The 111,140-nt window shown below is 63.9% G+C and carries 111 protein-coding genes, 5 tRNA genes and 1 pseudogene (2 of these 117 running past the window's edge); 43 read left to right on the forward strand and 74 right to left on the reverse strand.

Annotated elements, in window-relative coordinates; all coding sequences use genetic code 11:
* From clsB to ASD94_RS08400, 7 genes are all read left to right on the forward strand, one after another.
* Positions 1–177: the end of a cardiolipin synthase ClsB gene (gene clsB / locus ASD94_RS08370; protein ID WP_056641215.1), read on the forward strand. Its footprint begins 1,068 nt before the window's first position; 177 of the gene's 1,245 nt are visible here — the last part of the coding sequence; the start codon falls outside the window, past its left edge; it ends in the stop codon at positions 175–177.
* Between the two features lie 117 nt (positions 178–294).
* Positions 295–1,020 (forward strand): GTP cyclohydrolase I, encoded by a 726-nt coding sequence (gene folE, locus ASD94_RS08375; protein ID WP_056641776.1) that lies wholly within the window; start codon positions 295–297, stop codon positions 1,018–1,020.
* Between the two features lie 2 nt (positions 1,021–1,022).
* The gene (locus tag ASD94_RS08380; protein WP_056641218.1) at positions 1,023–1,445 is read left to right on the forward strand and encodes a BLUF domain-containing protein; all 423 of its coding nucleotides are present in this window, start codon (positions 1,023–1,025) and stop codon (positions 1,443–1,445) included.
* Between the two features lie 206 nt (positions 1,446–1,651).
* On the forward strand, positions 1,652–2,533 hold the full coding sequence (locus tag ASD94_RS08385) for a DMT family transporter (RefSeq protein WP_056641221.1): 882 nt from the start codon (positions 1,652–1,654) through the stop codon (positions 2,531–2,533).
* Positions 2,530–3,378, forward strand: a complete 849-nt coding sequence (locus tag ASD94_RS08390) for a DUF429 domain-containing protein (protein ID WP_056641224.1) — start codon at positions 2,530–2,532, stop codon at positions 3,376–3,378. The genes ASD94_RS08385 and ASD94_RS08390 overlap by 4 nt, the downstream gene beginning before the upstream one ends.
* Before the next feature lie 84 nt (positions 3,379–3,462).
* Positions 3,463–3,693, forward strand: coding sequence for a hypothetical protein (locus tag ASD94_RS08395; RefSeq protein ID WP_056641227.1), 231 nt, complete (start codon positions 3,463–3,465; stop codon positions 3,691–3,693).
* 123 nt (positions 3,694–3,816) lie between these two features.
* Entirely contained in the window at positions 3,817–4,488 is a 672-nt protein-coding gene (locus ASD94_RS08400) for a histidine phosphatase family protein (protein ID WP_056641230.1), read from the forward strand.
* A 64-nt stretch (positions 4,489–4,552) separates the two neighbouring features.
* Here ASD94_RS08400 and ASD94_RS23500 read toward each other — a convergent pair whose 3' ends face one another.
* The 10 genes from ASD94_RS23500 to ASD94_RS08440 form a co-directional block, all read right to left on the reverse strand.
* Complete coding sequence (locus ASD94_RS23500) at positions 4,553–4,879, reverse strand: hypothetical protein (protein WP_156391372.1); 327 nt, start codon at positions 4,877–4,879, stop codon at positions 4,553–4,555.
* On the reverse strand, positions 4,876–5,253 hold the full coding sequence (locus ASD94_RS23505; RefSeq protein WP_156391373.1) for a hypothetical protein: 378 nt from the start codon (positions 5,251–5,253) through the stop codon (positions 4,876–4,878). The genes ASD94_RS23500 and ASD94_RS23505 overlap by 4 nt, the downstream gene beginning before the upstream one ends.
* Before the next feature lie 73 nt (positions 5,254–5,326).
* Complete coding sequence (locus tag ASD94_RS08405) at positions 5,327–6,667, reverse strand: tetratricopeptide repeat protein (protein ID WP_056641232.1); 1,341 nt, start codon at positions 6,665–6,667, stop codon at positions 5,327–5,329.
* Positions 6,668–6,690: 23 nt separating this feature from the next.
* Complete coding sequence (locus ASD94_RS08410; RefSeq protein WP_015012762.1) at positions 6,691–7,299, reverse strand: hypothetical protein; 609 nt, start codon at positions 7,297–7,299, stop codon at positions 6,691–6,693.
* A 373-nt stretch (positions 7,300–7,672) separates the two neighbouring features.
* Positions 7,673–9,076: an amidase gene (locus ASD94_RS08415; RefSeq protein ID WP_056641237.1), complete on the reverse strand. Its 1,404-nt coding sequence runs from the start codon at positions 9,074–9,076 to the stop codon at positions 7,673–7,675.
* A 130-nt stretch (positions 9,077–9,206) separates the two neighbouring features.
* On the reverse strand, positions 9,207–10,697 hold the full coding sequence (locus ASD94_RS08420) for an ABC transporter substrate-binding protein (protein WP_056641240.1): 1,491 nt from the start codon (positions 10,695–10,697) through the stop codon (positions 9,207–9,209).
* A 106-nt stretch (positions 10,698–10,803) separates the two neighbouring features.
* Complete coding sequence (locus ASD94_RS08425) at positions 10,804–11,700, reverse strand: ATP-binding cassette domain-containing protein (protein WP_056641243.1); 897 nt, start codon at positions 11,698–11,700, stop codon at positions 10,804–10,806.
* Complete coding sequence (locus tag ASD94_RS08430; protein WP_056641246.1) at positions 11,697–12,734, reverse strand: ABC transporter ATP-binding protein; 1,038 nt, start codon at positions 12,732–12,734, stop codon at positions 11,697–11,699. The genes ASD94_RS08425 and ASD94_RS08430 overlap by 4 nt, the downstream gene beginning before the upstream one ends.
* Positions 12,735–12,763: 29 nt before the next feature.
* Positions 12,764–13,642, reverse strand: a complete 879-nt coding sequence (locus ASD94_RS08435; RefSeq protein WP_056641249.1) for an ABC transporter permease — start codon at positions 13,640–13,642, stop codon at positions 12,764–12,766.
* A gap of 7 nt (positions 13,643–13,649) precedes the next feature.
* Complete coding sequence (locus ASD94_RS08440) at positions 13,650–14,612, reverse strand: ABC transporter permease (protein WP_056641252.1); 963 nt, start codon at positions 14,610–14,612, stop codon at positions 13,650–13,652.
* A gap of 208 nt (positions 14,613–14,820) precedes the next feature.
* Here ASD94_RS08440 and ASD94_RS08445 point away from each other — a divergent pair, with 208 nt between their 5' ends.
* The gene (locus tag ASD94_RS08445) at positions 14,821–15,078 is read left to right on the forward strand and encodes a YfhL family 4Fe-4S dicluster ferredoxin (RefSeq protein WP_056641255.1); all 258 of its coding nucleotides are present in this window, start codon (positions 14,821–14,823) and stop codon (positions 15,076–15,078) included.
* A gap of 101 nt (positions 15,079–15,179) precedes the next feature.
* Here ASD94_RS08445 and pth read toward each other — a convergent pair whose 3' ends face one another.
* The 7 genes from pth to ASD94_RS08480 all read right to left on the reverse strand — a co-directional run bounded on the left by pth (position 15,180) and on the right by ASD94_RS08480 (position 21,154).
* The gene (pth, locus tag ASD94_RS08450; RefSeq protein WP_056641258.1) at positions 15,180–15,788 is read right to left on the reverse strand and encodes an aminoacyl-tRNA hydrolase; all 609 of its coding nucleotides are present in this window, start codon (positions 15,786–15,788) and stop codon (positions 15,180–15,182) included.
* Positions 15,789–15,990: 202 nt separating this feature from the next.
* Positions 15,991–16,626 carry a 50S ribosomal protein L25/general stress protein Ctc gene (locus ASD94_RS08455; RefSeq protein WP_056641261.1) on the reverse strand — a complete coding sequence of 212 codons (636 nt, stop codon included), beginning with the start codon at positions 16,624–16,626 and terminating at the stop codon, positions 15,991–15,993.
* A gap of 160 nt (positions 16,627–16,786) precedes the next feature.
* Positions 16,787–17,761 (reverse strand): ribose-phosphate pyrophosphokinase, encoded by a 975-nt coding sequence (locus ASD94_RS08460; protein ID WP_015012772.1) that lies wholly within the window; start codon positions 17,759–17,761, stop codon positions 16,787–16,789.
* A 46-nt stretch (positions 17,762–17,807) separates the two neighbouring features.
* A tRNA-Gln gene (locus tag ASD94_RS08465) sits at positions 17,808–17,884 on the reverse strand.
* Positions 17,885–17,914: 30 nt separating this feature from the next.
* Positions 17,915–18,772, reverse strand: coding sequence for a 4-(cytidine 5'-diphospho)-2-C-methyl-D-erythritol kinase (ispE, locus tag ASD94_RS08470; protein WP_056641264.1), 858 nt, complete (start codon positions 18,770–18,772; stop codon positions 17,915–17,917).
* Between the two features lie 76 nt (positions 18,773–18,848).
* Positions 18,849–19,265, reverse strand: a complete 417-nt coding sequence (locus ASD94_RS08475; protein WP_233247271.1) for a lipoprotein insertase outer membrane protein LolB — start codon at positions 19,263–19,265, stop codon at positions 18,849–18,851.
* 110 nt (positions 19,266–19,375) lie between these two features.
* Entirely contained in the window at positions 19,376–21,154 is a 1,779-nt protein-coding gene (locus tag ASD94_RS08480; protein WP_056641268.1) for a tetratricopeptide repeat protein, read from the reverse strand.
* Positions 21,155–21,183: 29 nt separating this feature from the next.
* Between ASD94_RS08480 and mutM the strand changes: the two genes are divergently transcribed.
* The 3 genes from mutM (at position 21,184) to mutY (ending at position 25,134) form a co-directional block, all read left to right on the forward strand.
* A complete protein-coding gene (gene mutM, locus ASD94_RS08485) occupies positions 21,184–21,999 on the forward strand; it encodes a bifunctional DNA-formamidopyrimidine glycosylase/DNA-(apurinic or apyrimidinic site) lyase (RefSeq protein ID WP_056641271.1) in 816 nt (271 codons plus the stop codon).
* A gap of 100 nt (positions 22,000–22,099) precedes the next feature.
* A complete protein-coding gene (locus tag ASD94_RS08490) occupies positions 22,100–24,061 on the forward strand; it encodes a dynamin family protein (RefSeq protein WP_056641275.1) in 1,962 nt (653 codons plus the stop codon).
* Positions 24,058–25,134 carry an A/G-specific adenine glycosylase gene (gene mutY, locus ASD94_RS08495; RefSeq protein ID WP_056641279.1) on the forward strand — a complete coding sequence of 359 codons (1,077 nt, stop codon included), beginning with the start codon at positions 24,058–24,060 and terminating at the stop codon, positions 25,132–25,134. Before ASD94_RS08490 ends, mutY begins: the two co-directional genes overlap by 4 nt.
* Before the next feature lie 111 nt (positions 25,135–25,245).
* Here mutY and rapZ read toward each other — a convergent pair whose 3' ends face one another.
* Genes rapZ through ASD94_RS08510 form a run of 3 tightly spaced genes read right to left on the reverse strand, consistent with a single transcriptional unit; the run spans position 25,246 to position 28,717 of the window.
* A complete protein-coding gene (gene rapZ / locus ASD94_RS08500) occupies positions 25,246–26,109 on the reverse strand; it encodes an RNase adapter RapZ (RefSeq protein ID WP_056641283.1) in 864 nt (287 codons plus the stop codon).
* Positions 26,109–27,818: a DNA repair protein RecN gene (recN, locus tag ASD94_RS08505; protein ID WP_056641285.1), complete on the reverse strand. Its 1,710-nt coding sequence runs from the start codon at positions 27,816–27,818 to the stop codon at positions 26,109–26,111. The genes rapZ and recN overlap by 1 nt, the downstream gene beginning before the upstream one ends.
* 2 nt (positions 27,819–27,820) lie before the next feature.
* Positions 27,821–28,717: an NAD kinase gene (locus tag ASD94_RS08510; protein WP_056641289.1), complete on the reverse strand. Its 897-nt coding sequence runs from the start codon at positions 28,715–28,717 to the stop codon at positions 27,821–27,823.
* 28 nt (positions 28,718–28,745) lie between these two features.
* Here ASD94_RS08510 and hrcA point away from each other — a divergent pair, with 28 nt between their 5' ends.
* The 4 genes from hrcA (at position 28,746) to greB (ending at position 30,805) form a co-directional block, all read left to right on the forward strand.
* Positions 28,746–29,750, forward strand: a complete 1,005-nt coding sequence (gene hrcA / locus ASD94_RS08515) for a heat-inducible transcriptional repressor HrcA (protein ID WP_056641290.1) — start codon at positions 28,746–28,748, stop codon at positions 29,748–29,750.
* A 51-nt stretch (positions 29,751–29,801) separates the two neighbouring features.
* Positions 29,802–29,878 (forward strand) — tRNA-Ile (locus ASD94_RS08520).
* A 204-nt stretch (positions 29,879–30,082) separates the two neighbouring features.
* Positions 30,083–30,159 (forward strand) — tRNA-Arg (locus tag ASD94_RS08525).
* A 79-nt stretch (positions 30,160–30,238) separates the two neighbouring features.
* Positions 30,239–30,805, forward strand: a complete 567-nt coding sequence (gene greB, locus ASD94_RS08530; RefSeq protein WP_056641292.1) for a transcription elongation factor GreB — start codon at positions 30,239–30,241, stop codon at positions 30,803–30,805.
* A 73-nt stretch (positions 30,806–30,878) separates the two neighbouring features.
* Here the strand turns inward: greB and ASD94_RS08535 are convergent, their stop codons facing one another.
* From ASD94_RS08535 to ASD94_RS08550, 4 genes are all read right to left on the reverse strand, one after another.
* Positions 30,879–33,158 (reverse strand): bifunctional (p)ppGpp synthetase/guanosine-3',5'-bis(diphosphate) 3'-pyrophosphohydrolase, encoded by a 2,280-nt coding sequence (locus ASD94_RS08535; RefSeq protein ID WP_056641297.1) that lies wholly within the window; start codon positions 33,156–33,158, stop codon positions 30,879–30,881.
* 97 nt (positions 33,159–33,255) lie between these two features.
* Positions 33,256–33,459, reverse strand: a complete 204-nt coding sequence (gene rpoZ / locus ASD94_RS08540; RefSeq protein ID WP_005794722.1) for a DNA-directed RNA polymerase subunit omega — start codon at positions 33,457–33,459, stop codon at positions 33,256–33,258.
* 16 nt (positions 33,460–33,475) lie between these two features.
* Positions 33,476–34,096 carry a guanylate kinase gene (gene gmk / locus ASD94_RS08545; RefSeq protein ID WP_056641300.1) on the reverse strand — a complete coding sequence of 207 codons (621 nt, stop codon included), beginning with the start codon at positions 34,094–34,096 and terminating at the stop codon, positions 33,476–33,478.
* 36 nt (positions 34,097–34,132) lie between these two features.
* On the reverse strand, positions 34,133–35,035 hold the full coding sequence (locus tag ASD94_RS08550; RefSeq protein ID WP_056641301.1) for a YicC/YloC family endoribonuclease: 903 nt from the start codon (positions 35,033–35,035) through the stop codon (positions 34,133–34,135).
* Positions 35,036–35,125: 90 nt separating this feature from the next.
* On the opposite strand from ASD94_RS08550, the gene ASD94_RS08555 reads away from it, so the two are divergent.
* The 5 genes from ASD94_RS08555 to hemW all read left to right on the forward strand — a co-directional run bounded on the left by ASD94_RS08555 (position 35,126) and on the right by hemW (position 39,906).
* Entirely contained in the window at positions 35,126–36,142 is a 1,017-nt protein-coding gene (locus ASD94_RS08555; RefSeq protein WP_056641304.1) for a serine/threonine-protein kinase, read from the forward strand.
* An 82-nt stretch (positions 36,143–36,224) separates the two neighbouring features.
* Positions 36,225–37,127, forward strand: coding sequence for a PP2C family serine/threonine-protein phosphatase (locus ASD94_RS08560; protein ID WP_056641306.1), 903 nt, complete (start codon positions 36,225–36,227; stop codon positions 37,125–37,127).
* A 131-nt stretch (positions 37,128–37,258) separates the two neighbouring features.
* Positions 37,259–37,993, forward strand: coding sequence for a ribonuclease PH (gene rph, locus ASD94_RS08565; protein WP_056641309.1), 735 nt, complete (start codon positions 37,259–37,261; stop codon positions 37,991–37,993).
* A 49-nt stretch (positions 37,994–38,042) separates the two neighbouring features.
* Positions 38,043–38,642 (forward strand): RdgB/HAM1 family non-canonical purine NTP pyrophosphatase, encoded by a 600-nt coding sequence (rdgB, locus tag ASD94_RS08570; protein ID WP_056641312.1) that lies wholly within the window; start codon positions 38,043–38,045, stop codon positions 38,640–38,642.
* A 13-nt stretch (positions 38,643–38,655) separates the two neighbouring features.
* A complete protein-coding gene (hemW, locus tag ASD94_RS08575) occupies positions 38,656–39,906 on the forward strand; it encodes a radical SAM family heme chaperone HemW (RefSeq protein ID WP_200954210.1) in 1,251 nt (416 codons plus the stop codon).
* A gap of 37 nt (positions 39,907–39,943) precedes the next feature.
* Here the strand turns inward: hemW and ASD94_RS08580 are convergent, their stop codons facing one another.
* Positions 39,944–40,276 (reverse strand): I78 family peptidase inhibitor, encoded by a 333-nt coding sequence (locus ASD94_RS08580; protein WP_082576805.1) that lies wholly within the window; start codon positions 40,274–40,276, stop codon positions 39,944–39,946.
* Positions 40,277–40,608: 332 nt separating this feature from the next.
* Here ASD94_RS08580 and ASD94_RS08585 point away from each other — a divergent pair, with 332 nt between their 5' ends.
* Both ASD94_RS08585 and ASD94_RS23840 read left to right on the forward strand, forming a co-directional pair.
* A complete protein-coding gene (locus ASD94_RS08585) occupies positions 40,609–42,360 on the forward strand; it encodes a diguanylate cyclase domain-containing protein (protein WP_056641319.1) in 1,752 nt (583 codons plus the stop codon).
* A gap of 444 nt (positions 42,361–42,804) precedes the next feature.
* Positions 42,805–42,978, forward strand: a complete 174-nt coding sequence (locus ASD94_RS23840; RefSeq protein WP_199226465.1) for a hypothetical protein — start codon at positions 42,805–42,807, stop codon at positions 42,976–42,978.
* Positions 42,979–43,026: 48 nt separating this feature from the next.
* Here ASD94_RS23840 and ASD94_RS08590 read toward each other — a convergent pair whose 3' ends face one another.
* Positions 43,027–43,461, reverse strand: a complete 435-nt coding sequence (locus ASD94_RS08590) for a hypothetical protein (RefSeq protein ID WP_056641786.1) — start codon at positions 43,459–43,461, stop codon at positions 43,027–43,029.
* Positions 43,462–44,306: 845 nt separating this feature from the next.
* Here ASD94_RS08590 and ASD94_RS23510 point away from each other — a divergent pair.
* Entirely contained in the window at positions 44,307–44,783 is a 477-nt protein-coding gene (locus ASD94_RS23510) for a hypothetical protein (protein ID WP_156391374.1), read from the forward strand.
* Positions 44,784–44,870: 87 nt separating this feature from the next.
* Here the strand turns inward: ASD94_RS23510 and ASD94_RS23515 are convergent.
* The 3 genes from ASD94_RS23515 to ASD94_RS08600 all read right to left on the reverse strand — a co-directional run bounded on the left by ASD94_RS23515 (position 44,871) and on the right by ASD94_RS08600 (position 47,512).
* Positions 44,871–44,955 (reverse strand) — tRNA-Ser (locus tag ASD94_RS23515).
* A gap of 74 nt (positions 44,956–45,029) precedes the next feature.
* Positions 45,030–45,881 (reverse strand): hypothetical protein, encoded by an 852-nt coding sequence (locus tag ASD94_RS08595; protein ID WP_056641323.1) that lies wholly within the window; start codon positions 45,879–45,881, stop codon positions 45,030–45,032.
* A gap of 971 nt (positions 45,882–46,852) precedes the next feature.
* A complete protein-coding gene (locus ASD94_RS08600) occupies positions 46,853–47,512 on the reverse strand; it encodes a hypothetical protein (RefSeq protein WP_056641326.1) in 660 nt (219 codons plus the stop codon).
* Between the two features lie 82 nt (positions 47,513–47,594).
* Here ASD94_RS08600 and ASD94_RS08605 point away from each other — a divergent pair, with 82 nt between their 5' ends.
* Together ASD94_RS08605 and ASD94_RS08610 are read left to right on the forward strand one after the other, a co-directional pair.
* Positions 47,595–50,075: an N-6 DNA methylase gene (locus ASD94_RS08605; RefSeq protein ID WP_056641330.1), complete on the forward strand. Its 2,481-nt coding sequence runs from the start codon at positions 47,595–47,597 to the stop codon at positions 50,073–50,075.
* The gene (locus tag ASD94_RS08610; protein WP_156391375.1) at positions 50,072–51,421 is read left to right on the forward strand and encodes a hypothetical protein; all 1,350 of its coding nucleotides are present in this window, start codon (positions 50,072–50,074) and stop codon (positions 51,419–51,421) included. Before ASD94_RS08605 ends, ASD94_RS08610 begins: the two co-directional genes overlap by 4 nt.
* A 21-nt stretch (positions 51,422–51,442) precedes the next feature.
* Here the strand turns inward: ASD94_RS08610 and ASD94_RS08615 are convergent, their stop codons facing one another.
* The 15 genes from ASD94_RS08615 to ASD94_RS23845 form a co-directional block, all read right to left on the reverse strand.
* Positions 51,443–51,727, reverse strand: coding sequence for a hypothetical protein (locus ASD94_RS08615; protein ID WP_056641337.1), 285 nt, complete (start codon positions 51,725–51,727; stop codon positions 51,443–51,445).
* A gap of 570 nt (positions 51,728–52,297) precedes the next feature.
* Positions 52,298–54,040, reverse strand: coding sequence for a hypothetical protein (locus tag ASD94_RS08625; protein WP_156391376.1), 1,743 nt, complete (start codon positions 54,038–54,040; stop codon positions 52,298–52,300).
* Positions 54,041–54,192: 152 nt separating this feature from the next.
* Entirely contained in the window at positions 54,193–55,482 is a 1,290-nt protein-coding gene (locus tag ASD94_RS23115) for an ATP-binding protein (protein ID WP_162255819.1), read from the reverse strand.
* A 66-nt stretch (positions 55,483–55,548) separates the two neighbouring features.
* Positions 55,549–56,127 (reverse strand): recombinase family protein, encoded by a 579-nt coding sequence (locus ASD94_RS08635; RefSeq protein WP_056641348.1) that lies wholly within the window; start codon positions 56,125–56,127, stop codon positions 55,549–55,551.
* Positions 56,124–56,570 carry a hypothetical protein gene (locus ASD94_RS08640; RefSeq protein ID WP_056641351.1) on the reverse strand — a complete coding sequence of 149 codons (447 nt, stop codon included), beginning with the start codon at positions 56,568–56,570 and terminating at the stop codon, positions 56,124–56,126. The genes ASD94_RS08635 and ASD94_RS08640 overlap by 4 nt, the downstream gene beginning before the upstream one ends.
* Positions 56,571–56,730: 160 nt before the next feature.
* Positions 56,731–57,924, reverse strand: a complete 1,194-nt coding sequence (locus ASD94_RS08645; protein ID WP_056641354.1) for a zonular occludens toxin domain-containing protein — start codon at positions 57,922–57,924, stop codon at positions 56,731–56,733.
* Complete coding sequence (locus tag ASD94_RS08650; RefSeq protein ID WP_056641357.1) at positions 57,921–58,229, reverse strand: DUF2523 domain-containing protein; 309 nt, start codon at positions 58,227–58,229, stop codon at positions 57,921–57,923. Before ASD94_RS08650 ends, ASD94_RS08645 begins: the two co-directional genes overlap by 4 nt.
* Positions 58,230–58,232: 3 nt before the next feature.
* Complete coding sequence (locus ASD94_RS23520) at positions 58,233–59,654, reverse strand: hypothetical protein (protein WP_156391377.1); 1,422 nt, start codon at positions 59,652–59,654, stop codon at positions 58,233–58,235.
* A gap of 116 nt (positions 59,655–59,770) precedes the next feature.
* Positions 59,771–60,025, reverse strand: coding sequence for a major capsid protein (locus ASD94_RS08660; protein ID WP_056641362.1), 255 nt, complete (start codon positions 60,023–60,025; stop codon positions 59,771–59,773).
* A 3-nt stretch (positions 60,026–60,028) separates the two neighbouring features.
* Positions 60,029–60,235, reverse strand: a complete 207-nt coding sequence (locus ASD94_RS23525) for a hypothetical protein (RefSeq protein WP_156391378.1) — start codon at positions 60,233–60,235, stop codon at positions 60,029–60,031.
* Positions 60,228–60,458, reverse strand: a complete 231-nt coding sequence (locus ASD94_RS08665) for a hypothetical protein (RefSeq protein ID WP_056641365.1) — start codon at positions 60,456–60,458, stop codon at positions 60,228–60,230. Before ASD94_RS08665 ends, ASD94_RS23525 begins: the two co-directional genes overlap by 8 nt.
* A complete protein-coding gene (locus tag ASD94_RS08670; RefSeq protein ID WP_056641368.1) occupies positions 60,448–60,669 on the reverse strand; it encodes a hypothetical protein in 222 nt (73 codons plus the stop codon). The genes ASD94_RS08665 and ASD94_RS08670 overlap by 11 nt, the downstream gene beginning before the upstream one ends.
* A 16-nt stretch (positions 60,670–60,685) precedes the next feature.
* The gene (locus tag ASD94_RS08675) at positions 60,686–61,006 is read right to left on the reverse strand and encodes a hypothetical protein (RefSeq protein WP_056641371.1); all 321 of its coding nucleotides are present in this window, start codon (positions 61,004–61,006) and stop codon (positions 60,686–60,688) included.
* A 21-nt stretch (positions 61,007–61,027) separates the two neighbouring features.
* A complete protein-coding gene (locus ASD94_RS08680; RefSeq protein WP_056641373.1) occupies positions 61,028–62,242 on the reverse strand; it encodes a replication initiation factor domain-containing protein in 1,215 nt (404 codons plus the stop codon).
* Entirely contained in the window at positions 62,239–63,066 is an 828-nt protein-coding gene (locus tag ASD94_RS23845; RefSeq protein ID WP_200954211.1) for a hypothetical protein, read from the reverse strand. Before ASD94_RS23845 ends, ASD94_RS08680 begins: the two co-directional genes overlap by 4 nt.
* 243 nt (positions 63,067–63,309) lie before the next feature.
* Between ASD94_RS23845 and ASD94_RS23125 the strand changes: the two genes are divergently transcribed.
* Positions 63,310–63,561, forward strand: coding sequence for a hypothetical protein (locus ASD94_RS23125; RefSeq protein WP_192418328.1), 252 nt, complete (start codon positions 63,310–63,312; stop codon positions 63,559–63,561).
* Here ASD94_RS23125 and ASD94_RS08690 read toward each other — a convergent pair.
* The 9 genes from ASD94_RS08690 to ASD94_RS08730 form a co-directional block, all read right to left on the reverse strand.
* Positions 63,547–63,634: transfer RNA gene (locus ASD94_RS08690), tRNA-Ser, on the reverse strand. The two genes, ASD94_RS23125 and ASD94_RS08690, sit on opposite strands and share 15 nt — an antisense overlap.
* 19 nt (positions 63,635–63,653) lie before the next feature.
* Positions 63,654–64,337 carry an urease accessory protein UreG gene (ureG, locus tag ASD94_RS08695; RefSeq protein WP_056641379.1) on the reverse strand — a complete coding sequence of 228 codons (684 nt, stop codon included), beginning with the start codon at positions 64,335–64,337 and terminating at the stop codon, positions 63,654–63,656.
* A complete protein-coding gene (locus ASD94_RS08700; protein WP_056641381.1) occupies positions 64,334–65,044 on the reverse strand; it encodes an urease accessory protein UreF in 711 nt (236 codons plus the stop codon). The genes ureG and ASD94_RS08700 overlap by 4 nt, the downstream gene beginning before the upstream one ends.
* An 11-nt stretch (positions 65,045–65,055) precedes the next feature.
* Entirely contained in the window at positions 65,056–65,739 is a 684-nt protein-coding gene (gene ureE, locus ASD94_RS08705) for an urease accessory protein UreE (protein WP_056641383.1), read from the reverse strand.
* A 75-nt stretch (positions 65,740–65,814) separates the two neighbouring features.
* A complete protein-coding gene (locus ASD94_RS08710; protein ID WP_056641388.1) occupies positions 65,815–66,294 on the reverse strand; it encodes a GNAT family N-acetyltransferase in 480 nt (159 codons plus the stop codon).
* An 11-nt stretch (positions 66,295–66,305) separates the two neighbouring features.
* Positions 66,306–68,024: an urease subunit alpha gene (ureC, locus tag ASD94_RS08715; protein ID WP_056641391.1), complete on the reverse strand. Its 1,719-nt coding sequence runs from the start codon at positions 68,022–68,024 to the stop codon at positions 66,306–66,308.
* A gap of 93 nt (positions 68,025–68,117) precedes the next feature.
* Positions 68,118–68,423, reverse strand: coding sequence for an urease subunit beta (locus ASD94_RS08720; RefSeq protein ID WP_056641394.1), 306 nt, complete (start codon positions 68,421–68,423; stop codon positions 68,118–68,120).
* Between the two features lie 22 nt (positions 68,424–68,445).
* Positions 68,446–69,060, reverse strand: a complete 615-nt coding sequence (locus tag ASD94_RS08725; RefSeq protein WP_056641397.1) for a HupE/UreJ family protein — start codon at positions 69,058–69,060, stop codon at positions 68,446–68,448.
* A 36-nt stretch (positions 69,061–69,096) separates the two neighbouring features.
* A complete protein-coding gene (locus ASD94_RS08730) occupies positions 69,097–69,399 on the reverse strand; it encodes an urease subunit gamma (protein ID WP_015012806.1) in 303 nt (100 codons plus the stop codon).
* A gap of 195 nt (positions 69,400–69,594) precedes the next feature.
* Here ASD94_RS08730 and ASD94_RS08735 point away from each other — a divergent pair, with 195 nt between their 5' ends.
* The 4 genes from ASD94_RS08735 to mgtA all read left to right on the forward strand — a co-directional run bounded on the left by ASD94_RS08735 (position 69,595) and on the right by mgtA (position 77,991).
* Complete coding sequence (locus ASD94_RS08735; RefSeq protein WP_056641400.1) at positions 69,595–73,239, forward strand: ATP-binding protein; 3,645 nt, start codon at positions 69,595–69,597, stop codon at positions 73,237–73,239.
* A complete protein-coding gene (locus tag ASD94_RS08740) occupies positions 73,239–74,309 on the forward strand; it encodes a response regulator (RefSeq protein ID WP_056641403.1) in 1,071 nt (356 codons plus the stop codon). Before ASD94_RS08735 ends, ASD94_RS08740 begins: the two co-directional genes overlap by 1 nt.
* A gap of 421 nt (positions 74,310–74,730) precedes the next feature.
* Positions 74,731–74,976: a hypothetical protein gene (locus ASD94_RS08745; protein WP_056641404.1), complete on the forward strand. Its 246-nt coding sequence runs from the start codon at positions 74,731–74,733 to the stop codon at positions 74,974–74,976.
* A 288-nt stretch (positions 74,977–75,264) separates the two neighbouring features.
* Entirely contained in the window at positions 75,265–77,991 is a 2,727-nt protein-coding gene (gene mgtA / locus ASD94_RS08750) for a magnesium-translocating P-type ATPase (RefSeq protein WP_056641407.1), read from the forward strand.
* 24 nt (positions 77,992–78,015) lie between these two features.
* Here mgtA and ASD94_RS08755 read toward each other — a convergent pair whose 3' ends face one another.
* Positions 78,016–78,342, reverse strand: a complete 327-nt coding sequence (locus ASD94_RS08755) for a hypothetical protein (protein ID WP_056641411.1) — start codon at positions 78,340–78,342, stop codon at positions 78,016–78,018.
* A gap of 208 nt (positions 78,343–78,550) precedes the next feature.
* Complete coding sequence (locus ASD94_RS08760) at positions 78,551–79,237, reverse strand: DUF3334 family protein (RefSeq protein ID WP_056641414.1); 687 nt, start codon at positions 79,235–79,237, stop codon at positions 78,551–78,553.
* Between the two features lie 253 nt (positions 79,238–79,490).
* Here ASD94_RS08760 and ASD94_RS08765 point away from each other — a divergent pair, with 253 nt between their 5' ends.
* Positions 79,491–80,549, forward strand: a complete 1,059-nt coding sequence (locus ASD94_RS08765; protein WP_082576809.1) for a sensor domain-containing diguanylate cyclase — start codon at positions 79,491–79,493, stop codon at positions 80,547–80,549.
* Between the two features lie 120 nt (positions 80,550–80,669).
* Here ASD94_RS08765 and ASD94_RS08770 read toward each other — a convergent pair whose 3' ends face one another.
* Both ASD94_RS08770 and ASD94_RS08775 read right to left on the reverse strand, forming a co-directional pair.
* Positions 80,670–81,131: a (2Fe-2S)-binding protein gene (locus ASD94_RS08770; protein ID WP_056641418.1), complete on the reverse strand. Its 462-nt coding sequence runs from the start codon at positions 81,129–81,131 to the stop codon at positions 80,670–80,672.
* Between the two features lie 20 nt (positions 81,132–81,151).
* Positions 81,152–83,422: a xanthine dehydrogenase family protein molybdopterin-binding subunit gene (locus ASD94_RS08775; RefSeq protein WP_056641421.1), complete on the reverse strand. Its 2,271-nt coding sequence runs from the start codon at positions 83,420–83,422 to the stop codon at positions 81,152–81,154.
* 358 nt (positions 83,423–83,780) lie between these two features.
* Here ASD94_RS08775 and urtA point away from each other — a divergent pair, with 358 nt between their 5' ends.
* From urtA to urtE, 5 genes are all read left to right on the forward strand, one after another.
* Positions 83,781–85,043: an urea ABC transporter substrate-binding protein gene (gene urtA / locus ASD94_RS08780; RefSeq protein WP_056641426.1), complete on the forward strand. Its 1,263-nt coding sequence runs from the start codon at positions 83,781–83,783 to the stop codon at positions 85,041–85,043.
* Positions 85,044–85,196: 153 nt separating this feature from the next.
* Positions 85,197–86,777, forward strand: a complete 1,581-nt coding sequence (gene urtB / locus ASD94_RS08785; protein ID WP_056641428.1) for an urea ABC transporter permease subunit UrtB — start codon at positions 85,197–85,199, stop codon at positions 86,775–86,777.
* Between the two features lie 20 nt (positions 86,778–86,797).
* The gene (urtC, locus tag ASD94_RS08790; RefSeq protein WP_056641431.1) at positions 86,798–87,937 is read left to right on the forward strand and encodes an urea ABC transporter permease subunit UrtC; all 1,140 of its coding nucleotides are present in this window, start codon (positions 86,798–86,800) and stop codon (positions 87,935–87,937) included.
* Positions 87,934–88,809, forward strand: coding sequence for an urea ABC transporter ATP-binding protein UrtD (gene urtD / locus ASD94_RS08795; protein WP_056641435.1), 876 nt, complete (start codon positions 87,934–87,936; stop codon positions 88,807–88,809). Before urtC ends, urtD begins: the two co-directional genes overlap by 4 nt.
* Positions 88,810–88,885: 76 nt before the next feature.
* A complete protein-coding gene (gene urtE / locus ASD94_RS08800; protein WP_056641437.1) occupies positions 88,886–89,578 on the forward strand; it encodes an urea ABC transporter ATP-binding subunit UrtE in 693 nt (230 codons plus the stop codon).
* Positions 89,579–89,582: 4 nt separating this feature from the next.
* Here urtE and ASD94_RS08805 read toward each other — a convergent pair whose 3' ends face one another.
* Positions 89,583–90,440: a phosphatase PAP2 family protein gene (locus ASD94_RS08805; RefSeq protein ID WP_056641440.1), complete on the reverse strand. Its 858-nt coding sequence runs from the start codon at positions 90,438–90,440 to the stop codon at positions 89,583–89,585.
* 309 nt (positions 90,441–90,749) lie between these two features.
* Between ASD94_RS08805 and ASD94_RS24265 the strand changes: the two are divergent.
* Positions 90,750–91,121: pseudogene (locus ASD94_RS24265) on the forward strand (diacylglycerol kinase family protein); the annotation flags it as partial.
* Here the strand turns inward: ASD94_RS24265 and ASD94_RS24270 are convergent.
* On the reverse strand, positions 91,070–91,687 hold the full coding sequence (locus tag ASD94_RS24270) for a hypothetical protein (protein WP_369818051.1): 618 nt from the start codon (positions 91,685–91,687) through the stop codon (positions 91,070–91,072). The pseudogene ASD94_RS24265 and the gene ASD94_RS24270 sit on opposite strands and share 52 nt — an antisense overlap.
* Positions 91,688–91,878: 191 nt before the next feature.
* Here ASD94_RS24270 and ASD94_RS08815 point away from each other — a divergent pair, with 191 nt between their 5' ends.
* Complete coding sequence (locus tag ASD94_RS08815) at positions 91,879–92,721, forward strand: metallophosphoesterase (RefSeq protein WP_056641446.1); 843 nt, start codon at positions 91,879–91,881, stop codon at positions 92,719–92,721.
* 287 nt (positions 92,722–93,008) lie between these two features.
* Positions 93,009–94,091: an adenylate/guanylate cyclase domain-containing protein gene (locus tag ASD94_RS08820; protein WP_056641457.1), complete on the forward strand. Its 1,083-nt coding sequence runs from the start codon at positions 93,009–93,011 to the stop codon at positions 94,089–94,091.
* Between the two features lie 34 nt (positions 94,092–94,125).
* Here ASD94_RS08820 and ASD94_RS08825 read toward each other — a convergent pair whose 3' ends face one another.
* Complete coding sequence (locus tag ASD94_RS08825) at positions 94,126–94,854, reverse strand: haloacid dehalogenase type II (protein WP_056641459.1); 729 nt, start codon at positions 94,852–94,854, stop codon at positions 94,126–94,128.
* Positions 94,855–95,106: 252 nt separating this feature from the next.
* Here ASD94_RS08825 and ASD94_RS08830 point away from each other — a divergent pair, with 252 nt between their 5' ends.
* On the forward strand, positions 95,107–96,336 hold the full coding sequence (locus ASD94_RS08830) for an MFS transporter (RefSeq protein ID WP_056641791.1): 1,230 nt from the start codon (positions 95,107–95,109) through the stop codon (positions 96,334–96,336).
* 134 nt (positions 96,337–96,470) lie between these two features.
* Complete coding sequence (gene alaC, locus ASD94_RS08835) at positions 96,471–97,688, forward strand: alanine transaminase (protein ID WP_056641460.1); 1,218 nt, start codon at positions 96,471–96,473, stop codon at positions 97,686–97,688.
* An 80-nt stretch (positions 97,689–97,768) separates the two neighbouring features.
* Here the strand turns inward: alaC and ASD94_RS08840 are convergent, their stop codons facing one another.
* Both ASD94_RS08840 and ASD94_RS08845 read right to left on the reverse strand, forming a co-directional pair.
* Complete coding sequence (locus ASD94_RS08840; protein WP_056641462.1) at positions 97,769–98,293, reverse strand: OsmC family protein; 525 nt, start codon at positions 98,291–98,293, stop codon at positions 97,769–97,771.
* Between the two features lie 45 nt (positions 98,294–98,338).
* The gene (locus ASD94_RS08845) at positions 98,339–98,614 is read right to left on the reverse strand and encodes a DUF4242 domain-containing protein (protein WP_056641793.1); all 276 of its coding nucleotides are present in this window, start codon (positions 98,612–98,614) and stop codon (positions 98,339–98,341) included.
* Between the two features lie 120 nt (positions 98,615–98,734).
* Between ASD94_RS08845 and ASD94_RS08850 the strand changes: the two genes are divergently transcribed.
* Both ASD94_RS08850 and ASD94_RS08855 read left to right on the forward strand, forming a co-directional pair.
* Positions 98,735–100,270 carry a winged helix-turn-helix domain-containing protein gene (locus ASD94_RS08850; RefSeq protein ID WP_056641464.1) on the forward strand — a complete coding sequence of 512 codons (1,536 nt, stop codon included), beginning with the start codon at positions 98,735–98,737 and terminating at the stop codon, positions 100,268–100,270.
* Positions 100,271–100,435: 165 nt separating this feature from the next.
* Entirely contained in the window at positions 100,436–100,957 is a 522-nt protein-coding gene (locus ASD94_RS08855; RefSeq protein WP_056641468.1) for a GAF domain-containing protein, read from the forward strand.
* 131 nt (positions 100,958–101,088) lie between these two features.
* Here the strand turns inward: ASD94_RS08855 and ASD94_RS08860 are convergent, their stop codons facing one another.
* The 12 genes from ASD94_RS08860 to ASD94_RS08915 all read right to left on the reverse strand — a co-directional run.
* Positions 101,089–101,925, reverse strand: a complete 837-nt coding sequence (locus tag ASD94_RS08860) for an urease accessory protein UreD (protein WP_056641471.1) — start codon at positions 101,923–101,925, stop codon at positions 101,089–101,091.
* A 92-nt stretch (positions 101,926–102,017) separates the two neighbouring features.
* Positions 102,018–103,415, reverse strand: coding sequence for an FAD-binding oxidoreductase (locus ASD94_RS08865; protein WP_056641473.1), 1,398 nt, complete (start codon positions 103,413–103,415; stop codon positions 102,018–102,020).
* A gap of 101 nt (positions 103,416–103,516) precedes the next feature.
* Complete coding sequence (locus ASD94_RS08870) at positions 103,517–104,302, reverse strand: ABC transporter permease (RefSeq protein WP_043566071.1); 786 nt, start codon at positions 104,300–104,302, stop codon at positions 103,517–103,519.
* A gap of 131 nt (positions 104,303–104,433) precedes the next feature.
* Positions 104,434–105,276, reverse strand: coding sequence for an ABC transporter ATP-binding protein (locus ASD94_RS08875; protein ID WP_056641476.1), 843 nt, complete (start codon positions 105,274–105,276; stop codon positions 104,434–104,436).
* A gap of 71 nt (positions 105,277–105,347) precedes the next feature.
* Positions 105,348–106,352, reverse strand: coding sequence for an ABC transporter substrate-binding protein (locus tag ASD94_RS08880; RefSeq protein WP_056641483.1), 1,005 nt, complete (start codon positions 106,350–106,352; stop codon positions 105,348–105,350).
* 84 nt (positions 106,353–106,436) lie between these two features.
* Positions 106,437–107,300 (reverse strand): creatininase family protein, encoded by an 864-nt coding sequence (locus tag ASD94_RS08885; protein WP_055394830.1) that lies wholly within the window; start codon positions 107,298–107,300, stop codon positions 106,437–106,439.
* A gap of 31 nt (positions 107,301–107,331) precedes the next feature.
* Positions 107,332–107,808 (reverse strand): RidA family protein, encoded by a 477-nt coding sequence (locus ASD94_RS08890; protein ID WP_056641487.1) that lies wholly within the window; start codon positions 107,806–107,808, stop codon positions 107,332–107,334.
* Positions 107,805–109,133 (reverse strand): amidohydrolase family protein, encoded by a 1,329-nt coding sequence (locus tag ASD94_RS08895; RefSeq protein ID WP_056641490.1) that lies wholly within the window; start codon positions 109,131–109,133, stop codon positions 107,805–107,807. Before ASD94_RS08895 ends, ASD94_RS08890 begins: the two co-directional genes overlap by 4 nt.
* Before the next feature lie 23 nt (positions 109,134–109,156).
* Entirely contained in the window at positions 109,157–109,744 is a 588-nt protein-coding gene (locus tag ASD94_RS08900; RefSeq protein ID WP_056641493.1) for an NAD(P)H-dependent oxidoreductase, read from the reverse strand.
* Between the two features lie 31 nt (positions 109,745–109,775).
* Positions 109,776–110,078 carry a 2Fe-2S iron-sulfur cluster binding domain-containing protein gene (locus tag ASD94_RS08905; RefSeq protein ID WP_056641495.1) on the reverse strand — a complete coding sequence of 101 codons (303 nt, stop codon included), beginning with the start codon at positions 110,076–110,078 and terminating at the stop codon, positions 109,776–109,778.
* Between the two features lie 189 nt (positions 110,079–110,267).
* Complete coding sequence (locus ASD94_RS08910) at positions 110,268–110,924, reverse strand: TetR family transcriptional regulator C-terminal domain-containing protein (protein ID WP_056641797.1); 657 nt, start codon at positions 110,922–110,924, stop codon at positions 110,268–110,270.
* A 65-nt stretch (positions 110,925–110,989) separates the two neighbouring features.
* A protein-coding gene (locus tag ASD94_RS08915) for a nucleoside deaminase (protein WP_369750496.1) crosses the window boundary here: on the reverse strand, positions 110,990–111,140 show its 3' end. 365 nt of this gene lie beyond the right edge of the window; 151 of the gene's 516 nt are visible here — the last part of the coding sequence; its start codon lies off the right edge, out of view; its stop codon occupies positions 110,990–110,992.

The following is a 111,140-nucleotide window of genomic DNA, read 5'->3' on the forward strand; positions in this document are numbered from 1 at the left end:
GAAGACGCCGCCTTTGCCATCGACCTGCGCCAGCGCCTGGTGCATGCCATGCAACACGCGGGCCGCCGCATGGACCCTGCGCGCTATGCCGGCCGCCCGTTGCGCCAGCGGGTGCTAGACCGCGTGGCTTTTGGCCTCATGCGCCTGGCGCTGTGGGTGACGGGCAAGCGGTATTGACGGGCGCTTTGTCCAGATTGCTATTTAATTTATAGCTATCAAGGCATATTGCACTAGCGCTTGCTGCCTAAAACCCTTGCAATCGATCAACCCGCGTTCGCTGGTACGATGCCACCCATGTCCAGCCAACCTGCCGCCGATATGACGCCCACCTCACCGGACGAAGGCACGCCCGTTTCCGTCAAGATCCGAGAGCGCCTTGCCGCCGCGCGCAAGCGCTTTCACGCCAACGACAACATCGCCGAATTCATCGAGCCCGGCGAGCTGGAAAAGCTGCTCGACGAGGTCGAGATCAAGATGCAGGGCGTGCTCGACAGCATGGTGATCAACACCGAAGGCGACCACAACACCAACAACACCGCGCGCCGTGTGGCCAAGATGTACCTCAACGAGGTGTTCCGCGGCCGCTATGTGGCACAGCCACCCATCACCGAGTTTCCCAACGCCGAGCATCTCAACGAACTGATGATCGTGGGCCCGCTCACCGTGCGCAGTGCCTGCAGCCACCACTTCTGCCCCGTCATCGGCAAGATCTGGATCGGCGTGATGCCCAACGAGCACACCAACGTGATCGGCCTGTCCAAATACGCGCGCCTGGTGGACTGGATCATGGGCCGCCCCCAGATCCAGGAAGAAGCCGTGGTGCAACTGGCCGACCTCATCATGGAAAAGACCCAGCCCGACGGCCTTGCCATCGTGATGGAAGCCAGCCATTTCTGCATGTCCTGGCGCGGCGTGCGCGACAACGACAGCCGGATGATCAACTCGGTCATGCGCGGCGTGTTCCTCAAGGACAGCGCGCTGCGCCGTGAATTTTTGTCCCTCATTCCTGGAAAGAACTGACCATGCTGGTACGCCTGCTTTACGCCAGTCGCGCGGTCGATACCTCGCCCGCCGCCATCGAAGCCATCCTGACCCAGTCACGCCAGCACAACCCGGGCTGCGGCATCACCGGCGTGCTGTGCTACGGCGGCGGTGTGTTCCTGCAAGCCATCGAGGGCGGCCGCTCTGCGGTGAGCGAGCTGTACGGCCACATCCAGAAAGATCCGCGTCACCAAAACGTGGAACTGCTGCACTACGAAGAAATCGCCGAGCGCCGTTTTGGCGGCTGGACCATGGGCCAGGTCAACCTGTCCAAGATCAACCACTCTATCTTGCTCAAATACTCTGAAAAGCCCGAACTGGACCCGTATGCGGTGTCGGGCAAGGTGTCGTTTGCGCTGCTCGAAGAGTTGATGGCCACAGCCTCCATCATCGGAAGAGCCTGAAAAGCGGGGCGCTTGGCTACTGCGCGGCCTGATCCCGGGCCTGCGGTACTCGCCGCGCGCGAGTGCGGCTGCGTTCCTCCACCCAGGCTGAGGCCGCTCGCTACGCCAATCACCCCACTTTTCGTCATTGTCCTGACCTCGTTATTGCAGCCGCAGCCCACAGGGGCTGCGGCTTTTTGCATTCAAGCCCTCTCTCTTTCTGACCCGTGACCTTCACCGCCTTCGCCCTCATCATCCTCGCCGGCCTCATCCACGCGTGCTGGAACATTGTGGCCAAGAAGGCTGGGGGGGACTCGCGGTTTGCGTTCTTCACCTCGGTGATCATGATGGTCGTCTGGGCGCCGCTGGGCTGGTACCTGGGGCGCGACGCGGTGCCGCTGTGGGGTGCGGTGGAGTGGGGCTTTGTGGTCGCCAGCGGGCTGCTGCATGTGGCGTACTTCGTCATCCTGCTGCGCGGCTACCGTGTGGCAGACCTCACCGTGGTTTACCCGTTGGCGCGCGGCTCTGGGCCGCTCTTGTCGTCGCTGGTGGCCATCACGCTGCTGGGTGAGCAGATCTCGGCGCTGGGCGCCTTGGGCATCGTGGGCGTGGTGGGGGGCGTGTTCCTGATCGCGGGTGGCCCGGGCCTGCTGCGTGCCGCGCATGACCCTGCCGCGCGGGCGCGCGTGCACAAAGGCATGTTGTACGGCCTGCTCACGGGGGCCTTCATTGCCAGTTACACCGTGGTCGATGGCTATGCGGTCAAGTTTTTGCTCATGTCGCCCATCCTGGTGGACTACATGGGCAACTTTGTGCGCGTGGGGCTGCTGGCGCCTGTGGTGCTGCGCGACCTGCCCACCGCCCGCACGCTGTGGCTGGCGCAGTGGCGTTTTGCCCTGGCCGTGGCGGTGGTGAGCCCCGTGGCCTATGTGCTGGTGCTGTACGCCATGCAGCAGGCGCCCCTTTCGCACGTGGCCCCTGCGCGCGAGGTGTCCATGCTGTTTGCCGCACTCATCGGCGGGCACCTGCTGGGCGAGGGTGACCGCGTGGCGCGCATCTGTGGAGCGCTGTGCATTGCGGCGGGCGTCACGGCCCTGGCCTTGGGATGATGGCCGCCACACCACAAACCCTGCTGCTGGGCTGCGACTTCTCCAGCAGCCCCACGCGGCGCAAACCCATCGTGCTGGCGCTGGGCCAGAGCCAGGGCGCGCGCGTGGTGCTCACCGCGCTGCAACCGTTCGACACCCTGGCCGCTTTCGGCCAGTGGCTGGCGCAGCCCGGCGACTGGGTGGGTGGTTTTGACCTGCCCTTCGGCCTGCCGCGCGAGCTGGTGCAGGCGCTGGGCTGGCCCACCAGTTGGCAGGCCTGCATGCAGCACTACCGCAGCCTGAGCCGCGAGCAGATCCGCGCGCAGTTTGCGGCGTTCTGCGGTGCGCGTCCCGTGGGTGGCAAGTTTGCCCACCGCGCCACCGACGGGCCCGCAGGCTCCAGCCCCTCCATGAAATGGGTGAACCCGCCCGTGGCCTACATGCTGCACGCGGGCCTGCCGCTGTTGCTGGATGCGGGTGTGCACCTGCCCGGCCTGCACGCAGGCGACCCCCGCCGCGTCGCGCTGGAGGCCTACCCCGGCCTGCTCGCGCGCGAAGTGCTGCAGCGCCGCAGCTACAAAAGCGACGACCGCGCCAAGCAGACGCCCGACCGCCTCATCGCCCGCAAGGACCTGGTCAACGCGCTGGAGCTGGGCCAGACCCGCCTGGGCCTGCGCCTCAAGCTCAGCCACGCCCAGCGCGATGCGCTGGTGCAGGACGCCAGCGGCGACAGCCTGGACGCCGTGCTGTGCCTGCTGCAAGCCGCCTGGGCCGAGCAGCGCCATGACGAAGGCGATGCGCTCTATGGCTTGCCGCCAGGGCTCGACCCGCTGGAAGGCTGGATCGTCACGGCGGACAAGCCGTGACCAACGATCCCGCCGCTTTTCCGGGCATCAGCCCGCCGCAGGCTGCGTAGCATGGGTGGGACACGTTGGATGCTTCGTTTGCCCATGCCTTTCGCCCCCCGCCTTTGGTGCGCGCTGTTCGCACTGCTCGTCTTGCCGGCCCCGCTGCTGGTACAAGCCGCCCCTGCGCCCTGGTACTACTGGCGCAGCCTGGTCGATGGACAGCGCGTGTGCGCGCAAACCTCGCCCGGCCCGGGCTGGGAGCAGGACAGCGCCGCCTACGAAGGCCCCGGCTGCCAGCCTCGCCGCAAGGTACTGGTCGTGCCCATGCGGTGACAGGCCGCACGGTGGACGGTGGATTGCGGTTGTTATAAAAAACATAGCTACCAGCGCTTATTGCATAAGCGCTTGCGGGCAAAATAGCTTGCAATGCTGTGTGTACATTCGATAATGGCACGCATGACCGAACTCATCCTGATCCGCCACGGCGAGACCGACTGGAACCGCGAACTGCGCTTTCAGGGCCACGTGGATGTACCCCTTAATGCCACCGGCCACGAACAGGCGCGCCGCCTGGCCGATCGCTTGGCCGCAGAGCGCCCCGTGGTGCATCACCTCGTCTGCAGCGACCTCATCCGCACCCAGCAGACCGCCACGCCCAGCCTGCAGGTGCTGTTCCCCCAGGCCCGCATCGACACCCTCACCGACAGCGCCCTGCGCGAGCAAAACTTTGGTGTGGTGGACGGCAAACGCGTGGACGACGTCAAGCAGGAACACGCCGACGCATGGAACCAGTGGCTGCGCTTTGAAGCCGACTACGGCATGCCCGGCGGCGAGACCACCCGCCAGTTCCACGCCCGCGTGATGGACGCCGTCTACCGCATCGCCCAGCAGCACCGCGGCCAGACCGTGATGGTGGTCACCCATGGCGGCGTGCTGGACATGATCTGGCGCACTGCGCGTGGCACGGGGTTGGATGGCCCGCGCCAGAGCGATATCCCCAATGCAGGGCTTAACCGCGTGCGGGTGAGCGGTGAGGCCGTGGAGGTTCTGGACTGGGCCGATGTGCGGCACCTGGCGGATTTGCCGGAGCAGCCGGTGTATGACCAGACGAAGTTGGTGGTGCGGTGAAAGGGTAAATTCAACTATTTGCGTAGCTTTTTCGTGTTGGTGCGGTGGCACGATGGGACAGGTTTTACTCTTGCCCTTCGGGTAACGGATTTCGTTCTATTAGCCCCCATTTGAGTTCGCCATTTTCAGATGCGCGTGCACCAACCTCAAGCAGAAGTCTCTTCGTGGTTTCTGCGTCAGTACCAATTACATGCATGAGCGTTTCGAGCTTGCGCCATGTGTACTTTGGCGAACGCAGCATTTCAAGGAGAAGATCCTTTCTAGGCTTGTCGCGTTGTTTTGCTGCCCGTTCATCCAAATAACGTGAAAGCCACTGAACAGAAACAGTGGCGATTGACCCGACGACAGCACCGGATACACCAATTAGGGCGATGACAATGGATTCACTCATTGTTGTCCCCGCTGCTCTTGAAGTTCTGCCCATTCTTTCAATAGTCGAACTACAACAGGTTTGGCACTCTCGATCATTTCCTGGCGCCCAAACCTAGCTTCCAATGCAATAAGCCCTCTTTCGAGAGACGGTGCTAGTTCAATACTTGCGCGTTCCAATGAGCAGCCGGCTCCCTCAAGCATAGCAAGGACCTGCAAGGATGGGCCTGATACGCCGCTATCTATAACCGTATGAAAGAAGTTCTTATCCATACCAAGATGCTTCGCGATTTTGTTTCCAAATCTTCGCCCTTTGCCTAGACCCATACGGTTCCATACCAGCACCATCGTGAGCAACCAGACAACACCGACGACGACAGCGATATAGGTAAACATTTAAGAGCCCTGAAATGAACGAAGTAAGTGCAGGTGTACTAACTCTGAGATTGTGAATGGTGCCGACTCAAATCTAAGGCAACCCCAGCACCCCATTCACCACCCCCACCTGCCGCGCCAGCCTCACCGACTCCGGCTGCCCATTCACTATCGGCTGCAACACGTTCTGCGCCGCCGCCCACTTCCTATTGCGCTGCAGTGCGTTCAGCCAGATCTGGTGAAACAAATCCCGTTGCGCATGGCTGCCTCCAATCTCCACCAGCCGGGGCAGGGCCACGCCCAGCTTCTCCACGGCAGTAGCCCAGTCGCCCTGCGCATGCGCCAGCAGGCCGTGGGCGGCAGGCACGCACACCCGCTGCCACACGGTGCGTTCATTCGACTCGGTGCGGGTGGCGGCGTGGGCTGCGATGTTGTTGTGCAGCGTGCGCGCGGCCTCCATGCGCCCGGCGCGGGCCAGGCCGTAGAGGTATTGCAGGTCCAGAAAGGGCAGTACGTGGTCGGCCAGGCGCAGTGCGAGGTGGTCGGCCACGTCGGTCCAGCGGTCGCCCACGTCCACGCCCGCCAGCTCCAGCCGGGCGAGCAGGGACACGGCGTTGATCTGGTCTTGCGTGTATTCCTTGACCACGCCCCACACCTGCTGGTCGTAGAGCGCCAGCACTTCGGCATGCCGGTCTTGTTCCAGCAGGAACAGCGCCTGGTGCCACCAGTTGTGCGTGACCATGAAGGAGTTCAGGCCCGTCCAGGTGTTGCTCACGCTGGCCATGAAGTCGGTGCCTTCGCGGATTCGGCCCTGGGTCAGCATGACATGGGCCAGCGCGTGGTGGGCCCAGGGCTCCTTGCGGCACAGGCTGATGGCGTGGCGTGCGGCGCTTTCAGCCTCTTGCAGGCGGTGGCATTGCTCCCAGCCAAAGGCGAGCATGCCGTGCAGGTAGGGTACTTCGGCCGCTGCGGGCAGGGCCTGCAGTGCCAGGCGCAGCATGCCGGGCGAGTCGCCCCGGTTGAACAGATGGTATTGGCCGAGCTTGAGGGAGGCGAGGTCGCGCGGGTGCAGGCGGGCTTGCTCTTCGTGCAGCGCAACGGCGCGGGGCAGGTCGCCATCCACCCAGGCCGCGATGGCGGCCACAAAACGTTGTTCGCGCTCGCTGGCCTCTGTGGCACGGGCCAGGGCCTGGTCGATGAAGGGGCGGGCGTTGCGCGGGGCGTCGGCCGATTCGGCAAACATGTGCAGCGCCGCGCAGCTGGCCTGAACGATGGGGCTCGTGTCGGCCGCCGCGTTCAGCACGTTCACCGCGCGGGCTTCGCAGGCGATGAAGCCTTCTACAAAGTCATTCAGCGCCGTCGCGCTGGTGGCGTCTTGCAGCGTGATGGGGTTGCCCAGGCTGTCGGTCATGCGGGTGTGCGTGGAGGATGGCATGGGGCATTGTTGGGTCGCTGGGCTCAGCCGCCGTTGATCAAGGTCAGGTAGGCGTTGCGGGTTTCGGCAGACACCGATGCCACGAGTTGTTCGTGCGGCGTCTGGTGCCGCGCCAGCATGCGGGCGCTGGCCACGGTTTTGGACTTGCAGTACCAGTGGCAGGTGTGCTGCATCAGAAACAGCTCGGCCGTCATCATGTAAGCGCGGTCCTTGGGCGACAGGTGGCTGGTGTTCTGCACCACATGGGCAATGCCGCGCGCGTGGATGGCCAGGGCTCGGCGCACGTCAAAGGTCATGGCGGGCAGCAGCTTGTCGGCAAATGGGATCGGCACGGAGAGCCGGCTGACGCGGGCGTGGGCTTCGTCCACCTTGGCAAAGTCGGCGGCAAAGCGGCTGAACTGCTCGCTCAGCTGCGACTCGGTGGTGCTCAGCAGGCTCCAGATCTGGCTGCGGCGCTCGTCGGTGCTTTCGCCCAGGGCGCGCAGGTAGCCGTCGGTCAGCGCCTCCATCAGCTTTTCGATCTGGTAGTTGGCCAGGTGTTTGCCCAGCAGCGCGATGCGCTTGCGCTGCTCTTTGGCGTTGAGCATGAAGGTGCCGGTGGCGATGAGGATCGCCAGGATGATGATGTCCATGCGGTGTGGGGTGGTGGTTGGTAAGGCGGGGGGCTCCAGCGGTGGTGTCAGCGTCAGAGCATGCCCCTAAGAACGTGTTTACGATCTTTTCGGGGTCGCGTTGGAGTGCAATCGGGATGAGTGGATGCCTCGGATGCGCTGCATGGGCTCGTGCCCATGCAAGCAGCCGGGGCGTCCAATCGCCCGATTTCACTCCAACCCTTCGGGCAAGTGCCTTGCCGGGCGGTCTGCGGCGTTACGGCGCTTGTGGATAGCCGGGCTATCCACTGCGCACCGCGCCTGGCATCCTATCCCGGCAAGGTACTTGCGCGGCCCTGAAAAGATCGTAAACACGTTCTAAGGTTACCAACAACAGCGCACGACAGACGCAGGGTTATGCCGCAGGCGGCTGGGGCCATGCGCGCTGGGGTTCGCGGATCAGCTCGAAGGCGTGCGCCACCTGCAGCACGCCCAGGTCGTCAAAGCGCGCACCTGCAATCTGCAGGCCGATGGGCAAACCAGCACGGGTGTAGCCGCAGTTGACCGAGGCCGCAGGTTGCTCGGACATGTTGAACGGCACGGTAAAGCCGATGTGTTCCAGAGGGCGCAGCGGGTCGTTGGTGGGCGAGGGCAGCTCGGCCTGGAAGGCGACGTTGGGCGCCACGGGCGAGATCACGTAGTCGAATGCACTGCAGGCCTTGACCGTGTTCACCCGGGTCAGATGGAACTGGTGGCTGGCGTTGAAGACTTCGGTGCCGCTCATGCCGGCCGCGCTGTCGGCCCAGGTGCGGATGTAGGGCAGCACCTTGTCGCGCCGCGCGGCGGGCAGGGCCTGCAGGTCGATGTGGGAGCGCATGCGCCAGAAATGGTCCATGCCGTCGAGCATGGCCTGGGTCATGAAGGGCGCCATGGGCACGATGGTGGCGCCAGCGGCTTCCATGAGTTTCGCTGCGCGCTCCACGGCGGCCTTCACTTCGGGCTCCACGGGCAGGCCGCAGCCTGCATCCAGCAGCAGGCCGATGCGCAGGCCGCGCAGGCGTTCGGCGCCCTTGTTGAATAGGCTCCAGGCGATGTCCTGGTAGGGCAGGCTCATGCTGTCGCGTGCGTCGGGCTGGCTCAGCACCTGCATCATCAGCGCGGCGTCGGCCACGGTGCGGGTCATGGGGCCGGCGGCGCGGCCGGTGTAAGGCGGGTCAATCGGGATGCGACCCAGGCTGGGCTTGAGGCTGAAGATGCCGCACCAGCTGGCAGGAAGGCGCAGCGAGCCGCCGATGTCGGTGCCGATGTGCAGCGGACCGTAGCCCGCAGCAGCCGCAGCGCCACCACCGGCGCTGGAGCCGCCGGGGCCTTTGCTCACGTCCCAGGGGTTGCGCGACAGCGGGTGAAACGTGGACAGGCCCGAGGACAACATGCCGTAGTCGGGCATGGTGGTCTTGGCGACGATGACGGCACCGGCCTCGCGCATGCGGGCGGCAGGGGGGGCGTCGGCTGCGGCGGGTACCAGCTCGACGGCGGCCGTGCCCAGCGGGGTGGGGTCGCCTTCGGTGGCAATGTTTTCCTTGATGGTGCTGGGCACGCCGTCCAGCGCGCCTTTGGGCTCGCCGCGCAACCACCGGGCCTCGGAGGCACGCGCCTGGGCCAGGGCGGCCTCAGGGCGCAGCAGGTAGGTGGCCTGGATGTGAGGCTCCCACCGTTCGATGTGGGCCAGCACGGCCTGCGTGACCTCGACCGGTGACAGCTTGCGCTGGCGGTAGGCGGCAATCAGGTCGTGGGCGGGCAGGTCGTGCAGTTCGGTCATGGCGGGGTGGGTGGTCGCCGTAGCGACGTTTATCAATAAAAAAGGCTGCAAGCGCTAGTGGATCAAGCGCTGGCAGCTATTGTTTTAGGAGTCTTGGCTCCTGCACGCGCCGCATTGCGGCGCGTGACTGTCAGGACCAGGACAGCGTGGAGATGTCGTTCACGAACACGGGCATGTCTTTCCACAGGCCCTTGAGGTTCTTGTTGGCCACCGTGATCCACTGGTTGGAGTACAGGAACGCATGCACTGCGTCATCGGCCAGCAGGCGCTGCGCATCGCCCAGCAGCTTGGCGCGGTCGGCGGGGCGGGCGGCGTTCTTGATCTGGTTGAACAGGTCGTTGAACTTGGGCGAGTTGTAGGCCCAGTAGTAGTCAGGCTTGGCAAAGTTGCCCAGGTCAAAGGGCTCCACGTGGCTGATGATGGTCAGGTCGTAGTTCTTGCTGCCGTAAGTGCCGCTGAGCCACTGCGCCCATTCCACGTTCTGGATCTTGGCGACGATGCCGACCTTGGCCAGCTGGGCTGCAATCACCTCGCCACCCTGGCGCGCGTAGGGCGTGGGGGGGAGCGTCATGGTCAGCTCCAGCGGCGTCTTGATGCCGGCCTCGGCCAGCAGCTTCTTGGCCTTCTCGGGGTCGTAGGGGTTCACGCCCGTGGTGTCCACGTAGCCAAACGCGCCGGGCACGTAGTGGCTGCCGATGGGCGCGCCGTAGCCGTCGCCAGCGCCCTCAATCACGGCTTTGCGGTCCACCGCAGCGGCGATGGCGCGGCGCACGCGCACGTCGTCCAGCGGCTTCTTGCCGTTGTTGATGGCCAGAATGGTCTTGGCACGCGAGCCGCTGACCACCACCTGGAACTTGGGGTTGGCCTTGAACTGCGCCACGCTGCGCGGTGTGACACGCGGGAAGGCGTCCACGTCACCGGCGAGCAAAGCAGCCACTTGGGCAGCGGGGTCGGAGATGAAGCGGAAGGTGGCGCGCTTGATCTTGAGCGCCTTGGCATCGCGGTAGTCGGCCCAGGCGGTCAGCACCACTGATGAGCCCTTGTTCCAGGCCTGTAGCTGGTAGGGGCCGGTGCCCACGGGCTTGTTGGCGTTGGTGTCGGCGCTCTTGGGCTCCACGATGATGGAGGTGGCCTGGCCTAGCACGAACAGCAGGTCGGGGTCGATCTCCTTGTTGAGCAGCACCACGGTGTAGTCGTCCACCACCTGGGTTGTGATGCCTGCAAAGGTGCGCTTGTCCTTGTTGGTGCTCTTCTCGCCGCCTGCGCGGTCATAAGAGAACTTGACGGCCGCAGCGGTGAAGGGCTCGCCGTTCTGGAACTTCACGCCACGGCGCAGCTTGAAGGTGTAGGTCTTGAGGTCGGGCGAGACCTCCCAGCTTTCGGCCAGCAGGGGCGACACGCTGCCGTCGGGGTTGATCTTGGTGAGCGTCTCGAAGATGTTGTACTGAACGATCTCGGCGATGGCAGAGGCCGCACCAGCGGTTGGGTCCAGGCCTGGGGGCTCCAGCGTCATCGCCAGAGTCACCGCATCTTTGCGGCCTTGCGCCAGGGCGCCAAGCGAGGTGGTCAAGGGCACAGCGGCGATGGCGCCAGTGGCAAGGACGGTACGGCGGTTCAGCATGTTCGGACTCTCCAGACAAAAAACCAGACAACAACCATAAAGACCCCCGGTGCAATTTGTTACCGGGGAGGAAAGAAGCTTTTTACACCATCACACCTGCATGTGGTTATGCGGTTTTTGCCGTTGCGGCAGAAGCTGCAGCCGCAGCGGCTGCCGCACGGCGCGCCCGCGCGCGGCCGGGCAACACCTGGGGCACGGCGCCCACCAGCGACTGCGTGTAGGGGTGCTGTGCATTGCGGAACAGCTCGGCGGGTGAGCCGCGCTCCACGATGCGGCCCTGGTACAGCACCACCACCTCGTCGCACAGATGGTTGACCACCGCGAGGTCGTGGCTGATCAGCATGTAGGTGATGCCGAACTGCTGCTGCAGGTCCTGCATCAGGTTGAGCACCTGGGCCTGCACCGACACGTCGAGCGCGCTCACGGGTTCGTCGGCCACGATGAGGCGAGGCCGGGTGATGAGGGCGCGTGCAATCGCAATGCGCTGGCGCTGGCCGCCAGAAAATTCGTGCGGGTACTTGCCCAGGTCGTTGGTGCGCAGGCCCACCTGCGACAGCACCTGGGCGGCCTGCTCGCGCTGCTCGGCGCGTGTGGTCTGGCCCTGCGCCTGCAGCGGCTCGGTCACGATGCGTTCCACCGTCTGGCGCGGGTCCAGCGACCCGTAGGGGTCCTGGAACACCATCTGAAAGTCGCGCCGCGCCTGGCGCAGTTGCTCGGCGGGCAGCTGGTGCAGGTTGCGGCCCTGCAGCTCCACCGTGCCTGCGGTGGGCGCATCGAGCGCCATCACCAGCCGTGCCAGGGTGGACTTGCCCGAGCCCGATTCGCCGACGATGCCGAGGCTGCGGCCTGCGGCAATCGAGAAGTTCACGCCGTTGAGCGCATGCACCTTGCCCGGCGGGCGGAACAGGTGCTCGCGGGGCAGGGTGTATTCGCGCACTAGGTCCGTCACCTGGAGCAGCGGCGCGGTGGTCTGGACTGAAGTGAGGTGGGGTGCCTGGGTCATGCGGCCACCTCGATGGTGTTCACCACGTTCGCACTCTGCGCCTCGGCAATGGCCTCGCGCCGCAGGCAGCGCACCAGGTGGTCGCCGTCGGCATCGGTGGCCACCAGGGTGGCCTCGGGTTGTTTGTGGTGGCAGTCATCCACCGTGTAGCTGCAGCGCCCCGCAAAAGGGCAGCCTGCGGGCAGGTCCACCAGCTCGGGCACCGTGCCCGGAATGGTGGACAGGCGCGGGCGCTGGCCGGGCGCGTGCACGGCACCCAGGTGGGGCCGGGCGGCGAATAAGCCGCGTGTGTAGGGGTGCGCCATGGCCGAGAAGACCGAGGCGGTGGAGCCGCTTTCGACCACGCTGCCGCCGTACATGACCATCATGCGGTCCACGTTCTGCGAGATCACGCCCAGGTCGTGCGAGATGAGGATGAGCGCCATGTTGCGCTCGGCCACCAGGTCGCTGATGAGGTCCAGAATCTGCTGCTGGATGGTCACATCCAGCGCCGTGGTGGGCTCGTCGGCAATCAGCAGGTCGGGCCCGCACGCCAGCGCCATCGCAATGGTGATGCGCTGGCGCTGCCCGCCCGAGAACTGGTGCGGATAGGCATCAAAACGCTGTGCGGAGTTGGGGATGCCCACGCGGTCCAGCAGGCCAATCGCTTCGGTGCGTGCGGCTGCTGCACTCATGCCCCGGTGCAGGCGCAGAGGCTCTGCCACCTGGCGGCCGATGGTGTGCACGGGGTTCAGGGCCGTCATGGGCTCCTGGAACACCATGCCAATGCGGTTGCCGCGCATCTGGCACATCTGCGCATCGGTGCGGCCCACCAGCTCTTGCCCGTCGAAGCGGATGCTGCCGGTGACCTGTGCGCTGTCAGGCAGCAGGCCCATGAGCGACATGGCCGTGATGGACTTGCCACAGCCCGATTCACCGATCAGGCCCAGGGTTTCACCGCGCGCCAGCGAAAAGCTCACGCCGCGCACGGCGTCGGCGGGGCCCCGGTGCGTCTGCAGGCGGATGCGGAGGTTGGAGACTTCTAACAGAGACATCGTGGGGTCTGGAAGGCTTTTTGGCGGGGTCAACGCTTGCGCGAGAGGCGGGGATCTAGGAGGTCGCGCAGGCCATCGCCCAGCAGGTTCAGGCCCAGCACGGCCAGCGCAATCGCCACGCCGGGCCACACGGCCAGCAACGGGGCCTGGAACATCAGCGTCTGCGCTTCGCTGAGCATGCGGCCCCAGGAGGGCTGGGGCGGCTGGGTGCCCAGGCCCAGGTACGAAAGGGCCGCCTCGGCCAGGATGGCGATGGCGAACTGGATGGTGGCCTGCACGATGAGCACCGACAGGATGTTGGGCAGCACGTGCTCGATCGTGATGCGCCAGCTGCCCTTGCCGCAGGCGCGCGAGGCCAGGATGTATTCGCGCGACCACACAGCGTTGGCCGATGCACGGGTGACGCGTGCGAACGTCGGGATGTTGAAGATACCGATCGCAATGATCGAATTGACAATGCCCGCGCCGAACACGGCGGTCAGCATGATGGCGGAGAGGATGGCCGGGAAGGCGAAGGTGAAGTCCGCCAGTCGCATGATGAGCTCTTCCACCCAGCCGCGTTTGGCGGCGGCCAGCAGGCCCAGGGCCGTGCCGATGGTGAGGCCGATGCCCACGGCGATCACGCCCACCAGGATGGAGTTGCGGGCGCCCACCAGCAACAGGGAGGCCACGTCGCGGCCAAAGGCATCGGTGCCCAGCCAGTGCTTTGCAGACGGGCTCGCCAGCTTGTTCGCCAAGTCCATCTCGTAGGGCGACCAGGGCGTCCAGACGAAAGAGAGCAGGGCAGCCAGGATCAGCAGCGCCGACAACACGGCACCGATGACAAAACTGCGGTGGTGCAGAGCGCGGTGCAGCCAGCCGGGGGCGGAGGGCATGGAGGAGGAGGGGGTGGAAACGGCGGCGCTCATGGGGGGATCAGATGTCGGAGGCCTTCACGCGGGGGTCGATCACGGCGTAGAGGAGGTCCACGACGAAGTTCACGATGACCACCATGGCAGCGAGCAGCATCACGCAGTTGCGCACCACGATCAGGTCGCGGTTGGAGATGGACTGGAAGATGAGGCGCCCGAGGCCCGGCAGGTAGAACACGTTTTCCACCACGATGGTGCCCGCCAGCAGGTTGGCGAATTGCAGCCCCATCACCGTGACCACCGGGATCATCGCGTTGCGCAGCACATGGCCCCACAGCGCGGCGCGCTGCGTCAGGCCCTTGGCACGCGCGGTGCGCACAAAGTCTTCACGCAGCACCTCCAGCACGGCCGAGCGGGTAATGCGCGCCAGGATGGCCGCCTGCACCACGGCCAGCGCAATGGCGGGCAGCAGCAGGGCCTTGAGGGCTTCGAGCGGGCTGCCACCCGCGTCTTCGGTCCAGCCCGGAAAGCCACCGGCCGAGAACCACTGGAGCTTCACCGAGAACAGCAGGATCAGCAGGATGGCGAACCAGAAATTGGGGATGGCAATGCCGATCTGGGCCAGGCCCATCACGCCCACATCGCCCAGTTTGTTGTGGCGTGCCGCGGCGTACACACCAGCGGCCAGCGCCAGCACCGTGGTGATCACCATCGCCATCAGGGCCAACGGCACGGTGAGCGCCAGGCGCTCCAGCACCAGGTCGAGCACGGGGGAGCTGTAGGCGTAGCTCTCGCCCATGTTGCCCACCACCAGGCCGCTCACCCATTGCCAGTAGCGCAGGCTGGCGGGCTGGTCCAGCCCCAGCTTGGTGGCCAGAGCCGCAACCGCGTCGGGCGAGGCATCGGGGCCCATGAGAATCTGCGCGGCGTTGCCCGGCAGAATTTCCAGCACCAGAAACACGACGATGGAGGCGCCAATCAACGTGGCCAGGAGGGTGACAAACCGCTTGAGAAAAAACAGGCCCATGGGTGGGGTGCGTGGGGAAGTGGATCAGACGCGAGGGCGTCAAAATTAATGTGTATACACAGCATAGCGGGAAAAACGTCCCCGTCAGCAGTGGTGGGTTGCAGTGTGGCATGCAAGGCACATGCCACCGGCGCGGGATAATACGGAGCATGAACTGCGCCGTTTGCCCCTTTGCCACTGTTTTTGGCCCCGCGCCCTGGGAGGCCGTATGGCGCTGATGATCACGGACGAGTGCATCAACTGCGATGTGTGCGAGCCCGAATGCCCCAACCAGGCGATCTATCTGGGGCAGGAGATCTACGAAATCGACCCGAACAAGTGCACGGAATGTGTAGGGCATTTCGACGAGCCCCAGTGTGTGCAGGTGTGCCCTGTGGCCTGCATCCCCGTGAACCCGCAGCACGTGGAAAACCGCGAAACCCTCTGGCAGAAGTTTCAGCGGTTGCAGGCGTCTACGCCGATATAGTTTGAATCAAATCAGCCGCTTGTGCTGATGGATCATGCCTTGATTGCTATTGAATAAATAGCAAAATCCGCTGCGCAACGGCTGGACGGGTTGGTGGCCCGTCAATCCTCCATGGGCCGAGGAGGCTTGGGGCGGGGCGGTTTGGTGGTGTGGATGAGCAGCGTAGCTTTTTCCATGTCCCCCGCCAGCAGGGCCGGGTAGGCCTTGAGCGAGTGGGCGATGCTGTCCTCAATCAGCGTGCGCTGGTCTGGCGACGGTTTCTTGAGCACCCAGTTGGCCACTTCGCTTTTGACGCCCGGATGGCCGATGCCGATGCGCAAGCGCCAGTAGTCGGGCGAGCCCAATTGTCCGTGGATGTCGCGCAGGCCGTTGTGCCCGGCATGGCTGCCGCCGCGCTTGAGCTTGACCTGCCCGGGGGCAATGTCCAGTTCGTCGTGCACCACCAGGATTTCCTCGGGCAGGATCTTGAAAAAGCGCGCGAGCGATGCCACCGACTTGCCCGAGAGGTTCATGAAGGTCTGCGGCTCCAGCAGCCACACGTTCTGACCATGCACCGTGGTGCGTGCCATCAGGCCGTGATAACTGCGCTCGGGCACCAGCGTGGCCTTGAGTTCGCGCGCCAGGGCATCAATCCACCAGAAGCCGGCGTTGTGCCGCGTGTCCTCGTAGTCCGGCCCGGGGTTTCCCAGGCCTACAAACAGCTTGATCATGTGCGGGATTATCGGTGGCTGGGATGGGGTCAGGCCGTCGGGATGACTGCGCCGCTGCTGAAGACGTGTTCAGGAAGTGGGCTGTGCAGTTTGCGAGATGCGCCGCACCAATGAAAACGGCCCACGCAAGGTGGGCCGTTTCGTGGTCAACACCGCAAAGCGGGTTGACCGGGTGAAGTGATCGGGGTCTTTGACCGACGAATTACTTCTTGCCCTTGCCCTTGCCCTTGGCGTCGGCAGCAGGAGCGGCGTCAGCAGGGGTCTCAACGACCACGACTGGAGGCACAACAGACACCAGCACGGGGTTGTTGTTTTGGCCGCCACGGACCTTGGCCACCACGCCCTTGGGCAGCTTGATGTCCTTCAGGTGCAGGGAAGCGCCCTTTTCCAGCTTGGACAGGTCCACAGCGATGAATTCGGGCAGGTCCGAAGGCATGCAGGTCACGTCCAGTTCGTTCACGATCGGGTTGACCATGCACTTGTCCACCTTGACGGCGTTGGACTCTTCTGCACCGCTGTAGTGCAGCGGCACCTTCAGGTGCAGCTTGGTCTTGTCATCCACGCGTTGGAAGTCGATGTGCAGCACCAGTTGCTTGTAGGGGTGGTATTGCACGTCACGCAGCACGACCTTGGAGGTTGCGCCAGCCACTTCCATGTCCAGCACGCTGGAGTGGAAAGCTTCCTTCTTGAGGGCGTGCCACAGAGCGTTGTGGTCCACCTCGATCAGTTGGGGCTCGGCAGCACCACCGTACACGATGCCAGGCGTCTTGCCCGAATTACGCAGACGGCGGCTCGCACCCGTACCCTGCTTGGCGCGCTCAAAAGCGACGAAGTTCATAGTTAGCTCCTGAAAAGGACAGACCGCGACCAGTCATATCCCGATTAAAAAAGACCTGTGACGCCACTGTGGCGGCAGGCCTGCGCATTGCTCTCGAAGAGACAAGCCTCCCGAAGGAGGCCTGCGTGCAATCCGACTGCAACGCTCCCGGGGGAGCGCGTCAGAACAGGTTGTCCTGGTCCGAGAACAGACTCATGACCGACTCACCCTTGGCAATGCGCTGGATCGTTTCGGCGATCAGCGGGGCCACGGAGAGTTGGCGAATCTTGGAACATCCCTTGGCGTTGTCGCTCAGCGGGATGGTGTTGGTCACCACGACTTCATCGAGGGCTGTGCCCTTGGCGATGCGTTCGATGGCAGGACCCGAAAAAATGGGGTGCGTGCAATAGGCGTACACGCTCTTGGCGCCACGCTCCTTGAGCACTTCGGCAGCCTTCACCAGCGTGCCGGCGGTATCGATCATGTCGTCCATGATCACGCAGTTGCGGCCTTCGATTTCTCCGATCACGTGCATGACTTCCGACACGTTGGCCTTGGGGCGGCGTTTGTCGATGATCGCCAGGTCGCAGCCCAGTTGCTTGGCCAGTGCACGGGCACGCACCACGCCGCCCACGTCGGGGGAGACGACGATCAGGTCTTCGTAGTTCTTCTGGCGCAGGTCGCCCAGCAGCACCGGCGACGCGTAGATGTTGTCCACGGGGATGTCGAAGAACCCTTGGATCTGGTCGGCGTGCAGGTCCATGGTCAGCACGCGGGCCACGCCCACGGCTTGCAGCATGTTGGCCACCACCTTGGCCGTGATAGGCACACGGGTAGAACGGGGGCGGCGGTCCTGGCGGGCGTAACCGAAATAGGGGATCACGGCGCTGATGCGCTCAGCCGACGCGCGCTTGAGCGCATCGACCATGATCAGCAGTTCCATGAGGTTTTCGTTGGTGGGTGCGCAGGTGGACTGCACCACGAAAACGTCACGTGCACGCACGTTTTGCTTGATTTCGACGGTGACTTCACCGTCAGAGAAACGACCCACGTCAGCCGCACCGAGGGTGGTGCCGAGGTGTTGGGCAATTTCAGCCGCCATGCCAGGATTGGCATTGCCGGTGAAAACCATGAAGTCGGGGTGGTTGGCTTGCATGAGCGTCCCAGCAGTCTGAAAAAAAAGCCCGTACGCGGAAAGCGTTTGGCAGGGGAAGAAGGATTCGAACCTTCGCATGCCGGAATCAAAATCCGGTGCCTTAACCAGCTTGGCGACTCCCCTACACAGGTCAATTGCCGAAGGCAACCAACCTTAAATTCTTCCTGATGCCCAGCCTGCCAGAGGATGAACCATCAGATTCTCACACGTCTTCACTTGCCAGCCCTCAGGGACTTCGCTCAGATCGACTGCGTGTGATTCTTGTGCAAACACTGCACTGCCTGAGCCTGTCATCCTGCCTTTGAGGCCGCGCTTCTTGAACCATTCAATGGCTTGCGAAACATCGGGGCAAAGTGCCTGAGCAACGGGCTGCAAGTCGTTTCGACCGAAGTCAAAGTGTGCTGCAGCAAAGCCTAAGATTGTAGCACTATCTGAATCGCGTTTCAAACTTGGTGACGAAAAAATTTCTTTTGTCTCCAAACCTGCTGCGGGCTTCACGATCACGAAGCTCGCTTGCGGCAGCTGGTGCGCTTTCTCAAGCGGCGTGATTGTCTCACCAATTCCCTCCACCCAAGCGTTGTGACCGCATAAAAAAAACGGCACGTCTGCGCCGAGCTGCAAACCGATCTTTGCCAGTGCATGCCGGGACAGGCTCAGACCCCACAACCGGTTCAAAGCCAGGAGCGTGGTGGCCGCATCTGACGAGCCTCCCCCCATGCCTGCCTGCGCGGGCACGCGCTTCAGCAGTCCGATATGCGCGCCCTCACGGCAGCCCGTAGCGGCCTGCAGCGCACGGGCTGCGCGAATCGACAGGTCGACTTCTGGCAGCGCTGTGGAAAGGTCTTCCCGCGAAATCAGTCCATCTGCTCTGCGTTCGAAATGCAGGGTGTCGCACCAGTCCATGAGCATGAAAACGGACTGCAGCAGGTGGTAGCCATCGGAGCGCCGCCCGGTGATGTGCAGAAAGAGATTGAGTTTGGCCGGTGCCGGCACGTCATACAGAGCTTGCATGGAGGGCAAAAGAGTGAGCTGAAGCGCGGGATTTGCTGTGCGACCGGACCTGCCGGCTTCCGCAGTCTGTGGGCCTTCAGGGCGTCAAAGCAATGCGCAAGGTCGCTATAGGCTCTGGATCACTGCGGCGTGCCGTCAATCGTCCATCGGCAATGCCGGTGAGGTCCGCTTGCCACCCGGTGGCACTGGCCTGGATGCCCTTGAGCCAGCTGAACAGGGCAGTCACAGGAATGCGGGTGCCTGTCACGTCCTGGAGCAGTCCATCCAGCGAATCCGAGGTGCGGGTGTCTTGGCCGCTGAGCAGCTGCGCGTGGCCGTCTTTCCAGTCGAGTTGTGCAATGCGATTGCCGAAGGGACTGAGCAAAACCAGCCCACCCGTCTGGGGCGTGCCACGCAGTTCAAACAGGGCAGAAAAAGATTGTGACGCCTGCCCGTCGATCTGCAAGGCAATGCGCCCATTCCAGCTGTCTTCCCCGACGGAGACCTGGGTCACAGGCTGCGCGCAGCCTGCGAGCCACAGAGCACACACTACCAGCCACCAGGCCCATCCGCGAGAAAGAGTCTGCTGCGGAGCGCTTGGACTGGCGCTGAAAAAGCCTGGCATCAGAGGGCGGCTCCGAGGCGCTTCAACGTCTCTTTGAGGGTGTCGTTGTCGGGGCTGGCGCGCTGCCCTTCCTTCCACACCCGGGTCGCACCGTCCTTGTCGCCCATGCTCCACAACACCTCGCCCAGATGAGCCGCAATCTCTACATCGGGCCGGGCCTTGAATGCCGCTTCAAGGTGTTTACGAGCGTCTGCCTTGTTACCAAGGCGAAACTCCACCCAGCCGAGGCTGTCCATGATGAAGGGGTCATTGGGCGCAAATTCGAGCGCCTTCAGGATGAGCTGCTTTGCCTCATCCAGCTTCACACCGCGGTCCGCCAGCGAATAGCCAAGGGCGTTATAGGCGTGGTGATATTGCGGCTGACGCGCGATCACCTGCCGCAGCAGCTTTTCCATGGTGTCGGGCTGGCCCGCCTTTTCGGCCAGCATGGCCTGGTCGTAGACCAGCTCGGCATCGTCCGGCGCCAAGGCCACCAGTTCGACCTGCACTTTGTAGGCCTCTGGGTACAGGCGCTGGTCGCGCAGCAGTTGGACCTCCGCCATCAATTTCATCCGTTGGCTTTCCGCCGAGTTGCCGGGCAGGTTGCGCAAAAGAGCGCGGGCCTGCGCCAGCTTGCCCTGACGTGCCAGCAGGGACGCACGGCGCGTCTGAGCGCCAAACACTTCTTCGGCGTTATCGATGCGCGCGAGCCATGCTTCCGCACCGGCAAAGTCTTTCTTTTTCTCTGCAATCTGAGCGTGAAGCAGGTATGCCTGTGTGAGGCTCTTTTGCCGCAGGTCGGCATCCGCAGACGCCGATGCAAGTTCCATGAACCGCTGCAGCGACGCCTCTGCGGCAGGCAACCGGTTGTCTTGGTATTGCAAGGTGGCAACCACCAGCCAAGCTTCCACCAGATCAGGTTTTTCCTTGGTGACGGTTTCCAGCTGGCGACTGGCTTCGGGGTAGCGCTGCAAACCCAGCAACACCCTCGCATATGCCATGCGCAGGTCCGGGATGGGCTGTTTAGACAGCGTTTGTGTCACGATGGGTTCTGCGTCCATAAGACCTTCGTCCATCAGTTCCAGCGCCAGTCTGGCTGCGCTTTCGCTGGCATTGTCGAGGGCCTGTGCCCTGCGTGCTGCGTCCAGAGCGCCCGCCTTGTCTCCAGCCGCCAGTCTCAAACGGCCCAGCGACACCCAAGCCTCCGGGCCCGTGGCGGGGTTGGTAAGCTCGTTCACCAGGGCTTGTTCCACCACCTTGGCGGCCAGGGCCTTGTCGCTCGCCCGTCCGTACAGCTGGGGCAGGGCGGTCAGGGCCGAGGCCTTTGACCGGGGCGAAGCCTGCGCGAGTTCCTGGCGCAGCAGATCAGGTGTCTCGCCAATGCGGTTCAGGGCGATCAGAATTTGCAGCACATATTGGTTGGCCTCGCGCGATTGCGGCAAGGCTTCTTTCCAGGCCTGGGCTGCAGCAAGGGCATATTCGCCGGATCGTGACTGCAGCGCAATGTCTGCAGCCCTTTGGTAGAGCTGACCGTCAGCGCTGCGGCGAGCTGCCTCCAGCATGAACGCGTAACCCGCACCCGGATCACCGGTGCGCGCACTGATCTCGCCCAGAAAAATCTCGTAAAACAGCTCTGCGTCCAGCGCGGGGTTGGACGCCACGGGTGGCTCCTGGCTGGCGGGGCGGCTTTCACCGCTGGGCTTTTGTGCCCAGGTGGAATGGGCGGCGGCCGCAATCAGGGTGGCCAATGCGACGGTACGAAAGCGGGAAGGTAACACCATCGGGCCATAATAATCCATGCCTGTGAAGCTGTTGCCCGCTTGTTTGTATGCCTGAGTTGCCCGAAGTGGAAGTCACGCGGCGCAGCTTCGCCGACGCGATTGCTGGAGCCCGGATTGAGGCGGTGGTGATGGGCAAGCCCCTGCGTTGGCCCCTGGGTTGTGATCCGCAGATACTGGTGGGTCAACAGGTGGTCGGATTGCGCCGACGGGGGAAATATCTGTTGCTCGATATGACCCAAGGCCTGCTGCTCCTGCATCTGGGCATGTCGGGAAGTCTGCGCTTTGCGTCTGGGATGCCGCAAGCCGGCATTCACGACCATTTTGACCTCGTCACCAACCAGGGGACGCTGCGTCTGCATGACCCGCGCCGGTTTGGTGCGGTGGTTTATGCGCAGGCGGAGCATTCGCCGGTGGCTGCCAAGTTGCTGGGGGGGCTGGGCATGGAGCCTCTGTCGGAGGGGTTCTTGCTCTCCGATTTCCAGGCAGGACTCAAAAAGAGCCGGATGCCCATCAAGCAGTTGCTTTTGGGCGGACGTTTGGTCGTGGGGGTCGGTAACATTTACGCGTCCGAGGTGCTCTTCCTGGCTGGTATCCGCCCTACCACCGTCGCATCGCGCATCGGCGCCGCGCGAGTGCACAAGCTGCACCAGGCCATTCGCTCCGTGCTGGCCCAAGCGGTCAAGATGGGGGGCAGCACCTTGCGCGATTTTTCCAATGCAGAGGGAATGGCGGGTCACTTTCAGACGGCGGCAAATGTGTATGGCCGCGATGGCCTGCCGTGTAATGCGTGCGGAACGGCCATTGCGCTGTTACGCCAGGGGCAGAGAAGCACGTACTTCTGCCGCCGGTGCCAGCGGCCATAGGGCCCCATCCAACCCGCGATTCGTGACACCCGGTGTACGGTCGATGCTATATTTTGTATATACCTGCCTCGCGGGCCATCCATAGATCTCTGGGAGCAAAGTGGGACCTTCATTCAACGAACAGTTCGACCAGCATGGCGCTTGGCGGCGGGAGTTCGCCCAGCAGCTCAAGCGACTGGCCGATTGGATGGCCACGCACGACCTCATGGATGCCGCTGTGCAAGAGCGCCTGCAGCGCCTGGAGGAGCAGGTCCGCAGCGACAAGGTCATGGTGGCATTTGTGGCGGAGTTCTCACGCGGCAAGTCCGAATTGATCAACGCGATCTTTTTTGCCGACTATGGCCGCCGCATCATGCCTGCCAGCGCAGGCCGCACCACGATGTGCCCTACCGAGCTGGGGTACGACGCAAATGTCGCACCCAGCCTGCGGCTCTTGCCCATTGAAACCAGGCTTCAGATGCAGAGTCTGGCCGAGTGGCGGGTCAAGACCGACCGTTGGCAGGAAATCCCGCTGGATGTCGGCAATGCTGACCAGATATCCAAAGCCCTGGAGAAAGTAGCCGAGGTGCGCAAGGTCACCCTGGACAACGCTCGCGCGCTGGGTTTCTGGCACGACGATCTGACGGACGAGAACCCTGTGCCCGATGCACAGGGCTTGGTAGAGGTGCCCATGTGGCGCCATGCCATCATCAATATCCCGCACCCGCTGCTGAAGCAAGGGTTGGTGATTCTGGACACGCCTGGCCTGAACGCGGTGGGCGCGGAGCCGGAACTGACCGTCAATCTCATCCCCCAGGCGCATGCCGTGGTGTTCATCCTGAGCGCTGACACCGGCGTGACACGCTCGGACCTGTCAATTTGGCGTGAGCACCTCGCCATCTCGCCCGAGAGTATGGAAGCGCGTTTGGTGGTGTTGAACAAGATCGACACGCTCTGGGACACGCTCAACACTGCCGAGCAGGTCCAGGCTCAGATGGAGCGGCAGTGCGTGACTTCGGCCGAGATGCTTGGCGTTTCACTGGATCGCGTGGTGCCGGTATCCGCGCAAAAAGGCTTGGTGGCCAAGATCACTGCGGACGATGTCTTGCTGGAGACCAGTGGACTGCCTGCATTGGAAGAGGCCCTGGCCAAAGGCATCATGGGCAGGCGGCAAGCCATACTGCGCGCTGCAGTGGGTACTGGCGTGGCCAGCTTGCGCACAGAAACTTCGCGTGTCATCAATATCCGGCGGCGCGACCTCGATGACCAGATGGCAGAGCTGCGCAGCCTGCGCGGCAAGAATGCGTCGGTGATCGAATCCATGCGCCATCGCATTGAGCAGGAGCAGCGTGAATTCGACCTCAGCACTGCCAAGATCCAGGCGGTGCGGGCAGTGCACCTCAAGCTATTGCGCGATGTATTCCAGCAGCTGGGCGCCAAGGCATTGAAAGTGGAGCTGTCCGAACTGGCGCAGACACTGCAGCAAAAGGGGCTCAAGCTGGGAGTAAAGAAAGTTTACGTCCAGACCTTTGACAAGCTGCGTGGGACTCTGGACAAGGCGCAGGCCTCGGGCACAGAGATTCAGGCCATGCTGAGCGGAACCTTTCGTCAGCTCAATGCGGAGTTCGGGTTTTCGTTGCAGGTACCTTCGCCGCCGCAGTTGGAACATTTTTCGCAAGACCTGCACCAGATCGAGCAGAGCCATTTGCAGTACCTGGGAATGGGCAATGCGCTCAAACTGGCTCAACCCGAGTTTGCCGAGCGCCTGGTGCGCGCGCTGGCCATGCGGTTGCGCACGGTGTACGAGTCGGCGGCCAATGATCTGGAATTGTGGAGCAAGTCTGCAACCGCGCAATTGGACGCGCAGCTGCGGGAGCGGCGCCGCAGCTTTGCTCGCCGCATGGAAGCAGTGGACCGTATACAGCAGGCCGCCAGCGGATTAGTGGAGCGTATCTCTGAGATAGAGGCGGGGGAAGAGGAGCTGGGTCAATTGGAGCGAAAGTTGCACGAGCTGACTGCCAAACTGGTGGTTCTGCCGAGGGCCGCACCCGCATTGACTAACGTACATCCGGTCACCGCATGAGTGGTGTCTCCGGGGGGGCTGATGCTGTGGCCGAGCGCGTCGTGGCCTGGCAGGCGGTGCATGGACGCAACCATCTGCCTTGGCAGCAAACCCGCGATCCGTACCGGGTCTGGTTGTCGGAGATCATGCTGCAGCAGACCCAGGTGACCACCGTGCTGGACTACTACGCACGTTTTCTGGACAGATTTCCGGACGTGGGCGCACTGGCAGCTGCTCCGCAGGACGAGGTTTTGGGCTTGTGGAGCGGGTTGGGTTACTACAGCCGGGCGCGCAATTTGCACCGCTGTGCGCAGCAGATCATGGCGGAGCATGGGGGGGTATTTCCTCGAACTGTGGCGGTGTTGTCCTCTTTGCCGGGCATCGGGCGCTCGACGGCGGGCGCGATTGCCGCGTTCTGTTTTTCGGAGCGCGCACCCATTCTGGATGCCAACGTGCGCAGGGTGCTGACGCGCCTGCTGGGTTTTGATCGTGATCTTGCTTCTGCCAAGAACGAGCGCCTGCTGTGGGGCCACGCGGAGGCGCTATTGCCCGCGGGCGATCTTGCGTTAGCGATGCCTCGGTATACCCAGGGCCTGATGGACCTGGGGGCGTCTCTTTGTAATCCCCGCGCTCCACGATGTGTGGATTGCCCGTTGGCAGGCCATTGCGTGGCTTTTAAAGACGGTGATCCCGAACGTTATCCGGTCAGGACCCGCAAACTGGCACGTCGGGCTGAGTCCTGGCAATTGGTGATTCTGCGTGATGTCGGAGGCCGGATCTGGCTGCAACGCCGACCCTCGACCGGTATCTGGGCGGGAATGCACTGCGTGCCTGTGTTCACAGATGTGGAGTCTCGCGATGCGTTCGTGGGTGCTTTGGGTGGCCCCGCGCAGTGGGTGCAGCAAGAGTTGCCGCCCTTTGTGCATGTGCTGACGCACCGGGATCTGCACCTTCATCCGCTGTTGATACAGACCGATGAAGGCGGGTCTCCTGCGCAAGACGGGGAGTGGCTGAGTCCAGATCAGTGGTCTTCGGTGGGGTTGCCTGCGCCCATCCGCAAATTGCTGGACACCACGCAATCGACGCTCTGGTGAGCGCGTGTGGTTCGCTACCCCGCCTACAGCGGCGTTGTGTAGCCACCCCGTAAATGTGCCTCGAGCGTGCCAGAGCTGGTGCTCCCTCAAGTGGGCCGCTAAAAGAAATGGTCAGCGCCCATCGAGTTCGCGGTGCCGTTTCAACGCGGTCCATCGATTGCTGAATGCCTGTGCCAGTTTCTCCACCAGATAGACAGAGCGGTGCTGCCCGCCGGTGCAGCCGATGGCGACCGTGACGTAGCTGCGGTGATTGCGATCAAGCATGTCCAGCCAGTGCGCCAGAAATTGCTCGATATGGACCCGCATGAGGCCCACTTCGAGCTGCATGTCCAGAAAGTCGGCAACAGGCTGATCCAGCCCGGTGAGGTCCCGCAGTGCGGCTTCATAGTGCGGGTTCGGCAGCATGCGTACGTCGAAGACATAGTCGGCGTCCATGGGAATCCCGCGTTTGAAAGCAAATGACTGGAATACCAGTGTCAATTGCCCTTGTGCCGTGGACATCAGGCCTTTGACATAGCTTTGCAGCTGCGAGGCGCGGATAGTGCTGGTGTCGATCACATGCGACTGCTCGCGCAGTTCCGCGAGCAATTCACGCTCCAGCTCAATGATTTGTACCAGGGCCCTGCGTCCCTGCTGGAGATCATCGTGTGACAGTGGATGGCGGCGACGTGTTTCGGAGAAGCGACGCACCAGGGTGTCAATCGTGGCATCCAGAAAGAGTGATTTCACGGCCACGCCTTGGCTACGCAGGCGATTCAGTTCTTGCGGCACTTGGTGCAAAGAAGTGGCGCTGCGGACATCCACCGCAATGGCCACACGGTTGCCGTGATGCTTGTGTTCTAGCGCCACAAAGGCTGGCAGTAGCTCGGGCGGGAGGTTGTCCACGCAGTAGTAGCCTGCATCTTCCAGAGCGTGCAGGGCGACGGACTTTCCAGAGCCCGACATGCCCGTAATGAGGACGATTTCGAGAGCCATCAGCGTTTCCTGACGAAGGTCGCGGAATTGAGTGGTGCGGGCGGTGCCATGGCTGACATCGGAGCTGCACCGCCCAGCATTTCTCGGGCGTGCGCCAAGGTCGTCTCGGTGGCGCGCTCGCCGCCCAGCATGCGGGCGATCTCTGCAACGCGCTCGTCCTGCTGCACGATCAGTACCGTGCTGGTTGTGCCTCCGGCGCTTTTGTTTTTTACGACCTTCAGATGGTGATGCGCACACGCCGCTACTTGCGGCAGGTGGGTCACGGCCAGCACCTGGCGGTCGCGCCCCAACTGTTGCATCAATCGTCCTACGGTCTCTGCGACCGCTCCACCCACGCCGGAGTCCACCTCGTCAAAAATGAGGGTGGGAGCCGCACCCAGCTCACTGGTCGTGACGGCGATTGCCAGCGATATGCGCGACAGCTCACCGCCAGACGCCACTTTGCCGACGGGCCTGGGAGTTATACCGGGGTGCCCTGCCACCAAAAACACCACGTCGTCGATCCCGTCGGAGGAGGGCTCTGACGCTTTGGTCACCGATACCTCGAATTTGCCCCCTTCCATCCCAAGGCCCTGCATTGCCTGCGTGATGGACGCAGAGAGCTTGGGGGCTGCTTTGGCGCGGGCCAAAGACAGCGCGCGCGCTGCCGCCTGGTACGCTTTGGCACTTGCTGATTCGTTGGCTTGCAGTCGGTCCAGATCGGTAGCGGCATCCAACTGGCGCATGGCTGTTTTCCAGCCTTTAAGCAGAGCCGGTAGTTCTGCGGGTGGGCGTTTGTACCGGCGCGCCAATCCCATCCATTGCGACATGCGTTCATCCAGTTCTATCAGACGCTGCGGGTCGATGTCGGCATGGCGCAGATACGTGTGCAGTGAATGCACCACATCCGTCACCTGCGCCAGACTCGATGCCAGGATGTCGGCCAGATTGGCGAACTCTGGTTCGATGTGTTCCTGTGTGTGCAGCAACGCATGCGCGCGTGTGAGTGCAGAGACGGCGTCCGCCTCGTCTTCTTGCAGAGCTTGCAGCGCACCATGCGCCCCATCCAGCAAAGCCTGTGCGTGGGAGAGTCGCTTGTGCTGCGTATCGAGCTCCTCCCACTCCAGGTCGCCCGGCGCCAGTTTGTCAACTTCGCTGATCTGCCATTGCAGGCGTTCGCGCTCTTGCTGCAGGGTCGACTGGGCCACGCGCGCTTGTTGCAGTGCCTTGAGGTCAGCACGCCATTGCGCCCAGCGCGACGTTGTCTCGCGGGTGTTCACACCCGCAAAAGCGTCTAGCAGGCCACGTACTGACTCCGGGCGGGTCAGGCTCTGCCATGCGTGCTGACCGTGAATGTCAAGAAGCATCTCGCCCAATGCGCGCAACTGAGAGGCTGTCGCGGGTGTTCCGTTGATCCAGGCCCGGCTCTTGCCCTGCGTGTCTACTGTGCGCCGCAGCAGCAGGCCGTCATCTGTGTCAAACCCCGCTTCTTCCAGCCAAGACCGAGCGTGTGCAGGGCAGTCAAATTCTGCGCAAATGTCGGTCTTGCCGCACCCCTCACGCACCACCCCCGCATCCGCACGTGCACCCAACGCCAGCTGCAACGCGTCGATCAGGATCGACTTGCCCGCGCCGGTCTCGCCCGTCAGCACGGTGAAGCCGCTGCGCAGATCAAGCACCAGTTTTTGGACAATCACAAAATCCCGCAGGGTCATGCGTCGCAGTGCCATGCTCAGGATCCTCCTTCGTTCCAACGCAGCTTCTTGCGCAGTGTGGCGAAGTAGTTCCATCCCTGGGGGTGCAGAAACCGCACACGATGCTCTGACCGTTTGACGAGGATGCGGTCGCCATGCAGCAAGGATGCAAGCGACTGCATGTCAAAGTTTGCGCTGACATCGCGCCCGCTCACCACTTCCACAGCTACTTCCGTTGCGTCAGAGAGCACGATGGGACGGTTGGACAGCGTATGTGGTGCGATCGGAACCAGTACCCAGCCCGGGATGGAGGGGTGAAGCATGGGGCCGCCCGCCGACAGCGAATATGCCGTGGAGCCGGTGGGAGACGCAATGATGAGGCCATCGGCCCTCTGGTTAGCCACAAACTGCCCACCCACTTCAACGCGCAGCTCCACCATGCCCGATGTGGCCCCTCGGTTCACCACCACGTCGTTCATGGCCAAGGCTTCAAACACCACGCGCTCGTCACGTACAACGGTGGCATGCATCAGAGGTCGTTGGTCTTCTTCGTAGGCCCCTCGCAGCATGGGCGGCAACGTGGTCTGGTAGGTGTCGAAAGGGATGTCCGTAATGAACCCGAGCCGGCCCTGGTTGATGCCGATCAGGGGCGTCCCGAAACGTGCGAGGCGCCGGCCAATGCCCAGCATCGTCCCGTCTCCTCCCACCACCAGTCCCAGATCGCAACGTGCGCCTATCTGGTCTACATTCAGAGATGGGTAGTGTGTCAATCCGGTGTTGCTGGCGGTTTCCGCTTCCAGCACCACCTCACAGCCCTGCCGCTCCAAGAAATGTGCAATGTCTTCCAAAGCCCTGCGAGAGCCGTCACCGGGAGTGCCTGCTGCTGAAGTCTGATACTTGCCTATAAGTGCGACATGGCGGAAATTGGACGTCATCGCGAAATTACATCATTAAAATCATTCCATGCTCGATGACCGTGCCAAGTTGTTGCTCAAAGCCCTGGTCGAGCGTTACATCGCTGATGGGCAACCCGTGGGGTCTCGAACCCTTTCCCGTGCGTCGGGGTTGGATTTGTCGCCAGCCACGATCCGCAATGTCATGGCTGACCTCGAAGAACTGGGACTGATTGCAAGTCCGCACACTTCTGCAGGTCGCATCCCTACTGCGCGCGGGTACCGGTTGTTTGTGGACACCATGTTGACAGTGCAGCGAGAGTCTGTGATGCCACCACAACTGGCCGCAGAACAGCCACAAAAGGTCATTGCAAACGCTGCGCAGCTTCTATCCAGCCTCTCCCAGTTCGTCGGTGTGGTGATGGCACCTCGGCGTACCTCGGTATTTCGGCACATCGAGTTTCTGCGACTCTCTGAAAAGCGGTTTCTGGTCATCATCGTGTCCCCTGAGGGCGACGTCCAGAATCGCGTGATTTTTACCGAGGTGGACTATTCGCAGTCTCAACTGATAGAGGCTTCCAACTTTCTGAATGCACACTACGCGGGGCTTGCGATGGAGCAGGTGCGAGAGCGCTTGAAGTCCGAGGTCGATGTGTTGCGTGGGGAGATCGCATCGCTCATGCAGGCTGCGGTCAACGTGGGTTCTGAGGCGCTTTCAGAAGCGCAGGACGAGGTGGTGATCTCTGGCGAACGCAACCTTCTGTCAGTCAGCGACTTCTCCAGCGACATGGGTAATCTGCGCAGGGCTTTTGACCTGTTCGAGCAGAAGACACAGATTCTTCGCCTTCTGGACATTTCCAGCCAGGCGGAAGGTGTGCGCATCTACATCGGTGGAGAGAGCCAAGTGGTGCCATTTGAGGAGCTTTCGATCGTGAGCTCGCCCTACGAGGTCGATGGAAAGGTGGTGGGAACGCTGGGTGTAATAGGCCCCACGCGCATGCCCTACGACCGCATGATCCAGATTGTGGACATCACTTCCAAGCTGGTCTCCAACGCCCTCAGCCACCGCAAGTAAACGCCCTACAATACGGCGCTTGCCCCGTTGTATGGCGCTGGAGCATGGCTTGGGGCGTTAGCTCAGTTGGTTAGAGCAGAGGACTCATAATCCTTTGGTCGTTGGTTCAAGTCCAACACGCCCTACCACCCTCGTTTGCTGGACGAGGTATCAACAACAAACGCATTTTTTCAATCCGAATCGCGCAGTTTGTTTTTGGAGCCTTCAGCGTGCATTACAATTGTGGCTTGCGCTGAATGATGAGTTGTTCGAATGCCTTGCTAAGAGGCGGCAAACAACAAACAAGCAGATTTCGAGGGAGACCAAAAAATCATGCTATAATTCAAAGCTTAGCGGCTGTAGCTCAGCTGGATAGAGTACTTGGCTACGAACCAAGGGGTCGTGGGTTCGATTCCTGCCAGCCGCACCAATGTTTAAAGCCTGCAATCGCAAGATTGCAGGCTTTTTCATTTGTCCACGCGCAGTGCGCCGATTGGAGAGTTCTGGCGATGAGCAAGGCTTTTACCAAGGAAACCGACAGTGCCGACGATGACGAAGGATTGGCACTGCCTCCTTTGCCGCCTGGCGGCAAAAACTACATCACTCCGTCAGGCTATGCGCGCCTGAGGACAGAGCTGTTGGATCTCATCGACAACGAGCGGCCGAAGATCGTGGATGTGGTGCACTGGGCGGCCAGCAACGGAGACCGGTCTGAAAACGGCGACTACCTCTATGGCAAGAAGCGCCTGCGCGAAATTGATCGGCGCATCCGTTTTTTGACCAAGCGCCTGGAGATTGCTGAAGTGGTGGACCCCAGTTTGCATGCCGGCAGTGAACAGGTCTTCTTTGGAGCCACCGTCACCTACTCCGATGACGAGGACGGTGAACGCACAATCACCATCATGGGCATCGACGAGGCCGACAGCCGTATGGGTCAAGTCAGCTGGATTTCGCCTGTGGCGCGGGCTCTGTTGAAGGCTCGCGTTGGGGATGAGGTACAGCTGCCCACGCCGGGTGGAGTGCGCCATTTGGAGGTGGTAGGCGTGCAGTACCCACCTCGGAGTGCCGCTGCATAACCTGTTTGCGCACAAGCAGAGGCCTGCGTGCCAGTTGTAGAACCCTCAGAACTTGATGCGCCGTGCTGAGGTGTCAGGGCTGCGGCGTGATTCTCGCCGCGCGCAGCACCGCCTGCGTGCGGCGCAGGTTGCGCAATGCCAGCTCCAGGTGCGCCTGGTCGCGAACCGCCACGATGAATCGCAGGTCCGTGGTGTCCAAGGCCGCCTCATCGTCCATGTCCACATGGGTGATGTCGGCCTCAGAGTTGGCAAGCTCCGCTGCCACGCGTGCAAGCACCCCCTTGCCGTTGTTCACCGTGACGACCACACCCGTTTCGAACATGCGGGTGGGCTCGTCCGACCAGTCCACCGCAATGAACCGCTCACTATCTTTGTGTTGCAGGCGCTTGGCCACGCTGCAATGCGCGTTGTGCACCACCAGCCCTTCGCCACGACCCAGATAACCCACGATGCTGTCACCTGGCACTGGGCGGCAGCAGGTGGCGTATTGCACGGAGGCATTCTCGCTGCCATCCAGCGTGACGGCCCCTTGGGAGAGGGTTTCGTGCGACGTGTAGCGCTCACGGGTCATGAGCAATGCATCTGGGCGGTGCCCGTGCTCGGACATCAGCACCATGAGCCGCTTGGCGACGATGCTGGCAATGCGTTTGCCCAGGCCCAGATCAGTCATCAGCTCGCTGCGCGTACGGTTACCGGTGAACCGCAAGAGTTTGTCCCACAGAGGTTGGGTCTCTGCATTCACGGGGGGCAATTGCTCCAAACCTTCGGCGCGAATGGCCTGAGTCAACAGCTTTTCTCCCAGTCCCTCGGACTCGGTTTGTGCCAGGGTTTTGAGGTAATGGCGGATCTTGGACCGTGCACGGCCCGTTCGTACAAAACCCAGCCAGGCAGGGTTGGGGGTGGAGACCGGGGCGGTGATGATCTCGACCACGTCGCCGTTCTTGAGCTCAGTGCGCAGCGGTACCTGCTCGTTGTTGATTTTTGCAGCCGTGGTGCGGTCACCCACATTGCTGTGAATGGCGTAAGCGAAGTCCACCACCGTGGCGCCGCGCGGCAACGCCATGATCTGGCTTTTGGGCGTGAAAACGTAGACTGCGTCAGGGAAAAGGTCTACCTTGACGTGGTCCCAGAACTCCGCAGCATCCCGCGTTTCGTTCTGGATGTCCAGCAAGGACTGCAGCCACTTGGTTCCCAGGCGTTCTGCCGCCGTGCCTTCCCCGTCTTGGGCCTTGTACAGCCAGTGCGCTGCCACACCGGCTTCGGCAATTACGTGCATCTCGTCGGTGCGCATCTGGAACTCGATGTTCACCCCTGAAGGCCCCACCAAGGTGGTGTGCAGCGACTGGTAGCCATTGAGCTTGGCAATCGCGATGTGGTCCTTGAACTTGCCGGGCACCGGTTTGTACATTTGGTGCAAAACACCCAGAGCGGTGTAGCAATCAGTCACGGTGGGTACGATGACCCGAAAACCGTAGATATCCGTCACCTGGGCAAAGCTCAGGTGCTTGAGGTCCATCTTTTGATAGATGGCGTACAGCGTTTTCTCGCGCCCAGCCAGGCGCACCTTCATGCCGATCTTGGAGAAGGCAGCATCCACTTCCGCTTGCACTTTTTGAACCAGATCGCGCCGGCGGTTGCGGGATTTGTTGACCGCCTTGGCCAGTGTGGCGTAGCGCCAGGGGTGCAGATGCCGGAACGCCAGGTCCTGCAGTTCGCGGTAGGTTTGGTTCAGGCCCAGGCGGTGGGCGATGGGGGCATAGATTTCCAGCGTCTCGGACGAGATGCGGCCCCATTTGCTGCGCGGCATGTCCGACAGCGTGCGCATGTTGTGGGTGCGGTCGGCCAGCTTGATGAGGATGACGCGCACATCCCGCGCCATGGCCAGCAGCATTTTGCGAAACGACTCTGCCTGGTTCTCTTCGCGGGTGTTGAACTGCAGTTTGTCCAGCTTGGTCAGGCCGTCCACCAGCTCGGCCACGGGAGCGCCAAACCGGTCGATCAGGTCGGCCTTGGTCACACCGCAGTCTTCCATGGCGTCGTGCAGCAGCGCCGCCATCAGCGCCTGGGCATCGAGCTTCCAGGCTGCGCACTGTGCGGCGACCGCAATGGGGTGGGTGATGTAAGGTTCGCCACTGTTGCGCAATTGCCCCAAGTGGGCTTCGTCGGCAAAGCGGTACGCCTGGCGCACCTGTTCGATGCTGGTGGCGTCCAGGTAGTCCAGGCTGTCGGTCAGTGCGGCGAAGCTGGCCGCAGCCGCATTGGCGGCCGCAGCGGCTGCCGAAAGATTGCCTGTCGGGGCCGGTTCACCGGGCCGTGGCTGCGTTGCAGAAGGTGAGTTGAGCACCGCGTTCATGCCTTAAATGTAGCGCGGGACAGCGCCAGAGGACTTTTGGGCAAAAAAAAGCACCGCTGGCGCGGTGCTTTTGGATGGGCTTTGCCCAGCAGAACGTTCAACCCGGAACCTTCTTGAGCATCTCCAGGCCCACTTTGCCTTCAGCGATTTCACGCAGGGCGGTCACCGCTGGCTTGTTGCGGCTTTCGATGCGGGGGGCGTGGCCCTGGCTCAGCATGCGGGCGCGGTACGTGGCGGCCAACACAAGCTGGAAGCGGTTGGGGATCTTTTCCAGACAGTCTTCTACGGTGATGCGTGCCATCGTTTACTCCGGGGATTCAGGTGATATTGAGCGACTGGAAGGTGTCAGCACGGGCGCGGCGCTGGGCGGCGTACTTGAGTCGCTGGGCGTGAACTACGGCTTTCAGGTCGAAAAGCGCGCGCTCAAACAACTCATTGATTATAACGAAGTCGAATTTGCTGACTTGGGCCATCTCTTCGGCCGCATTCTTGAGGCGGATTTCGATCACCTCTGGCGTGTCTTCACCACGCCGCTCCAGGCGAGAGCGCAGCTCTTCCCAGCTGGGCGGCAGGATGAACACCAGCACGGCGTTGGCGAAGGCCTCCTTGATCTGCAGCGCACCTTGGAAGTCGATTTCCAGGATCACATCCGAGCCCTGGGCAATGCGCTCTTCGATGGCTTTCTTGGAGGTGCCGTAGCGGTTGCCGTGCACATGCGCCCATTCCACGAAGGCATTGCTCTGCACCATCGCGTCAAACTCGGATTGCGACGCGAAGTAGTAGTCGCGGCCGTGTTTCTCCTGGCCGCGGGGCGCGCGGGTGGTGTGTGATACCGAGAGGTGAACGTGCGAATCCAGCTCCAGCAGTGCCTTGACCAGGCTGGACTTGCCGGCACCACTGGGGGCTGCCACTACGATGAGATTTCCAGGATAGTCCATGGTTGATGTGCGCCAGGCGCTATCAAAAAATGAGTGTTATTCGATATTTTGCACTTGCTCGCGCATCTGCTCGATCAGCACCTTCATGTCCACGCTGATGCGGGTGAGGTCAAGAGCGGCAGATTTGGAGCCCAGCGTGTTGGCTTCGCGGTGCAGCTCCTGGATCAGGAAGTCGAGGCGTTTGCCCACCTCACCGCCCTTTTTCAGCAGGCGCTCAATTTCGTCCAGGTGCGAATCCAGCCGCGTGATCTCTTCGGCCACGTCGATGCGGATGGCAAACGCTGTGGCTTCGGTCAGAGCGCGGTCGCGGGCGGCCTCGGGCAGAGTGGCGCCGTCGGTGAGGGCCATGGCCTCTTTCCAGCGTTCCATGAACCGCAGGCGCTGCTGCTCCACCAGCAGGGGAACCATGGGCACGGCCTGTTCCGCCAGGGCCCGCAGTTGCTTGACGCGGTCGAGCAGCATGGTCGCGAGGCGTTTGCCTTCGCGCTCACGCGCGGCCAGCAAGGCGGTGAGGGCTTCTTCGGCCAGGGCCGGAACGGCCTCGGTCCAGTCTTCGGTGCCCGAATGCGCGTTGGCGCACAGGCGCAAGGCATCGGCCACGGTGAGGGGCGCCGCGCTGGGCAGCCAGGCCCGGACGGAATCCTGCAGTGAGTTGAGACGCTGCAATAGCCGTGCGGGCGGGTCTTGCAGGCTGTTGTTGTCGTCGGTGTCGAGGGCGGCGCGCACTTCGACCTTGCCGCGCTTCAGGCGCGCAGTGAGCAGGCTGCGCAGCGTGGGCTCCATGGCGCGCAGCTCGTCGGGCAGGCGGAACGACAGGTCCAGAAAGCGGCTGTTGACGGATCGGATTTCCAGTCCCAGCCTGCGCGTCTGGGGGGGGCGGGCGTCGGTTTCAGCGCCAGTGGCAGATGCGCCATGCTGTGCGCTGGCGTATCCGGTCATGCTGTAAACTGGCATTGGACTTTTTGATGGTTGCTTGCGATCCGGCGATTATCCGGGTTCCGCCTTACCCCCGAATCATCTTCGCAAAATATGTCAAAAATCAAACCGGCCCCCTTGCCGCCCGATACCGCAATTGGCGGCTACCGTGTGGTGCGCCGGTTGTCCTCCGGTGGTTTTGGTGTGGACTATCTGGCCCTCGACGCCGAAGGCCAGCAGGTGGCCATCAAGGAATACCTGCCTTCATCCCTCGCGACCCGCGCTCCGGGCGAGTTGCTGCCCAAAGTTCCGCCCGAAAAGCTTTCGCTGTACCGCTTGGGGCTCAAGAGCTTCTTTGAAGAGGGCCGCTCGCTGGCGCAGATCTCGCACGCCTCGGTGGTGAGCGTGCTGAACTTCTTCCGCGAGAACGAAACCGTCTACATGGTGATGAACTACCTGGAGGGCGCGACCCTGCAGGACTTCATCATCACCGCCCGCGACCTCAAGACTCAGAAGGTGTTCCGCGAGTCCACCATCCGCTCCCTGTTCGACGAGGTGCTGCGCGGCTTGCGCATCGTGCACCAGCACAAGATGCTGCACCTGGACATCAAGCCCGCCAACATCTTCATTACCGACGACAACAAGGCGGTGATGATCGACTTCGGCGCGGCGCGCGAAGTGCTGAGCAAGGAAGGCAATTTCATCCGCCCCATGTACACCCCTGGCTTTGCGGCGCCCGAGATGTACCGGCGCGATTCGCAGATGGGGCCGTGGACGGATATCTACGCCATCGGCGCCTGTATCTATGCCTGCATGCAAGGCTTCCCGCCCAACGAGGCGCCGCAGCGGGTGGACAAGGACCGCCTGTCGCTGGCGCTGACCAAGCTGCGCGGTGTGTACTCCGACAACCTGATCGAGGTGGTCGAGTGGTGCATGGCACTCGACCCGCTGTCCCGTCCCCAGTCGGTGTTCGCCTTGCAAAAGGAGCTCAGCCGCGAAGGGGAGCGCCGCTACACCAAGCTCACCGTGGCCGAGAAGATGCGGCTGCAGCTCGACACCCTGGTGTCCGACACCAAGAAGAATGTGCAGAAGGTGGGTGAAGCCACCGGAATCGGAGCCAAGCCCAAATGAACCAGGTGCACGCAATGCGGGTTCGGGCGAGGCATGTGTCCATGGATGGCGCCCCGGTGCATCCTTGTTTGCGTGAGTCCCTATGAAGTTCTCGGTATTCCAGATCAGCCGCCGCGGCGGCCGCGAGAAGAACGAAGACCGCATGGGCTATTGCTACACGCGCGAATCGGGCCTGTTTGTGTTGGCCGACGGCATGGGCGGCCACCCCGAGGGCGAAGTGGCCGCGCAGATCGCGCTGCAGACCATCTCGGCACTGTTCCAGCGCCAGGCCAAGCCCCAGCTCAAGGATGTGCAGGAGTTCCTGTCGGGCGCGCTGCTCGCGGCGCACCACCAGATCCTGCGCTACGCCACCGAAAAAGGCATGCTCGACACACCGCGCACCACCCTGGTCGCGGCGGTGTTGCAGGCCGGTACTGCTACCTGGATTCACTGTGGCGATTCGCGCCTGTACATGGTGCGCGATGGCGACCTGCTGACCCGCACGCGGGATCACTCGTACATGGAACTGCGCAACACGCCGCCGCCCGGGCTGGAGCGCATCAACCGCAACGTATTGTTCACCTGCCTGGGCTCGCCCACCAAGCCCATCTACGACATCACCGGCCCGGTGTACCTGGAGCAGGGCGACCGCATTCTGTTGTGCTCTGACGGCCTGTGGGGTACGCTGAGTGACGACGAAATCGCCAAGCAGCTGGGCCGCAACACCGTATCGCACGCTGTGCCCGAGCTGGTGGAAGACGCCTTGCGCAAAGCCGGAGACAGCAGCGACAACGTGACGGTGATCGCCCTGGAGTGGGAGACGCCAGACGCGTTCGAGTCCACCCAGGGGGTGTCCACCGACAGCATCAGCGATGACGTGTTTGCGTCCACCATCCAGGCCGGCCCGTTGGATGGGCTGGTGGATGACCTGGACGACGCCGCCATCGAGCGCTCGATTGCCGAAATCAACGAGGCGATTCGCCGCTCTGCGGCCCGCAAAGCCTGACGGATGTGATGGGCCCGGCCGAGGCTGCGCAGCCTCGTGCACTGGGCTGATGCCTCTCAGTTGAACCGTTCCGTTTTCTGGCGTGCGCTTTGGGCGACGCTTGGAAGGCATTTTCTGAACACCCAAGAACCATGACCACTTTCATTCGCACCGGCAACCGCGCCGCCAACCAACCGCGCCCTGTGCGCATCACCCGCCACTACACCATGCACGCCGAGGGCTCGGTGCTGATCGAGTTTGGCAACACCAAGGTGCTCTGCACCGCCTCGGTGGAAGAGCGCGTTCCTCCGCACAAACGCGGCAGTGGCGAAGGCTGGGTGACGGCGGAATACGGCATGCTGCCGCGTGCCACCCACACCCGCAGCGACCGCGAGGCCGCTCGCGGCAAGCAGACAGGCCGCACGCAAGAGATTCAGCGCCTGATTGGCCGCAGCCTGCGCGCCGTGTTTGACCTCCAGCTGCTGGGCGAGCGCACCATCCAGCTCGACTGCGACGTGATCCAGGCCGATGGCGGCACGCGCACCGCCGCCATCACCGGCGCGTGGGTCGCTGCGCAGGATGCGGTCAACCAGCTGCTGGCCAGCGGCAAGATCACCCGGTCGCCGCTGCTGCAACCCGTGGCGGCGATCTCGGTCGGCATCGTGCAGGGCACGCCGCTGCTGGACCTGGAATATGTGGAAGACGTGGATTGCGACACCGACATGAACGTGGTGATGACCGGCGCTGGCCACTATGTGGAAGTGCAGGGCACGGCCGAGGGCGTGGCCTTTACCCGCGCCGAGATGGACCAGCTGCTGGGCCTGGCCGAACAGGGCATCGCCCAACTGGTGCAGCTGCAGCAGCAGGCCCTGCAAAATACTCCTTAATTGATAGCTGCTTGCGTATATTTCACTGGCGCTTGCGGCCATTTTGACCATGAAAATTGTTCTAGCATCCAACAACCGCGGCAAGCTGGCCGAGTTGCAGGCCATGTTTGCGCCCCTGGGCGTGGAACTGGTGCGCCAGGCCGATCTGGGCGTGGGCGAGGCCGAGGAGCCCTTCCGCACCTTTGTCGAAAACGCCCTGGCCAAGGCACGGTTTGCCTCTGAACACACAGGCCTGCCCGCGCTGGCCGACGACGCTGGCATGTGCGTGGATGCCTTTGGCGGCCTGCCCGGCGTGGACACTGCGTATTACTGCACCCAGTTCGGCTACGAGAAAAGCGACGACAACAACGTACGTGCCCTGCTGGAGCAGCTGCAAGGCGTGACCAACCGCCGCGCCGCCATGGTCAGCACCCTGGTCGCCGTGCGCAGCCCGCAAGACCCCGAACCGCTGATCGCTGTGGGCCGCGTGGTGGGCGAGATCACCACCGAACCCCGGGGCAGCAACGGCTTTGGCTTCGACCCCGTGATGTTCATCCCCGAGTTCGGCAAGACCTTTGCCGAGCTGCCCGTGGAGGTGAAAAACGCCCACAGCCACCGGGGTCGCTCGGCCGCGCAGATGCTCGCGTTGATGCGCGAGCGCTGGCTGTAGAAAGGCGCTGACCGTGGTTCACATCCCGATCACGCCGCAGGGCGATACCGAGCCCGCCGTAGTGCGCGACATCCAGCACTACATGCGCCCGGGCCTGCTGCAGCTGCCCAGCCTGCCGCCGTTGTCGCTGTACGTGCACCTGCCCTGGTGCCTCAAGAAATGCCCGTACTGCGACTTCAACTCGCATGAATTCCGCGCGGGTTCCGGCACCGGGGGCGAGGTGCCCGAGCAGCGCTACATCGACGCCCTGATGGCCGACCTGGAGGCCGCGCTGCCCCTGGTCTGGGGGCGGTCCGTGCACAGCATCTTCATCGGCGGTGGAACGCCCAGCCTGTTCTCGCCCGCAGCCATCGACCGGCTGATCGGCGACATCCGCGCCCGCCTGCGGCTGGAGCCCGATTGCGAGATCACGATGGAGGCCAACCCCGGCACGTTCGAGACAGACCGGTTTCGCGCCTTCCGTGCGGCGGGCGTCACCCGCCTGTCGGTGGGGGTGCAGAGCTTTAACGACCAGCACCTCAAGGCCCTGGGCCGCATGCATGACCGCGCCCAGGCGATGGCGGCGGTAGAGGAGGCCGCCGCGTCCTTCGACACCTTCAACCTCGACATCATGTACGCGCTGCCGGGCCAGACGCTACCAGAGCTGGAGCAGGACCTGCAGACCGCGCTGGCCTTCAAGCCGCCGCACATCTCCATCTACCACCTCACCATCGAGCCCAACACCTACTTCGCCAAGTTCCCCCCGGCCATCCCCGAGGACGATCAGGCCTACGCCATGCTCGACCGCATCACCGAGATGACGGGCCAGGCGGGCATGGCACGGTACGAGATTTCTGCGTATGCCCAGCCGGGCCACCAGTGTTTTCACAACACCAACTACTGGCAGTTTGGCGACTACTTGGGGCTGGGCGCGGGTGCGCACAGTAAGCTCAGCTTTGCCCACCGCGTGGTGCGGCAGGTGCGCTTTCGGGACCCGGCGCGCTACATGGAAAACGCCCTGGCCGGACATGCCGTGGCGCAGGACGACGAGGTGCGCCGCGCCGATCTGCCGTTTGAGTACATGCTCAACGCCCTGCGTTTGCGCGAGGGCTTTGCGCTGCAGGACTTCATGGCACGAACGGGCCTGCCCGTCACTGCCATCGCCAAGGGTCTGGAGGCTGCCGAGCGCAAGGGCCTGATAGAACGCGACATGGCGCGCGTGCGGCCGACGGAGCGGGGCTTTGACTTTCTGAGCGATCTGCAGGAATTGTTTCTGGCGGACTGACCGGGTCTCTCAAGCCAATCTGCAGCGCGCGGCGGGCTTAACCGCACTTTGCCGCAAGGATGCGGCCGTTGCCATCCACTTCCAGGTTCAGCCGCTGGGTGTCGTACTCCTTGGTGATGATCTGCCCTGGGCGCAGGATGCGCGCGGTCTGGGCGCCCGAGCGTTGCCGTGCTGACTCCACCACCGACGCCGTGCCGTTTTGCCCCACCGCAAACTGTGCGGGCTGGGCGTTGCACATGCCTCCGGGTGTCGCGCCCGCAGGTGCCTGGCCGGCGGGTGATGCCGGTGTTTGTCCGTAGCCCGCGCAACCGGTGACGGCGGCTCCCAGGGCCAGGCAGCAGGCAAGGGCAAAAGGTGGGGATTTCTTCATGCGACAGGCTCCTGAATGCGAAACGCCCACCATAGCGGAACGCTGGCGTGTTGAGCGGTGGGTTGCGGTACGGACCGGTTTCCAGCCGTAACGGAGATGCCCCCGGTCGTACGGGTGCAGGCTTTTCTTGATGCGCATCAAGCACCTGTGGTGCTGATGCAACACAACTTACTGCCGTGGGCCGGAGCGGGGCGCTGAGATGGTTTCTGGCGGGGTCGGCTCCGCACAATCAAGCGGCCCGTGTAGCGCACCGGTTGTGGCAACCCCCTCGCCATCGGGGCCAGTGTGTTGCTCGGGTTTGTGTTGACCGTGACCTTTCGAACCTCCTGACCATGCCTGAAGATTCCCGCCTTCGCCTCATCCGTGCCTTGGGGGACACCCTAGACGGTCTGGACGTGGCCCTGTGTGCGTTCGATGAAGCTGACTGCACCATTGCCTGGAACAGCACCTTCTTCAAGTTCTTTCCGGAGCACGAGGGGCATGTGTATGTTGGCGAGCCCTACGAGGCCAATCTGCGCCGCTTCTACCACCAGCGGCTTGATGCGCAGGAGCTGCCCAACATCGAGCGCTACATCACGGCCGGCGTAGAGCGCCACCGGGCGCAGACGCGTCCCTACAAGTTCGAGCACCGGGGGCTGCGTGTTCATGTGTCGTCGTTGCCCATCGAAGGGGTGGGGCGGGTGCGCGTGTGGCGTGCCGAGGCACTTTCAGTCACCAACGCCCCCGTTGTCGATGCCGCGCCGGCGGGCGCCGACATCCATGAGCCGGGCTACCTGCGCAGTCAGGTGATCGAAAGCACCGAACTGTTCGACCGCATCCCTGATGGGCTGATGATCTGCGCCGAAGATCAGCGCATTCAATGGGTGAACCAGCCCTTCATGCTGATGTACGGACTGTCGGACCGTGCTGCTGCCGTGGGCCAGGCATTTGATGAGGTGTACCGCCACGCATGGTCCGTCGCGGGCGAGGGCGACATGGCGCCGTTCTACGACGGCCTGTCTACTCTGCAAGAGCACATGCGTTTTGCCGGGGCTCCGTTTGAGGTGCCTCTGCCCCGCAGCCGCTGGAGCCGCGTCATTGCCAAGCAGGGCGTCGACGGCACCGTGTTCTACGCCCATGTGGACATCACCGAACTCAAGCGCCAGCAGCGCTTGCTGGCACTGGCCGAACGCAGTGCCCGCGACAGCGAGGCGCAGCTGCGCGAGAAATCCATCTTGCTCGAAGCCACGCTGGAGCACATGGACCAGGGCGTTGCAAAGATCAGTGCCTCCGGCGTGGTCGAACTGTGCAACCGCCGCGCGCTGGAACTGCTGGAGCTGCCCGCCGAACTGATGGCATCCAAACCCACGCTGATGAACGTGCTGGCCTACCTGCGCGCGCGGGGCGAGTTCCACGGAGCCTCCCAGGATATCCAGGACATGCTGCTGCACAGCAATGGCGGGCTCGACCAACATCAGGTGTATGACCGCCCCCGGCCCGATGGCCGCATCCTGGAGGTCCAGACCGTGCCCATCAAGGGCGGCGGCGCGTTGCGTACCTTCACCGATGTCACCCAGCGCAAGCAGGCCGAGCTGCAGATCCGCCACGTCGCAGAGCACGACGGCCTGACGGGCTTGCTCAACCGCACCGCCTTCTTGCAGGCGCTGCAGGCAGCCGCCACCGATGTGCATCGCCTGGGCCGAGGTTTTGCCGTGTTGTATGTGGATCTGGACGGGTTCAAACCCGTCAACGATCGCTACGGGCACGCGGTGGGCGACCAGTTGCTGATGTGGGTGGCCCGGCAACTGACACAGGCCGCGCGCGAGGATGACGTGGTGGCGCGGCTGGGCGGTGACGAGTTTGCGCTGCTGCAACGGGGGGTATCCGACCGCGAAAGCGCCCACCGCCTGGCCGACCGCTTGGTGCAGGCCCTGGGCCAGCCCACCGAGATCGAAGCGCACGCCCTGCAGATCGGGGCGTCGGTCGGCATTGTTCTGTCTCCCAGCGACGGCACCGAGGCCGAAGAACTCCTGCGCAAGGCCGATTCCGCGATGTATCTGGCCAAAGCCACCGGAAGGGGCTGCGCGCGGATCTATGGCACCTGAGTTGAGAGCCGGGGCTCTATGGCGAATGCTGTGCGGCTGAGTAGGCAGGGTCCATACGCCGCAGCGCTGATCGTCTGCGTGGCTCATGCGTGCAGGGCGCTAGAGGAATCGGCCTCGTCCTACACGCCTATGCCGAGCCCCGTTCTAACATCCGCCTGTCGATACCCCTCGACATCCCTCCCGCTTGCATCGCGCAAGTGTTCAGCCCGCAAGTTGCGGGCTTTTTTTTGCCACACGCCGCGAGAAATCCTCTGCATGAATTGATCGGAGAGTGTGCGTCACGGAGCTGAGCGGAGCGGGTGCTTAGTGGGGATGGCCGAAAAGAGCGACCGCACTGTAAGCCCTTTGCTGCGGAGCAAGGCCCCGGAGCCCATCTGTTGGCACCATAGCGGGTATCGGTGATGCCGTCATCACCCAGCCATCGCAGCGCGCTACACAACAAGAATGATTCTGTACAAACCCGGCACGCAATTTCTCTACAAGGGTCGCACGGTCAGTGTGGACTACGTCATCATCAAACGCACTGGTCTGTGGATCCGGCTGGCACAGACCGAAGAAGTGTGCCGCCCCGAAGATTTGATCCCGATTGCGCCCCAGTCGATGGGCTTGGCCAGGTAAAGCGAGGCCGCTAGTGGCCCATCGCACCCAAGCAAACCGTCCAGGTCGTTACCTGAGCTGCTGGGATAGCCATAGCAGGCCCCAGACAATCGCCACCAATTGCACCAGATTGACCAACAACGCTGCCGAGTGCACGCGGCGAAAGTGCTGGATGGCACTGCTGCTGCTCGCTTCGATTTGGGCTCCCAGTTGCTGCATTGCCTGCAGCAAGTGCCTGCGCAACAGCGCGACGACACAGGCATTGATCGCCACGCCGATGGCGAAGGGGTACCTGCCCCAGAGCGCGTAGCTGACCAAAGCACCCAGTGACGTCCAAAACGCCGCACGGTAGTACACGCTGAAAAACCCCCGAACGAACCGCGCGTCCAGTGGAGTGTCATGTTTCAGTGTGAGAAGGGGCAGACCACCCATCAAGAAATAGGCGGTGGTGACCAACAGAGCCACCGTGAAAAAGAACGAGGCGTAGATGGCAGGCGACAACATCATTCTCCCTGCGGAAATGTGGGCCACTGGCGGCAGTGGACTGGCGCCGAATTTCTGCGTCCTGCCCATGGACGTGGCGAGGCTTGGTGAAACGACAGTCTACGGGGCCACTGCGTTCTTGTGAATCCGGCGGGAGTAAGGCAGGGATTTCAGCAACAAGCAGGTTGCCGTGCCGGCCTTTGTGCACATTTCGCTGTCGAAAATGTGTGGGGCAAAGAACTGGCGGAGACTGTGAGAAGCTAACTCACTGCCCTACAAACCCAAATAAATCAATGACTTAGGTGTGTGCTGAGACACTATTTTGGCATACCTGAATGCACCACTGCAAGTCTTGTCGGGTATCTGCCAGAGGCTTAGCGCTGGGGCGGTCCATCTGACACCACAGCGGCGCGCTCCAGATCGAATGGGCTGAACATGCCGCGAAGTCTCGGCAAGAAGGTGAAATGCCAACTCCGCTTCGTGGTCAAGGTGATGCAATGCGCGGCGTTCGAGCCAACAGCTCCCATTTCGTTGGGCTGAAGCAGGCGCGCAGCTTGTCGCGTTGCTAGCGGCATCTGTTGCCCCTGCAACTAATACCTGTCCGGCGTTGTTGACGAGAGGTAGATGTCCGTCACAAGAAACACCCGCCAGGGCATGGTTCGATGCGCGGGCCGGCTACTCGATATTGAAATACGAATATTTTGGTCGCGGAATATCAAAGAATGCGTTCTTTGGTTTGATTTATCAGAAAATTCAAGAAATTGTTGTATTTCGTATTTGCTTTGGATACAATTTGGCCATGACTGCACGATCCGCCATTCAACTAACCCATAACTGCCTGTTAATGGCCGGGCTACTGGAGTCATATGAGAAACTATTGCGACGAACTGAATAAACTTTCCCCCGCCGAACGAATTACCCGGAACTTGATATCTGAGTACGATTTCGAGTGCTTCAGCGCTTCCTCTTGGAATGCGATTCACGCAGAGTCGGTGCTAGCTGCCGTCCGTAAACTTCCTTTTGAGGGTTCCTGTCTTGACGACAAGTTGAGCGCCGCTAGCGTTACAACTTCTCAGTGTCTAGACGGCATTGCGATGTGGATTGGACAGCGGCGTAGAGCTGAAGTATGGGCTGGCCGCTTGTTTCAAAAATGCCTTGAAGAAGTTAACGGTGAAACTGATAACCTGTTAATGCTGCTTAACAGACTGGACTGGTGGGTAAATGGCGTCAGCGAAAACGATGATGGGTTGTGGGCTATCCAAGAAATGGACCCTATTTTCTACTTCGATATCTGTGTGGAGCTAGCGCGCATGCTGACTGCTACAACTTTGCAGCCAGACTGATTTCTAAATTGGATGTAACAGACGCTACTGCTGGAGGATAAAAAAAGGCCCCATGGGGATATACCACATGGGGCCTAATTAGATTTGCGGAGAGCCAAGGATTCAAACCCTAGAACCCTCGCGAGCGGCCAGTTTTCAAGACCGGTGGAGTCGACCACTCTGCCAGCTCTCCACAATGTAGTTTGTAACTGGCTTGATTTTTGGTGCCCAGTGCTCGGAAAGCGCTGATCCGGCGACAAACCGCCCTTAGCTCATGGCTGGCACGAGCACATCCCACCAGAGGTTACCGTCCACAGCGTCACCGGGGACCAGGCTCTCGCTTACGGGGAGCAGGCAGGCGTCCACCTCGGCGACCTGACTGTCGCGCAGCAGGCCAGTGCGGTGCGCGTCCAAGAACGACGCCGCCATCCACCGCAGGGCTTGTTCGTTCGTGGCGACCACCGCGAGCCTGGCTAACCACAGACCGGGCGCAATCTCGACCTGGCGTTCACTCCCTACGCATTCCTGCACCAGGGCCACGGTCTTGTGCCGCTCGGGCCGCGACTTTGCCGAGTTTTCGCACTCCAACCAAGTGCAGGCCCCATCGTCGCCGATGACTAGGCCGTCAGCTTGCTTTCCCTTCAGCACCCGGCAGGGCCCGCGCTCGCTGGCAATCTCGTGCTCGGTCACGACGGTAAGGCCTTGCTGCACGGCACGGATGAGGTACCAGTTACTGCAAGCCCGGTGCACCGGGTTGCCGAGCGCAAGGGTGTTGCCGCTTTCAGCGGCTTGGCCTGTCTGCTCTGTGAGTAGCCGCGCGCCCTTGGCCGACAGCAGATACGCCGCGCCGCCCTTGGGCAGAGGTCGGCTGATGATGAGCTTGTCGTCGGCCAGCGCCTTCAGCATGCGCCGAGCCATCGCCTGCGATTGGGCGGCGTCGGACCAGACCAATGCGGCGACCATACGACCGGTGAGCCAGCCGAAGCGAGCTAACCATGTCAGCACGTCGGTGCGGTTGCGCTCGCCAATGACGCGCTTGTCCTGCGTCACGGGAGCCGAGTCGTCGTCCGGTGTGCCTGTCGGCAGTACGGTCGTGGGGAAGGTGGTGGTGTCGTTCATGGGCTTGTCTCCAGGTTGATGAGCACCCTTGTGCTCTTTGACCTGTAGCGACTGCCCCGCATGCGCACTACGTCCAATCCGGCACATCGTGCCGGACTGGAGGCCGACCGGTCGTTTTCCCCGGCTGGACGCCGGGCCACTCCCTGGGGTGCTAGGGCACCCCTCCGGCCCGAATACCGCGCCCCTTCTGCCGCTGCGCGGCCGGGCAAGGGGTTACACACCTTCCGCTCGCATCACAAGCCCCTGCGGGTCATGTCATGCGGGGCCTACGTCCCCCGCTCACGGCCGGGCTGGACGCCCCGGTCTAGCGACTGTGAAACCCCTTGCCCGGCCGCTTTGCGCCGGGGGCGGGGCGATGCCCCCGGATGACCTAGCCCGCGTGGGCGCGGGCACGCCCTTGGGCCGGGCTTACGGCCACCGGCTCCCCCAGCCGCTCTCGTCCCGCTAGGGCGGGAGCATCGACCGGGACCACGCGGCGCGGGCCGCTTGTCCCACTGCTTCGCAGCGGCTCCCTGAGCGACGCCGTTGGCGTCGCATAAGCTGTCCCTGCGCAGGGCGTGGCCAGCATTTAAAACCGCTTCCCTACAGGAGACGTGGAGGAGAGGGCTCGATACCCCGCGGCCACGATTCAAGCGCACCAAGCGGGAGACACGGGTGCGGCGCTGGGTGGCACATCCGGAAGCGCGTCGGGGGTGGGTGCAGTCCGCCTCGCAAGTCCGGATGTGCTGCGGCGTACCCACGCGACCGCAGCGCCTGAAACGACGGGCTGGCTCCATACGTCCAGCGGCGCCAAGGCAACCACCTCCACCCCGCGAGATCCGCGCGGGGTTGGGGGGTGTTTTGCCTTCGCTCAGAGCTTCCACCACCATCCAGCGAAAAGACTTCTTCCCTTGGTAGGAAGTTCTATTACCCCTTATCGTGACGAATGAGAAAGGCCCGCGTCGCGGGCCTTGAGGGCGAGCCGGGAGGCTTCAGCGCACGTTGTAGGGAAAAGCGCGCTTCTTCAGCAGGACGATGCTTCGGCCTGCCGGGTCCGCCTTCGGCTCGTTCCCCTGCAGCACCGAGGCCATCAACGCCGCCGACATTTCTTTTGGTGAGTGCCAGTCGTGTGGTCGATATAGCACGCCACTGTGGTCCTGCATCAGTTGCAGTTGCGTCACATCGACCTCGGTAAGGCGCGCCAGGTTCGACACGAACCGAGTCGGCGACACGAACACGGATAACACTTCCTTCTTCACCGAGGCGTTGATACCGTCCTGCAGGCCGCGCGCGCTGGTGCAGAAAGAGTGCGTTGTGGTGCCCCAATACAGCATTTGTCGCCGCTTGAGCAGGTCAGTCGAGATATGGTCACCAAACGATATTTGGGCGTGAGCCAACTCGTCAATAACGTCGTCGTATTCGTTACCAAGCCAGTGCACCCACATTGGGGCTTGCCACAGGCCCTCGGGGACGAGCCAGGGGAACACGCAGCCTGGCACCTCAAAGACGGAAGGCGGCAGCTTGTGAGCGTTGGCAAGCTCGACGAATCGGGCAATCTCCGGGTCATGGTGTGCAATGTCAGCTGTGGACGCGCTAAATCGCAGGGATTCGAGGTCAGCTTCGATACCAATAGCGGCGAAAATGTTAGGCATATGGGGCTCCAGTGGTTTACGGCCGGTTGGCCGGGAACTCCGTAAAGTCCCCAGTTTTAGTCAAGCCTCAAAGAACCCAAACATGGCAACCAAGCCCAAAAAGCCCACAACCGCACCATCGACGCCGTTCCCGCCCGCCCACGATGCCTTGCACAGGGTCGAACAGTGGCTGTGGATTCCTCTGCGCAAGGAGTGGCGCGACGTGACTACCAAGCCCGAGGAGGTGGTCCGTCAGAAGTTCATCCGAGTCTTGGTCGAGCATTACGGTTACGACCTCGGTCAGATCGACCAGGAACGCAGAACGCAGCACGGTCACAAGAGCCCTCGTGCTGACATCGTGGTCTGGCAGTCCGCCGCCGACAAGAACGCCAAGCCCGTGAGGGCACCGGTTCTGGTGGTCGAGTGCAAGACCGACAGCATCGAAATTCAGGAACGTGACTATTACCAAGGCGAGTCCTACACGCGCGCGTCCGGATGCGAGTTCTTCGTCGCCACCAATGCCCGGCATACCTCTGTGTTCCGGCTGCTGCCCGGCCTGCCGGGCGGCCACGTCGCCATCAACGAGATACCCAGGGCCACCGATTGGGGTGACGCAAAGCGTCTGAAGGAAATCAAAGAATCCCTGCGCGCCTTCAACCGCAAAGAGTTTCAAGATTTGCTGCTGAGCTGCCACAACATCCTGCGCGACGTGCACAAGATGGACCCCGGCCGTGCCTTCGACACCATCAGCAAGGTGCTGTTCATCAAGATGTACATCGAGCGGTCGGGTCAGCACGGCACGTTCAGCGTGGACTATCTCGACCGGCGTGCAGCCGTCCGCCTGCCCACCGACCCGGCTGTGCACGATGGCCTGTTCGAGCAGACCAAAGCCTACTACCAGGCTGACGAGCTGTTCACCGCTGCCGACAAGCTGGACATTTCCGAAGCTACCTTCCGACGAATCGTCAAGGAACTGGAGCGCTTCGACCTCGCCAAGACTGGCGACGATATTAAGGGCCTGGCCTTCGAGCGTTTCTTGGGCACCACCTTCCGGGGCGAACTGGGCCAGTTCTTCACGCCGCGCCCCGTGGTTGAATTTATGGTCGATTTGCTGAATCCAGCCGAAGGCGAACTGGTGTGCGACCCGGCAGCCGGGTCGGGGGGCTTCCTCATCCGGGCCTTCGAGCATGTCCGTGCGCTGATCCAGCAGGACGTTCAGGCGAAGAAGGACCAAGAGCGGGCGCGCATCGAAGCCCTCAAGCTGTCCGAGGAAGAGGAGGAGCGGCAGATTGAAGCTGCCTTCGCGGCGCTGAACCATGAACTGTTGCCCAGCGGCCCGGATAACAAGCCTATCAACACCCGCGTGGGCCGCCTAGCCTGGCAGTGCATCTACGGCACCGATGCCGAGCCCCGTGCGGCGCGCACGGCCAAAATGAACATGGTCATGCACGGTGACGGGCATGGCGGCATCCATTACCACGATGGTTTGGTGGACATCAACGGCATCTTTGACGGCCGGTTCGACGTGGTGCTGACCAATCCGCCATTCGGCTCCAATGTTGGCAAGGACCAGGTGCTCGGCGGCAGCGAAGAGACGCGCATCCCCATCGACCCGGTGTACGTGGCCGCCTGCAAGAAGCGCTACGGCCCGGCTTGGGAGGAAAACCACAACCGGCTGTTGCAGTTGGAGACCGAGGAGACGCCCATCCTCGACCTGTTCGACATCGGCGCCGGCAAGCCCAACCGCCCGACGGAGCTGATATTTGTCGAGCGCTGCCTGAACCTGCTCAAGCCGGGTGGGCGCATGGGCATCGTACTGCCAGACGGCAACCTGAACAATCCGTCGCTGTCCTGGCTGCGTCGCTATGCGGAGGGGCGCGCCAAGTTGCTGGCCGTAGTCAGTCTGCCCGAGGAGACCTTCCGGTCCAGCGATGCCACCGTCAAGGCCTCGCTGGTTTTCATGACCAAATTCAACGATGCTGAAGCGACTGCCTGGCAGGCGGCGTGGGACCAAGCCCATACGGAGCTTGATCCCACGTTCGACGGGCAACGCGACGACCTGCACGCGGCCTATGCCCACCGCATTGTTTCGTGCGATGACCCGACATCGGCGGCGCTGCTTGCTCAGTTGGCCGGGCTGGGTGTCGTTCGTACCCTGCCCAAGTGGACACAGGGCGAGCCTCCTGCCTACCCTTTGGGTGTTGGGTCAACCCAGCAGGCCAAGCCCTCGTGGGCGGGCACACCCAGCGCGAAGGACAAGGCCGCCGCTGCCCAGCTCAAACGCGAAGCACAGGATGCGATGGCGGCCGTAGCCAAGGCTGGCGACTCGCTGTTGTCCGAGCTGAAAGCCAAGTACCGTGCGGTGGACGCCACCCACACAGCAGCCCTGTGGGCGCGGGTGCGGGAGCTGTTCGACTACCCGGTGTTCGTGGCCGCGCCCAAGGCGGTCGGTATCACGTCCACGGGCGACACTGGTGAGGGGGTGACTAACACACTGCCCTCCGTGCTTGAAGGCTACAGGCGGTTCAAGGAGTGGTTGGCGTCCGGTGCAGCCGTAGCGACACAGCCGGAGTTCAACCAATGATGGAGGTATACCGCTGGCGTCAGCTAGAGCGCTGGGACGCCTTCTCTATTCCCCACCTGCATGTTGCACCACACCTTCCGCAAGTGCGAATAGGCGATTTGTTGGAGCCGCGGACTGAGCGCGTTGACCGAGGCGAGTGGTCATTTGAGAAGCTGTGCCCCATTACCATCCATTTTGGTGGAGCTATTTCGCGTCGGAAGGTGAAAGCCGGTACTGACTACACGTTGCCACTCCTGTGGGTTCGACCTGGCGATGTAGTTCTGTCGAAGATTGACCTGAAGAACGGCGCCGTCGGCGTACTCGAAGACGGGTGGGACAACGTGGTTGTCACGACCCATTTCAAGGTCTATAGACCGGACCTTACGCGCCTTAACCCGCGCTACTTTCGCATGCTCTTGCAGACTGCGGACTTCAAGGACTGGCTGTGGGCCAGTCGGTCTGGGGCCGACGGTCGAACCGAGGTCAAGCTTGACATCTTTGAGGACTTGAACGTCCCGCTCCCGTCGCTGGCTGAGCAGGATGCCTTGGTCACGGCCTACGACGCTGCGCTAACCCAGGCAGGGAGTAAGGAGGCGGACGCGGCGCTGATCGCGCAAGCGGGCCAGCGCGCCTTCGAGGAGGCGCTTGGGGTGGCTCCGCCACCGCCGTTGCCCGACTGGCCGGTGTTCATCGCGCGCTTCAAGGATGTGGAACGATGGAGCCACGAAGGCGTGCTGCGGGACGTTACCCATACCGCCGCGACTTCGGCTAAGTGGCCCATAGTGTCGCTGTCGAGCGTTGGCAAGGTCAGCTACGGCTTGCAGAAGTCGCCAGCCAACCGGCCGGGCAAGCACTCCAGGCCATACCTGCGCGTAGCCAACGTTCAGCGGGGCGTGCTCGACCTGGCCGAGATTAAGTACATGGACGTGCCCGACGAGGACATGCCCAAGCTGCGCCTGATGGATGGGGACGTGCTGCTGTGCGAGGGCAACAGCCCGGACCTAGTGGGCCGTGGCGCCATCTGGCGCGGCGAGATTCCAGACTGCATTCACCAGAACCACGTGCTGCGGGTCCGCGTGGACCTGTCCAAATTGCTGCCCGACTTTCTGCTCGCGGTCATTAATTCCAACCACGGGCAGGCCTACTTTCGGTCGAAGGCTAAGCGGACGACGAACCTGGCGTCCATCAACAGCACCGAAGTGGCCGCGTTGCCGGTGCCGCTGCCACCGACCGACAGGCAAGAGGCCTTGGTCAAGGCGCTGGCCGACAACGAAAAGGCCTCCAAGGCGGTTGCCTTGGAGGCCAGTGAACTGCGCCGTGCGGCGTGGGCAGCGTTCGAGGCGGCCCTTTTCGAGCCGGGTGGCTGAATCCGCCGAGCGGCTGCGGCGTCACACGTCCAGGTGCGGCCAGTCCTCTTGCAGTTCGGTCAGGAACTGCTGGGCGCGGCGCCAGCCTCGTGTGTACTCGCACTCGCGCCGCACCTCGTCGGGGGTGCTGTATTCGTGAATGTGGTGCTCCAGGGCGCTGAACAGCAGGCCATTCACTAAGGCCAGTTCTCGGCCCAGCGCCGCTATGACCAGTTCGCAGCTGCGTGCGCTCTGCGGCGGAATGGTGGCGGTGCAGCCCTCGGGCGTGAAGCCCTCGCGCGGGGCGTTGGAGTCTTTCGGAATCATCTAGGTCCTCAATGTTTGGTTCGGATTTCGTGAAGGACCCTTTTTTATTTCCTCAGGGGCCAGCCCCTCGCGGCGGGCAATGGTTCAGTCCGCGCGAGATCGCGCGGACCCTTCAGCCAGTCCCTCCCCACCTTCCTGGCGTGCAGGCGGGGTAATGCCCCGGCCTGGCCTGCGGCCATTGCCCTTTTCTTCCCCCGGTTTCGCCAACGGGCAGAGGTGCCATCACGGACCCCCAGCCCTAAAGGAGAAGACTGATGGAAGCCAACAACCCGTGCGCCGCCGACTATTTGCACCAGTTTCAAAGGGGCCGCTAATGTCCAATGACACTCTCGCACTGCTGGGGTTCATGGCCCTTGTCGCCGGTATCGTCGGCTTGAACCTGTGGGACTACTGGCGAGCGTACGGCAGCTTGCCTACCTTTGACGAGTACAGCGAGCAGCACCCAGGGTTGGTCAAGGATGGCCTTTGCCGCTGTCACAAGTGCGGCGGCGGGCGCTTGTTTCTTCACTCGTTCGACTCCTACCGACGCCGGCATGTCTGCGCGACCTGCGGTACGGTACTCTTCCGCTCTTAGAGGCTGTCAGTGCGCGGTCCGCCCATCCATGCTGCGAATGTCGGCGGTAGAGTCACGCCGTCGAAGCTGAGGGTCTTGACGTATTCCAGCAGCAGGGCCGGGCCGTGGCCTTTGCCGTAGGCGGATTCGCTGCCCTCCGTCTCGATGAGGCCGACATCCTGGCCACGCAGGCGCTTGCGACCGGTGTAGGTCTGCGCCATGCCTGCCGGCCACTGTTGACCGGGCCGCTGCGCATCGCGGATGCGGTCCTCAAGCTGGTGGCGGAAGCTGTGGTTGCCGAAGCCGCGCCCGAACGCGAGTTCGTCGCGCACATACCGCAGGAAGGCTTGTTCGTAAGCGCGGCCGAGGATTGGGTTCTTGCCGCCTGGCGTTGGGAGACTTGACGGGAACAGCATCGCGTGCTCGCCAGCGGCCTGCCTGCGTTGCTGGACGAACTCAATAAAGCCCAAAGCGCACAGCGTGGGGTGTAAAGGGACCACTCGCTCGGTTGCCTCGTTTTTGACGCTGCGCGCAGCGCCTGCGGCCAGCAGGTCGGCCTGCTGGCCTTCTAGCTCCGCACGGAAGTGCACCACTGGCACGGCAGCAACGGTGCCGATGTCAGAGGCAACGAGCTGGAGCACTTCGCGCACGCGGTTGCCGTGGAACAAGCAGACCAGCGGTACCCAATACCGGGCTGCCAGGTCACGTCCCATTTTGCCGCGCCAACGGTTGGCGCCTGCCCGGTACCAATCCGAAGTGAACAGGGTAGTGAGCTGAGCGTCGGTGAAGGGGTGGCGCGGCTTCATGCGCGCCCGCTCCTCTTGCACGGTCAGCATAGGCATGACTTCCATGCTATCGACCGGGTTCGCTCCCTCAAGCAAGGCCCGCGTACGCGCCAGGCCGAATACCTCGCGCAGCGTGCGCTTGACCAGCCCATGCGCGTGCTTCATGGACCAGGGCTTGTCTTCCGCACGCATGCGAGCCTCAAGGAACTCGTACAGGTCGGCGCCCTTGACCGATGAGAGCGGCACATCGCCCATGTGGGCGATCAGGCGCGACCAGATGCCGACCGACGTGCCGAGGTGCTTGACTCCAGCGGTTTGCCGCTTGTACTCGCGATACGGCTCACTCATGGCGCTGAGTAGTGCCGCCCCCTTTGTGTCCGGCTTTGATGGCGTGGCGACAGCCTCGCCTTCAGTGCGACGGAGCAAGCGGCCTGCACCGTCGCGTTCGACCTCGGCAAATGCTCGGACGAGTTGCGGATATAGCGTGTCCGTCCGCTCGACCGGGCATTCAATCTGAGTGCACCAGTGGTCGATAGCTTCGAGCACATTGCTCCATTCGGGTGATGCCTTGCCACGCTGCACCACCGACCGCATCGACTGGTCAGTGACTTGGCAGAGATGTGTCAGTGCCGCACCCTCGGCCTCGTTGTAGCCCTCACCCTCAAAGCGGGCCTTGTCGTCAAGCCGCATCCAGTGGTAAAGGCGCCGCGCGCAGATGTGGTCGATGAGCTCTGACGTCAGGATGCGCGGGCCGATGGCTGGCCCTTTGGCCTTTGCAAGCAGTTGATCCCATTCGGCCCGCTTGTCGGCGATAAGCCGGGCGCCTACAACTTTGGCCCGCCGCAGGTCGGATGTTCTTGTGGACTTGCGGAACTCGCGGACCCCTGGCATGCCTTTTAGCGGGGTCGGAGGAACAAGCCGAACGTACCAGTTCAGTGTGCGGCCGTTGTCGGGCCGGTAAAAGTTTTCGGGCACTTCGCGTTGATTTCTTGTGGCACACATGCTTGGCACACCTTCCGATTACAAGTCCTTGATTTTCAAGGACTTATCGGTAAATCAACAACTTAATAAAGGCTGGCGGAGACTGTGGTTTTCGAACCAACGAAAATCAACGGTCCCGATAGGTATCATCCAACTTCACGAAGCCGGATGTACTGTCTAAGGACTGGATTGACAAACTCATAGACACCTTGATCAATACGCTCCAGCACAGGTCCATATCTGGCCTCGACCAGACGGGGCATCAGTTGATCGATAAACTGAACACCAAGCTCCTCTGCCACTGTTCTGGTGTTCTTGAGGACAACTCTACCGATCTCATCAGTGGTCGAAGACTCAGTGGACTGTTCAGCTAATAAATGCAAAAGGATGGCTCTGCCCTCAGAGCCACCGATAGCGCGCTGATAAGCCCCCTCCAAAGTGGGAAAAGCTTTACCAGCTTTGAGTCCATTTGTGACTGACTGGAGGATGCTGTCGTCAATGACGTTGCCGCCCTTGGCATTGAGTTCATGAATGCACTGTTTACCTATGAGCTGTACAAAATAAGGGTATCCCTGAGCAAGGGCGGCAATTGCACCTGCGGTCCCTGGAGCGAACCTAACCTCGCCCCGAAATAGCTCAGCAGCGCGATAAATGATTCCTTCGGACTCAGCTAACGACATAGGGCGTATAGGAAGCACGCCTTGCTCAATGAGTCGCTCAACCGACGCGTGATCTTCAATGAGATCTGCGAAATCGCGTCCTACGCCACAGATTGCGAACTTGACTTCTGGAGTACTAAGGCTTTTTATCAACGAACCAAGACCACTCTTGTCTGCGATGACGTCGAACTCATCGAGAATTATCAGGAGAGCATCACGTTTCATCCTTCTATGGACCTGATGTTCAACAATAGCGCTAACGAAGTTGCGAAAGGTCTGGATAACGTCATTGGGAACAACCTTGGCGTACTTGGATGTCTCGACACCCTTCGCACCCCAACTCACCACCTTTAAATCTGCACCGCCAGATACTTCTTTGCCGCGAGAGAATTCAACGATCTCTTTGCCATCATTTGGCACCAAGCGGAGCAATCCGTCTTCTGGATCCTGATCATTGATCAACCTCGAAATCAGTTCGCGGCCGTTTGTGATCAGCGAATCGCACGTGTAATAGACAGTTAGGTAGGTTCTTGGACGGGAAGGAATGTGGTTCTGTAGTCCAGCGCTTTTGACCAAAGAATACTGACCCAGCGCCATTTGCTGCAGTTGACGCAGCAAAGATGATTTACCGACGCCTCTTTTTCCAAAAACAGAAATAAGTCCTGTAGCCGCATTCAAAGCTGCAACGCAGTCTTTGATCAACTCAGTTCGGCCAACAAAACGGCCAGGGTCCCTAATCACGTCTGCAGTAAAGCCAACCTCTGGATCAATAGCCATGTTGTTTTCCAATGATGAGAAATGTAAGGATAGCCCTAAACCATCTGTCATCAAAGAAAATCGCCGTTACCTCAAGCTACTGTGCTGCGGCTTAGTTACCCTGTAGATCGCTCGCTTCACACTGGAGGTGTGCACATCGAAGTGGTCTGCTAGAGCCTGCATGGTGTAGTTGCCTGACAGGTACATTCGAACCAGCTTCGCTTCAGTTTTTTCGGGCATGGAGCGTGCCCTCCCGAACTTTTGACCTCTGGCCCTTGCGGCCTCAAATCCTGCGGCACAGCGCTCGCGGATCATGGCTCTTTCGAACTCTGCGAAGGCGCCCAGCATGTGGAAGAACATGCGGCCTGCGGGCGAGCTGGTGTCGATTGATTCCGTGAGGCTGCGGAACGAGACACCGGCCTGTTCCAAGGACTCGCATAGTCGCAGCAGATCGCGCAGGCTGCGGGATAGGCGGTCCAACTTGTAGACCACCAGCACATCACCTGGGCGGAGCTTTGCGAGGAGGGCTAGCAGTTCAGGGCGCCGCGCTACGCCGCTGCGCTTTTCCTGCACAACTTGTTTGATTCCTGCGCGTTTGAATGCCGCAAGCTGGACGGCGGTGTTCTGCTCGGTCGTGGAAACGCGCGCGTATCCGTAGACTGTCAACGGTCTACGTACTGACTCTCAAAGCGTTTGCGAGCGGCCATGTATTCATTGGCGCACGCGGCGGTGCCTGAGTCCAGTTTGCAGTTTGGAGAGGGCTGATGGAACTTGGCCCATGCGTCCTCTTTTCTCTGTCGCCGTTCGGACTCTAGACGGGCCTCCATGGCCTGAGCAGCGCGCAGCCGCTCGACGCGCTGGCGCTCTTCCTCTCTTGTCTGTCGATTTAGCTCGTTCTGCTTGGCGATCTCGGCGTTCGTGCGAGCGTTCTGGGCCTTTATCTCCTCCGAGGCTTTGCGGATTGCTTCCTCAGCGCGGTACGCCAGTATTGCTTCGTAGGTGAAGGCGGCAGCGAGCCCGCCAATAAATACGCCAAGGGCGATCTTGAATACATCAACCAAGAATGTTCCAGTGTCTTCGTCGTCTGGTTGAAACGGACGCCTGCTCATGTTCTCCCTCCTTGCGATGAGTGTATCTGTGCGAAGAAGCAAGGGGCATGAGTTGCATGATCGTCTGCCATGGTGCCCTGCGGCCCCATACCCCCGCCCCAAACCTGCGACACAGGGTCTACGGTTTGGGTCCCCGTTGTCTGTCAATGATGGAGCGACTTCACTGGATGAGGCTTGATCGCACCTGGGCATTCCGCGCAGCAAGCCCCTGCATGTATTGGCTTTGAGGCGGCTCAGGAGGCGCGGCAGGCATTGGGGCTGGCACGGTGCGCACCGGCTCTACCTGGGCGACCTGCTGGGCCATCTGTGGCGGGTTGCGAGGCTGCTGTGTGTCCGCAGGAGGGGCAGACTTCCAATCCATGAAGAAGCCACGCTTAACGACCTGGAGGCAGGTTTGCATGCTGACCTGCATCAGCGTGGCCTGCTGGGTGTAGCACTCGCAGCGCGGGCCCATGTGCACGCAGGCGGCAGGGTATGGCGCGACAGTAGGCGCGGTGACTTGATCGTAGGCCGGCGCAGTGTGGGGGAAGTCTTTCAGGCGCGGTGTGCGAGCCGCTAGATATTCGTCCACGCTTGCAGGCTCAGTGCTGGCACGACCACTAGGGCTACTTGTCGACTTTGCGGGCGTAGCGGTGGAAGGTACGGAAGGCAGCGATGACGCGACACCAGAGCCGCCGCCCTTGAACGTCATGTTGTAGAGCTGATGGCCGACGAATCCCACGCAACCGAGCGCCAGAACCAGCGCACCGACGCCCTTCCAGACCTTGAGCGGTATCCCAGTTTTGCGGGTGTCCATGCTGGTGGACGTGTACCAGTCGAAAGCCTCACGCGGCCATTTGCGACTGGTCACTTCGCCGTTCTTGCCGGAGCCATCTTTCTGCGGCTGATCGTTCACCGCCGACCACTTCAGTTCGTTGCTGGCATCGCCCAACATGGACGCCTTGAAGTGCCGATGCCAGGCAGGTGCAGAGATCAAGCGACGGACAAAGCTATCGATGTTGAGCGGGTGCTGTGTGATGAAGAAGAAGTCAAAGCCGCGTTTGCGGTTGTCCTCCGCGAGCGCTCCAATCCACGCGGGAGGCTGCCCAGTCGCCCGAGTGGGCATGACCTTTTGGCACTCATCGACGATGCAGATGGAGCCATCTGGCAGCGACTCCCAATCCTTCGGCTCGAATTCCTTCCAACCGAAATCGAGCAGGGGTTGCTTTGCAGCGAAGCCCCAGAAGAACACAGGCCGACCGGTCTTCACCTGGAGCTGGCGAACGTCCCAGATGGTCATGAGCGTTTTGCCCGCGCCGTTGCCGCCTGTGGTCAGGTACAGGTAGCCGAGCTGATAGCGAAGGGTGCGCATCATTTGACCACCAAGCGTTTGATACTGCCGCCCGCGCCACCGGTCAAACCTTGCAGCGCCATACGAGCAGTCAAGGCACTGAGAAGGATGGAGAGGAACTCACCAACGCCCATGGCCGAGAGCATGCCGACTACCTCAACGGGCAAAGCAGAGAGCGCTGAGACAGCATTGCTCTTAGCCCAAGTGAGGGTGGTGGACACACCGGTGAACGTTACAACGCTCATGCCAAGAGCGATCAGCACGCGTCCAACCAATGTCCCGGCTATGTTGATTAGCGCCCCCATGAGCGCCGCAATAAATGCTGGCATGGACTACCCCCTAAAGACGATGAGAACCCACAAGAGCGCACCGAAGGCAAGCAGCGCAAGACGGAGCGTTGCTAGGTGCGGGCAGATTTGGCTAATGGGCAGGGATACGGTTTGGCCGAGTACATCGACAGGCAGATCCGATATGCAAGTGCCGGGGCCGAGAGCGTTTGACGAGTCATACATGCTCTGACCAAAAGCGATGGTTTCATTGCCAGGAAGGTCGCCAGTGCGGCTGCCGGTTTTTCCCTTTTCCGCCTCATAGAGCTTGTATTCGGCTGAGTCCTTGTCATCAAACAATTTGCAGGCCCTGCGGTGCTGTTCCTGAGCCATGGCGCACTGGATAGCATCGCCCTCACAGGCGAAGCCACCACCACATGAGCCGCTGAACTTAGAGCCATCCTCACTGCCATCTTTACAGAGCTTGGAGGAGGGGTTTTGCTGGCAGAAGCCGGGCTTTGAGCTAGTCGAGGTCTCGGTACTGGTGCTGGTGGTGGTAGCACCAGTGCTGTTATTACGGCGCGTGGTAGTCGTAGTGGTGGTGGTGGTGCAGTTGTCGCCCTCACAGTTCGTAGAGCGATCAACACGGCGTGTGGTGGTCTCGGTGCCGTCGTTAGTCTCGGTCTCATTGGAGCCGCCATCGGCACCGCTGTTGGGAACCTTGTTTACGCAAACCTCTACACCGTTGACAGTGCCGGTATAGCCGCTGGGGCATTTCTCTTTTTCCGGAACTTTTGGCGGAGTGGTGTCGGGACCGGCGTTGCATGACTGGTCGACCGTGTTCGAATCAGAAGACATAGAGAAGGTGCCTTCAGAGACAACCTTACCGCCGCCATAGTCCATCCAAGGAATGTAAGGGTCCGAAGTGAATGTGACCTTGCAGCCCTTGTTAGGGTCAGTAAATGCACCGGGCATGCAGAACTGAGCGCCGCTAGAAACACGCCCCTGCAGCCTGTAATCCTGAACGAGCGCGCCACCGGGCAATGTCTGCTCGACACTAAAAGAAAAGCACCGGTCACGGTTTTCATTGCGCGCCTCACAGGCCCCATTGATCTCGGTATAGCCGGTATTGCAAGTGCATGAAGAACCGGACAGCGAGGAATTAGCCGGACAGCCTGTACCTGCAGCGGTCGGGCTTTGCGTCAAGGTGTTGTAAGTGCCCTGATTGTTGCAATACGTACCCACTTTGTAGAGATCAAACTTTTGCGGAGTGACGTTGCGCGCTTCCCACGTTGCGGGCTTATCCAAAGAACCGCCGCCGCATGGAAATTTGGGGTCATAGGCTTGCCACCAAGCAACTAGGCCGGACACGGTGTCCACCCTGTTGAGAACGTCACGGTACTGGACCACAGGAGTAATTGCAGCAGACGCATGCAGCGAGAAGCACGCAAGCAGTAAAGCAGCGATCAGGCGGTAAACATGAGCCATGCCGCCCCCAGTAATGCAACGATGACCCACAAGCCCATTTCAACCCCTTGACGATGCGCACACCACGTGCACATGGGCAAAGGCCCCGGGTCTGCAGCCCCGAGGACAAACACGCCTTAACGTGCAGCGCCGCGAATCCAGCGGAACACGCTGACGGTCACGGAGACCAGCAGACGGGCGTTGCCGATCAGCGCAATCGTGGCCATCGTGGCGAGGATGTAGGCGACGGCCTCGGTCACATCAGGCTGCGCAGGGGCAGCAGCGAACGCTGGAGAGGAGGCCAGAGCCATCACGGCGGCGCCAGCAGCTACGCGCTTGCTGTTCTTGACGTAGCGGGCACCGGCTTGTTTTGCGCGGAGGAACAGAGACATGGGTTACTCACTTTCTTTAGTTGAAGAACCATCGACAAAGATGACCCGGTGGAACTCGCGGAATGCGAGACCAACGGCCCATACCGCCACGATGGCAATGGCGATTGATGCCCCCTCTTCAAGCGTGAGATTGAAGGGGGGGACTGATAGCTGATGCACCACCGTGACAGTGCAGGCGGTGGTGCATTCGATGACTGTTGGATCAGCCACGTGGCAGGGCCTTGGATAGAGCCACAGCGCGAGCGCGGGCAGTGGCAATGCGCTCAGCGCGCTCTTCCCATGCCATGAAGCGAGCAAGGACCCACTCGCCAACGGTCAGGACCACATGCAAGGCGAAGGCGCCAGCAAGACCAGCAAGGAAGCCGAGGCAAATCACGCCAAAAGCAAAGTGTGAAAGTTGCTGCTCAGAGATGAGGGAAGGATCAAATTGCATGAGGTGGCTCCTGCTTTTTGTAGAGGTCGTCCAGGTCGATGACCTGTGGCCGGTGGAATGGCTCGGTGTGGTCCTCGATGAGCTGCACGCAGGTTTCGAGGTCTTCCACAATGGCGGCTTCGCAGAGCAACATGACCCACTCCGGCTGGCCGTCTTCGAAAGACGGCGCGAGGAAAGCGCCTGTTGTGCGGGACTGGATCACGTTGCGCATGGGGTGCCTTTGGGCCTTAAGCAGCCTTGGCCTGGGCGGCGGGTTTGATCGCCAGCAGCGTCAATTTCGTGGTGTTCTCAGCACCGGCCACGATGTCGAATTCGCACTCGCACATCACGCCGCCGAGGGGCCAAGAGTTCTTGAGGTGTGACCACTTCTGGAACTCGGTGGAGTCACCGAGCTTGAACGGGCGAGTGACAACGCCGATGGATTCGCCGCTGCTGGTTTGGGCAATGTCCACGGACAAGTGGAAGGTGGTGGAGTCGAAGGGACGGCCTTCGATATCGCCCTTGGATTGCTTGATACCGTGCAACACGGCTTTGCTGGTCATCTTCATTTTTTGATCCTTGGTTACGGCCTAAACAAGTTGCATCCCGGACCGGCCACGCCCAGGTGCGAGAACACGATGGAAGGCGCGATCAAAGGCACCTGCGATCTCGTTTTCGTTGAAGCGCTGGAGCCGTCCAGGCGCTTTTTTGTTGAACAGGATTTCTTCGATGAACTGCGTATTGCCGAGGTGCTTGAAGCACAGCGCGATGCTTGGCGCGGCGGTGTCCATGAGCCACTGCACGTTGCGCTTGACCTCGGCGCAGATGGTTTCAGCGGCGAGGCGCTGCGTGGTGCGCACAGGCTCAGGTGTGGCCTGTGAACCAGCTTCGCGCAGCATGGCGGCGTGCCAGTCACTGGCGCCTGCGAAGAAGTCGGCGGGACGGCGCAGCATGTCGGAGGACAACACGCGCAGCTTGTTGCCGTAGCGGAGCTCAACGCGCAGCCATGGGCTGTCGTCCTTGGGGCCAAAGAGCTGGTGGCCCTTCTCGTAAACGTTGGTTTGTTTGCCCGCTTCCTTGCTGCCGAAGTAGAAGGAGCGGGCGCGACCGTTGCACCAGTCGCCGACCTGATTGCAGCTAGGGGTGCGGCCATGATGGTCCATCAACCCGGCCTTGTAGTCGGCCTGCACGCGGTCCATGCCCCCGGCGAAGCCGTCGAAGAAATCGAGAGCGAGGTCTACTCGGGTGATCGTGGCGTCGGTGCGCTCCACGATGGCGGCGAGGCGCTGATTGAAACCATGGCTGGCGAAGGTGCAGGCGGTGCCGTAGAGGTTGCAGTGAATGGTGCGGGCCTGCGCGTGCTGGCGGGGGCTGTCGCCGCTGGAGAGGTAGCCGACCCAACCGCACTCGACCTCATTGCGGACGATGGACCAGCGAAAGCGGTAGAAGTCGTGGCCTTTGCGGATTTCGGGGAACACGCTGAACTCGGGGCCGAGGGCTTCGCATGCTTGCTCGGCAAGGGCCTTGGCCTGGACGCTGGCCGCAAAGTCTGCATCGGGCATGTCTCGCAGCAGTTCGGTGAGCCGTGCAGCGCGTTCAACGTGGGGCACATCGTCAGACCAGCGCGCACCATCGTGCAGGGGGAACAGGTCTTCAATCGTGGGGGTGGGCGCGTTGCGCAGGTTGCAGGTGAAGCGGACCCAATCGACGTGAACGGGTTGCTTCGTTTTGGTCCGCTCGGCAGTGAGGCGCAGCTTGACTTCGTTGCCGTCCAGAACGAGATCGGTTTTCTTTGCGCGGGTCATGCTTGTGACTCGTTCAGGTTCTCCCCGTGATTACCAACGGGGAGGGTTTGGACACCGCGCGCCGCAGCCGCGCCCGCGCTCCGCTTGCTGGGCGCGGCTGCGGCGCGCTGCTGCACTCCAACTTGTGCCCATGCCTTGAAAGCCGCACGCTTGGAAGCAGCGCGGGCAGGCGCAGCCAGGTCGCTGTTACTGCGGACCTGGGCGGCTGTAACAGTGGACGTCGCGCAGCTGGCTGTAACTGCTGCGGCCGGCGGCTGTAACAGTGAGCCGGCGCACTTGGCGGCTAAATCGACAAGGAAGCGGGCGAACGCTGGGGGTGTGCGCTCGCGATCTGCGGGGGAGAGGTGCAGCGTGCGGCCTTCAGCTCGGTGTAACTGGACGGGCAGCTCGCCCAACTCTTCGCGGCTGCAGCCGACGATGTAGAGATACGTGGGCTTCGGTGCCGCGTGACCCCACCAGCCTTGATCAACAAGCAAAGTCCATCCGCCCCAGGCATCGACCTTGCCAGGGTGTGGAAGCCCTGCAGCATGCCAAAGGGTGCTGCCCCATGGATGTTCGAGAACACCACCGCAGCGGCGCACCTGTTCAACTGCGAACAGGGCAAGGGCTTTTTCATCGGGGCGAGGTTTTGCCCAGTGACGCAAACGGCCCCAGCCACGGCAAGGGGGATGGCATACAACGGGATTGGCGCCTGTATAGCCGCGTGCATCGCGCTGGGCGTCCCACACGTCATCCACCAGGTCGAAGTAACAGGAATCGGAGCGGGCGAAGAGGACAGAGACACCAGGCCGCTGTAACACCGAGCTGGAGAACAGGTCCAGCATGCCCGCGCCTGATTGACCCTTGAGGGTGCACACCCCCAGCGCAGGCGCTGCAGGAGCCGCCACAGCGCGTGCAGCGCCTTGGGTGGCTGGGGGTGTGCGAAACAATGGTTTTGGGCTCATGGCGGCTCCGTGCGTATTGAAATGGTTTCAATAGCCCGGATGTTGAAAGCCTCTCAAACAATCGCAAAGCGCTTTGTGGTGAAATCCCCTCAATATTGAAGGGTTCTAAACATGCCTCAGACGATGGATTTGCTGCAGAAAGCGCTGGTCGTGAAGAACGCTGCCGCGTGGTCGCGAGAGTTCAATATCACTCCCGGAGCGCTGTCACATGCAATCAAGCAGGGACGGCTAAGCCCGGTGCTTGCTGGGAACTTTGCTATCGAATTGGGAGAAGAGCCCGAACCGTGGATGGCCATTGCGGCCATGGAGGCAGAGAAGGAAAGCGAGCTGCTTGCACGGTTGAAAAACCGCGTCAAGGCATGGCGGAGACTGTGAGATTCGAACTCACGGACGGTTGCCCGTCGGCAGTTTTCAAGACTGCTGGTTTAAACCACTCACCCAAGTCTCCGGGAGGGAAGGCGCGAATTCTAGCCGACTGCGGGTGCTGATTTCTTTTGCAGCATGCCCCGGGTCTCGATGAACTTCACCACGTCGGCCACGCCCGCCAGGGTCTTGAGGTTGGTCATTACAAACGGCTTGAGGCCGTGGGCGTTGGTGCGCATGCGGGTCGTGTCGGCGTGCATCACCTCCAGGTTGGCGCCGACATGGGGGGCCAGGTCGGTCTTGTTGATGATGAACAGGTCGCTCTTGGTGATGCCGGGGCCGCCCTTGCGTGGGATTTTTTCGCCCGCTGCCACGTCGATGACGTAGATGGTGAGGTCGCTCAGTTCGGGGCTGAAGGTAGCGGCCAGGTTGTCGCCGCCGCTTTCGACGAACACGATGTCGGCGTTGGGGAATTCGCCCAGCATGCGGTCGATGGCTTCGAGGTTGATGGAGCAGTCTTCGCGGATGGCGGTGTGGGGGCAGCCGCCGGTTTCCACGCCCAGGATGCGCTCAGCGGGGAGGGCGCCGCTGACTGTGAGCAGGCGCTGGTCTTCCTTGGTGTAGATGTCGTTGGTGATGGCGATGAGGTCGTAGTCATCGCGCATGGTCTTGCACAGCATTTCCAGCAGCGTGGTCTTGCCGGAGCCTACGGGGCCGCCGATGCCCACGCGCAGGGGGGGCAGGTTTTTGGTGCGGTTGGGGATGTGGTGCAGGTTGCTGGTGGTCATGATCGGAAGAGGCGGGAGTATTGGGTTTCGTGCTGGGCCGACAGGATGGCCAGCATGGGCGAGAAGGCCTGGCGTTCGCTGTCCATCAGGCCCACGGCGTGGTCGGCTGCGGCGGGGATCGCGTCGGCCAGCCGGGCCAGGATGCGCTGGCCTGCGCTTTGGCCCAGTTGCATGGATTTGAGGGCGGCCTGCACCATGTTCTCCGCCCAGCCGAAAGCGTAGGCCAGCAGGACGTCGCGAACGGGCGCCTGGGTGTTGGAGGCGGCCAGTGCGAATGCCACAGGGTAGGTGGGGGGCAATGCGGCCAGGTGGCGCACGGCGGGCATCAAGGTCTCGTCGCCCTGGTTCTGATTGCGCAGCCAGTCGGCCATCGATCGGCCCATTTGCTCGGTCTGCAGGCGCAGCTCGCTCGTTTCGCGGGTGTGCAGCACCCAGTCGTTCAGTTCGCGCACATGTGCCCAGTCGGCGCGCCGCCACGCAACCACGGCCTTGGCGATGAGGGCCATGTCGCCCCGGGCTTGGGTGATATGCAGTTGGTCCAGCAGCCAGTCGCCCACGGCGGCTTCGCTGGCCAGGCCCGCGTTTTCAATGGCGCTTTCCAGCCCCTCGGAGTACGAGAACCCGCCCACGGGCAGCGCGGGCGAGGCCAGCCACATCAGCTGCAAGAAGCTGGCGGCGGGCAGGGGCTTGGGGCGGTCCAGGCGCATGGAGCGGGGAGTCAGTGGTCGTGGTTGCAGTCAGGGCCGTGTACATGCCCCTGGGCCACCACGGGGATGGAAACGGTGCGCCCCCGCGCCGGGGCTGTGGCGGGCGCAGCTGCATGGCTGTGTTCGTGGGCATGCCCGTAATCGCGGGTATGGTCATGGTCGTGTGAGTGGCCATGGTCGTGACCGTGGTGATGATCGTCGCCATGTCCATGTCCCCCATGGCTGTGTCCACCACCATGCCCCGCTGCGTAGGCACCGCCTTCGGGTTCAAACGGCAGGTTCTGTTCGTTCACGATCAGGTGCATGGCGCGCAGCATGTCGGCCAGCACGTGGTCGGGTTCGATCTTGAGGTGGTCGGGTTGCAGCTCGATGGGCACATGGCGGTTGCCCAGGTGGTAGGCGGCGCGGGTCAGGTCAAACGCAGTGCCGTGGCTGCTGCAGTGCGTGATGACCAGCACGGGCTGCGGCGCCGCAACCACGCGCACCATGGAGCCGTCTTCGGCCACCAGCACATCGCCGCCGCGCACCACGGTGCCGCGCGGCAAGAAGATGCCCAGCTCGCGCCCAGCCGAGTCGGTGGCCGCAAAGCGGCTTTTCTGGCGCACGTCCCAGTCCAGCTCAATGGTGGTGGCGCGCTTGAGCAGTACGGGCGCGAGGCCTTGGCCTTGGGGGAGAAGTTTGGAGACCTGGATCATGGCAAGAGAGGATTACGGTGCCGGCAAGGCGAGGTCAACATTGTGGCCTTGGCTGCGGAGTGATACGCGCCGGCTCTACAGCGCGCGGCTCATGTACCGGCTGTGGGGGTCGAGCCGGTAGCTGCCGAACGGCGCGCAGTCGGTAAAGCCATAGCGCAGGTAGAGCTGGTGAGCGGGTTCAAAGAAGGGCTGGGTGCCCGTTTCCAGACTGATGCGCTGGTAGCCCAGGTCCACCGCCTGGCCCAGGATGTGTTCCAGCACTGCGCGGCCCACACCCTGGCCCCGCACGCTGGCTGCGGTGCGCATGGACTTGAGTTCGGCATGTTCGGCGTCCAGGTGCTTGAGCGCGCCGGTACCCACCAGCGCGCCATCGCCCCGCCAGGCCGTCCAGAAACGGATCTCGGGCTGGCGCAACTGCGCCATGTCGAGCGCGTGCACGCTCTCGGGTGGCGAAGTGGCATGCATGTCTTTCAGATGCTCCTGCATGAAGGCTTCGATGCGTGGATCGGTCAGATCGTCCAGGTGGATCCGCAGGTCTTGCAGCAAGGCGTTCATGGGCCGCGACCTCAGAACAGAAAGTAGCGCTGCGCCATGGGCAGCACGGTGGCGGCCTCACAGGTGAGCAGTTGGCCGTCTGCGCGCACGGTATAGGTCTGCGCATCCACTTCCATCTTGGGGGTGCAGCTGTTGTGCACCATGTGCTGCTTGCGCACGCCACGGACGTTGCGCACGGCGCTCAGCGTTTTGCGCAGGCCAAAGCGATCGCCGATGCCCGCCGCCAAACCGGCCTGCGAGACAAAGGTGAGCGAGGTCTTGGCAATGGCCCCGCCGAATGCGCCGAACATGGGTCGGTAGTGCACGGGCTGGGGCGTGGGGATGGAGGCATTCGGGTCGCCCATCGCGGCCATGGCAATCAGCCCGCCCTTCAGGATGAGCGCGGGCTTCACGCCGAAGAAGGCGGGCTTCCAGATCACGATGTCGGCCCACTTGCCGACTTCGAGTGACCCCACCTCGTGGCTGATGCCGTGGGCGATGGCGGGGTTGATGGTGTACTTGGCCACGTAGCGCTTGATGCGCTTGTTGTCGTTGCGGGCCGAGTCGCCGGCCAGGCTGCCGCGCTGCACCTTCATCTTGTGCGCGGTCTGCCAGGTGCGCAGGATGACCTCGCCCACACGGCCCATGGCCTGGCTGTCGCTCGACATCATGCTGATGGCGCCCAGGTCGTGCAGGATGTCTTCGGCGGCGATGGTTTCCTTGCGGATGCGGCTTTCGGCAAAGGCCAGGTCTTCGGCGATGCTGGCGTCGAGGTGGTGGCACACCATGAGCATGTCCACATGCTCGTCCAGCGTGTTGTGCGTGTAGGGCATGGTGGGGTTGGTGGACGATGGCAAGAAGTTGTCCTCGCCCACCACGCGCAGGATGTCGGGTGCGTGCCCGCCGCCCGCGCCTTCGGTGTGGAAGGCGCAGATGCCGCGCCCGCCCACGGCGGCGATGGTGTTCTCGACAAAGCCCGATTCGTTGAGCGTGTCGCTGTGGATGGCCACCTGCGTATCGGTGGCTTCGGCCACGTCCAGGCAGTTGCTGATGGCCGAGGGGGTGGTGCCCCAGTCTTCGTGCAGCTTGAGGCCAATGGCGCCCGCATTGATCTGCTCGTGCAGCGCATCGGGCAGGCTGGCGTTGCCCTTGCCGAGGAAGCCCAGGTTCATGGGGAAGGCATCGGCCGCCTGCAGCATGCGCTCCATGTTGAAGGGGCCAGAGGTGCAGGTGGTGGCCAGTGTGCCGGTGGCGGGGCCGGTGCCGCCGCCCAGCATGGTGGTCACGCCGCTGGCCAGGGCCTCTTCGATTTGCTGCGGGCAGATGAAGTGGATGTGGCTGTCGATGCCGCCCGCGGTGACGATGTTGCCTTCGCAGCTGATGACCTCGGTGCCGGGGCCGATGATGATGTCCACGCCGGGTTGCGTGTCGGGGTTGCCGGCCTTGCCGATGGCGGCGATGCGGCCCGCGCGCAGGCCGATGTCGGCCTTGAAGATGCCGGTGTGGTCCACCACGAGGGCGTTGGTCAACACCGTGTCTACAGCACCTTGGGCATTGCTGCGTTGCGACTGCGCCATGCCGTCGCGGATGGTTTTGCCGCCGCCAAACTTCACCTCTTCGCCGTAGCTGCCTGCGCTCAATGTGTGGTCGGCCTCGACTTCGAGGAGGAGTTCGGTGTCTGCCAGGCGCACGCGGTCGCCCACGGTGGGGCCGAACATCTCGGCGTAGGCGCGTCGTCCAATGGTTGCCATGGGTGGGGTGCTCCGTGAGAACGGTTTACTCTATTTTTGATAGCTGCTTGGGCAATAAATACCGGCGCTATCTGCCTATTTGGCTTGAAGTTTCTACAGCGCGCCCTGCGTCAGGCCCTGGAAGCCGAACACGCGGCGCTCGCCCGCGTAGTCCACCAGCTCCACGGTGCGCTCCTGGCCGGGCTCAAAGCGCACGGCGGTGCCCGACGCAATGTTCAGCCGCATGCCGCGTGCGGCGGTGCGGTCGAAGCCCAGGGCGTTGTTGGTCTCGGCAAAGTGGTAGTGCGAGCCGACCTGGATGGGCCGGTCGCCGGTGTTGCGCACCACCAGCGTCAGGGTGCGGCGGCCGGTGTTGAGCAGGTGTTCACCGGGTTCGGTGAAAAGTTCGCCGGGGATCATGATGGCTCCTTGGTGTGAATGCTCAGGCCATCTGCGCCAGCAGCGCGCCACCGAACGCAGCCACGCCAGCACCCGCTGCGCGGGCCAGCCACACATGGCGGTAGCGCAGCGCCCAGCCCGCCGCCAGGCCTGCGCTGTGCAGCAGCACGGTAGCGGTCAGCATGCCCGCCAGGGTCAACCAGGCGCTGTCGCTGCCCGCCAGTTCATAGCCGTGGGCCACACCGTGGAAGACGGCAAACACGCCCACACCCAGCGCCGCCACCAGCCCGGGCACGCGCAGGCGCGACACGACCAGCAGGCCGGTGACCAGCAGCGACGCGGCAATCATGGGCTCCACCGCTGGCAGCGCCACGCCCTGCAGGCCCAGCACGGCGCCCACCAGCAACATGGCGGCAAAACCCACGGGGCCCCACAGCATGTCGCGCCCGGCGTTGCGCGCGGCCAGGGCGCTCCACAGGCCCACGGCCACCATGGCGGCCAGGTGGTCCAGACCGAACAGGGGGTGGGCCAAGCCGCTCAGAAAGCGGTTGTGGATGTGCGATTCAGCGCCTGTATGGGCGCTAGCGCCGGTACTGATTGCGCTGGCAGCTATGAAAAGAAGAGCGACTGTGTGGCGGTGTGAGAGTGCGATGCGCATGGGGGCTCCACAGAGAGAAGAGGGGGATAGAAGGGGTCAGACGATCGGCTGGTGCACGGTGACGAGCTTGGTGCCGTCGGGGAAGGTGGCCTCGACCTGGATGTCCGGAATCATCTCGGGGATGCCTTCCATCACATCCGCGCGGGTCAGCACGGTGCGGCCTTCGCTCATGAGCTGCGCCACGGTCTTGCCGTCGCGGGCGCCTTCCATCACGGCGGCGCTGATCAGGGCCACGGCCTCGGGGTAGTTGAGCTTCAGTCCCCGGGCCTTGCGGCGCTCGGCCAGCAGGGCGGCGGTGAAGATCAGTAGCTTGTCTTTCTCACGAGGGGTCAGTTCCATGTCGTTGTGCTTTGTGTAGGGAGGGTTGGGCTCGTGCGGCAGGCTGTCCTGGTCGGGCGGTCAGGAGGACAGCGGATTCATCATAGGCAGCAAGCCCCGTGCCCGCCATACGCCAGAGGGCGAAGGTGCGCTGGACGTGCAGGCGACCCGTGGCATGGAAACTGCACTTGCAAGGGCTGCCGCCACCCTTTGCCCATGCCCCCCTCCATCGCCTCCCTTGCCCCGCCCGACGCCACTTCGGCCCCTGTGCCAGGGCCGGATGCCGACGCGCAGGCGCCGCAGCAGGTGGTCAAGGTTCGGCGCGACTACAACAGCTGGGTGGCCACCGAGACCATGGAGGACTACGCGCTGCGCTACACCCCCCAGCGCTTTCGCAAGTGGTCCGAGTGGCGCGTGGCCAACACGGCGTTCGGCGCGGCATCCTTCCTGATCCTCGAAGCTGTGGGCGCAACGCTGCTGGTGCAGTACGGCTTCATCAACGCCTTCTGGGCCATCGTGGCCACGGGGCTCATCATCTTCCTGGCGGGGCTGCCCATCAGCGTGTACGCCGCCCGCTACGGGGTGGACATGGACCTGCTCACGCGCGGCGCGGGCTTTGGCTACATCGGCTCCACGCTCACCTCGCTGATCTACGCGAGCTTCACCTTCATCTTCTTTGCGCTCGAAGCCGCCGTGATGGCCTATGCGCTGGAGTTGGCGCTCGACATTCCGCCCACCTGGGGGTACCTGATCTGCGCCATTGTGGTGATTCCGCTGGTCACCCACGGCGTGTCAGCCATCAGCCGCCTGCAGGTGTGGACGCAGCCGCTGTGGCTGGTGATGCTGGTGGTGCCGTTTGTGTACGTGCTGGTGCGCGATTCTGGTGCGTTTTCTGGGGTGGTGCACTACGGTGGTGAATTGGCGCGCGGCGCCACGTTCCAATTGCCCTTGTTTGGTGCAGCTCTCACGGTGGGCATTGCGCTCATCACCCAGATGGGGGAGCAGGCCGACTACCTGCGCTTCATGCCCGCCCGCACACCCGACACGCGCGGGCGCTGGTGGCTGGGCGTGCTGGTGGGCGGGCCGGGCTGGGTGGTGCTGGGCGTGCTCAAGATGCTGGGCGGTGCGCTGCTGGCCTATCTGGCGCTCACCCACATGGTGCCGGCCGACCGCGCGGTGGACCCGAACCAGATGTACCTGGCCGCGTATGAATACGTGTTCCCCAACTATGGCTGGGCGGTGGCGGCCACGGCGTTGTTTGTGGTGATCTCGCAGCTCAAGATCAACGTGACCAATGCCTATGCGGGCTCGCTCGCGTGGTCCAACTTCTTCTCGCGCCTCACGCACAGCCACCCGGGGCGGGTGGTGTGGGTGGTGTTCAACACGTTGATCGCCTTCATGCTGATGGAGATGAACGTGTTCCGCGCCATGGGCGAGGTGCTGGGGCTGTACTCCAACATCGCCATCGCCTGGATCATGTCGGTGGTGGCCGACCTCGTCATCAACAAGCCACTGGGCCTGTCGCCCAAGGGCATCGAGTTCAAGCGGGCGCACCTGTACGACATCAACCCCGTGGGCGTGGGTTCGATGGCACTCGCGTCCATTTTGTCCATCAGTGCGCACCTGGGGTTGTTCGGCCCGCTGCCGCAGGCATTCTCGGCCGTGATTGCGATGGCCGTGGCTTTTGTCACTGCCCCGCTGATCGCCTGGGCCACCGGGGGGCGCTATTACATCGCGCGCCAGTCTGAGCCCGCTGCGCTGGCCGACGTGGTGGCAGTGCCCCTGCATGGCCCGCTGCGCCGCAATGCCGAAGGGGGGCTGGGGACGGAAATAGGCAGCTACCGGCGCACCACCGTGCAGCGTTGCGTGATCTGCGAGCGCGAGTACGAAGCGCCCGACATGGCCCAGTGCCCCGCCTACCGGGGCGCCATCTGCTCGCTGTGCTGCACGCTGGATGCGCGTTGCGGCGACCTGTGCAAGCCGCACGCGAGCATGGCGGTGCAGTGGTCGGCCGCGCTGCGCTGGGTGCTGCCGCGCGCCACGTGGCGCTACTTGGACACGGGCCTGGGCCACTTCCTGCTGCTGATGCTGGTGATTGCACCGCTGCTGGCTTCGGTGATGGGGCTGCTGTACCACCAGGAGCTCAACACCATTGCCCAGGCCGCCACCGACACCGAGGTGATGGCTGCCCCTGAAGTGGCGCTGCGCTCGGGCCTGCTAAAGGCCTATCTCGCGCTGTTGGTCATCTCGGGCATCGTGGCCTGGTGGCTGGTGCTGGCGCACAAGAGCCGCCAGGTGGCGCAGGAAGAATCCAACCGCCAGACGGGCCTGCTGGTGCGCGAGATCGAGCTGCACCGCCAGACCGACGAAGCTCTGCAGACGGCGCGCAGCGTGGCCGAGGCCGCGCAGCAGCAGGCCGAGGAAGCCCGCTTGCGCGCCGACCAGGCCAACCAGGCCAAGAGCCGCTACATCAGCGCCATCAGCCACGAGATCCGCACCCCGCTCAACTCCATCCTGGGCTACGCACAACTGATGGGTGAGGACGCGGGCGTGCCACCGCACCGCAAGCAGGCGGTGCACGTGATCCGGCGCGGGGGCGAACATTTGTTGTCGCTGATTGAAGGCACGCTGGACATCGCGCGCATCGAGTCGGGCAAGCTCACGCTGGATGTAGCGCCCATGCGCTTTGCCGACGGCCTGCACGAGATGGCCAGCCTGTTCGAGCTGCAGGCCGCCGCCAAGGGCCTGGCGTTCGCCTTCGATGTGCAGGGGGTGATTCCGGAAGTGGTGCGTGCCGACGACAAGCGCCTGCGCCAGATCCTCATCAACCTGCTGGGCAATGCGGTCAAGTTCACGGCGCAGGGCACCGTCACCCTGCGCGTGCGCTATGCGCGCGAGATGGCCCGTATCGAGGTGCAGGACACGGGGCCGGGCCTCACGGCCGAGGAGATCGAGCGCATCTTCGAGCCCTTCGCGCGCGGCGGATCGGGCGGTGGCGGTACCGCTGCCGCACCGGGTGCGGGCCTGGGCCTGACCATTGCCAAGATGCTCACTGCGCTCATGGGCGGCGAGCTGACGGTGAGCAGCACCCCGGGCGTGGGTTCGGTGTTCCACGTCAAGCTGTTCCTGCCCGAAGTGCATGGCGATGCGTCGGGCAAGGTCGCAGCGCCGGCGGCGCGGGCCGCACACGGCCAACGCCAGCGCAAGGGGTACGCGGGCGAGCGCCGCCGCATTCTGGTGGTGGACAACGAGGAGCCCGACCGCGAGCTGCTGGTGCAACTGCTCGAACCCCTGGGCTTCGAGCTGCGCCAGGCCGCGAGCGGCCACGATGCGCTGGACTTGCTGTCTACCGGGTACCGGCCGCACGTGGTCTTCATGGACCTGGCCATGCCGGGCATCGATGGCTGGGAAACGCTGCGGCGCGTGCGGCAGATGCACCTCGAAGACCTCCACTGTGCCATCGTCTCCGCCAATGCTTTCGACAAAGCGCTCGACAACGACGTGGACATCCGCCCCGAAGACTTCATCGTCAAACCCGTGCGCCACAGCGAGCTGCTGGACTGGCTGGAGCGCCGCCTGGGCCTGCAGTGGCAATACGACGAGGCCTCCGGAGCGCTCGCCGGGACTGAACCCGCGCTGGGGTCTCATGCGTCCGTGCCCCTCACTTACCCCGATACCGCTGCGCTGGTGGCTTTGGCACAGGCGGTGTCCTTGGGCTACTACCGGGGCATTCTCAACACGCTGGACGACATTGAACGAAGCCAGCCTGCGCACAGCGCTTTTGTCAGCACCATGCGGCAGCTGGCCAAGCAATTCCAGTTCGATGCCATGGGCCAGATCCTGGAGCAGGCACCCTCGTGATGACCACTGCCAACCCCTTTCCCTCTCACCCCCCCACAGCACCTGCGAGCGCGCTGGACCGCAGCGACAGCGACGTGGTGCTGATCGTGGATGACGTGCCCGACAACCTGGCCGTACTGCACGACGCGCTGGATGAATCGGGCTACACCGTGCTGGTGGCCATGCACGGCGAGGCGGCGCTGCAGCGTGCGGCCCAGGCCCTGCCCGACATTGTGTTGCTCGACGCCATGATGCCGGGCATGGACGGCTTTGAAGTCGCCCGGCGCCTCAAGGCATCGCCCGCCACGGCGCACATCCCCATCATCTTCATGACCGGCCTCACCGAGACCGAGCACCTGGTAGCCGCGCTGGAGGCGGGCGGCGTAGACTACGTCACCAAGCCCATCAAGCCACGCGAGGTGATGGCCCGCATGAGCGTGCACCTGGGCGCAGCCCGCAAGGCCCGGCAGGACGCTCGCCAGGCGCGCGAGGCGCGCAACGCGCTCGATGCCTTTGGCTACGCCAGCATCACCGTGCGCGCAGTGGATGGCCGCATCGTGTGGCAGACCCCGCTGGCGCGCGAGCTGCTGCAAAGCTACTTCGGCGAAGTGGGCCCGGACGGCACGCCCACGGCCTTCGGCCACTGGGCACCCGAGCCGGTGCAGGCTTGGCTGCGCCGCCATGTACTGGCCGACAACGCGGCCGAACTGCTGGCCGCATCGCTGGCCGAGCCTCCGCGCCTGGCGGTGGAGCAGGGCGCGCGCCGCCTCACCTTCCGCCTGCACCAGCAGGCCGGTGACAGCGCGGGCGGTGGTGACTGGCTCATCGTGATGCGCGAGGTGTCCGACGCGAAGATCATCGAATCCATGGGCCTGGCCTTCCGGCTCACCGCGCGCGAGGCCGAAGTGCTGTACTGGGTGCTCAAGGGCAAGATCAACCGCGACATCGGCGACATCCTGGGGGCCAGCCCCGCCACGGTCAAAAAGCACCTGGAACGCGTGTTTACCAAGCTGGGCGTGGAAACCCGCACCGCAGCGGCGGCCATGGCCATGAACCGTATCCGGCAGCTGCATCCCCAGTTCGAGGGCTGACCACCGCCCGGGAGGCACAAAAAACACGTTGACCCAGCCATGTTGCAGCGCAATAATCGCGCACCTTCATTTCCGGAGCCCCAGCGTGGAAAGTGCCAGTTGTTGCAGTGAAACCCAGCAAGCCGTGACGGCTGCTGCCTGCCAGGCCTCCTGACGCCCGCTCCCGGGCCGTGGGTTGCCTTGTGCAAGCCCCGGCCCCGTCCCTCCCAGCCCCTGTTGTACCTGTGTGCCCATTGGGGCAGCTTTGGCCGTTTTGGCCATGGTGGTGTGGGTGGCTCTCCCGTCTTGCCGCTTCGTTGCATCTGTGCCGTCTGCACAGGCCATGCCCCCTTCGCTGGGGCGTTGCCCGCGTGCCGTGACGGCGCCTCCCGGCATATCTCTGCGTCTGTGTGCTCCGTCCTGCCTGCCAAGGACGACGGCCATGCGTTTTTTTGTTGTAGACCTGCCCAGCCTTTTCCAGCGTGCGGTGGCGCCTGGCGCTGCCAGCGCTGAGCCAGGGGCACAGCTGCCCCCTGGCGCGCAGGGCCCGGCCCGTGCGGCGGCTGACAGCCTGCAAGCCGTGGCCGACCTGGATGGCGCCACGCTGTGGCCCACGCACCGCATTCGCTGCTATCTGCACAGCCAGCCACCAGCACGCGCATCGCACCGCCGCGCGCGGCAGCCCTGAACCCGGCCACGACCGGCCCTGCATCGCATCCACCCCCCCAGGAGGCCCCATGGACCCAGACCCGCGCTGGCGCTCTGAAGCGCCACCCCACACCACCCCCCTTGAACTTTGCATACCGGGCCCTGGGCCGGAGGCGATGGCTTGCGTGACCGCGTGAGCCGCATCCTCTGGCCGTTGCGGGCCAGAAGGAGTGACTCACCATGTTCCGTTTCATCCACATTTCTGCGCACACGGCACCACAGCCCGTAACGCGCAACGCCGCCAGCGTTGGCTGCTAGGGAGACCGCCATGAGCTTCCTGCACCACCTGTTCGACCGCTTTCTGCACACCCGCCATGTCACCCGCCACTTTGCGCGGCGGCTGATTCTGGACACGCTCACGCTGGGCCGCGCGCCCACCCCCGCCACCTCGCCCGACCTGCTCAGCCGCGAACTGCAACGCGCCGCCAGTGATGAGCTGCCCGCACTGATCGAGCGCCTGCAGTCCGACCCTGCAGGCCTGAGCGACGCCCAGGCTGCGGCCGCCCTGGCCCAGCACGGCCCCAACGAGGTGGAGCACGAAAAGCCGCTGCCCGCCTGGCTGCACCTGTGGCACTGCTACAAGAATCCGTTCAACGTGCTGCTCACGGTGCTGGCACTGATCTCGTACCTCACCGAGGATCACGAGGCTACCATCGTGATCCTGGCGATGGTGGTGCTCTCCACGCTGCTGCGGTTTGTGCAGGAGGGCCGCTCCAACCGCGCGGCTGAGCGCCTCAAATCGCTGGTCAGCAACACCGCCACAGTGCTGCGCCGCAGCGACACGGGTGGCGCAGCCACGCCGCGCGAGCTGCCCATCCACCAGCTGGTGCCGGGCGACCACATCGTGCTGTCGGCGGGCGACATGATCCCGTCGGACTGCCGCGTGCTCACGGCCAAGGACCTGTTCGTGAGCCAGTCGGCCATGACGGGCGAATCGCTGCCGGTCGAAAAATTTGCCGAGCGCAGCCAGCCCGGCACCAGCGCGCTGGACGCGACCAACCTGCTGTTCATGGGCACCAATGTGGTCTCGGGCTCGGCCACGGCGCTGGTGGTGGCCACGGGCAACCACACCTACTTTGGCACGCTGGCCACGCGCGTCACGGCCACCGACCGCACGCCCACCGCGTTCCAGGCAGGTGTCAACAGCGTGAGCTGGCTGTTGATCCGCTTTGCACTCGTCATGGTGCCCATCGTGCTGGTGGTCAACGGCTTTACCAAGGGCGACTGGTTGCAGGCCTTTTTGTTTGCCCTGTCGGTGGCCGTGGGCCTCACGCCCGAGATGCTGCCCATGATCGTGACCAGCACGCTGGCCAAGGGGGCCGTGCTGCTGTCGCGCAAGAAGGTGGTGGTCAAGCGGCTGGATGCGATCCAGAACTTCGGCGCGATGGACGTGCTGTGCACCGACAAGACCGGCACGCTCACGCAGGACAAGATCTTTCTGGAGCGCCACACCGACGTGTTTGGCCACAACAGCGACGAGGTGCTGGCCTTTGCCTACCTCAACAGCCACTACCAGAGCGGCCTCAAGAACCTGCTGGACCACGCCGTGCTGGAGCATGTGGAGCTGCAGACCGACCTGCGCCTGGCGCAGGACTACCGCAAGGTCGATGAGGTGCCGTTCGACTTCGTGCGCCGGCGCATGTCGGTCATCGTCAGCGAGCGCAACGACCACCACGAGCTGATCTGCAAGGGCGCGGTGGAAGAGATGCTGGACGTGTGCACCCAGGTGCGCGTGGTGGAAGACACCGGCGTGCAAGACCTGCCGCTGGACGCCACCCTGCGCGCACGGGTGCTGGAGGTGACGCGCGGCCTGAACAACGAGGGCCTGCGCGTGGTGGCCGTGGCCATGAAGGAGACGCCGCCCCACCAGACCGTGTACGGCGTGGCCGATGAATCGGGCCTCACGCTGATCGGCTACGTGGCGTTTCTGGACCCACCGAAGGAATCCACCGCCCCCGCGCTCAGGGCGCTGGCCGCGCACGGCGTGGCGGTGAAGGTGCTGACCGGCGACAACGAGCTGGTGACGCTCAAGGTCTGCCGCGAGGTGGGCCTGGCCGTGCAGGGCGTGCTGCTGGGCAAGGACGTGGACGCCATGGACGACGCCGCGCTGGCGCACGCCGCCGACACCCACAACGTGTTTGCCAAGCTATCGCCGCTGCACAAGGAGCGGCTGGTGCGCGCGCTGCGCGCGGGCGGCCATGTGGTGGGCTTCATGGGCGACGGCATCAACGACGCCCCCGCGCTGCGCGCGGCCGATATCGGCATCAGCGTGGACAGCGCGGTGGACATTGCCAAGGAGGCGGCCGACATCATCCTGCTGGAGAAAAGCCTGATGGTGCTGGAAGAGGGCGTGATGGAAGGCCGCAAGACCTTCAGCAACATGCTCAAGTACATCCGCATGACGGCCAGCTCCAACTTCGGCAACGTGTTCTCGGTGCTGGTGGCCAGCGCGTTCTTGCCCTTCTTGCCCATGCTGCCGCTGCACCTGCTGGTGCAGAACCTGCTGTACGACCTGTCGCAGATCGCCATCCCGTTCGACAACGTGGACGAGGAGCTCATCCGCAACCCGCTGCAATGGAACCCCGGCGATATTGGTCGCTTCATGGTGTTCTTCGGGCCCATCAGCTCGGTGTTCGACATCACCACCTTTGCGGTCATGTGGCATGTGTTCGGCGCCAACAACGAGGGCGCGCAGACCCTGTTCCAGTCGGGCTGGTTTGTGGTGGGGCTGCTCACGCAGACGCTGATCGTGCACATGATCCGCACGCCCAAGCTGCCGTTTGTGCAGAGCGTGGCCTCGGTGCCGCTGCTCACGGCCACGGTGCTCATCATGGCGGTGGGCATCTTCATCCCGATGGGGCCGCTGGCCGGGCACTTCAAGCTGCAGGCGCTGCCACTGGCTTACTTTCCGTGGCTCGTGGGCATCCTAGCGGGCTATGTGGTGCTGACGACCGTGATGAAGCGCTGGTACGTGCGGCGCTACGGCTGGCAGTGAGGGGGCGCCAGGTGCGCGCCTGGGTCATCGCGCCAGGGCCTGCTCCAGCTCCTGCTTGTTCATCCGGGACCTGCCCCGGATGTTCACGCGCTTGGCGTCTTCGTACAGCTGCTCGCGCGTGCGGCCCTGCGGGCCGCGGTGCGAGTTTTTGCCGCCGCGCACCGGCGCTGGCGTGGCTTTCAGGGTCTTGGGGTTGGCCGTGCGGGCTTCGCCGTGTTGCGCCCGCTCCTTGTTCACGGTGCGCGCGGCAATCTCTTCAGCGGTGCTTTCGCTCTCTCCGCGTTCTAGCAGGCTGTCCTTGATGTGTTCGTACTGGCGCTCGCGTTTAGCGCTCCAGGCTGCGCGTGGCATGGGGGCTCCTTTCGGTTCGACGGGGGGCTTTTTAGCTTAGACCCGTGACCTGGCGAAGCGGTCAGTGCATTGTGACGGCGGGTGTAGGACAAGCCCGGTGAGCGGGCCACGCCCTGCGCCGCAGGAGCGTCTGGCTTGGGTTTTGATGTAAAAACGGCCGCAAGCGCCAGTGCATCATGCGCTGGCAGCTATCATTTTTGTAGTTTCTCTACATCCCCAGCGATTTGAGCAGTTCGTCCGTATCGTCCTGGCCGACAGGCGGCGGGGCGGGCACGGGCGGGGCAGCCTGCGACTGGGCCATGAGCGCATCGGGGTCGGGCGCCTCCTGCGCTTCGAAGTCGTAGAGCTTGATGAACTCGGTGCGGTCGATGGCGAGTTCCAGGTAGAAGATGTTGTTGTTGCTGGTGTAGAAGGTCACGCGCCGGGCCTCGGGCTTGTCGAGGTTGGCGTCCACCGACAGCTGCACCTGCTTGTTCAGCACCAGCATCTTGGGCTGGTTCTGCGTGATGTGGGTCTGCAGCTCGCGCCGCACCTTGCCGGTGAAGTCGCCCACTACCTGGTTCATGAGCTCGCCCATCACGTTGCTGACCTCGTCGGACGTGTACGAACTGACCAGGTCGTCCTTGGACATGCCCATGTTCAGCAGGTAGTTGGCATACAGCTCCATGGCCGCCTGGCCGCTGAAGTTGATGATCACCAGCCCCGAGAAGCCGCCGTCGAACAGCACAAAGCAGCCGATTTCGGGCCGCAGGCAGGTTTTGCTGATGCGCTGCACCATGCCGGAGTAGTGGATCTGGCTGTGCGTGGCCACGCCCAGCACGCGGGTGACGGAGTTGCACAGGCTGATCAAAAGGTCTTCGGTGCCGTAGACGGTGGATTTGTCGGGGGTGCTCATGGTGTCTTGGATAAGGTTGCTGGGGCCAGCATAACCGCTGCACACAGCATAGGCGAAGGCGCTGCGCTGTATCTGCGTGCTTTCCCCGGTAGTGGCAGGGTGGCCACGGGGCCGCCCAGAAGGTTGAGCGCGCCCGGTTGACAACCTGCGGGGGTGGGGTATCGTGCCTCCCACCACCAGCGCCTGCCCGGCACGCCTGGGGATGGCCCCACCAAGGGCCCGTTGACGTACACGGTTGTGAAGACACGGCACCATGGGTGACAAAGAAGACCTGAACCGCGAGCGGCTGGAACTGGTGCTGGAAGCCGCCGGGCTGGACCTGTGGGAAAACGACCTGGTCACCGGCCAGGTCACCCACAAGGCGACCAAGACCTTTCTGGAGCTGGGCTTTACCGAGGACGAAATCGTGTCGGGCGTGCAGGACATCTATGGCCTGTTCCACCCCGGCGACCTGGACATCGTGCGCCAGGCCGTGGCAGACCATGTGCAGGGCGTCACGCCGCAGTACCGCGCCGAGTTCCGGCTGCGCTCCAAAGCTGGCGAGTGGATCTGGTTTGCCAACTACGGCCGCATCATGGACCGCAGCAGCGCCACGCCCGGCAAGCGCCTGATCGGGGTCACCTTCAACATCCACGACCGCAAGCAGAAGGAAGACGAGATCGCCCAGATCAACCGCCAGCTGGTCGAGCAGAACCAGTTGCTGCAGACGTTGAACGCGGCCCTGGAGCGGCTGGCTGCCAACGATGCGCTGACGGGCCTGGCCAACCGCCGCACGCTGATGGAGCTGGGCGCCAACGAGTGCAAACGCTCCGAGCGGTTTGAACACCCGCTGTCGCTGCTGGTGGTGGACATCGACCTGTTCAAGGCCGTCAACGACGCCTGGGGGCACCTGGCTGGCGACCGCGTGATCTGCGCGGTGGCCCACGCCTGCGCCGCGCGCAAGCGCAGTGGCGTGGACATCGTGGCGCGCTTTGGCGGCGAAGAATTCGTCATCGTGCTGCCCGAGACCGACGGTGCCAGCGCCCTGCATGTGGCCGAATCGCTGCGGCGCGACGTGGCGGCGCTGCAGGTGCCCGTCAATGACGCGGGGGGCACGGTGTCGGTCACCGTGAGCATTGGCGTGACCACATGGCGCGAGGGCGCTTGCGCGGGTTTTGAAGCGCTGCTGAACCAGGCGGACCTGGCCTTGTACCGCGCCAAGCAGACCGGGCGCAACGCGGTGTACTGCGCCGAGGAGCCATGCGGCGATGCCATGCCCGCGCGGTGGGCCCGCGACCCGCAGGACGACACCGGTGGAGCGCGGTTGAACTGAAGACTGGGTGAATCGGCCGGTGGCGGGGTGGCGTTGCCTGGCCTGGTGTGCGTACTGGATGTTAAATACCCAGGAAGCGCCTATTCTGATTGGCGTTGTTGCTATGAAATGTGCAGTAATTCAGGCGGCCTTGTTCCCCGCCGCCTGGTGGATGGCCGCCCGGATGCGCGGGTAGGTGCCGCAGCGGCAGGTATTGCCAGACATGGCCGTATCGATGTCGGCATCAGTCGGCTGCGGGGTTTTCTTCAGCAGCGCGCAGGCTGACATCAGCTGCCCGCTCTGGCAGTACCCGCATTGCGCCACATCCACCGCCGTCCACGCCGTGCGCAGCGCGGTGGCTTCGGGGCCCTGCAGGCCCTCGATGGTGGTGACCTGGGCATTGCCCACGGCCGACAGGGGCGTGATGCATGCGCGCACCGGCTTGCCGTTCAGGTGCACGGTGCAGGCGCCACACAGCGCCATGCCGCAGCCAAACTTGGTGCCGTTCATCTGCAGCTCGCCGCGCAGCACCCACAGCAGGGGCGTGTCGGGTTCGGCATTGACAGCGACGGGTTGGCCGTTGAGGTTCAGGGTCGTGGTCATGGGGGCTCCGGTGCGTCGGGTCAGCTGAGCTTGAGCGGCAGCGCGCGCAGGCGCTGGCCGGTCAGGGCAAACAAGGCGTTGGCCACGGCGGGTGCGATGGGCGGCACGCCGGACTCGCCCACGCCCTCGGGGGGCTCGGCGCTGGTCATGATGTGGGTCTCCACGCGGGGGCAGTCGGCCATGCGCAGCAGGGGGTAGTCGTGCAGGTTGCTCTGCTGCACCTGGCCGTCTTTGATCGTCACTTCGCCCCACAGCGCCGCCGTGAGGCCGTAGACCACGGCGCTTTCCATCTGCTGGGCAATCAGGTTGGGGTTGATGGCCGCGCCGCAGTCGATCACGCACACCACGCGGTGCACGCGGATGGCCTTGTCGGCACCCACCGACACCTCGGCCACCTGCGCCACGATGGAGCCAAACGACTGGTGCAGCGCCACGCCGCGCGCCCGCTGCACGCCCGACGCATCCGGCGGCAAGGGCTGGCCCCAACCGGCCAGCTCGGCCGCCTTTTGCAGCACCTTCAGGTGGCGCGGGTGTTTTTGCAGCAGGGCTGCACGGAAGGCCACCGGGTCCTTCTTGACGGCGTGGGCCGCTTCGTCCACAAAACTCTCTTTGAAAAACGCCTGGTGCGAATGCCCCACCGAGCGCCAGAAGCCCACGGGCAGCGGCAGGTCGATGATCTCGTGGGCGATGCGTGCGTGGGGCCACTCGTAGGGCTGGTCGAACGCGCCTTCGGACGCGGTCTTGTCCGGCCCGGCGCCTGGCAGGCCAAAGGTGCGGGCCAGCACCTGCGGCACGATGGCCTGGCCGGCCGACACGTTGTGCCAGGCCACCAGCTGGCCCTGTGCGTCCAGCCCGGCCTTGAACCGCGCTACGCAGGCGGGGCGGTAGAAGTCGTGCTGCATGTCCTGCTCGCGGGACCACAGCGTCTGCACCGGTGCGCCCCCAGCAGCCTTGGCAATGGCGGCGGCCTGGGCTACGTAGTCCACCTCCAGCCGCCGGCCAAAGCCACCGCCCAGCAGCAGCTGGTGCACGGTCACCTTGTCTTCGTCGATGCCCAGGGCCTTGGCGGCCGCCATGCGCGCCAGGCCCGGCACCTGGGTGGATGTCCACACGCTGGCCGCGCCGTCCTTGAACTGCACCGTGCAGTTGATCGGCTCCATGGTGGCGTGGGCCAAATAGGGCGCGCGGTAGTCGGCCGTGAAGGTGGTCGCTGCGCCTTGCAGGGCCTGGTCCACATCGCCCACGCTGTGGTAGCCAAATCCCTGGGCCTGGTCCAGCGCCTGGGTCAGCTGCGTCATGACGGCGGCGCTCGACAGCGTCGCGGCGGGGCCGTGGTCCCACTGCACGGTGACCGCGGCGGCGGCCTTCTTGGCGTGCCAGGGCGTGTCGGCAATCACAGCCACGCCGCCGGTGCCGCCGTGGTACGGCGCGACGGCCAGCACCTGCTTCACCCCAAGCATCTTTTGCGCAGCTGCGCCATCGAACTGGGCCACCTTGCCGCCCCGCGTGGGGCACATCACCACGCTGGCGTGCAGCAGGCCGGGCGGGCGGGCGTCGATGCCAAACACTGCCGTACCGTCAAGCTTGGAGGGCGCCTCGATGCGGGTAAGGGGCTTGCCGATCAGCTTGAATTCAGCAGGCTCCTTGAGCGTGACCTTGCCCGGTGGCGGCTGCTGCGCCGCCAGTGCTGCCAGTTCGCCAAACGTGGCGCGCTGGCCTGCCGCGTGTTCCACCACGCCGGCGTTGGCCTTGCATTCGGCGGCCTGCACCTTCCATTGCACGGCGGCTGCATTGATGAGCATGGCGCGGGCGTGGGCACCGGCCTCGCGCATGGGGTGCCACAGGTCCTTGATGCTGCTGGAGCCGCCCGTCATCATCACACCCACCTCGCGCATGGTTTTGGCCGTCAGCCAGCCCGCCACGGCCTTGATGGAGCCGTCGTTGTCGGGGTGGAATGGCAGGCCGTCCACCACCGTGGCCAGGTTGTTGTAGATGTCGTCGATGGGCGCCATCTCCAGCCGCACCTGGGCCCAGTCGGCATCCAGCTCCTCGGCCAGGATGGCCGCCAGGCCGGTGTGCGCGCCCTGGCCCATTTCGGACTTGGCCATCATCACCGTCACCGTGTTGTCGGCCGCTACCTTGAGCCAGCCATTGAGTGCCACCTGGCCCGTGCCTTGGGGCAGGGGGTGCGCGGTGTGCAGCCGCTGGCGCGGGGGCACCACACCCCAGCCGATGACCAGCGCGCCGGCCGTTGCGGCGCCGCCAAGCAGCACTGTGCGTCGTTTCACCATGGGTCGGGTCCTTTGTGGCTGAGCGTGGGCTGTGGCCGCCATCGTAGAGGGGCAGGGCATTTCCCACAGAGCGCTGTGGGTGCGGAGATTGTGAGTGTTTTTGGCTGCTAGTGCTCATTGGGTATGCCCTAATAGCTATTAAATGAATAGCGTTTCGCCTACCCGACACAGGCGTTGCTTGCAGGCTGCATCCTTCAACGGCGGCGCTGGCGTGTACGCCACCCGGCGTATTTCGCCAACCGGCCCTGCTCTCCAGAATCCATTCCATCGCCCGATCCAATGCGGCTCCCCACCGGGGCCCGCCGGGCGAAGCGGTTTGATTGATTCCCAGACTGAAACCACCACCGGAGAAGCACACATGCAACGTCGTTATTCCCTCAAGGCCCTCGCGGCCGTCGCTACGCTCGCTGGCCTGTCTGCGCTGCCAGCCCACGCCCAGGACACGATCAAGGTCGGCATCCTGCACAGCCTGTCGGGCACCATGGCCATCTCTGAGACTGTGCTGAAAGACACCGTGCTCATGGCGATCGACGAGATCAATGCCAAGGGCGGCGTGCTGGGCAAGAAGCTCGAACCCGTGGTGGTGGACCCTGCCTCCAACTGGCCCCTGTTCGCTGAAAAGACCAAACAGCTGCTGGGCCAGGACAAGGTCTCGGTGATCTTCGGCTGCTGGACCAGCGTGTCGCGCAAGTCGGTGCTGCCCGTCGTGGAAGAAATGAACGGCCTGCTGTTCTACCCCGTGCAGTACGAGGGTGAAGAACTGTCCAAGAACGTGTTCTACACCGGTGCCGCGCCCAACCAGCAGGCCATCCCTGCAGTGGACTACCTGATGAGCAAGGACGGCGGCAGTGCCAAGCGCTGGGTGCTGCTGGGCACCGACTACGTCTACCCCCGCACCACCAACAAGATCCTGCGCGCCTACCTCAAGAGCAAGGGCGTGAAGGATTCGGACATCGATGAAAAGTACACCCCGTTCGGCCACAGCGATTACCAGACCATCGTGGCCGACATCAAGAAGTTCAGCCAGGGCGGCAAGACGGCTGTGGTCTCCACCATCAACGGTGACTCCAACGTGCCCTTCTACAAGGAACTGGGCAACGCAGGCCTGAAGGCCAAGGACGTGCCTGTGGTCGCCTTCTCGGTGGGCGAGGAAGAGCTGCGCGGCGTGGACACCAAGCCGCTGGTCGGCCACCTGGCCGCCTGGAACTACTTCCAGTCCATCAAGAGCCCGGCCAACACCGAGTTCATCAAGAAGTGGAGCGACTACGCCAAGGCCAAGGGCATCGCGGGTCACAAAGACAAGCCGCTCACCAACGACCCGATGGAAGCCACCTACATCGGCATCAACATGTGGAAGCAAGCGGTTGAAAAGGCCAAGAGCACGGACGTGGACAAGGTGATTGCCGCCATGGCCGGCCAGACCTTCAAGGCACCGTCGGGCATCGTGAGCAAGATGGACGAGAAGAACCACCACCTGCACAAGAGTGTGTTCATCGGCGAGATCAAGGCCGATGGTCAGTTCAACGTGGTGTGGAAGACCCCTGGCCCTGTGAAGGCCAAGCCATGGTCGCCCTACATCGAAGGCAACGACAAGAAGAAGGACGAGCCCGAGAAGAAGTGATCTCCCCCTGAGCGGCTGCGCCGCTTCCCCCTCTCTCACGCTGCGCGTGGGAGGGGGACGCCCCCAGCGCGGCGGGGCGGCCCTTGCGCGGGGGCCCTGGTCTAGGCCCTGCCCTCTGCATGGGCCTTTGCATATTGACCGACTGGCCCCTCCATGAATTTCTCTTTCATACCTCGCCTCATTGCCTGCCTCTTGCTTTACGCAACTGCGCAGGCACAAGCACTCACCACCGAACAGGCCTTGGCCATGGCCGCCGGCGAAACCGACGACCGCGTGGCCGCCGTGCAGCAGGCCGTGGTGGAGCCCAGCGAACGCACCGCTGCCTTCTTGCAGGCGCTGGCCGACGACGCGGTGAAGGTGGCCGGCGGAAAGGCGCTGATCGTGCGCGATGACAAGGGCATCGACCCTGTCACTGGCGCCGAGGTTCCTGTGCCCGCCGATGCTGAAGACATCATCAACAACAACCGCATGCGCGGCGAGATCGACACGGCCCTGGCGGGCCTGGCGCTGTTTGGCAAGGACGAAACCCAGCGCATGGCTGCCGCCAAGGCGCTGACTAAGGAGCCTGATGCGGGCCGACTGCCCCTGCTCGACAAGGCACTGGCGCAGGAGACCAACGACAAGATCAAGACCCAGCTGGAGCTGGCGCGCGCCGCCACGCTGCTGGGCAGCGACGACCCCGCACAACGCATTGCGGCAGCCCAGGCACTGTCGCTCAGCGCCACACCCGATACGCGGCTGCTGCTCAACGAACGCGTCACGGTCGAAGAAGACCCCAAGGTCAAGGCTGCGCTGCAGGCCGCCCTGCGCGCCATGGAAGGCCAGCTGGCCTGGGGCGAACGCCTAGGCGCTGCGTTCTCGGGCATCAGCCTGGGCTCCATCCTGCTGCTGGTCGCTTTGGGCCTGGCCATCACCTACGGCCTCATGGGCGTGATCAACATGGCCCATGGCGAGCTGATGATGATCGGCGCCTACGCCACCTATGTGGTGCAGGGCATCTTTCAAAAGTATTTTCCGGGCGCGTTCGACTGGTACCTGGTCGCAGCGCTGCCGCTGGCGTTTGGCGCCTCGGCCGCTGTGGGCGCGGTGCTGGAGCGCGGCGTGCTGCGTTTTCTGTACGGCCGCCCGCTGGAGACATTGCTCGCCACCTGGGGCATCAGTCTGGTGCTGATGCAGCTGGTGCGCACGATTTTTGGCGCGCAGAACGTGGGCGTGGAAAACCCCGCGTGGATGAGCGGCGGCGTGCAGGTGCTCTCGAACCTCACGCTGCCCTACAACCGCCTCGTCATCATCGGCTTTGCCATCGCCGTGCTGCTGGGCATGGGCTACCTGATTGGCCGCACGCGCCTGGGCCTGTTTGTGCGTGGCGTCACGCAAAACCGCCCCATTGCCTCGTGCATGGGCGTGAACACCGCGCGCATCGACACCATGGCCTTTGCGCTGGGCTCGGGCATTGCGGGCCTGGCCGGTTGCGCGCTGAGCCAGGTGGGCAATGTGGGGCCCGACCTGGGCCAGAGCTACATCGTCGATGCCTTCATGGTGGTGGTGCTGGGCGGCGTGGGTCAGCTGGCGGGCACGGTGTATGCCGCGCTGGGCCTGGGCATTTTGAACAAGTTCCTCGAAGGCTGGGCGGGCGCCGTGCTGGCCAAGATTGCGGTGCTGGTGTTCATCATCATCTTCATCCAGAAGCGGCCCCAAGGCATCTTCGCGGTCAAAGGGCGTACGGCCGACTGAAGCACCAGAGACGACAGATCATGACTACGCCAACCTCTCCCCACCTCCAACTGCCTGCACCGGCGCCGCTGCTCACGCGCGGCGGCTGGTCGGCCTTCATCGTGGCGCTCATCGTGGTGTGCGCTGTCGCCCCCGTGCTCAACCTGTGGGTGCCCGCAGGCAGTGTGTTCCACCTGTCGGACTACGCCGTGGCGCTGCTCGGCAAGATCATGTGCTACGCCATCTGCGCGCTGGCCATGGACCTGATCTGGGGCTACACCGGCATCCTGAGCCTGGGCCACGGCCTGTTCTTTGCCCTGGGTGGCTACGTGATGGGCATGTACCTCATGCGCCAGATCGGCCGCGACGGCAACTACAAGAGCGACCTGCCGGACTTCATGGTGTTCCTCGACTGGAAGGAACTGCCCTGGCACTGGGCGCTGTCTGATAGCTTCATCGCCACGCTGGTTCTCATCGTGGCCGTGCCGGGCGTGATTGCGTTTGTGTTCGGCTACTTCGCCTTCCGCTCCCGCATCAAGGGCGTGTACTTCTCCATCATCACGCAGGCCATGACGTACGCGGCCATGCTGCTGTTCTTCCGCAACGAAACCGGCTTTGGCGGCAACAACGGGTTTACCGACTTCAAGCGCATCCTGGGCACACCGATTGCCACGCAGAACATGCGCATGACGCTGTTTGTGCTGACAGGCATCACGTTGCTGGGCTTCTTCCTTTTGGCCCGCTGGATGGTGCGCAGCAAATTCGGCCGCGTGCTGCAGGCCGTGCGCGATGCAGAGAGTCGCGTGATGTTCTCGGGCTACTCGCCGCTGCCCTACAAGCTCACCATCTGGACCATCAGCGCCATGATGTGCGGCGTGGCGGGCGCGCTGTATGTGCCCCAGGTCGGCATCATCAACCCGGGTGAGATGAGTGCTGCCAACTCCATCGAGATCGCCGTGTGGGCGGCCGTGGGCGGCCGCGCCACGCTCCTCGGGCCCGTCGTGGGTGCGTTCATCGTCAACGGCGCCAAGAGCTGGCTCACGGTGACGGCGCCGGAGTTCTGGCTGTACTTTCTGGGCGCACTGTTCATTGCCGTGACGCTGTTCCTGCCCGATGGCGTGGTGGGCCTGGTCAAGAAGCTCAAAGCAAAAATGACAACCACGAAGGGAGCTGCGCAATGACGCCCGATCTGATGGAAGAAGGCGCGCGGCGGCTGCAAAAGACGCTGGCGCCCGCTGTGCTGGGCCAGACCGAGTCGGGCGGCCGCGCGGCAGGCTTCTCACGCGTGGCGGTGCCGGGCGAGGTGGATGTGACCCATGGCCGCATCCTGTACCTGGAGGATGTGCACGTAAGCTTTGACGGCTTCAAGGCCATCAACGGCCTGAGCCTGGACATCGCCCCGGGCGAGCTGCGTTGCATCATCGGCCCCAACGGCGCGGGCAAGACGACGATGATGGACATCATCACCGGCAAGACGCGGCCCGACAAAGGCACGGTGTTCTTCGGCTCCACGATTGACCTGCTGCGCCACAACGAGCCGGAGATCGCCAGCCTGGGCATTGGCCGCAAGTTTCAAAAGCCCACGGTGTTCGAGCAGCTCAGCGTGTTCGAGAACCTGGAGCTGGCGCTCAAGACCCACAAGGGCGTGAAGTCCAGCATGTTCTTCCGGCTCGACTCCGCGCAGTCGGATCGCCTGGCCGAAATCCTGCACACCATTCACTTGGCCGACAGCGTCACACGCCAGTCGGGCAACCTGAGCCACGGGCAAAAGCAGTGGCTGGAGATTGGCATGCTGCTGATGCAGGACCCCAAGCTGCTGCTGCTGGACGAACCGGTGGCGGGCATGACGGACGAAGAAACCGCGCGCACCGCCGAGCTGTTTCTCACGCTCAAGGGCAAACATTCGCTCATGGTGGTGGAGCACGACATGGGTTTCATCCACACCATCTCCGAAAAAGTGACGGTGCTGTGCGATGGCTCGGTGCTGGCCGAAGGCACGCTCGACCAGGTGCAGGCCGACGAGCGCGTGATCGAGGTGTACCTCGGCCGGTGAAGGTATTCACTATCAAAAATATAGCTGCCAGCGCATATTGAACTAGCGCTAGTGGCCCAAAACACTCCAAGTCACCATGCTCACCGTCCAGAACATCAACCAGTACTACGGCGGCTCCCACATCCTGCGCGACGTGAGCCTCACCGCCACCCCGGGCAAGGTCACCGTGCTGCTCGGCCGCAACGGCGTTGGCAAGACCACGCTGCTCAAAAGCCTGATGGGCCTGGTGCCCATCAAGAGCGGCTCCATCCAGTTCGACGGCAAAGCCATTGACAAAGCCACGCCCTACGACCGGGCGCGCGCCGGCATCGGCTTTGTGCCCCAAGGCCGCGAAATCTTCGGCCGCCTCACCGTGGAAGAAAACCTGCGCATGGGGCTGGCCTACAAAAGCGGCTCCACCCCCGTGCCGCCGCACCTGTACGAGCTGTTCCCCGTGCTCAAGCAAATGCTCAAGCGCCGGGGCGGTGACCTGTCGGGCGGGCAACAACAGCAGCTGGCCATTGCGCGTGCACTGGCGCCCGGCCCGCGATTGCTGATCCTGGACGAGCCCACCGAGGGCATCCAGCCCAGCATCATCAAGGACATCGGTCGCGTGATCCGCATGCTGGCCGACCAGGGTGAGATGGCCATCCTGCTGTGCGAGCAGTACTACGACTTTGCGCAGGAGCTGGCCGATGAGTACCTGGTGATGGAGCGCGGCGAGGTCATCGCACGCGGGCCGGGCTCGGAGATGGAAGCCAAGGGCATTCGCAACCTCGTCGCCATCTGACGGCTCATGGCTGTTGCGCCACAGCGCCGAGGGCTGGGCTGCGCCAGCGCGACACACTCTCCATGATCAGCACCGTGCACACCATCCACGTGCCGCCCAGCAGCCAGCCCGCCAGCACATCACTGGCGTAGTGCACGTGCAGCACCACGCGGCTCCAGCCGGTGGTGAAGATCAGCGCACCGGCCAGCACCGCTGCCGGCAGGTGCCAGGCGCGCGGCAACAGACGCGTGGCCAAGTAGGCCAGCATGGCATAGGCCACCATCGATGCGCTGCTGTGCCCGCTGGGAAAGCTGTAGCCGCTGGCCTCCGCAATGCCGTGCGTGTGCTCGGGCCGCACGCGCTCGAACAGGTTTTTCAGCACCTTGGTCAGCGCGCCGTTGCCAGCCATCGCCACCAGCCAGCCGGTGGCCAGCAGGCGGTGCCGACGCAGCCACAGCGCGGCGGCCACGCCCAGTGCCAGAGTGGTCTGCACCCACGTGTCGCCCAGGTGGGTAAGGGCGGCAAACCACCGCAGCACGGCGGCCGATGCCTGCGCTTGCAGGCCAGCGGCCAGGGCATCGTCCAGCGCACCCCACGTGCCCTGGGCGCGCCCGCTCTCCGCCAGCTCAGCCATGGCGGCACCGGCCATCACCAGAGCGCACGCCGAGACGGCCATGGCTGCCACCAGCACCCAGCGCGCTTGCGCTGGAAACACGCGACCCAGCGGTGCGCCCGCGTGTTGTCGCAGGCTGCGCAGACCGGTCAACGCCACGGCGCCCAGCAAAGCGAAAACCAGCACGCCTGCCATCCACCAGCCTACGGGGTGCTGTGCCAACAGGGCGCCAATGTCGGTGGCGGCCAGGGCGCCGGGGGTTGTGGTCATGGGGAGAGATCGTCCTTTTCTGTCTGCAGGGGTGGTCAGGGGCGCATGGAGAGAAGCCAGGGGTTGTACCGAAGTTCCCAGCATCCCATTGAATGGTGGGTGTATTGCGCCTTCAAGGCAGCTGTCGGCGCAGGCTGACAGACGGAAGGCATGGCTACCGGCTGCGCGGCGCACGATCGCTTGCCACCATGGAGTGCCCTGTAGTCCGTGTAGGCGCTGGTGGCGTGGTTCAGGCCTTCGGGCAGGACCGGCCGCTGCAATTGGGTCTGCACGCTGTGGGGTCGCTCTTGTTTGTTGCAGAGTTTTTGCATGACACCTTCGGAACACACCCTTCCTCCCCAGCCCCGTGGCCCCATCCACCTGGTGGTGCCTCGGCGGCCCGGTGCCGACCTGGACCTGCTGCGTGCCAAGCTGGAGGGCGTGCCCGCCTTGCAGGCGCACGACGTGGTCTGGCACGTGCCCGACCGGCGCGGCGACATCGTGCAGTTGGCCGAGCGTGCGGCACAGGCCGCACAGGACGACGGCGGGCTGGTGGTGGCCGCCGGGGGCGACGGCACCATCAACGCCGTGGCGTCGGCGGCGCTGCGTGCCGGGGTGCCGCTGGGTGTGGTGCCCATGGGCACGTTCAACTACTTCAGCCGCGAACACGGACTGGCACTCGACCCCGAGACCGCCGTGCAAGACCTGCTGCAGGCATTGCATGCAGGCGACCTGCGGGCCGTGCAGGTGGGGTTTGTGAACCGCCGCCTGTTTGTCGTCAACGCCAGCGTGGGGCTGTACCCCAAGATGCTGGCCGACCGTGAGATGGCATCGCGCCGCTTTGGCCGCAAGCGCTGGGTGGCTGTTGCCGCCGCGGTGTGGAGCCTGTTCCGCCCCGCGTCGGGCCGGCGCTGGCGTGTGGTGACGAAGACGCACCAGGGCGCCGCAGCGCAGCAGGAAGAGCATCTGGTCACCACCCTGTTTGTGGGCAACAACCCCCTGCAACTGGACCGCATGGGCCTGCCCCAGGCACAAAAGGTGGCCGATGGAGGGCACCTGGCCGTGGTCATGCTCAAGCCGCAAGGTCGTTGGGCCATCGCTCGCACCGTGTGGAACGCGGCCACCGGCCAGTTGGACAAGGACAACGCCGTGGTCAGCATGGCCTGCTCCGAGTTGACCGTGACCCCCGCCAGTTGGCGCCCGCCGCAGGTCAAGGTGGCGTTTGACGGCGAGCGCGAATGGATGACGCCGCCCCTGCATTTCCGCATCAGTGCGCGGCCGTTGTGGCTGGTAGCCCCGAGCCCCTTGCAGCGCGACGGTGCACCGCCCCCGCGGGCGGCCGAGCCATTGCCCGTCACGGTAGCGCCCGAGGCGCCTGCGCCGGGCGCCGCTGCACCCGGCCTGCTGCCTGCGTGATGCGCCAGCCCTACGGCCCGCCCGCTGTCTTCGGTCCTCTGCCATGACTGTTCTGATGCACCTGTCGGACCTGCACTTCGGCGCGCACGACGCAGCGGTGTGTGCGGCTGTCCAGCGGCTGGCGCAGCGCCTGGGGGTGGCGATGGTGGTGGTGTCGGGCGACCTCACCCAGCGCGCCACCGCCGGGCAGTTTGAACAGGCCGCGCGCTTTGTGCAGGGCCTGCATGCGCGCAGCAATCTGGTGCTGGCGGGCAACCACGACCTGCCCCTGTTTGCGTGGTGGATGCGCTGGGGCCGGTCGTATGAGCGGTTCTCCGAGCAGTTCGGCATGGACCAGGAACCCGTGCGGCAGATGGGCGCGTTCTACGTGGTGGGCGTGAACACCACGCGCGCCTGGCGGCACGAGCGCGGCAGCCTGTCGTCTGCGCAGATCGAGCATGTGGCGCTGTTGCTCGCACGCGCGCCCCCTGGCGCATGGCGCATCGTGGCCAGCCACCACCCCCTGGTGGCCCGCGACGCCGAGGACCGCGCTCACCGCCCCCATCGTGCGGACGAGGCGGTGGAGCGCTGGCGCATGGCCGGGGCGCAGATGCTGCTGTCGGGCCACGTGCACCAGCCGTGCCTTTTGCAGCCACTGCCCGGGCTGTGGGCCAGCAGCGCGGGCACGGCGGTGTCGCACCGCCTGCGCCATGGCAGCCCCAACAGCCTGGTGGTGCTCAGCATGGAAGCATCGGGTGCCGTGGCCGACATGCAGGCCCGGTACGCAGAGCGCTGGGACTACGACAGTGCGCAGGAGGAGTTTCGGTGTGTGGAGCGCCAGCGCATCGAGCATGAGGGCAATGGCCCCGGATCCCCCCGCGCCCGAGCGACGGAATGGGATGATTGATTGCTATCTATTTAATAGCTGTTGACGCAATTATTTCTAGCACTTGAGGCCAGAAAGGCTTGATTTTTGAATCTGGCCCCTTTGTCGCACGGCTCCCTCGCGGCGGCCCCTCGACCAGCCATCTCCCAGTGCGTGCAGGGGGTCACGGCGCCTGCGGCCGTGGTGGTGCCCGGAGTGTTTTCACCGGTTGACCAGCCGTGGGGCGGCGCCTATTCTGGGTGCGGCAGGGCAGGTGATGCCCTCGTTCCCCACACCGAACCACCGGCCGCCCCACGCCCCAGACAACCATGCACAAAGAATTCCACCACGATGCGGTGCGCCGCCTGCAGGCCCTGATCGAACGCGAGACCGGCAAGCCTCTGGGCGAGGCGGCGCAGGCCGAGATGGCGGGCATCCTGCACGGCATGGAGAACCCCGAAGGCGCAGCCGCCAACGGCCTGGAGGTGGCGCCGCGCGAGGTCACCATCCTGCTGGCCGACCTGCGCGGGTTCACCGCACTGTCGGGCTCGCAGCCAGCGTCGGTGGTGATCGCCGCGCTCAACCGCTGCCTGGCAAGGCTGTCCGAGGTGGTGTTCAAGTACCAGGGCACCATCGACAAGTTCATGGGCGATTCGATCATGGTGCTGTTTGGTGCACCGGTGGCCCGCGACGACGATGTGGACCGCGCGCTGCTGTGCGCGGTGGAGATGCAGATCGCCATGCGCGAGCTGAACCTGGCCCACCTGACCGAGCGCCTGCCCGAGGTGTTTTTGGGCATCGGTGTCAATACGGGCACCGTGATGGCCGGTCGCTTTGGCTCGGACGTGTATTCTGAATACACGGTGATCGGTGAGGCGGTGAACCTGGCTTCGCGCATCGAGGCACTGAGCCTGCGCGGCCAGGTGCTCATCAGCGACTCCACCTACCAACGCTGCTGGGGGCTGGTGTCGGCGTCCGCACCCATGCAGGTGTTCGTCAAGGGGCGCACGCAGCCGGTGAGCCTGCGCGAGCTGATCGCCATCCCGTCGCACAAGCTCAAGGTGCCCCGCCAGGAGTTCCGCCGCAGCCACCGCGTGGATGCGCGCCTGCCCTGCCTGTGCCAGCGCATGCAGGACAAGATCGTGATGCCGCACATCGTGCACGGTGCCATCCGCGACATCGGCTACCACGGCCTGCTGGTGGAGCTGATCGAGCCGCTGGAACCTCACAGCGAGATCAAGCTGGAGTTTGAACTGCCGCTGGTGGACTACCGCGTGGCCGATGTGTACGCGCGCGTCATCACCCTCAAGCAGGAGGGCGACGAATGGGTGGCCGGGCTGGAGTTCACCTCCATCAGCGCCGAATGCCGCGCCAAGGTGCAGATGTTTGTGCAGCTGCTGGTGGCGCACTGACCGCCGCCGAAAGCGCCGTCGCGGCGTCGTCAGCTCAGCAGCCCAGCATTCGCGCCAGGTCGACCAGGCTGGTGGCGTGCAGGTCGTTGCCGGGTTGCGGCGTTTCGTCCTTGGGGTGCGCCGCGCCCAGCTCGTGGGGACGCTCGACGTAGGCCGTGCGCAGGCCGCAGCCGCGCGCGGCGGCCAGGTCGTCATGGTGGGTGGCTACCAGCGCGACCTCGGCAGGGGCCAGGCCGAACACCTTCGCCACGCCCAGGTAGGTGGCCGGGTCTGGCTTGTAGGCCTTGAACACCTCGGCACTCAGCACGCAATCCCAGGGCAGGCCGGCGCGTTTGGCCATGTTGGTCAGCAGGCCGATGTTGCCGTTGGACAGCGAGGTGATGGTAAAGCGCGTCTTGAGCCGCGTGAGGCCTTCCACGCTGTCGGGCCAGGCATCGAGCCGGTGCCATACCCGGTTGAGGTGGCGCCGCTCGGGCTCGGAAAGATGCGCCAGGCCGAAGCGCGAAAGGATCTCGTCCAGGATGCCCCGGTGCAGGTCGTCGATCAGCGTCCAGCCCTGCTCGCCCCGCATCACACGCGCCATGGCCGGCTGGTAGCCCCCGCGCCAGGCGAGCGCGAAGGCATCTGCATCCACGGCGGGGTGCAGGGCCTGCATCTCGCGCACGATGCTGCCGTGCCAGTCCACCACGGTGCCAAAGATGTCGAACGCCAGCACCTTCACGGTGCCAGCCACGCTGTCTGCAGGGCTCTGGGTTGTCGTCATTCGCAGTCCTTGGGTGGGCGCAAAGGCCGGGCGGGGCGGGGTGGGGCGGGCTGCCAGCGTAGCAGCCCCGGCGGTTCTGTGTGCTCGCGCGGGTTACAGATGCCCTCCAACCTGCAAGGCAACGCATACAGTGCTATGGTTACGGAAATCGGGTTTACCCCTGTAACTCCGTTTCTTTTCCATCCCCCTGTATTGGTTATATCTCCTGCGCTGGCGCATCCCGTGCCGGTGCGGCGTTCGCCTGCTGCCGCCATGACCGCGCCCTTGTCTCCCACGTCCTCCGCGTCTTCCCCCATCGCCCACACGCCCACCAACGACCGCACCCTGGTGCGCGCCGTGCTGGCCCTGGGGGTGGGCGGATTTTCCATCGGCACGGGGGAGTTCGTCATCATGGGCCTGCTGCCCGAGGTGGCGCGGGACATCGGCGTGAGCATCCCGCAGGCCGGCCATGTCATCAGCGCCTATGCCCTGGGCGTGGTGGTGGGCGCGCCGGTGCTGGCCGTGCTGTGCGCCCACTGGGGGCGCCGCGCGCTGCTGATGGCGCTGATGGTGGTGTATGCGTTGGGCAATTTCGCATCAGCGCTGGCGCCGGGCTATCTGTCGCTGAGCGCCATGCGATTGTTCACCGGCCTGCCGCATGGCACCTACTTTGGTGTGGCGGCCCTTGTGGCTGCAGCCCTGGCCCCGCCCGGGCGTCGGGCGCGTGCTGTGGGCTGGGTCATGCTGGGGCTGACCACCGCGACCCTCGTGGGCGTGCCGATTGCTGCCGCATTGGGCGAACACTTCGGCTGGCGCGCGGCCTTCGTCTTCGTGGGGCTGATCGCCGTGGCGGCCGTCGTCATGGTGCGCCTGTGGGTGCCCGACATGCCTGCATCGCATGGCGCCAGCCCGCTGCGCGAGCTGGGCGCCCTGGCGCGCAAGCAGGTGTGGTTCACGCTGGGCATCGGCGCCATTGGTTTTGGTGGCATGTTTGCGGTGTTCAGCTACATCAAGCCCACCTTGCTGGAAGTGGCCGGCATGCCGCCTGCGCTCATGCCCTTCGTGCTGTCGCTGTTCGGCCTGGGCATGGTGGCGGGCAACCTGGTGGGCTCGCGCATGGCTGACAAGGCGCTGATGCCCGCCATCGGCAAGGTGCTGCTGTGGTCCATCGTGGTGATGGCGCTGTTTGTACCCGCCGCGCACCACCCCATCAGCGCGGCGCTGGCCACCTTCTTCCTCGGCACGGTGGTCGCCATCGGCCCCGCATTGCAGATCCGCCTGATGGACGTGGCGGGCGACGCCCAGACCCTGGCCGCCGCGCTCAACCACTCGGCCTTCAATGCGGCCAACGCACTGGGCGCATGGCTGGGCGGCGTGTCCATCGCGGCCGGACTGGGGTGGACGTCCACCGGCTGGGTGGGCGTGGTGCTGGGCCTCGGTGGTGTCGGGATCTTTGCGTGGTCCATGGCGAGCGAACGGAGCACGAAACCCGCCACAGTGTGACCGTAGCGGCGGCGCGACACCGCCGCAGCGGGGGAAACGAACACCGCGTTCTGCGATACATTGAACGCGGGCCGGCCTTTCTGCCAGCCACGTCGCTCGGACGGTTCCGGGCGCTTACGTGAAAGTCACACCGCATGTCTGCATCGCAGGGCAAGCGCCGTTTTGCGCGCATCGATCGCCTTCCTCCCTACGTCTTCAACATCACGGCCGAGCTGAAACTCGCCGCCCGCCGCCGGGGCGAAGACATCATCGACATGAGCATGGGCAACCCCGACGGGGCCACGCCACCGCACATCGTCGCCAAGCTCACCGAAGTGGCCCAGCGGCCCGACACCCACGGCTACAGCGCCAGCAAAGGCATCCCGCGCCTGCGCCGCGCCATCAGCCACTGGTACAAAGACCGCTACGCGGTGGACATCAACCCCGACACCGAGGCCATCGTCACCATCGGCTCCAAGGAGGGCCTGGCCCACTTGATGCTGGCCACGCTGGACCGGGGCGACACTGTTTTGGTGCCCGACCCGAGCTACCCCATCCACATCTATGGCGCGGTGATTGCCGGTGCCGACATCCGCAGCGTGCCCGTGGCGCCCGATGTGGACTTTTTTGCCGAGCTGGAAAAGGCCATCCGCGGCAGCTACCCCAAGCCCAAGATGATGATCTTCGGCTTTCCCAGCAACCCCACGGCGCAGTGCGTGGACCTGGGCTTTTTCGAGCGCGTGATCGCCCTGGCCAAGAAGCACGACATCCTGGTGGTGCACGACCTGGCTTACGCCGACATCGTGTACGACGGCTATCGCGCCCCCAGCATCATGGAAGTGCCCGGCGCCAAGGATGTGGCGGTGGAGTTCTTCACCCTGAGCAAAAGCTACAACATGGCCGGCTGGCGCGTGGGCTTCATGGTGGGCAACCCCGACCTGGTGGCCGCGCTCGCCCGGATCAAGAGCTATCACGACTACGGCACTTTCACGCCGCTGCAGGTCGCGGCGATTGCCGCGCTGGAGGGTGACCAGCAGTGTGTAAAGGACATCGCCGCCCAGTACCAGCGCCGCCGTGACGTGCTCTACAAGGGCCTCACCGAAGCCGGCTGGGCCGTGGACTGCCCCAAGGCCAGCATGTACATATGGGCCCGCATCCCCGAACCCTACCGCGCCCTGGGTTCCCTGGAATTTGCGCGGCAACTGCTCGACAAAGCCAAGGTGTGCGTGTCCCCAGGCATTGGGTTTGGCGACCAGGGGGACGAATATGTGCGCTTTGCGCTGATCGAGAACGAGGCGCGGATTCGGCAGGCGGTGCGAGGGATTCGTGCGATGTTCAAGGCGGACGGGTTGCTGAAGGTACCCGGCGGCTGATGCGCAGACCGCACCTCTGCGCTATCACGCGCAGAGGGCTCCTCGTGGCGTGGCTCCCGGCCACGCCCACCCCTGATAGCTCAGGTATGGAAGGTGGTTTGCAGCGGGGGCGGTGACAGCAGCGTCTGCCCCACCACGCAACACCGCTGGGCCGCCATGCGCAACTTGTCCAGCATGTCAGGCGGTGTGCTCGCGTGGGCCTGCAGATGCACATCGCAGGCGATGGACTGGAAGGCCACTGGCACATCGGGCTCGATGCCCAGGGCGCCGCGCAGATCGGCAGTGGCTTTGACGCGAACTTCCAGCCGGGTCAGCTCGATCCCCATGAGGTTTGCCACCATCCGGATCGATGACTCCTGGCAGGCGGCCAGCGCGGCGCACAGCAGGTCGCCAGGGCAAGGCGCGTCATACGGCCCCCCCACACCGCTGTGCACGCCAAAGGGTATGGCAGCGGAGCCGCCGTTCACGACGTGAACCTGCGAATGAAAGGGGTCTGCCAGGTTGCTACCGCGGGTCAACGCCTCGTCGGTGACCAGGGCCGACGCAGGTGTCTGCTTGTATTGGGCACGCAAGTTCTTCTGGGCTTCGTAAACGCTGCTTGTCATGTCAATTCTCCTGAACAGTGGGGGTGGGTGACCCAGGCCTGGGCATCAGGCCTGCGCCGTGGAGGGATCGATGGTGGCAACGACCCGCGACACGCTGTCGACCGGGAGGCCGCTGAGCCGGGCATGCTCGCGCACCTGTTGTTCGCTCGTGGCGTTGTAGATGCAATAGACCTTGTCGCCTGTCACATGGCTTTGGATCCACTGCAGGTCCGGGCCCATGCTGCTGAGCACGTCGCATGACGTGCGGGAGAGCGCTTGCAGGTCTGCGGCACTGGCTGCGCCAATACCAGCAACGATGCGCTCGATCACGAATGTGGGCATGATGCTTTCTCTGCGGGAGTGGTACATGCCTCAACGGTACCGAGCAGGGTCACACCCGTCCTTTAAAGTTCGCAAGAAACTGCTAAATCTTCCTAACGATGGCGCTGTCGCAGGTGGCTGATGCAAGACAACTATCACTTTGACCGCTTTGAAGTCCGGCCAGCCGAGCGAGTGCTTTTGGTGGATGGCGCAGCGGCAGCCATTGGTGCCCGCGCTTTTGATCTGCTTGTGTGCCTCCTGGCGCACCGGGACAGGGTGGTGCCCAAAGCCGAGATCCTGGACGCCGTGTGGCCGGGCATGGTGGTGGAAGAGAACAATCTGTCGGTACAGATATCGGCCTTGCGCAAGCTGCTGGGGCCCCGCGCCATCGCCACGATTCCCGGCAAGGGGTACCGCTTTGCGCTGGCCCCTAAGCCCGGCAACGCACTACAGCCCAGCGCAGCACGACCAGTCCAGGAGGCCGCTGCCAGCCGACCGACCATCGCCGTGCTGCCTTTCAGCGTGCTGTCCGACGACCCGCATGTGGGCTTTCTGGCCGACGGCCTGGCGGAAGACGTCATTGCATTGTTGGCCCGCGTTCCCGGGTTTGTGTTGATCTCCCGGGCGTCGTCCTTTGCATTTCGTGGCAACGCGGTTGCCCTCCCTGAGGTGGCTCGCCAGCTGGGGGTTCGGTTTGTGGTGGAGGGCAGTGTCCGCCCGCACCGGGATCTTTTGCGGGTCTCCACACAGCTGATTGATGCGGCGTCTGGGCATGTCTTGTGGAGTGGCCGCTTCGACCGCCACCGCGATCAGGCGGTCGATTTGCAGGAAGACATCGCCCGGGGCATCATGTCCGAGTTGGAGCCCGAGCTGACGCGGGCCGAAATCGCCCACATTCGCCGCCAGCGCCCCGAGAACCTGAACGTATGGGCCCACTACCACCAGGCGATCGGATCGATCGCGATGCAGGGTTGGAGCCGCGATGCGATGACCGAGGCTCGGTCCCAGCTGCGCCAGAGCATTGCGCTGGAACCGGCTTTCGGTTTGGGCCATGCGCACTACGCGTTGCTGACGGCCTTGTCCATGAACATCGGATATCTGGCTTCTGACGCTCCGGGTACTGCCGATGAAGTCTTGAAGGCCGCTCAACAAGCTATCGAACTGGATGACGGAAGCTCCGAGGTGTTGGGCTATGCGGGCTGTGCCCTCAGTGACCTGGGACACCACGACCGTGGCATTGAGGTGCTTCAGCGTGCGCTGGAAATCGATCCGAGCAATGCCCAGGCCCATGTGGCACTGGGAGCATCGCTGGTTTTGAAGGGGCAACTGGAGCGCGGCATCGACACCATGCGGCTGGGCATGCGCCTCAGCCCGCGGGACCGGCGCCTGGGGTTCTGGAAGTGGGCGCTGGGCCTGTTCTTGTTGCGTGCAGAGCGGCTGGACGAAGCGCTGGCCGAGGCGCGATCGTCCGCGCAGCATGACCCCAAGTTTCATCTGGCACGCATTCTGGAGGCGGCGGTTCTGGACCGTCAGGGGCACACGGAGGGCGCTGCTGCAGCGGTGGCAACAGCCCGCCGGTTGTGCCCTGTGCTGACACCCGACGAAGTGGCCTGGACTTTTGGCCGCCGTGTGCGGGATCGACTGGCGTTGTGGTGGGGGCCGCCACCAGCCGCGTAGCGGCGCTGGCGGTCCGGCGTGGATGGGCGACCACGAGCGCGTTTTCGCGTGGGCCCGCATTCGCGCAGCCACCCGTTGCGGTAGGTGCGTTCATGTGCGATGGGACTTTGCAACCAAACGTCTGCTTACGGCTGGGCTACGGGGTCACGGCTTAGACTGATTAGCATGCATCTACTGGACTACAACCCCGACGATCTTGACGTCACCATCACGGAGCTGCTCGTTGCCACCAGCGACTCTGCCGACCACGAGCTTCCCTCTGTGGTGTCAACCGTTCTGCAACTGTTGCGCAATCGCATGGGCATGGACGTCGCCTTCGTCTCTCAATTCGTGGATGGCCGTCGAACCATACAAGCGGTGGACAGCCTGTCAGATTTTTCTCCCCTGGAGCCCGGCATGTCCGATCCGGTCGAGGAGAGCTGGTGCCAACGCGTTGTGGAAGGCCGCCTGCCCGAGAAGATCGACAATGCCGCCCCCTACATCGCGTCCGGCAAAGCCCCTGATCCCGGGTTTCCGATTGGCACCCATCTAAGCGCACCTGTGCGCCTTGCTGGGGGTAAGGTCTACGGCACACTGTGCTGCTTCAGCCGCGGTGTGAAGGCGGATGGGGACATTGACCGCCTGCGGTATTCGGCAAATTTGCTGGCGCAGAAGCTGTCTCCGCAGGCTACGGAATCGACCTTTTGAAGCGTCGGTGTTGAATGCACACACCCTGTGTCAGTGAATTGACACAGATTGTTCAGCGAACTCCGAACATCAAATCCGAGGCTCTACGAGGGGCGCCGAGAGCAAGCGAAGCTCCTTGGCGCATCCGGCTCTCACATCGCCCAGATCCGAGGCGCCTCTCCATTCAGCCCCCACAAGACCCCCCGCCAAGCCACCCGCACGGCCTTGAGCAGCTTCATCGCGGGCTCTACCTGCGGTGCCAGCACGCGCACCACCACCATGCGGTCGTTGGGGCTGGTGGCCCCTGCAGTGGCCTTGACCTGGGGGTGTTGATCCATCACTGCACGGGCAGCGTCTAGCGCTGCGTCGCGGCGGGCGCGGTCCAGTGAGGAGCCCGTGGCAAAGAACATGCTGGCCATGCAACGATGGCCCGCTAAACCCAGCGGGCTGCTCAGCAGCCGGTCATCGGCGGCATCGATGACGCCGCGCTCCAGCCACAGGCCGGGCACTTCCAGGTGCTGGGTGAAGCGGCCTTGTTCAAACGGCTGACCCGCATGCGGCAGGCCCAGTGCGGTCACGTCCCAGGCCATGCACTCGGCGCCGGGGGCAAGGTTCAGCGTGAGGTGGTTTTCGGCATGGCAGGCGCTGTAGCACAGGGCTTCGAGCGGCAGCCACTCCAGGCGTGCGCCTTCGGCCAGGGTGAGGTGGCTGCGCTGCAGCGCCAGCGGGCCGGTGGAGCGGTAAAAGCGCGTAGCGCCGGGCGTGGTGACCAGGCCGTGGGCGCCGGGGCCCACGGTGGTGGTGATGTCCAGGGTGTCGCCGCCCACCAGACCGCCGGGCGGGTGCACCAGCACGTTGTGGCAGATGGCGTCGCCCTCGGGGTACAGGCTTTGCAGGATGCGCAGCGGCCCGTTGTGCTCGTAGCGGGCGACGGTGCGGGCGTTGTGCTCTGCCGTGTAGTCGAGCTGAAGGCGGGCGTGCCAAGACATGGGGTGATGGTCTGCTACGAAATGAGTAGCTGATTATGCCCTGCAGGTAAGCGGTAGAGGCCTGTATGGGTGAAACGTGCCACCCGTTTTACCTACGCTGTTTGGCGTACGGGTGTCTGCACAGGCGCCTCCACGGGGGCTGTCGGTTCGGCCGTGTACCAGCTGCGCAGCTTGCCGGGGTTGAGCAGGCCCTGCGGGTCAAAGCGGTGCTTCATGCCCACCACGGCCGGGTCCAGGTTGTTCTGCTTGCCGTCTTCTACGATGTACACGTGCGGGTTGTTGATCTGCACGCCATGGTCGCGGTAGATCTGCATGATCTGGTTCAGGCGTTCTTCGGTGGTGTAGCGGATGATCTGCAGCCCACTGCAGTTGAAGGCGCCTTCCTTGGTACGCAAGAACTCCAGGTGCATCATCACCTCGCCCTTCAGCGCTGCCTCCAGCGCCTTCACCTGCTTGAGGCGGTGCATGGGGTTGAAGCCGCTCTGGATGTAGGTCAGGCCCTTGTCCACCTTGAGGGCGTGCAGGGTGGTGTGGTTCCAGGTGTATTCGAGCAGCGTCTTGTGGCTGCTGGCCACTTCGTCGGCCGTCTTGCGGTAGGTGACCTGGCCGCCGTGCTGGGCCACCATGTCGCGCATGCCGGCTTCGGAGTGCGGGGCCACCAGCAGCAGCACCGCGTGCTGGTTGACGGGCAGGTGCTCGGCCAGGCTGGTGAAGTACTGCGGGATGGGGGCTGCCACAAAGCACACTTCTTTTTTCTCCAGCCCGGGAGCGCTTCCAAAGCGGTCGGCAAACTCCAGCGCAGCGTCAAACTGCTCGAAGGTGGCGATGCACTCGGTCCACTCAACGGCAGGAGTCAGGGCCACTTCCAGCTCCAGCACGATGCCGTTGGTGCCGTAGGTGTGGTGCAGCAGCATGGCCTCGGGGCCGCGCAGTTCGATGACCTGGGGCTCGGGCTCCACCGTCATCGCACGCACGGCCAGCACGTTGCCGGGCGCGGCCAGCGGGCCGTGGTTGATGGAGCCCGCACCGCCAAAGCCGCCGCCAAACAGCCCGCCCAGCGTGGCGCTGCGGTAGGTGCTGGGCAGCCAGCGCAGTTCTTGCCCGTGGGGCTTGGCCTGCGCATCAAAGTCTGCCAGCCGGATGCCTGACTGCGCGCGGCCCACCCCGCCGCGCACCCAGCCAAAGGCGTTGTAGCCCGACAGGTCCAGGATCACGCCGCCGTGCAACGGCGTGCTCTGGCCGTAGTTGCCGGTGCCGCTGCCGCGCACGGTGAGGGGGATGCCCGCGCTGGCGCAGGCGGCCACCACCTGGCGGATTTCTGTTTCTGTGCGCGGGCGCACCGCGATGTCGCCGCGCTTGCCTGCCAGGTCTCGCTTGAGCACGGGGCTGAACCAGGCAAAGTCCTGCGAGAGGCGGCCCACGCGCAGCGGGTCGGCAATCCAGTCCAGGTCGGGCAGCAGGTCGGGCAGTTGTTGGGCGGTGGTGGTCATGTCGGTATCTCCTTGGCCGCTGGTGGCCGTTTTGGGCAAAAGGAAGCCCGTGCCGCGCGCCAGTGGCTGCGCGCGGTGTGTTGGCGATGGGGGTGAAAGGGCTAGTCGTGCGACGTTTCGCTGGCGTGCCAGCCGCCCAGGGCGACGCGCGTGAGCCATGCCATCAGCACGAAGAGCGCGACGCCGGTGAGCGAGATCAGCAGCAGCGCAGCAAACATGCGCGGGATGTTGAGCTGAAAGCCCGCTTGCAGGATCTGGTACGCCAGCCCTGCACCCTGGCCCCCGGTGCCCGCCACAAACTCCGCCACCACAGCGCCGATGAGCGCCAGGCCGCTGGAGATGCGCAGCCCGCCAAAGAAGTAGGGCAGCGCGCTGGGGATGCGCAGGCGCAGCAGGGTCTGCAGCCGCGTGGCGCGGTTGAGCTGGAAGTAGCTCTGCAGATCCGGCTCCACACTGCGCAAGCCCAGCGTCGTGTTGCTGATGATGGGGAACAGAGCGACGAGTGCGGCGCAGATCACCATCGACGCCGTCGGGTCCTTCACCCAGATGATGATGAGCGGAGCCACGGCCACGATGGGCGTGACCTGCAGCAGCACGGCGTAGGGGAAGAGCGCAGTCTCGATGCGCTTGCTCTGCACAAACAAGAACGAGATCAGCACACCCGCCACCGTGGCCACCACAAAGGCCAGCACCGTGATCTTGACGGTGACCCACAGCGAGCCGCCCAGCGCGGCCCAGTCGGTGAACAGCGTCTTCATCATCAGGATGGGCGAAGGCACCAGGTAGGGCGGCAGCTCCATGGCCGTGACCAGGCCCTGCCAGAGCGCGATCAGCACCAGGCCAACCAGCACGGGGTAAACCACGCGCTGCACGCGGGGCTGGGCCATGAGCGGCGGGCGTTTGTGTGTTGCCTTGGTGGCAGGTTTGGTAGCGACCGGTGCAGGCGTCGAGCGCTGGGCGGCTGCGGGGTGGCCGGTGACCACGGGCGACGCCATCGGTGCGGAAGGGAAAGGGGTGCTCATGCCACGGTCTCCTCGGTGTCCACGCTGGCGCGCAGCAGGCTGTCCTGCAGCAGCTTGGCGTATCGGCTGAATTCGGGCGACACCATGAAGTCGGCCGTGCGGGGGTAAGGCGCGTCGATGCGGAACTCTTCGACCACGCGGCCGGGGCGCGCGGCCATCATGACCACGCGGCTGGAGAGGAACACCGCCTCGTGGATCGAGTGCGTCACAAAGATCACGGTCAGCTTCTTCTTGCGCCACAAGTCGAGCAGGTCGGCGTCGAGCTTGTGGCGCGTGATTTCATCCAGCGCGCCAAAGGGCTCGTCCATCAACAGCAGGTCGGGCTGGGTGACCAGGCCGCGCGCAATCGATACGCGCATCTGCATGCCGCCCGACAGCGCGCGGGGCAGGGCGTTGGCAAACTTGGACAAGCCCACCAGCGCCAGCGCTTCGGTCACGCGCGCATCGGCCTCGGCACGCGGCACACCCACCAAGTCCAGCGGCAGGCGCACATTGGTCTGCACACTGGCCCAAGGCATGAGCGTGGGTGACTGAAAGACAAACGCCATCTTCTTGCCGCTTTCGTCCAGCTGCGCCACGGGCTTGCGCCACAGGTGCAGGCGGCCGTCGGTGGGCTCCAGCAGCCCCGCCACCATTTTCAGCAGCGTGCTCTTGCCGCAGCCCGAGGGGCCGAGCAGGGTGACGAATTCGCCTTCCTCGATGGTCAGGTCCACCGGCAGCAGGGCCTGCGTGCCATTGGGGTAGGTTTTTTCAGCGGAAAGCACCTCCACGGCGGGCGTGGAATGGGGCAGCGGTGCCTGGGCGTGTGCCAGCGGCGGAGATTCAGCGGGGGATGTCATGGTCGCCTTTCGATGGATGCGGCCGGCCGTGCAAGGGAACGCACCGGCCACTGTTTCAGGGCTGTCAGGGCTCAGGGCAGAACCTTGAGGTCTTTGACGAACGACGTGGTGTAGGTCTCTGTGAGCTTGACCTTGGCAGGGTCGATGAGCTTGGCCTCCACCAGGAAGTCGTAGCTGGCCTTGGCGCGCGCGTCGGTCATGATGCCGATGCCCATGATGGCTGCGTCGCCGCCCGTGGCCATGCCCATTTCCTTGAGCTTGGCCACGCTGTAGGCGAGCTGCTCGTCAGTCATGTTGGGGTTGTCTTTCTTGATGAGCGCGTTGGCGGGGGCTGGGTCGGCCAGGTAGCTCTTCCAGCCTTCCATCGATGCTTTCACGAACGAGGCCACGGCGGCGCTGCGGTCCTTCACCGTCTTTTCCATGCACGAGATGGTGGTGGCGTAGGCGGGGTAGCCATGGTCGCTGAACATCAGCGTGTTGGCCTTGACGCCCGCTTTGGCAATCGCAAACGGCTCGGAGGTCAGGTAGCCCTGCTGGGCGCTGTTCTTGTCAGCCACAAAGGGCTGGATGTTGAAGGTGTAGGGGCGGGTCTGCGAATCGGTGAAGCCGTACTTGGCCTTGAGCCAGGGCCAGTAGCCACGCTGGGCCGACGAAGCGATCAGGATGGTCTTGCCCTTGAGTTCTTCGAACTTCTTCACGTCCTCGTGCGCGATGAGCACCTGCGGGTCCTTCTGGAACACGGCCGCCACGTTGACCACCGGCACGCCGCCTTCACGCATCTGGATCATCTGCAGGTCGCTCGATCCCATCACGCATTCGGCCTGGCCAGCGGCCATCATCTGCACGATGTTGACCTGCGGTCCGCCCATCTTGATGGTCACATCCAGCCCGTACTTTTTGTACAGGCCCGTGGCCACCGCCTGGTAGAAGCCGCCATGCTCGGCCTGCGCGTACCAGTTGGTCATGTAGGTGAACTTCTCTTGCGCTTGGGCAGTACTCGACATGGTGCCGACGGCACCAACAGCGAGCAGCGCGGCTGCACCAATTTTGGAAAGGCGGGAGGCGGTCTTCATCATGGTGGTACTCCGGTAGGGGGTGGAGGTGGAACGAAGGGACAACGAAGGGAAAGCGAAAAGGATTGGTGGTGGCGTTCGCAGGTTTCAGGCCAGCGCGGACGGGTGCTCGATGTGGCCGGTGTGATGGGCACGGCCCCAGGTGGGCTCAGCGCGCGGCGCCCACTGCAGCTTGTGCAGCTCGGTGATGGCGGCGGCCCAGCTCACGGCCAGCGAGTCGAGGATGGCGTGGCCCTGTTCGGCCGTGGCGGGCAGCGGGTCGCCAATGATTCCGCTGGGGCCGAAGTCGCGGGCGCTCCACGCGCAGGCGGGGCGACCGTCGGGCGAGAGCAGAGGCGAGTCAAAAACGGGCGGGTAGTTGACCACCGCACGCTCCATGTGCACGGTGTCGGGGGCCAGGGCCAGCATCAGTGCGGTTTCGCCGTGGCCCGCGTGCATGGCCAGGCGCTTTTCCTTGTCTGAGAGGAACTTGCCCGCCACATGCGGCACCCGCCAGGTGAAGCTGGGCACCACGATGAAATCGCCATGGCGCAGGCGCAGCTCGCGTGCACACATCTCCATCACCTGCGGCTGGCCGCCGTGGCCGTTGACGAACAGCAGCTTGCGAAATCCCGCGCGGTACACCGACTCGCCCACCTCGTTCATGGTGGCCAGCAGGGTCTCGCCGCTGAGCGTGACCGTGCCGGGAAAGTGCAGGTGCTCTTCGGACTTGCCGTAGGTGATGGGGGCCATCGCAAACGCGGGCACATCGGCCGGCAGGCGCGCTAGCGCATGGCCCACCACGCCGGCGCTGATGACGGTGTCCACCGCACACGGCAGGTGCGGGCCGTGCTGCTCGGTCGCGCCGGTGGGCAGCACGATGACGGTGTTCTCCTTGTCGGGCAGGTCGGCGATCTCGGTCCAGCTCAGGTAGGGCAGGTAACGGTGGGGCGGGTTGTAGCCGTGCAGCATGAAAGACTTTCGTGAGGGTGTTGGGGGTGGATCAGCGCTGTGGCAGATAGGCCGTGGCTTCGACCTCAATCAGGATGTCGGGCGTGGGCAACATGCCGCTCACTTCCACCACGGTGGATGCCGGTGGCTCGCCGGGGAAGAACAGCTTGCGCACGCGGCTGTACTGCGGGAAGTGGTCCAGGTTCTTGAAGTACTGCACCAGCTTGAACACGTCGGACATCTGGCCGCCTGCGGCCTCGATGGTCTGGCGGATGCGGTCGAGCACATACCAGCTCTGCGCGAGGATGGGACCTTCCTTGATATCGCTGCTGAACTCGCCCGTGCGGCCAATCAGCGTGGCGGCCTCGTCAGGGATGTCTGCATAGCCGCGCACGATGCGGCTGGCGGCGGGGTCCACGGCGATGATCCCGCTGAGGTAGATGAAGTCGCCTGCGCGGCGCCAGGCGGCGTAGCGGGCCAGGGGCTGGGCGATGCCGGGCGCAGGTACGGTTACAGATGCGGGGCTCATGCGAGGCTCCTTGCGGATTGGGTGGTGGGCATATGCCAGGCGGCTGGTGCGTGGCCGCTAGCGACGCGGCCCTGGCGCAGCACCACGCGGCCCTGCGCGCCTTGTGTGCGGGATGGAAAGCCCCAGTGGTCGGCCTGCGTGAAGACCAGCAGGTCGGCCACCGTGCCAGGCTGCAGCGGCAGCGCTGTGGTGCCGCTGCGGCCGGTGCGCAGCCAGTCGGTGCGGCACAGCGATTCGCTCCATTGGTCGAACGGTGCCTCCAGCTGCGCCGCCAGCACGCCCGTGGCCAGGGCCTCCAGTGGGTCAAAGCTGCCCACAGGGCAGAACGGGTCTTGCACGTTGTCGCTGGCCACCAGCACCGGGATGCCGCGTGCACGGGCTTCCTTCACCAGCGTCAGGCCACGCTGGCGCGGTGTGCGGCCGGTGGTGGCGTCCTGCAGCAGCAGGTTGGTGATGGGCAGCGTGACCAGCGTGATCGGGCTTTGCGCTACGGCGTCGAGCGTGGCGAGGGCGGTGGCTTCGTCCTGTGCAGCCAGCGCGCAGGTGTGGCCGCAGACCACATGGCCTTCAAAGCGCAGCTCCTTGAGCAGTGCTGCCGCGGTCGCCAAGCCCTGGGCGCCGGGGTGCAGTTCTTCGTCCACATGCAGGTCCACGTTCAGCCCGTGGTGTTGTGCGGCTTCCAACAGGTGGCGCAGCGCTTGTGGGTCCCAGTTGGTGGAGTGCACAAAGCCGCCCAGCAGTGCACCGGGGCCGCTCGCAGCCACGGTGGCCGCCAGCCGCATGGCGGCGCTACGGTCTGCGTACAGGTGCAGCGGGATCAGACTCACGCGCTCCAGCGTGATGCGGTCGGCCCAGTCGTGGGCCAGTGCTCGCTGTACGTCCCACGCCAGTGGCTGCGCGTCGGGCTCCCACCAATCGCAGTGGGTGCGCAGGTGCACGGTGCCGGCGTCGTAGGCCCATTGCAGAGCACGGCTGGCGCGAGCGTGGATGTCGGCTTCGGTCCAGCCCTGGCGGTCCACCATCATGGCCTCGATGGCGCCCAGCAGGCCGGGCTTGACCACGCCCATGCGGGGCAGGGTGAAGGCCTTGTCCAGGTGGGTGTGCGCATCCACCAGGCCGGGCAGCACCAGCGCGCCTGCTACGTCCCACACCGTGCCGTGGGGCGCTGGCTGGGAGCCATAGGGCAGCACCTGCACGATGCGGCCCTGGGCCAGGTGCAGGTCGGCCAGTGCGGGCTGGTGGCCCTGCTGCGGCCATGTGGCGGGCAGCAGCCAGCGCGGCAACCTTGCGCGCAGGATGTGGTCGGGAGTGCTGGATGCGTGCATGCCGTGGCCCTTAGAAATTGGTCTTATGCAAAGCGCGCCATGGCCTGGCCCACACGGGCCTTGAAGGCCGCCAGCCGGGGTGGGGTGGCCACGTTCATGTGGTAGTAAGCGTGGTAGTCCACCCGCGCCTTGCCGCCGGTGAGCAGGCGCATGTAGCGGGTGATGGACTTGCGCGGCGGGTCGCCCATGAACAGGGCCGTCCAGCGGGGGCGGCCATAGGTGACCACGGCCGAGATGCGCTGAATGTGCGTGAGCGACGGCTTGACGTTGTGCGGGTCGCTGATGTCAAAGGCCACGCCGGGCATGAGCACGCGGTCGAAAAATCCTTTGAGCATCGCCGGCATGCCAAAGCACCAGGTGGGAAAGCAGAACACCACCGCCTCTGCCCAGAGCAAGCGGTCCACATAGCCCTGCACGGGCAACTGGTTGCTGGGTACCTCGTGGTAGCCCAGGCGCTCCTCGCGCGTCATCACGGGGTTGAAGCCCTCGGCGTACAGGTCGCAGTCGTCCACCTCATGGCCCGCGCCGCGCAGCTGCTGCACCACCTCGGTGTGCAGTGCGGCGTTGTAGCTGGTTTCTACCGGGTGGCAATAGATCACGAGGATGCGCATGGCGGGTGTCCTTCGGGTGCGTGGGATGGGCCTAGATGTCCAGGGTGAGCGTGGCGCTGTGGCTGCGTGCGCAGCACACGGCGACGTGGGTGGCTTGCTCTGCGGCGCTCAGGCAGCTGTCGCGGTGGTCAGGTTCGCCTTCCAGCCAGCGGGTCACGCAGGTGCCGCACACGCCCTGCGCGCACAGGGTTTCCAGCGGCACGCCAGCGAGCTGCAGCACGTCGGCCATGCTCTCGCCGGGGCCAACAGGCAAGCGCATCTGGCTGCGCTGCAGGATCAGCTCGAACGTGTGTTCTGTGCGGGTGGCGCTGGCGGTGTCAGGGACTGTCTGCATTGTTTGACCATGTGATTTGATCGATTGGTCAAACTATTGCAAAGGCTGTGCCAGCCACAAAAAGCGGTCAAACGTCTTTGTGGTGGATCAACGCGGCCTGAAAGGGGCTTTTGACGCCGCGTGCTGGTGCAAATTGCCTGGGATTCGCCCCTCGGGCCCCCGAGGCATGCCCAGAATGGGGCGGGGGCCTTAGTCTGGTGCGAGGCCGCAGCCCAGCAGCACAAAGCTGGTGAGTTCGCGCATGATGGGCTCGCGGTCGATGGGCTCGTCGGGCGCCAGGCCCAGCATGATGTGCACCTGCACGCCGTAGTCGGCGTAGTGCTGCGTCATGCCCCAGATCTGCATGAGCAGCAGCGTGGGGTTGACGGCGCGCATGCGGCCTTCGGCAATCCAGCGGTTGATGAGGTCCGCCTTCTGCTGGGTGGACTTGACGGCCACGGGCCAGTATTTGCCCAGGTTACGCCCACCGCCCAGCACCTCGGTGGTGAAGATGCGCGACAGGCCCGGGTTGTCCAACGCGTAGTCGAGCTTCTTGCGCACGTAGCTGCTCAACACCCTCTTGGGATCGTCGCTGTTGCTGTCAAAAATGAAGGCGCCCGACCACCCGTTAAGCACCGAGTACAGCAGCTCTTCATACAGCTCTTCCTTGCTGCTGATGTAGTAGTGCAGCTGGGGCTTGGTCAGGCCCGCGCGCTCGGCAATGGCCTTGGTGGATGCCCCTTTGAACCCATGGCGGCTGAATTCGGCAATGGCCGCTTCGCGGATGGCGCCCAAGATGCGTTCACGGCCCTGTTTGGCGCGGCTGAGCAGCGCGCCGGAGGCGGCTTCGGCTTCGGATTCGGTCATGGCTTTGGTGCGAGGCATGGGGAGTGCAGAGTGTGCGCTGCAGATTCTGCCCGCGCGGGAATGGGTCAGACTTTCCAGAACCCGATGTGGGGTGCGCTGGCTTCTTCGACCAGCGCCGGGCCGATGCATTCGATGGCGTGGGGGGAGGCGGCAAACACGTCGCGGCACGACAGCTCGGCGTCGCGCTGCTCGGCCCGCTCGCCCCGGAACACGCGC

Origin of the sequence: Acidovorax sp. Root70, from assembly GCF_001428225.1 — a bacterium.
Lineage (GTDB): Bacteria > Pseudomonadota > Gammaproteobacteria > Burkholderiales > Burkholderiaceae_C > Acidovorax.

Bases quoted from the DNA above. Each gene is read 5' to 3' on its own strand.
- ASD94_RS08720 (WP_056641394.1), bottom strand. From the start codon at position 68,423: ATGATCCCCGGCGAACTTTTCACCGAACCCGGTGAACACCTGCTCAAC.
- ASD94_RS08560 (WP_056641306.1), top strand. From the start codon at position 36,225: ATGAAGTTCTCGGTATTCCAGATCAGCCGCCGCGGCGGCCGCGAGAAG.
- mgtA (WP_056641407.1), top strand. From the start codon at position 75,265: ATGAGCTTCCTGCACCACCTGTTCGACCGCTTTCTGCACACCCGCCAT.
- ASD94_RS08875 (WP_056641476.1), bottom strand. From the start codon at position 105,276: ATGACATCCCCCGCTGAATCTCCGCCGCTGGCACACGCCCAGGCACCG.
- ASD94_RS08850 (WP_056641464.1), top strand. From the start codon at position 98,735: ATGCAAGACAACTATCACTTTGACCGCTTTGAAGTCCGGCCAGCCGAG.
- ASD94_RS08890 (WP_056641487.1), bottom strand. From the start codon at position 107,808: ATGAGCCCCGCATCTGTAACCGTACCTGCGCCCGGCATCGCCCAGCCC.
- ASD94_RS08395 (WP_056641227.1), top strand. From the start codon at position 3,463: ATGCCTTTCGCCCCCCGCCTTTGGTGCGCGCTGTTCGCACTGCTCGTC.
- ASD94_RS08820 (WP_056641457.1), top strand. From the start codon at position 93,009: ATGCACAAAGAATTCCACCACGATGCGGTGCGCCGCCTGCAGGCCCTG.
- ASD94_RS08440 (WP_056641252.1), bottom strand. From the start codon at position 14,612: ATGGGCCTGTTTTTTCTCAAGCGGTTTGTCACCCTCCTGGCCACGTTG.
- mutY (WP_056641279.1), top strand. From the start codon at position 24,058: ATGAGTGGTGTCTCCGGGGGGGCTGATGCTGTGGCCGAGCGCGTCGTG.
- folE (WP_056641776.1), top strand. From the start codon at position 295: ATGTCCAGCCAACCTGCCGCCGATATGACGCCCACCTCACCGGACGAA.
- urtA (WP_056641426.1), top strand. From the start codon at position 83,781: ATGCAACGTCGTTATTCCCTCAAGGCCCTCGCGGCCGTCGCTACGCTC.
- urtE (WP_056641437.1), top strand. From the start codon at position 88,886: ATGCTCACCGTCCAGAACATCAACCAGTACTACGGCGGCTCCCACATC.
- greB (WP_056641292.1), top strand. From the start codon at position 30,239: ATGAGCAAGGCTTTTACCAAGGAAACCGACAGTGCCGACGATGACGAA.
- ASD94_RS08845 (WP_056641793.1), bottom strand. From the start codon at position 98,614: ATGCCCACATTCGTGATCGAGCGCATCGTTGCTGGTATTGGCGCAGCC.
- ASD94_RS23115 (WP_162255819.1), bottom strand. From the start codon at position 55,482: ATGGCTATTGATCCAGAGGTTGGCTTTACTGCAGACGTGATTAGGGAC.
- urtD (WP_056641435.1), top strand. From the start codon at position 87,934: ATGACGCCCGATCTGATGGAAGAAGGCGCGCGGCGGCTGCAAAAGACG.
- ASD94_RS08765 (WP_082576809.1), top strand. From the start codon at position 79,491: ATGGGTGACAAAGAAGACCTGAACCGCGAGCGGCTGGAACTGGTGCTG.
- ASD94_RS08660 (WP_056641362.1), bottom strand. From the start codon at position 60,025: ATGTCTCTGTTCCTCCGCGCAAAACAAGCCGGTGCCCGCTACGTCAAG.
- ASD94_RS08900 (WP_056641493.1), bottom strand. From the start codon at position 109,744: ATGCGCATCCTCGTGATCTATTGCCACCCGGTAGAAACCAGCTACAAC.
- ASD94_RS08840 (WP_056641462.1), bottom strand. From the start codon at position 98,293: ATGACAAGCAGCGTTTACGAAGCCCAGAAGAACTTGCGTGCCCAATAC.
- ASD94_RS23125 (WP_192418328.1), top strand. From the start codon at position 63,310: ATGGATTTGCTGCAGAAAGCGCTGGTCGTGAAGAACGCTGCCGCGTGG.
- ASD94_RS08895 (WP_056641490.1), bottom strand. From the start codon at position 109,133: ATGCACGCATCCAGCACTCCCGACCACATCCTGCGCGCAAGGTTGCCG.
- ASD94_RS08710 (WP_056641388.1), bottom strand. From the start codon at position 66,294: ATGAACGCCTTGCTGCAAGACCTGCGGATCCACCTGGACGATCTGACC.
- ASD94_RS23840 (WP_199226465.1), top strand. From the start codon at position 42,805: ATGATTCTGTACAAACCCGGCACGCAATTTCTCTACAAGGGTCGCACG.
- hrcA (WP_056641290.1), top strand. From the start codon at position 28,746: ATGCTCGATGACCGTGCCAAGTTGTTGCTCAAAGCCCTGGTCGAGCGT.
- gmk (WP_056641300.1), bottom strand. From the start codon at position 34,096: ATGGACTATCCTGGAAATCTCATCGTAGTGGCAGCCCCCAGTGGTGCC.
- ASD94_RS24270 (WP_369818051.1), bottom strand. From the start codon at position 91,687: ATGCGGAAATGCAGGGGCGGCGTCATCCATTCGCGCTCGCCGTCAAAC.
- rapZ (WP_056641283.1), bottom strand. From the start codon at position 26,109: ATGGCTCTCGAAATCGTCCTCATTACGGGCATGTCGGGCTCTGGAAAG.
- ASD94_RS08760 (WP_056641414.1), bottom strand. From the start codon at position 79,237: ATGAGCACCCCCGACAAATCCACCGTCTACGGCACCGAAGACCTTTTG.
- ureC (WP_056641391.1), bottom strand. From the start codon at position 68,024: ATGGCAACCATTGGACGACGCGCCTACGCCGAGATGTTCGGCCCCACC.
- ASD94_RS08535 (WP_056641297.1), bottom strand. From the start codon at position 33,158: ATGAACGCGGTGCTCAACTCACCTTCTGCAACGCAGCCACGGCCCGGT.
- ASD94_RS08870 (WP_043566071.1), bottom strand. From the start codon at position 104,302: ATGGCCCAGCCCCGCGTGCAGCGCGTGGTTTACCCCGTGCTGGTTGGC.
- ASD94_RS08680 (WP_056641373.1), bottom strand. From the start codon at position 62,242: ATGACCCGCGCAAAGAAAACCGATCTCGTTCTGGACGGCAACGAAGTC.
- alaC (WP_056641460.1), top strand. From the start codon at position 96,471: ATGTCTGCATCGCAGGGCAAGCGCCGTTTTGCGCGCATCGATCGCCTT.
- ASD94_RS08735 (WP_056641400.1), top strand. From the start codon at position 69,595: ATGCCCCCCTCCATCGCCTCCCTTGCCCCGCCCGACGCCACTTCGGCC.
- ASD94_RS08675 (WP_056641371.1), bottom strand. From the start codon at position 61,006: ATGAAGATGACCAGCAAAGCCGTGTTGCACGGTATCAAGCAATCCAAG.
- pth (WP_056641258.1), bottom strand. From the start codon at position 15,788: ATGATCAAGCTGTTTGTAGGCCTGGGAAACCCCGGGCCGGACTACGAG.
- ASD94_RS08745 (WP_056641404.1), top strand. From the start codon at position 74,731: ATGCGTTTTTTTGTTGTAGACCTGCCCAGCCTTTTCCAGCGTGCGGTG.
- ASD94_RS08815 (WP_056641446.1), top strand. From the start codon at position 91,879: ATGACTGTTCTGATGCACCTGTCGGACCTGCACTTCGGCGCGCACGAC.
- ASD94_RS08410 (WP_015012762.1), bottom strand. From the start codon at position 7,299: ATGGACATCATCATCCTGGCGATCCTCATCGCCACCGGCACCTTCATG.
- urtB (WP_056641428.1), top strand. From the start codon at position 85,197: ATGAATTTCTCTTTCATACCTCGCCTCATTGCCTGCCTCTTGCTTTAC.
- ASD94_RS08595 (WP_056641323.1), bottom strand. From the start codon at position 45,881: ATGAACGACACCACCACCTTCCCCACGACCGTACTGCCGACAGGCACA.
- mutM (WP_056641271.1), top strand. From the start codon at position 21,184: ATGCCTGAGTTGCCCGAAGTGGAAGTCACGCGGCGCAGCTTCGCCGAC.
- ASD94_RS08390 (WP_056641224.1), top strand. From the start codon at position 2,530: ATGATGGCCGCCACACCACAAACCCTGCTGCTGGGCTGCGACTTCTCC.
- ASD94_RS08585 (WP_056641319.1), top strand. From the start codon at position 40,609: ATGCCTGAAGATTCCCGCCTTCGCCTCATCCGTGCCTTGGGGGACACC.
- ASD94_RS08615 (WP_056641337.1), bottom strand. From the start codon at position 51,727: ATGATTCCGAAAGACTCCAACGCCCCGCGCGAGGGCTTCACGCCCGAG.
- ASD94_RS08725 (WP_056641397.1), bottom strand. From the start codon at position 69,060: ATGCGCATCGCACTCTCACACCGCCACACAGTCGCTCTTCTTTTCATA.
- rpoZ (WP_005794722.1), bottom strand. From the start codon at position 33,459: ATGGCACGCATCACCGTAGAAGACTGTCTGGAAAAGATCCCCAACCGC.
- ASD94_RS23520 (WP_156391377.1), bottom strand. From the start codon at position 59,654: ATGGCTCATGTTTACCGCCTGATCGCTGCTTTACTGCTTGCGTGCTTC.
- ASD94_RS23845 (WP_200954211.1), bottom strand. From the start codon at position 63,066: ATGCTGGACCTGTTCTCCAGCTCGGTGTTACAGCGGCCTGGTGTCTCT.
- ASD94_RS23505 (WP_156391373.1), bottom strand. From the start codon at position 5,253: ATGTTTACCTATATCGCTGTCGTCGTCGGTGTTGTCTGGTTGCTCACG.
- rdgB (WP_056641312.1), top strand. From the start codon at position 38,043: ATGAAAATTGTTCTAGCATCCAACAACCGCGGCAAGCTGGCCGAGTTG.
- ASD94_RS08650 (WP_056641357.1), bottom strand. From the start codon at position 58,229: ATGCCAGCATTTATTGCGGCGCTCATGGGGGCGCTAATCAACATAGCC.
- ASD94_RS08405 (WP_056641232.1), bottom strand. From the start codon at position 6,667: ATGCCATCCTCCACGCACACCCGCATGACCGACAGCCTGGGCAACCCC.
- ASD94_RS08880 (WP_056641483.1), bottom strand. From the start codon at position 106,352: ATGATGAAGACCGCCTCCCGCCTTTCCAAAATTGGTGCAGCCGCGCTG.
- ASD94_RS08425 (WP_056641243.1), bottom strand. From the start codon at position 11,700: ATGACCCAGGCACCCCACCTCACTTCAGTCCAGACCACCGCGCCGCTG.
- ASD94_RS08400 (WP_056641230.1), top strand. From the start codon at position 3,817: ATGACCGAACTCATCCTGATCCGCCACGGCGAGACCGACTGGAACCGC.
- ASD94_RS08455 (WP_056641261.1), bottom strand. From the start codon at position 16,626: ATGAACTTCGTCGCTTTTGAGCGCGCCAAGCAGGGTACGGGTGCGAGC.
- ASD94_RS08460 (WP_015012772.1), bottom strand. From the start codon at position 17,761: ATGCAAGCCAACCACCCCGACTTCATGGTTTTCACCGGCAATGCCAAT.
- recN (WP_056641285.1), bottom strand. From the start codon at position 27,818: ATGGCACTGCGACGCATGACCCTGCGGGATTTTGTGATTGTCCAAAAA.
- ASD94_RS08580 (WP_082576805.1), bottom strand. From the start codon at position 40,276: ATGAAGAAATCCCCACCTTTTGCCCTTGCCTGCTGCCTGGCCCTGGGA.
- ASD94_RS08825 (WP_056641459.1), bottom strand. From the start codon at position 94,854: ATGACGACAACCCAGAGCCCTGCAGACAGCGTGGCTGGCACCGTGAAG.
- ASD94_RS08830 (WP_056641791.1), top strand. From the start codon at position 95,107: ATGACCGCGCCCTTGTCTCCCACGTCCTCCGCGTCTTCCCCCATCGCC.
- ASD94_RS08590 (WP_056641786.1), bottom strand. From the start codon at position 43,461: ATGTTGTCGCCTGCCATCTACGCCTCGTTCTTTTTCACGGTGGCTCTG.
- ASD94_RS08805 (WP_056641440.1), bottom strand. From the start codon at position 90,440: ATGACCACAACCCCCGGCGCCCTGGCCGCCACCGACATTGGCGCCCTG.
- ASD94_RS08670 (WP_056641368.1), bottom strand. From the start codon at position 60,669: ATGCGCAACGTGATCCAGTCCCGCACAACAGGCGCTTTCCTCGCGCCG.
- ASD94_RS08645 (WP_056641354.1), bottom strand. From the start codon at position 57,924: ATGATGCGCACCCTTCGCTATCAGCTCGGCTACCTGTACCTGACCACA.
- urtC (WP_056641431.1), top strand. From the start codon at position 86,798: ATGACTACGCCAACCTCTCCCCACCTCCAACTGCCTGCACCGGCGCCG.
- ASD94_RS08860 (WP_056641471.1), bottom strand. From the start codon at position 101,925: ATGTCTTGGCACGCCCGCCTTCAGCTCGACTACACGGCAGAGCACAAC.
- ASD94_RS08430 (WP_056641246.1), bottom strand. From the start codon at position 12,734: ATGTCTCTGTTAGAAGTCTCCAACCTCCGCATCCGCCTGCAGACGCAC.
- ASD94_RS08905 (WP_056641495.1), bottom strand. From the start codon at position 110,078: ATGCAGACAGTCCCTGACACCGCCAGCGCCACCCGCACAGAACACACG.
- ASD94_RS08480 (WP_056641268.1), bottom strand. From the start codon at position 21,154: ATGGATTATTATGGCCCGATGGTGTTACCTTCCCGCTTTCGTACCGTC.
- ASD94_RS08770 (WP_056641418.1), bottom strand. From the start codon at position 81,131: ATGACCACGACCCTGAACCTCAACGGCCAACCCGTCGCTGTCAATGCC.
- ASD94_RS08510 (WP_056641289.1), bottom strand. From the start codon at position 28,717: ATGACGTCCAATTTCCGCCATGTCGCACTTATAGGCAAGTATCAGACT.
- ASD94_RS08555 (WP_056641304.1), top strand. From the start codon at position 35,126: ATGTCAAAAATCAAACCGGCCCCCTTGCCGCCCGATACCGCAATTGGC.
- ASD94_RS23500 (WP_156391372.1), bottom strand. From the start codon at position 4,879: ATGAGTGAATCCATTGTCATCGCCCTAATTGGTGTATCCGGTGCTGTC.
- ASD94_RS08605 (WP_056641330.1), top strand. From the start codon at position 47,595: ATGGCAACCAAGCCCAAAAAGCCCACAACCGCACCATCGACGCCGTTC.
- ASD94_RS08435 (WP_056641249.1), bottom strand. From the start codon at position 13,642: ATGAGCGCCGCCGTTTCCACCCCCTCCTCCTCCATGCCCTCCGCCCCC.
- rph (WP_056641309.1), top strand. From the start codon at position 37,259: ATGACCACTTTCATTCGCACCGGCAACCGCGCCGCCAACCAACCGCGC.
- ureG (WP_056641379.1), bottom strand. From the start codon at position 64,337: ATGACCACCAGCAACCTGCACCACATCCCCAACCGCACCAAAAACCTG.
- ASD94_RS08415 (WP_056641237.1), bottom strand. From the start codon at position 9,076: ATGACCGAACTGCACGACCTGCCCGCCCACGACCTGATTGCCGCCTAC.
- ASD94_RS08730 (WP_015012806.1), bottom strand. From the start codon at position 69,399: ATGGAACTGACCCCTCGTGAGAAAGACAAGCTACTGATCTTCACCGCC.
- ASD94_RS08380 (WP_056641218.1), top strand. From the start codon at position 1,023: ATGCTGGTACGCCTGCTTTACGCCAGTCGCGCGGTCGATACCTCGCCC.
- ASD94_RS08600 (WP_056641326.1), bottom strand. From the start codon at position 47,512: ATGCCTAACATTTTCGCCGCTATTGGTATCGAAGCTGACCTCGAATCC.
- ASD94_RS08700 (WP_056641381.1), bottom strand. From the start codon at position 65,044: ATGCGCCTGGACCGCCCCAAGCCCCTGCCCGCCGCCAGCTTCTTGCAG.
- ASD94_RS08610 (WP_156391375.1), top strand. From the start codon at position 50,072: ATGATGGAGGTATACCGCTGGCGTCAGCTAGAGCGCTGGGACGCCTTC.
- ASD94_RS08865 (WP_056641473.1), bottom strand. From the start codon at position 103,415: ATGACCACCACCGCCCAACAACTGCCCGACCTGCTGCCCGACCTGGAC.
- ASD94_RS08755 (WP_056641411.1), bottom strand. From the start codon at position 78,342: ATGCCACGCGCAGCCTGGAGCGCTAAACGCGAGCGCCAGTACGAACAC.
- ASD94_RS08775 (WP_056641421.1), bottom strand. From the start codon at position 83,422: ATGGTGAAACGACGCACAGTGCTGCTTGGCGGCGCCGCAACGGCCGGC.
- ispE (WP_056641264.1), bottom strand. From the start codon at position 18,772: ATGCAAGCTCTGTATGACGTGCCGGCACCGGCCAAACTCAATCTCTTT.
- ASD94_RS08420 (WP_056641240.1), bottom strand. From the start codon at position 10,697: ATGCTGAACCGCCGTACCGTCCTTGCCACTGGCGCCATCGCCGCTGTG.
- ASD94_RS08910 (WP_056641797.1), bottom strand. From the start codon at position 110,924: ATGACCGAATCCGAAGCCGAAGCCGCCTCCGGCGCGCTGCTCAGCCGC.
- ASD94_RS08665 (WP_056641365.1), bottom strand. From the start codon at position 60,458: ATGCAATTTGATCCTTCCCTCATCTCTGAGCAGCAACTTTCACACTTT.
- ASD94_RS08550 (WP_056641301.1), bottom strand. From the start codon at position 35,035: ATGACCGGATACGCCAGCGCACAGCATGGCGCATCTGCCACTGGCGCT.
- ASD94_RS08855 (WP_056641468.1), top strand. From the start codon at position 100,436: ATGCATCTACTGGACTACAACCCCGACGATCTTGACGTCACCATCACG.
- ASD94_RS23510 (WP_156391374.1), top strand. From the start codon at position 44,307: ATGAGAAACTATTGCGACGAACTGAATAAACTTTCCCCCGCCGAACGA.
- ureE (WP_056641383.1), bottom strand. From the start codon at position 65,739: ATGATCCAGGTCTCCAAACTTCTCCCCCAAGGCCAAGGCCTCGCGCCC.
- ASD94_RS08445 (WP_056641255.1), top strand. From the start codon at position 14,821: ATGGCGCTGATGATCACGGACGAGTGCATCAACTGCGATGTGTGCGAG.
- ASD94_RS08885 (WP_055394830.1), bottom strand. From the start codon at position 107,300: ATGCTGCACGGCTACAACCCGCCCCACCGTTACCTGCCCTACCTGAGC.
- ASD94_RS08740 (WP_056641403.1), top strand. From the start codon at position 73,239: ATGACCACTGCCAACCCCTTTCCCTCTCACCCCCCCACAGCACCTGCG.
- ASD94_RS08640 (WP_056641351.1), bottom strand. From the start codon at position 56,570: ATGAGCAGGCGTCCGTTTCAACCAGACGACGAAGACACTGGAACATTC.